Source organism: Rhizobium sp. 42MFCr.1, assembly GCF_000377185.1.
GTDB lineage: Bacteria > Pseudomonadota > Alphaproteobacteria > Rhizobiales > Rhizobiaceae > Rhizobium > Rhizobium altiplani.
In genome coordinates, this window is the sequence record NZ_KB897837.1 from 1 (window position 1) to 112,422 (window position 112,422).

The 112,422-nt window shown below is 59.7% G+C and carries 114 protein-coding genes and 3 pseudogenes; 68 read left to right on the forward strand and 49 right to left on the reverse strand.

The annotated features are described in order from the left end of the window. A pseudogene (locus C934_RS32155) lies at positions 1-431 on the reverse strand (phosphomannomutase); the annotation flags it as partial. A 154-nt stretch (positions 432-585) separates the two neighbouring features. Here C934_RS32155 and ung point away from each other — a divergent pair. The 5 genes from ung to C934_RS34720 all read left to right on the forward strand — a co-directional run bounded on the left by ung (position 586) and on the right by C934_RS34720 (position 4,248). Next, complete coding sequence (gene ung / locus C934_RS0118810; protein ID WP_018858195.1) at positions 586-1,296, forward strand: uracil-DNA glycosylase; 711 nt, start codon at positions 586-588, stop codon at positions 1,294-1,296. A gap of 128 nt (positions 1,297-1,424) precedes the next feature. After that, entirely contained in the window at positions 1,425-2,357 is a 933-nt protein-coding gene (locus C934_RS0118815) for a VOC family protein (RefSeq protein WP_018858196.1), read from the forward strand. A gap of 12 nt (positions 2,358-2,369) precedes the next feature. Continuing rightward, a complete protein-coding gene (locus C934_RS0118820) occupies positions 2,370-2,978 on the forward strand; it encodes an alpha/beta hydrolase (protein WP_018858197.1) in 609 nt (202 codons plus the stop codon). A gap of 170 nt (positions 2,979-3,148) precedes the next feature. Further along, positions 3,149-3,922, forward strand: coding sequence for a Wzz/FepE/Etk N-terminal domain-containing protein (locus C934_RS0118825; RefSeq protein ID WP_018858198.1), 774 nt, complete (start codon positions 3,149-3,151; stop codon positions 3,920-3,922). Positions 3,923-3,963: 41 nt separating this feature from the next. Further along, a complete protein-coding gene (locus C934_RS34720; protein ID WP_198011820.1) occupies positions 3,964-4,248 on the forward strand; it encodes a hypothetical protein in 285 nt (94 codons plus the stop codon). Here C934_RS34720 and C934_RS0118830 read toward each other — a convergent pair. Further along, positions 4,148-4,420, reverse strand: coding sequence for a hypothetical protein (locus C934_RS0118830; RefSeq protein ID WP_018858199.1), 273 nt, complete (start codon positions 4,418-4,420; stop codon positions 4,148-4,150). The two genes, C934_RS34720 and C934_RS0118830, sit on opposite strands and share 101 nt — an antisense overlap. A 268-nt stretch (positions 4,421-4,688) precedes the next feature. On the opposite strand from C934_RS0118830, the gene greA reads away from it, so the two are divergent. From greA to C934_RS0118855, 3 genes are all read left to right on the forward strand, one after another. Then, a complete protein-coding gene (greA, locus tag C934_RS0118835) occupies positions 4,689-5,171 on the forward strand; it encodes a transcription elongation factor GreA (RefSeq protein ID WP_018858200.1) in 483 nt (160 codons plus the stop codon). A 290-nt stretch (positions 5,172-5,461) separates the two neighbouring features. Further along, on the forward strand, positions 5,462-6,307 hold the full coding sequence (locus tag C934_RS0118845) for a GNAT family N-acetyltransferase (protein ID WP_026371923.1): 846 nt from the start codon (positions 5,462-5,464) through the stop codon (positions 6,305-6,307). A 280-nt stretch (positions 6,308-6,587) separates the two neighbouring features. Beyond that, a protein-coding gene (locus C934_RS0118855; RefSeq protein ID WP_272481249.1) for an IS5 family transposase occupies positions 6,588-7,347 on the forward strand; the annotation gives its coding sequence in 2 pieces (ribosomal slippage) (positions 6,588-6,908 and positions 6,910-7,347; 759 coding nt in all). 18 nt (positions 7,348-7,365) lie between these two features. On the opposite strand, the gene C934_RS0118860 is transcribed toward C934_RS0118855, so the two are convergent. After that, positions 7,366-8,283 carry a DMT family transporter gene (locus C934_RS0118860; RefSeq protein ID WP_018858203.1) on the reverse strand — a complete coding sequence of 306 codons (918 nt, stop codon included), beginning with the start codon at positions 8,281-8,283 and terminating at the stop codon, positions 7,366-7,368. 197 nt (positions 8,284-8,480) lie between these two features. On the opposite strand from C934_RS0118860, the gene C934_RS0118865 reads away from it, so the two are divergent. Further along, complete coding sequence (locus C934_RS0118865; RefSeq protein WP_018117286.1) at positions 8,481-9,776, forward strand: adenylosuccinate synthase; 1,296 nt, start codon at positions 8,481-8,483, stop codon at positions 9,774-9,776. Positions 9,777-9,836: 60 nt separating this feature from the next. Beyond that, complete coding sequence (locus C934_RS0118870; protein ID WP_018858204.1) at positions 9,837-12,176, forward strand: hypothetical protein; 2,340 nt, start codon at positions 9,837-9,839, stop codon at positions 12,174-12,176. A 73-nt stretch (positions 12,177-12,249) separates the two neighbouring features. On the opposite strand, the gene rpoH is transcribed toward C934_RS0118870, so the two are convergent. Both rpoH and C934_RS0118880 read right to left on the reverse strand, forming a co-directional pair. Further along, positions 12,250-13,158, reverse strand: coding sequence for an RNA polymerase sigma factor RpoH (gene rpoH / locus C934_RS0118875; protein WP_018117284.1), 909 nt, complete (start codon positions 13,156-13,158; stop codon positions 12,250-12,252). Between the two features lie 159 nt (positions 13,159-13,317). Then, positions 13,318-14,352 (reverse strand): RluA family pseudouridine synthase, encoded by a 1,035-nt coding sequence (locus tag C934_RS0118880; protein WP_018858205.1) that lies wholly within the window; start codon positions 14,350-14,352, stop codon positions 13,318-13,320. Between the two features lie 42 nt (positions 14,353-14,394). Here C934_RS0118880 and C934_RS0118885 point away from each other — a divergent pair, with 42 nt between their 5' ends. Continuing rightward, a complete protein-coding gene (locus C934_RS0118885; RefSeq protein WP_018117282.1) occupies positions 14,395-14,781 on the forward strand; it encodes a hypothetical protein in 387 nt (128 codons plus the stop codon). Between the two features lie 4 nt (positions 14,782-14,785). Then, positions 14,786-15,604: a TrmH family RNA methyltransferase gene (locus tag C934_RS0118890; protein ID WP_018858206.1), complete on the forward strand. Its 819-nt coding sequence runs from the start codon at positions 14,786-14,788 to the stop codon at positions 15,602-15,604. Positions 15,605-15,606: 2 nt separating this feature from the next. Here the strand turns inward: C934_RS0118890 and C934_RS0118895 are convergent, their stop codons facing one another. Together C934_RS0118895 and C934_RS0118900 are read right to left on the reverse strand one after the other, a co-directional pair. Beyond that, positions 15,607-16,767, reverse strand: a complete 1,161-nt coding sequence (locus C934_RS0118895; RefSeq protein ID WP_018858207.1) for a hypothetical protein — start codon at positions 16,765-16,767, stop codon at positions 15,607-15,609. 119 nt (positions 16,768-16,886) lie between these two features. After that, positions 16,887-17,483, reverse strand: coding sequence for a DUF1134 domain-containing protein (locus C934_RS0118900; protein WP_018117279.1), 597 nt, complete (start codon positions 17,481-17,483; stop codon positions 16,887-16,889). A 192-nt stretch (positions 17,484-17,675) separates the two neighbouring features. Here C934_RS0118900 and chpT point away from each other — a divergent pair, with 192 nt between their 5' ends. Next, positions 17,676-18,323 carry a histidine phosphotransferase ChpT gene (gene chpT, locus C934_RS0118905; protein ID WP_018858208.1) on the forward strand — a complete coding sequence of 216 codons (648 nt, stop codon included), beginning with the start codon at positions 17,676-17,678 and terminating at the stop codon, positions 18,321-18,323. A gap of 113 nt (positions 18,324-18,436) precedes the next feature. Further along, positions 18,437-18,799 (forward strand): response regulator, encoded by a 363-nt coding sequence (locus tag C934_RS0118910; protein WP_018858209.1) that lies wholly within the window; start codon positions 18,437-18,439, stop codon positions 18,797-18,799. Positions 18,800-18,913: 114 nt separating this feature from the next. On the opposite strand, the gene ctrA is transcribed toward C934_RS0118910, so the two are convergent. Continuing rightward, on the reverse strand, positions 18,914-19,615 hold the full coding sequence (ctrA, locus tag C934_RS0118915) for a response regulator transcription factor CtrA (protein ID WP_018858210.1): 702 nt from the start codon (positions 19,613-19,615) through the stop codon (positions 18,914-18,916). A 439-nt stretch (positions 19,616-20,054) separates the two neighbouring features. On the opposite strand from ctrA, the gene C934_RS0118920 reads away from it, so the two are divergent. Then, positions 20,055-20,405: a hypothetical protein gene (locus tag C934_RS0118920; RefSeq protein ID WP_018117276.1), complete on the forward strand. Its 351-nt coding sequence runs from the start codon at positions 20,055-20,057 to the stop codon at positions 20,403-20,405. 100 nt (positions 20,406-20,505) lie between these two features. Here the strand turns inward: C934_RS0118920 and C934_RS0118925 are convergent, their stop codons facing one another. Both C934_RS0118925 and sciP read right to left on the reverse strand, forming a co-directional pair. Continuing rightward, a complete protein-coding gene (locus C934_RS0118925; RefSeq protein WP_018858211.1) occupies positions 20,506-20,787 on the reverse strand; it encodes a GNAT family N-acetyltransferase in 282 nt (93 codons plus the stop codon). A gap of 319 nt (positions 20,788-21,106) precedes the next feature. Continuing rightward, positions 21,107-21,382: a CtrA inhibitor SciP gene (sciP, locus tag C934_RS0118930; protein ID WP_007533628.1), complete on the reverse strand. Its 276-nt coding sequence runs from the start codon at positions 21,380-21,382 to the stop codon at positions 21,107-21,109. Positions 21,383-21,780: 398 nt separating this feature from the next. On the opposite strand from sciP, the gene C934_RS0118935 reads away from it, so the two are divergent. Then, on the forward strand, positions 21,781-22,521 hold the full coding sequence (locus C934_RS0118935; protein ID WP_018858212.1) for a helix-turn-helix transcriptional regulator: 741 nt from the start codon (positions 21,781-21,783) through the stop codon (positions 22,519-22,521). 17 nt (positions 22,522-22,538) lie between these two features. Here the strand turns inward: C934_RS0118935 and C934_RS0118940 are convergent, their stop codons facing one another. After that, entirely contained in the window at positions 22,539-22,802 is a 264-nt protein-coding gene (locus C934_RS0118940) for a hypothetical protein (RefSeq protein WP_018858213.1), read from the reverse strand. A 108-nt stretch (positions 22,803-22,910) separates the two neighbouring features. Then, positions 22,911-23,705: a 3'(2'),5'-bisphosphate nucleotidase CysQ gene (gene cysQ / locus C934_RS0118945; RefSeq protein ID WP_018858214.1), complete on the reverse strand. Its 795-nt coding sequence runs from the start codon at positions 23,703-23,705 to the stop codon at positions 22,911-22,913. A 401-nt stretch (positions 23,706-24,106) separates the two neighbouring features. Here cysQ and C934_RS0118950 point away from each other — a divergent pair, with 401 nt between their 5' ends. The 7 genes from C934_RS0118950 to C934_RS0118980 all read left to right on the forward strand — a co-directional run bounded on the left by C934_RS0118950 (position 24,107) and on the right by C934_RS0118980 (position 30,728). Further along, complete coding sequence (locus tag C934_RS0118950; RefSeq protein ID WP_018858215.1) at positions 24,107-25,009, forward strand: branched-chain amino acid ABC transporter permease; 903 nt, start codon at positions 24,107-24,109, stop codon at positions 25,007-25,009. Positions 25,010-25,013: 4 nt separating this feature from the next. Continuing rightward, the gene (gene livM / locus C934_RS0118955; RefSeq protein WP_018858216.1) at positions 25,014-26,408 is read left to right on the forward strand and encodes a high-affinity branched-chain amino acid ABC transporter permease LivM; all 1,395 of its coding nucleotides are present in this window, start codon (positions 25,014-25,016) and stop codon (positions 26,406-26,408) included. A 20-nt stretch (positions 26,409-26,428) separates the two neighbouring features. Next, positions 26,429-27,283 carry an ABC transporter ATP-binding protein gene (locus C934_RS0118960; protein ID WP_018858217.1) on the forward strand — a complete coding sequence of 285 codons (855 nt, stop codon included), beginning with the start codon at positions 26,429-26,431 and terminating at the stop codon, positions 27,281-27,283. Continuing rightward, positions 27,283-28,011 carry an ABC transporter ATP-binding protein gene (locus C934_RS0118965; protein WP_018858218.1) on the forward strand — a complete coding sequence of 243 codons (729 nt, stop codon included), beginning with the start codon at positions 27,283-27,285 and terminating at the stop codon, positions 28,009-28,011. Before C934_RS0118960 ends, C934_RS0118965 begins: the two co-directional genes overlap by 1 nt. A 24-nt stretch (positions 28,012-28,035) precedes the next feature. Further along, on the forward strand, positions 28,036-28,389 hold the full coding sequence (locus C934_RS0118970; RefSeq protein WP_018858219.1) for a DUF6867 family protein: 354 nt from the start codon (positions 28,036-28,038) through the stop codon (positions 28,387-28,389). Positions 28,390-28,507: 118 nt separating this feature from the next. Next, positions 28,508-29,632 (forward strand): branched-chain amino acid ABC transporter substrate-binding protein, encoded by a 1,125-nt coding sequence (locus C934_RS0118975; protein WP_018858220.1) that lies wholly within the window; start codon positions 28,508-28,510, stop codon positions 29,630-29,632. 124 nt (positions 29,633-29,756) lie between these two features. Beyond that, on the forward strand, positions 29,757-30,728 hold the full coding sequence (locus C934_RS0118980; RefSeq protein ID WP_018858221.1) for a 2-hydroxyacid dehydrogenase: 972 nt from the start codon (positions 29,757-29,759) through the stop codon (positions 30,726-30,728). Between the two features lie 27 nt (positions 30,729-30,755). Here the strand turns inward: C934_RS0118980 and C934_RS0118985 are convergent, their stop codons facing one another. Genes C934_RS0118985 through C934_RS0118995 form a run of 3 tightly spaced genes read right to left on the reverse strand, consistent with a single transcriptional unit; the run spans position 30,756 to position 35,483 of the window. After that, positions 30,756-31,166, reverse strand: coding sequence for a GNAT family N-acetyltransferase (locus C934_RS0118985; RefSeq protein ID WP_018858222.1), 411 nt, complete (start codon positions 31,164-31,166; stop codon positions 30,756-30,758). Between the two features lie 26 nt (positions 31,167-31,192). Further along, positions 31,193-32,104: a response regulator gene (locus C934_RS0118990; protein WP_018858223.1), complete on the reverse strand. Its 912-nt coding sequence runs from the start codon at positions 32,102-32,104 to the stop codon at positions 31,193-31,195. Further along, on the reverse strand, positions 32,097-35,483 hold the full coding sequence (locus C934_RS0118995; protein ID WP_018858224.1) for a hybrid sensor histidine kinase/response regulator: 3,387 nt from the start codon (positions 35,481-35,483) through the stop codon (positions 32,097-32,099). Before C934_RS0118995 ends, C934_RS0118990 begins: the two co-directional genes overlap by 8 nt. 217 nt (positions 35,484-35,700) lie before the next feature. On the opposite strand from C934_RS0118995, the gene urtA reads away from it, so the two are divergent. The 17 genes from urtA to ureG all read left to right on the forward strand — a co-directional run bounded on the left by urtA (position 35,701) and on the right by ureG (position 51,141). Further along, the gene (urtA, locus tag C934_RS0119000) at positions 35,701-36,993 is read left to right on the forward strand and encodes an urea ABC transporter substrate-binding protein (RefSeq protein ID WP_018858225.1); all 1,293 of its coding nucleotides are present in this window, start codon (positions 35,701-35,703) and stop codon (positions 36,991-36,993) included. A gap of 193 nt (positions 36,994-37,186) precedes the next feature. Continuing rightward, on the forward strand, positions 37,187-38,806 hold the full coding sequence (gene urtB / locus C934_RS0119005) for an urea ABC transporter permease subunit UrtB (RefSeq protein WP_018858226.1): 1,620 nt from the start codon (positions 37,187-37,189) through the stop codon (positions 38,804-38,806). Next, a complete protein-coding gene (urtC, locus tag C934_RS0119010; RefSeq protein ID WP_018858227.1) occupies positions 38,803-39,966 on the forward strand; it encodes an urea ABC transporter permease subunit UrtC in 1,164 nt (387 codons plus the stop codon). The genes urtB and urtC overlap by 4 nt, the downstream gene beginning before the upstream one ends. A gap of 6 nt (positions 39,967-39,972) precedes the next feature. Next, on the forward strand, positions 39,973-40,728 hold the full coding sequence (gene urtD, locus C934_RS0119015; protein WP_018858228.1) for an urea ABC transporter ATP-binding protein UrtD: 756 nt from the start codon (positions 39,973-39,975) through the stop codon (positions 40,726-40,728). A 1-nt stretch (position 40,729) separates the two neighbouring features. Next, a complete protein-coding gene (urtE, locus tag C934_RS0119020; protein WP_018858229.1) occupies positions 40,730-41,425 on the forward strand; it encodes an urea ABC transporter ATP-binding subunit UrtE in 696 nt (231 codons plus the stop codon). Between the two features lie 180 nt (positions 41,426-41,605). Continuing rightward, on the forward strand, positions 41,606-42,427 hold the full coding sequence (locus C934_RS0119025; protein WP_026371925.1) for an urease accessory protein UreD: 822 nt from the start codon (positions 41,606-41,608) through the stop codon (positions 42,425-42,427). Positions 42,428-42,447: 20 nt separating this feature from the next. Beyond that, a complete protein-coding gene (locus C934_RS0119030) occupies positions 42,448-42,750 on the forward strand; it encodes an urease subunit gamma (RefSeq protein WP_018858231.1) in 303 nt (100 codons plus the stop codon). A 7-nt stretch (positions 42,751-42,757) separates the two neighbouring features. After that, positions 42,758-43,012 carry a DUF1272 domain-containing protein gene (locus C934_RS0119035; protein WP_018858232.1) on the forward strand — a complete coding sequence of 85 codons (255 nt, stop codon included), beginning with the start codon at positions 42,758-42,760 and terminating at the stop codon, positions 43,010-43,012. A gap of 10 nt (positions 43,013-43,022) precedes the next feature. Beyond that, positions 43,023-43,328, forward strand: coding sequence for an urease subunit beta (locus C934_RS0119040; RefSeq protein ID WP_018858233.1), 306 nt, complete (start codon positions 43,023-43,025; stop codon positions 43,326-43,328). A gap of 19 nt (positions 43,329-43,347) precedes the next feature. Beyond that, the gene (locus tag C934_RS0119045) at positions 43,348-43,758 is read left to right on the forward strand and encodes a lysozyme inhibitor LprI family protein (protein WP_018858234.1); all 411 of its coding nucleotides are present in this window, start codon (positions 43,348-43,350) and stop codon (positions 43,756-43,758) included. Positions 43,759-43,774: 16 nt separating this feature from the next. Continuing rightward, entirely contained in the window at positions 43,775-44,398 is a 624-nt protein-coding gene (locus C934_RS0119050) for a hypothetical protein (protein WP_026371926.1), read from the forward strand. Between the two features lie 3 nt (positions 44,399-44,401). After that, positions 44,402-46,111, forward strand: coding sequence for an urease subunit alpha (gene ureC, locus C934_RS0119055; RefSeq protein ID WP_018858236.1), 1,710 nt, complete (start codon positions 44,402-44,404; stop codon positions 46,109-46,111). A 340-nt stretch (positions 46,112-46,451) separates the two neighbouring features. After that, positions 46,452-47,303, forward strand: a complete 852-nt coding sequence (locus tag C934_RS0119060; RefSeq protein ID WP_018858237.1) for a GGDEF domain-containing protein — start codon at positions 46,452-46,454, stop codon at positions 47,301-47,303. Positions 47,304-47,474: 171 nt separating this feature from the next. After that, positions 47,475-49,160 carry an adenylate/guanylate cyclase domain-containing protein gene (locus tag C934_RS0119065; protein ID WP_018858238.1) on the forward strand — a complete coding sequence of 562 codons (1,686 nt, stop codon included), beginning with the start codon at positions 47,475-47,477 and terminating at the stop codon, positions 49,158-49,160. 107 nt (positions 49,161-49,267) lie between these two features. Next, positions 49,268-49,750 carry an urease accessory protein UreE gene (gene ureE / locus C934_RS0119070; RefSeq protein WP_018858239.1) on the forward strand — a complete coding sequence of 161 codons (483 nt, stop codon included), beginning with the start codon at positions 49,268-49,270 and terminating at the stop codon, positions 49,748-49,750. Positions 49,751-49,756: 6 nt separating this feature from the next. Continuing rightward, positions 49,757-50,428 (forward strand): urease accessory protein UreF, encoded by a 672-nt coding sequence (locus tag C934_RS0119075; protein WP_018858240.1) that lies wholly within the window; start codon positions 49,757-49,759, stop codon positions 50,426-50,428. A 101-nt stretch (positions 50,429-50,529) separates the two neighbouring features. Beyond that, positions 50,530-51,141, forward strand: coding sequence for an urease accessory protein UreG (gene ureG / locus C934_RS0119080; protein ID WP_025660122.1), 612 nt, complete (start codon positions 50,530-50,532; stop codon positions 51,139-51,141). Here ureG and C934_RS0119085 read toward each other — a convergent pair whose 3' ends face one another. The 7 genes from C934_RS0119085 to C934_RS0119115 all read right to left on the reverse strand — a co-directional run bounded on the left by C934_RS0119085 (position 51,142) and on the right by C934_RS0119115 (position 60,717). Next, positions 51,142-51,822 carry a Crp/Fnr family transcriptional regulator gene (locus tag C934_RS0119085; RefSeq protein WP_018858241.1) on the reverse strand — a complete coding sequence of 227 codons (681 nt, stop codon included), beginning with the start codon at positions 51,820-51,822 and terminating at the stop codon, positions 51,142-51,144. It lies immediately after the preceding gene. A 144-nt stretch (positions 51,823-51,966) separates the two neighbouring features. Beyond that, positions 51,967-55,257, reverse strand: coding sequence for an efflux RND transporter permease subunit (locus tag C934_RS0119090; RefSeq protein ID WP_018116917.1), 3,291 nt, complete (start codon positions 55,255-55,257; stop codon positions 51,967-51,969). A gap of 10 nt (positions 55,258-55,267) precedes the next feature. Further along, positions 55,268-56,458 (reverse strand): efflux RND transporter periplasmic adaptor subunit, encoded by a 1,191-nt coding sequence (locus C934_RS0119095; protein ID WP_018116918.1) that lies wholly within the window; start codon positions 56,456-56,458, stop codon positions 55,268-55,270. 402 nt (positions 56,459-56,860) lie between these two features. After that, positions 56,861-57,832 carry an ABC transporter substrate-binding protein gene (locus C934_RS0119100; RefSeq protein ID WP_018116919.1) on the reverse strand — a complete coding sequence of 324 codons (972 nt, stop codon included), beginning with the start codon at positions 57,830-57,832 and terminating at the stop codon, positions 56,861-56,863. A 57-nt stretch (positions 57,833-57,889) separates the two neighbouring features. Then, entirely contained in the window at positions 57,890-59,011 is a 1,122-nt protein-coding gene (locus C934_RS0119105; RefSeq protein ID WP_018858242.1) for an ABC transporter permease, read from the reverse strand. Then, positions 59,008-59,892 carry an ABC transporter permease gene (locus tag C934_RS0119110; RefSeq protein WP_018858243.1) on the reverse strand — a complete coding sequence of 295 codons (885 nt, stop codon included), beginning with the start codon at positions 59,890-59,892 and terminating at the stop codon, positions 59,008-59,010. Before C934_RS0119110 ends, C934_RS0119105 begins: the two co-directional genes overlap by 4 nt. Before the next feature lie 36 nt (positions 59,893-59,928). Beyond that, positions 59,929-60,717: an ABC transporter ATP-binding protein gene (locus C934_RS0119115; protein WP_018116922.1), complete on the reverse strand. Its 789-nt coding sequence runs from the start codon at positions 60,715-60,717 to the stop codon at positions 59,929-59,931. A gap of 95 nt (positions 60,718-60,812) precedes the next feature. Between C934_RS0119115 and C934_RS0119120 the strand changes: the two genes are divergently transcribed. Continuing rightward, positions 60,813-61,226, forward strand: a complete 414-nt coding sequence (locus C934_RS0119120; protein ID WP_018858244.1) for a cupin domain-containing protein — start codon at positions 60,813-60,815, stop codon at positions 61,224-61,226. A gap of 9 nt (positions 61,227-61,235) precedes the next feature. Here C934_RS0119120 and hydA read toward each other — a convergent pair whose 3' ends face one another. Both hydA and C934_RS0119130 read right to left on the reverse strand, forming a co-directional pair. Then, positions 61,236-62,690 (reverse strand): dihydropyrimidinase, encoded by a 1,455-nt coding sequence (gene hydA / locus C934_RS0119125; protein WP_018858245.1) that lies wholly within the window; start codon positions 62,688-62,690, stop codon positions 61,236-61,238. Between the two features lie 78 nt (positions 62,691-62,768). Beyond that, positions 62,769-64,022 (reverse strand): Zn-dependent hydrolase, encoded by a 1,254-nt coding sequence (locus C934_RS0119130; protein ID WP_018858246.1) that lies wholly within the window; start codon positions 64,020-64,022, stop codon positions 62,769-62,771. 302 nt (positions 64,023-64,324) lie between these two features. Between C934_RS0119130 and C934_RS0119135 the strand changes: the two genes are divergently transcribed. Next, positions 64,325-64,981, forward strand: a complete 657-nt coding sequence (locus tag C934_RS0119135) for a TetR family transcriptional regulator C-terminal domain-containing protein (protein ID WP_018116926.1) — start codon at positions 64,325-64,327, stop codon at positions 64,979-64,981. Positions 64,982-64,991: 10 nt separating this feature from the next. Here C934_RS0119135 and C934_RS0119140 read toward each other — a convergent pair whose 3' ends face one another. Together C934_RS0119140 and C934_RS0119145 are read right to left on the reverse strand one after the other, a co-directional pair. Next, positions 64,992-66,059: a glycosyltransferase family 4 protein gene (locus C934_RS0119140; protein ID WP_018858247.1), complete on the reverse strand. Its 1,068-nt coding sequence runs from the start codon at positions 66,057-66,059 to the stop codon at positions 64,992-64,994. Positions 66,060-66,147: 88 nt separating this feature from the next. Beyond that, complete coding sequence (locus C934_RS0119145; RefSeq protein WP_018858248.1) at positions 66,148-66,561, reverse strand: rhodanese-like domain-containing protein; 414 nt, start codon at positions 66,559-66,561, stop codon at positions 66,148-66,150. A gap of 68 nt (positions 66,562-66,629) precedes the next feature. On the opposite strand from C934_RS0119145, the gene ftrA reads away from it, so the two are divergent. Next, positions 66,630-67,619: a transcriptional regulator FtrA gene (gene ftrA, locus C934_RS0119150; RefSeq protein WP_026371928.1), complete on the forward strand. Its 990-nt coding sequence runs from the start codon at positions 66,630-66,632 to the stop codon at positions 67,617-67,619. Positions 67,620-67,707: 88 nt separating this feature from the next. On the opposite strand, the pseudogene C934_RS32165 reads toward ftrA, so the two are convergent. From C934_RS32165 to C934_RS0119175, 5 genes and pseudogenes are all read right to left on the reverse strand, one after another. Then, positions 67,708-67,999: pseudogene (locus C934_RS32165) on the reverse strand (GIY-YIG nuclease family protein). A gap of 132 nt (positions 68,000-68,131) precedes the next feature. Beyond that, positions 68,132-69,445: an NAD-dependent dihydropyrimidine dehydrogenase subunit PreA gene (gene preA / locus C934_RS0119160; RefSeq protein ID WP_018116930.1), complete on the reverse strand. Its 1,314-nt coding sequence runs from the start codon at positions 69,443-69,445 to the stop codon at positions 68,132-68,134. A 15-nt stretch (positions 69,446-69,460) separates the two neighbouring features. Next, complete coding sequence (locus tag C934_RS0119165; RefSeq protein WP_018858250.1) at positions 69,461-70,822, reverse strand: NAD(P)-dependent oxidoreductase; 1,362 nt, start codon at positions 70,820-70,822, stop codon at positions 69,461-69,463. A gap of 366 nt (positions 70,823-71,188) precedes the next feature. Further along, positions 71,189-72,205, reverse strand: coding sequence for a sensor histidine kinase (locus tag C934_RS0119170; RefSeq protein ID WP_018858251.1), 1,017 nt, complete (start codon positions 72,203-72,205; stop codon positions 71,189-71,191). A gap of 184 nt (positions 72,206-72,389) precedes the next feature. After that, positions 72,390-73,184, reverse strand: a complete 795-nt coding sequence (locus tag C934_RS0119175) for a response regulator (RefSeq protein ID WP_018858252.1) — start codon at positions 73,182-73,184, stop codon at positions 72,390-72,392. A 302-nt stretch (positions 73,185-73,486) separates the two neighbouring features. Between C934_RS0119175 and C934_RS0119180 the strand changes: the two genes are divergently transcribed. Beyond that, positions 73,487-73,648 (forward strand): NepR family anti-sigma factor, encoded by a 162-nt coding sequence (locus C934_RS0119180; protein WP_245267976.1) that lies wholly within the window; start codon positions 73,487-73,489, stop codon positions 73,646-73,648. Positions 73,649-73,657: 9 nt separating this feature from the next. Further along, positions 73,658-74,212, forward strand: coding sequence for an RNA polymerase sigma factor (locus tag C934_RS0119185; RefSeq protein ID WP_007533712.1), 555 nt, complete (start codon positions 73,658-73,660; stop codon positions 74,210-74,212). Between the two features lie 86 nt (positions 74,213-74,298). Here C934_RS0119185 and C934_RS0119190 read toward each other — a convergent pair whose 3' ends face one another. The 7 genes from C934_RS0119190 to hemP form a co-directional block, all read right to left on the reverse strand. Beyond that, complete coding sequence (locus tag C934_RS0119190; protein ID WP_018116935.1) at positions 74,299-74,700, reverse strand: hypothetical protein; 402 nt, start codon at positions 74,698-74,700, stop codon at positions 74,299-74,301. Positions 74,701-74,709: 9 nt separating this feature from the next. Further along, the gene (locus C934_RS0119195; RefSeq protein ID WP_018858253.1) at positions 74,710-75,069 is read right to left on the reverse strand and encodes a DUF883 family protein; all 360 of its coding nucleotides are present in this window, start codon (positions 75,067-75,069) and stop codon (positions 74,710-74,712) included. Between the two features lie 125 nt (positions 75,070-75,194). Further along, the gene (locus tag C934_RS0119200) at positions 75,195-76,001 is read right to left on the reverse strand and encodes a heme ABC transporter ATP-binding protein (RefSeq protein ID WP_018858254.1); all 807 of its coding nucleotides are present in this window, start codon (positions 75,999-76,001) and stop codon (positions 75,195-75,197) included. Between the two features lie 10 nt (positions 76,002-76,011). Next, on the reverse strand, positions 76,012-77,124 hold the full coding sequence (locus C934_RS0119205) for a FecCD family ABC transporter permease (protein ID WP_018858255.1): 1,113 nt from the start codon (positions 77,122-77,124) through the stop codon (positions 76,012-76,014). Between the two features lie 2 nt (positions 77,125-77,126). Further along, complete coding sequence (locus C934_RS0119210) at positions 77,127-78,035, reverse strand: heme/hemin ABC transporter substrate-binding protein (protein ID WP_018858256.1); 909 nt, start codon at positions 78,033-78,035, stop codon at positions 77,127-77,129. Continuing rightward, on the reverse strand, positions 78,032-79,084 hold the full coding sequence (locus C934_RS0119215) for a hemin-degrading factor (RefSeq protein ID WP_018858257.1): 1,053 nt from the start codon (positions 79,082-79,084) through the stop codon (positions 78,032-78,034). The genes C934_RS0119210 and C934_RS0119215 overlap by 4 nt, the downstream gene beginning before the upstream one ends. 9 nt (positions 79,085-79,093) lie before the next feature. Next, complete coding sequence (gene hemP / locus C934_RS0119220; protein WP_018116941.1) at positions 79,094-79,276, reverse strand: hemin uptake protein HemP; 183 nt, start codon at positions 79,274-79,276, stop codon at positions 79,094-79,096. Between the two features lie 142 nt (positions 79,277-79,418). Between hemP and C934_RS0119225 the strand changes: the two genes are divergently transcribed. From C934_RS0119225 to C934_RS0119250, 6 genes are all read left to right on the forward strand, one after another. After that, complete coding sequence (locus tag C934_RS0119225) at positions 79,419-79,859, forward strand: hypothetical protein (protein ID WP_018858258.1); 441 nt, start codon at positions 79,419-79,421, stop codon at positions 79,857-79,859. Between the two features lie 59 nt (positions 79,860-79,918). Continuing rightward, entirely contained in the window at positions 79,919-81,208 is a 1,290-nt protein-coding gene (locus C934_RS0119230; RefSeq protein WP_018858259.1) for a cell envelope integrity protein TolA, read from the forward strand. Between the two features lie 112 nt (positions 81,209-81,320). Further along, a complete protein-coding gene (locus tag C934_RS0119235) occupies positions 81,321-81,728 on the forward strand; it encodes a DUF2325 domain-containing protein (protein ID WP_018116944.1) in 408 nt (135 codons plus the stop codon). Further along, positions 81,725-81,994, forward strand: coding sequence for a hypothetical protein (locus C934_RS0119240; protein WP_018858260.1), 270 nt, complete (start codon positions 81,725-81,727; stop codon positions 81,992-81,994). Before C934_RS0119235 ends, C934_RS0119240 begins: the two co-directional genes overlap by 4 nt. 9 nt (positions 81,995-82,003) lie before the next feature. After that, the gene (locus C934_RS0119245) at positions 82,004-82,318 is read left to right on the forward strand and encodes an antibiotic biosynthesis monooxygenase family protein (protein ID WP_018858261.1); all 315 of its coding nucleotides are present in this window, start codon (positions 82,004-82,006) and stop codon (positions 82,316-82,318) included. A 1-nt stretch (position 82,319) separates the two neighbouring features. Further along, complete coding sequence (locus C934_RS0119250; protein ID WP_018858262.1) at positions 82,320-82,688, forward strand: bleomycin resistance protein; 369 nt, start codon at positions 82,320-82,322, stop codon at positions 82,686-82,688. A gap of 4 nt (positions 82,689-82,692) precedes the next feature. On the opposite strand, the gene C934_RS0119255 is transcribed toward C934_RS0119250, so the two are convergent. Together C934_RS0119255 and C934_RS0119260 are read right to left on the reverse strand one after the other, a co-directional pair. Continuing rightward, on the reverse strand, positions 82,693-83,061 hold the full coding sequence (locus C934_RS0119255; protein WP_026371930.1) for a DUF423 domain-containing protein: 369 nt from the start codon (positions 83,059-83,061) through the stop codon (positions 82,693-82,695). A 2-nt stretch (positions 83,062-83,063) separates the two neighbouring features. After that, positions 83,064-83,459, reverse strand: coding sequence for a group II truncated hemoglobin (locus tag C934_RS0119260; RefSeq protein WP_018858264.1), 396 nt, complete (start codon positions 83,457-83,459; stop codon positions 83,064-83,066). Positions 83,460-83,607: 148 nt separating this feature from the next. On the opposite strand from C934_RS0119260, the gene C934_RS0119265 reads away from it, so the two are divergent. The 3 genes from C934_RS0119265 (at position 83,608) to C934_RS33810 (ending at position 85,526) form a co-directional block, all read left to right on the forward strand. Continuing rightward, complete coding sequence (locus tag C934_RS0119265; RefSeq protein ID WP_026371931.1) at positions 83,608-84,168, forward strand: TetR/AcrR family transcriptional regulator; 561 nt, start codon at positions 83,608-83,610, stop codon at positions 84,166-84,168. Between the two features lie 12 nt (positions 84,169-84,180). Next, on the forward strand, positions 84,181-84,522 hold the full coding sequence (locus C934_RS0119270; protein ID WP_018858266.1) for an SMR family transporter: 342 nt from the start codon (positions 84,181-84,183) through the stop codon (positions 84,520-84,522). Positions 84,523-84,683: 161 nt separating this feature from the next. Then, positions 84,684-85,526 carry an aspartyl/asparaginyl beta-hydroxylase domain-containing protein gene (locus C934_RS33810; RefSeq protein ID WP_018858267.1) on the forward strand — a complete coding sequence of 281 codons (843 nt, stop codon included), beginning with the start codon at positions 84,684-84,686 and terminating at the stop codon, positions 85,524-85,526. Positions 85,527-85,596: 70 nt separating this feature from the next. Here the strand turns inward: C934_RS33810 and C934_RS32175 are convergent, their stop codons facing one another. Next, a complete protein-coding gene (locus C934_RS32175; RefSeq protein ID WP_018858268.1) occupies positions 85,597-85,746 on the reverse strand; it encodes a hypothetical protein in 150 nt (49 codons plus the stop codon). Between the two features lie 480 nt (positions 85,747-86,226). Here C934_RS32175 and C934_RS0119285 point away from each other — a divergent pair, with 480 nt between their 5' ends. The 7 genes from C934_RS0119285 (at position 86,227) to C934_RS0119315 (ending at position 93,561) form a co-directional block, all read left to right on the forward strand. Continuing rightward, positions 86,227-86,694 carry a MarR family winged helix-turn-helix transcriptional regulator gene (locus tag C934_RS0119285; RefSeq protein WP_018116954.1) on the forward strand — a complete coding sequence of 156 codons (468 nt, stop codon included), beginning with the start codon at positions 86,227-86,229 and terminating at the stop codon, positions 86,692-86,694. Continuing rightward, the gene (locus C934_RS0119290; protein WP_018858269.1) at positions 86,684-88,774 is read left to right on the forward strand and encodes an FUSC family protein; all 2,091 of its coding nucleotides are present in this window, start codon (positions 86,684-86,686) and stop codon (positions 88,772-88,774) included. Before C934_RS0119285 ends, C934_RS0119290 begins: the two co-directional genes overlap by 11 nt. Next, entirely contained in the window at positions 88,771-88,980 is a 210-nt protein-coding gene (locus C934_RS0119295; protein ID WP_018116956.1) for a DUF1656 domain-containing protein, read from the forward strand. The genes C934_RS0119290 and C934_RS0119295 overlap by 4 nt, the downstream gene beginning before the upstream one ends. Continuing rightward, entirely contained in the window at positions 88,977-89,843 is an 867-nt protein-coding gene (locus C934_RS0119300; RefSeq protein ID WP_018858270.1) for an efflux RND transporter periplasmic adaptor subunit, read from the forward strand. The genes C934_RS0119295 and C934_RS0119300 overlap by 4 nt, the downstream gene beginning before the upstream one ends. Before the next feature lie 128 nt (positions 89,844-89,971). Next, a complete protein-coding gene (locus C934_RS0119305) occupies positions 89,972-91,180 on the forward strand; it encodes an adenylate/guanylate cyclase domain-containing protein (protein ID WP_018858271.1) in 1,209 nt (402 codons plus the stop codon). Positions 91,181-91,371: 191 nt separating this feature from the next. Further along, the gene (locus tag C934_RS0119310; protein ID WP_018858272.1) at positions 91,372-91,680 is read left to right on the forward strand and encodes a hypothetical protein; all 309 of its coding nucleotides are present in this window, start codon (positions 91,372-91,374) and stop codon (positions 91,678-91,680) included. A gap of 129 nt (positions 91,681-91,809) precedes the next feature. Further along, a complete protein-coding gene (locus C934_RS0119315) occupies positions 91,810-93,561 on the forward strand; it encodes a tetratricopeptide repeat protein (protein ID WP_018858273.1) in 1,752 nt (583 codons plus the stop codon). A gap of 161 nt (positions 93,562-93,722) precedes the next feature. Here the strand turns inward: C934_RS0119315 and C934_RS0119320 are convergent, their stop codons facing one another. From C934_RS0119320 to C934_RS0119340, 5 genes are all read right to left on the reverse strand, one after another. Then, a complete protein-coding gene (locus C934_RS0119320) occupies positions 93,723-94,298 on the reverse strand; it encodes a DUF1269 domain-containing protein (RefSeq protein WP_018116961.1) in 576 nt (191 codons plus the stop codon). A gap of 69 nt (positions 94,299-94,367) precedes the next feature. Next, positions 94,368-95,345: an HAD family hydrolase gene (locus tag C934_RS0119325; protein WP_018858274.1), complete on the reverse strand. Its 978-nt coding sequence runs from the start codon at positions 95,343-95,345 to the stop codon at positions 94,368-94,370. 13 nt (positions 95,346-95,358) lie between these two features. Beyond that, complete coding sequence (locus tag C934_RS0119330) at positions 95,359-96,333, reverse strand: formylglycine-generating enzyme family protein (protein ID WP_018858275.1); 975 nt, start codon at positions 96,331-96,333, stop codon at positions 95,359-95,361. Positions 96,334-96,699: 366 nt separating this feature from the next. After that, positions 96,700-98,310, reverse strand: a complete 1,611-nt coding sequence (locus tag C934_RS0119335) for an arylsulfatase (protein ID WP_018858276.1) — start codon at positions 98,308-98,310, stop codon at positions 96,700-96,702. Positions 98,311-98,471: 161 nt separating this feature from the next. Beyond that, the gene (locus C934_RS0119340; protein ID WP_018858277.1) at positions 98,472-99,611 is read right to left on the reverse strand and encodes an alpha/beta hydrolase; all 1,140 of its coding nucleotides are present in this window, start codon (positions 99,609-99,611) and stop codon (positions 98,472-98,474) included. A gap of 423 nt (positions 99,612-100,034) precedes the next feature. Between C934_RS0119340 and C934_RS0119345 the strand changes: the two genes are divergently transcribed. From C934_RS0119345 to C934_RS0119370, 5 genes are all read left to right on the forward strand, one after another. Further along, positions 100,035-101,228, forward strand: a complete 1,194-nt coding sequence (locus C934_RS0119345; protein WP_018858278.1) for an MFS transporter — start codon at positions 100,035-100,037, stop codon at positions 101,226-101,228. 314 nt (positions 101,229-101,542) lie between these two features. Next, complete coding sequence (locus C934_RS0119350; RefSeq protein ID WP_018858279.1) at positions 101,543-101,893, forward strand: hypothetical protein; 351 nt, start codon at positions 101,543-101,545, stop codon at positions 101,891-101,893. 177 nt (positions 101,894-102,070) lie between these two features. Further along, positions 102,071-103,780, forward strand: coding sequence for an ABC transporter ATP-binding protein/permease (locus C934_RS0119360; RefSeq protein ID WP_018858280.1), 1,710 nt, complete (start codon positions 102,071-102,073; stop codon positions 103,778-103,780). 30 nt (positions 103,781-103,810) lie between these two features. Continuing rightward, positions 103,811-106,258: a phosphoketolase family protein gene (locus tag C934_RS0119365; protein ID WP_026371934.1), complete on the forward strand. Its 2,448-nt coding sequence runs from the start codon at positions 103,811-103,813 to the stop codon at positions 106,256-106,258. 163 nt (positions 106,259-106,421) lie between these two features. Next, positions 106,422-107,738 (forward strand): glucoamylase family protein, encoded by a 1,317-nt coding sequence (locus tag C934_RS0119370; RefSeq protein WP_018858282.1) that lies wholly within the window; start codon positions 106,422-106,424, stop codon positions 107,736-107,738. A 43-nt stretch (positions 107,739-107,781) separates the two neighbouring features. Here the strand turns inward: C934_RS0119370 and C934_RS0119375 are convergent, their stop codons facing one another. The 3 genes from C934_RS0119375 to C934_RS0119385 all read right to left on the reverse strand — a co-directional run bounded on the left by C934_RS0119375 (position 107,782) and on the right by C934_RS0119385 (position 111,447). Then, a complete protein-coding gene (locus C934_RS0119375) occupies positions 107,782-108,075 on the reverse strand; it encodes a hypothetical protein (RefSeq protein ID WP_018858283.1) in 294 nt (97 codons plus the stop codon). Between the two features lie 387 nt (positions 108,076-108,462). Further along, complete coding sequence (locus C934_RS0119380) at positions 108,463-110,511, reverse strand: methyl-accepting chemotaxis protein (RefSeq protein ID WP_037090030.1); 2,049 nt, start codon at positions 110,509-110,511, stop codon at positions 108,463-108,465. 498 nt (positions 110,512-111,009) lie between these two features. After that, positions 111,010-111,447 (reverse strand): universal stress protein, encoded by a 438-nt coding sequence (locus C934_RS0119385; RefSeq protein WP_018858285.1) that lies wholly within the window; start codon positions 111,445-111,447, stop codon positions 111,010-111,012. A gap of 256 nt (positions 111,448-111,703) precedes the next feature. Here C934_RS0119385 and C934_RS33815 point away from each other — a divergent pair. Beyond that, a pseudogene (locus C934_RS33815) lies at positions 111,704-112,122 on the forward strand (helix-turn-helix domain-containing protein); the annotation flags it as partial. A gap of 83 nt (positions 112,123-112,205) precedes the next feature. Beyond that, positions 112,206-112,422: helix-turn-helix domain-containing protein (locus tag C934_RS0119395; protein WP_018858287.1), on the forward strand; the 217-nt coding region annotated here is incomplete at its 3' end.

A 112,422-nucleotide genomic window follows, 5' to 3' on the forward strand; every position in this document is an offset into this window, starting at 1 on the left:
GCACTGCGGGGGACAAACGTAAAGCCGGCACGGTCGAGTTCTGTCGCGACAGTCGTGATCGCAGCCTCGTCCGTCTTGTCGATTTCTCCGTCCGGCCGGTAGAACTTGATGCCATTGCGATCGGCTGGGATGTGCGAGCCTGTCACCATGAGACCCGCGGCTTTTTTCTGAAGTCCGTAAAGCGCCAGCGCCGGTGTTGGCACCGTGCCGCAGCCGCGGACCTTGAATCCAAGGCGATCAAGTGCATCGGCACAGTTTGCAACGATCTCCGGGCTGGAATCCCTGAAGTCATGACCGATCAGGATGGTGTCACCCGGGCGGGTCATTCCACGGTCGAGCAGATAGCGGCCAAAGGCTGTGGCATAAAGCGCCGAAGCCCGGCCCTTAAGGTCGACAGACAGGCCGCGAAGCCCACTGGTTCCGAATTTCATTCTGAATAAGCCCCGGATGCGCTTGAATTCGCCAGCGATTCGACCTCAATCTACTAGGTGTCCGTAGATAGTGAACTCCGATGAACAATAAAATGTTTGCCAATTCCCGGCTCGAGACAAGCCGGAGGCGCCCACGCGCCGACGAGGATCGTCGATGAATGAACAATCAATCGCACTGGAGGAGGGCTGGAGGGACGCTCTCGCCGGCGAATTTTCCAGCCCCTATATGCAGCAGCTCAAGGCGTTCCTCGTCGCACAGAAGCAGGGAGGCAAACGGATATTTCCCAAGGGATCGGAATATTTCCGTGCGCTCGATCTGACGCCGCTGGCAAACGTCAAGGTCGTGATTCTGGGCCAGGATCCCTATCACGGGCTAGGGCAGGCGCACGGCCTGTGTTTCAGTGTTCGACCAGGCGTTCGCATTCCGCCTTCACTCGTCAACATCTACAAGGAGATGCAGAGCGATCTGGGGATTACACCGGCGCGACACGGATTTCTGGAGCATTGGGCACGGCAGGGCGTCCTGTTGCTGAACAGCGTGCTCACTGTGGAGGAGGCCCAGGCCGCGTCGCACCAGGGCAAGGGCTGGGAGCGATTCACCGACGCCGTCATTGGCAAGGTCAACGATGAATGCGATGCCGTCGTCTTCATGCTCTGGGGCTCCTATGCCCAGCGCAAGGCAGCCTTCGTCGATATAAGACGTCACCTCGTGCTGAAGGCGCCACACCCGTCTCCGCTCTCCGCTCATAACGGCTTTTTCGGTTGCGGCCATTTCTCCAAGGCCAATGCGTTTTTGCAGACGCACGGTCGAGGGCCAATCGACTGGCAATTGCCGACGAACCCCGGCGACGCCCAACTCTTCTGAACGATTGGCTTTTGTCGTTCACTAAAAAGAGACAATGCGTTCCGGTCCTCGGGGCTATTCCAATTGGTCCGGAGCGATCATCTATACCCCATACGAAGCCCGCGAGGCGGGCAAGAAAGGGGTCTTAAATGCTCGATCAAATCAAGGGTCTGCACCACGTCACGTCCATGGCGGAGGATGCCCGCACAAACAACCAATTCTTCACTACCGCCCTCGGTCTGCGTCGCGTCAAGAAGACCGTGAATTTCGACGCGCCCGACGTTTATCACCTCTATTATGGTGACGAAACCGGTGCACCCGGCACGATCATGACGTACTTCCCATTTCCGAAGATGGCGCAAGGTCGTCCGGGAACCGGTGAAGTTGGAACCACCGTTTTCTCGGTCCCGCAGGGCTCGATCGGCTTCTGGAGCGATCGCTTGAACAAGTTGAATGTCACCGGCCTGAAGACTGAGGAGACATTCGGCGAGAAGCGTCTGAATTTTGCCGGTCCCGATGGTGATGGCTTTGCCCTTGTCGAAGTCAAGGATGACAGCCGCCAGCCTTGGACACACGGTGGTATCAGCGAGGAAAACGCGATTCGTGGCTTCCATTCGGTGGCCATGCGTTTGCGTGACGATGGCGCCACGTCAGAACTGCTCAAGTTCATGGGCTACGAAGTCCAGGAAGAGCGTGATGGTGTCAAGCGCCTGACTATTCCGGGTGGGAATGGCGCGCATCTCGTCGATCTGGAAACCATGCCGAACGTTTCACGCGCTTTGCCAGGTGCAGGGTCCGTGCATCACGTGGCCTTTGCCGTAGAAAATCGTGCGAAACAGCTTGAGGTCCGCAAGGCGCTGATGGATACCGGCTACCAGGTCACGCCCGTCATCGACCGTGACTATTTCTGGGCGATCTACTTCCGGACCCCGGGCGGCATCCTGTTCGAGATTGCGACCAACGAGCCCGGCTTCAACCGGGACGAAGACACTGCGCATCTTGGCGAGGCACTGAAGCTGCCACACCAGCACCAGCACTTGCGCGCTCTCATCGAGCAGCACTTGCAGCCGCTTGAGGCTTAAAGGGGACGCACAATGACCGATAACAGCTATGTGCACCGGCTGCAGGCCGGTGCACCCGGAAAGCCCATTCTGTTCGTGCTGCACGGAACGGGCGGGGATGAAAACCAGTTCTTTGATTTCGGGCGGCGCCTGCTGCCGGAGGCGACGATTGTCTCTCCGCGTGGGGACGTCTCGGAGTTTGGTGCCGCACGCTTCTTCAAGCGTACCGGCGAGGGCGTCTACGACATGGCGGACCTCGCCCGTGCAACCGAGAAGCTTGCATCCTTTGTCGCGGCGCTGGCGAAGCAACATGAGGCAAGCGACGTGCTCGGCCTGGGTTTCTCAAATGGGGCAAATATCCTCGCCAATGTGTTGATCGAGAAGGGATTGTTCGATGCATCGGTTCTGATGCATCCGTTGATCCCGTTCCAACCGATGGCAAATCCCGCCTTGAGCGGGCGCAAGATACTGATCACGGCAGGCGAACGCGACCCGATCAGCCCTGCGCCCGTGACGAAGGCCCTGGCGGATTACTTCGAGAGCCAACACGCTTCCGTCACGACGGAATGGCATGCAGGTGGTCACGATATCAGGCAGAATGAAATCGACGCCATCCACAGGCTCTTCGAGCCGTACCGGTAAGCCACTGCTGTCGGATGGTCATCGGCCATCCGACAGGGCTCCTTCGAATGCAGAGGGTGATAATCCAATAGGCTTATTTTTGGTTGTGAAGCCTTTTTGTTGTGATAATTGTTCGCGCGATGAAACCTTAGCGAGTATTTTGCTGTAACGAGTTGAAGGGTTGCATTCGCATGAACGATGTCGCAGACGTTCGAATGCTGATTGGATTGGCCCACCGACAGGCTCGGACAATATTGCTGGTGGGATTGCCGATCTTCCTGCTGAGCCTCGTCATCGTCTTCTCGTTCACACCTCGCTACACCGCCCAATCGTTGGTTCTTGTCGATACAAGTTCGAAGAATCTGCTCGACCCGGACGCTGCCACGAGTAGCGGCCTTACCGATAATTCCCGGGTGGAAGGCGAGGTTCGTATCATTCAATCCGATGCGGTGCTGCTGGAGGCAATCAGGAACGGCAAGCTTCTCTCCGATCCAGAGTTTGCTCTCAACCGTTTCAACGGCCGATTACTCTCCGCCGCTGGGCTCGCTGCCGACACGCCCTCAGGCGATGCGGCGCCGGGTGAAGTGCTGTCGGCTTTCAAGGATGCCGTTCGGGTTCGCCGCGAAGGCTTGACCTATCTTATCAGTGTGGGCGTGACATCGGATGATGCGGACAAAGCCGCGCGTCTCGCGAATCTTGGAACGACCGTCTACCTCAGGAAGCAGGTCGAAGCCAAAGTGGCGAACACCGTTTCAGCCGGGAAGATCCTTGAACATCAGGTGACGGCCGCCAGAGATGTGCTTGCGCAGAATGAACGCAATCTCTACCTTTTCGTCACATCCCATAGTGATCTCCAGGCAGCCGGTTCTCTCTCGCAACTACGGCTTGCGGATGCGCAGTTTGGCGAGACGACATCCGATGCGCACCAGGGGGGTACGGGCGCGGTCTATCGGCGGAGGTCCTGACACAATTCTACGCGCTCCAGCAGTCGGCACAGGTCGCGAGCGTGCAGTACCAGAACCTTTTGACGCGATTGCAGGACTTTGAAGCCCAAGCCAGCCTCCAGGTGGCTGACGGTCGCGTGGTTTCCGCAGCCCTTGCCCCGATCGAGCCGTCCTATCCGCGGAAAGGTCTGGTGCTCGGCATCATGGCCATCGTGGCGTTGGGTGCGGGCGTCGGGGGGTGCCCTGCTACGAGAGTTTTCCATCGGCGGCTTCGCGAGCGAAGATCAGGTGAGTGCGGTCCTGAATGTCCCGCTGGCCTCGGTCACGCCCGATCAGGCGGGGAGTGAAGTTGAGAAGCCGCACGGTCGCGGTCTCTCCGACACGATCATCTCCGCCCCGCTCTCGGTCTGACGCGCCCGCGCCTGCTGTCAGGCTGTCCCCGAAGGCGACGATAGAACGCCGCTTTGGTATGGCGCGACGCGCTGCTTGCGTTGGATTGACACTGAGACCGAGAAACATAAAAGGCTCCACAGTAATGAATGGGAATGTGATCCTATTTCGGCTGGAGAAAGCGGGGATAATTCCACTCGGCGACCGACTAGTCTGCGGAAATCGACCGGGCGGTTTGTGGCAAACACTGGCTCAAATGGCTTGTTTGGAAGGGCGAAGGGCAGTCGTTCTTCAAGTGCGGCTGTGACCAGTGGAAGAGATGGTATAAGATCGACCGCGGTGGCGACCCATCGCCTATGCGCTGCGAGACCAGAGACCACAAAGCGGAGTTTTGACATTGAGTGTAGCCTTCGTCAAAGAAGAAAGTGCCGAAGCTGCTTCGGAAACACTTTTGCCGGACCGTCCAATTTCGCCGCATCCGAACCTCGTTACGGAAGCGGGCTTCAAGGCCCTGGAATTGCAGCTGCAGCAAGCGCGCGAGGCCTACGATGCCGCGAACTCCATTGAAGACGTGAACGAACGGCGGCGACAGGCGGCAAATCCGTTGCGGGATCTGCGCTACTTTGCTGCCCGAGTCCGTACGGCGCAGGTCATCCCTGAGCCGATTTCGCTTGATGTCGTCGCCTTTGGAACCAGCGTGACCTTCAGCCGGGACGACGGACGCGTGCAGACCTACCGTATCGTCGGAGAGGATGAAGCCGATCCGAAAACCGGATCGATTTCCTTCGTATCCCCGGTGGCCAGGGCTCTCACCGGCAAGACGGTTGGAGATGTCGTCAGCGTCGGCGGTCAAGAACTCGAGGTCATCGCCATCGGTTAGGCGCTTTTTTCTTAGCTGATGCGAAAGCGATGGCTGTCCGATTTTCGAACAGCTTATGGCTCTTAACCCGTCTTCATGCTCTATTAAGTAATTATCTTGAGATTGTAATCTCCCTGTTCCATGATGATTGCGATGCAAAGAATTTCGGCTCGTACTTCATGACGATCGCTGCAGATCGCTTCAGCCATGAACATGTTTCTTTGCCGTCGGGTGGCTTTACGGCTGTTAGACTTTGATCTTTATTTATCCCGCAGGCTCTCAACTGCGGTCGATCTGATTAGGGACGTTGCATGAATTCGGAGTTTACCGTTCGTCCGATGCGACCCGGTGAGTTGGAGCTAGTGCTCGAGTGGGCACGTCAGGAGGGATGGAATCCCGGCCTCGACGATTCGGTTGCCTTTCACGATGCGGACCCGTCGGGATTTTTCGTGGGCGTGATCGGGGAGGTGCCCGTCGCCTCGATCTCAGTCGTCAAATATGGCGAGGATTTTGCTTTCCTCGGTCTTTTTATCGTCCATCCGGATTTTCGGGGCAGGGGCTACGGCAAGGCCATTTGGAATGCCGGGATGATGTCGGCTGAGGGCCGTAGCATCGGTCTGGATGGTGTGCCCGCACAACAGGACAATTACCGAAAGGCCGGGTTCGAAGAGGCCTATCGGACGGTTCGCTATGGTGGCGTGATCTCTGCCTTGCCGGAATCAACACTGGTTGCCCACGCTGTCTCGGAGAGACTCGACGGATTGCTGCGCTATGACGCGATGATCTTTCCGGCGCCGCGGCCAACCTTCGTGGCGTCATGGTGTGCTACTCGCAAGGACAGGCACTCGGCAGTGGTGCGCAAGCGTGGCAAGATTCGCGGCTACGGAACCATCCGCCGTTGCTACGAGGGCTACAAGATCGGCCCGCTGTTTGCAGGCGACAGGGATAGCGCGGCGGCTCTGATTTCGGTTCTGGCGCAGCATGCCAAGGGAGCGAAGGTCTTCATCGATGTTCCCACCAACAATGGCGAGGCCATTGAACTTGCCGAGAGCCTGGGCTTGGCGCCCGTCTTCGAAACGGCGCGGATGTATCGGGGCACAGCGCCGGTCGTTCCGCTCAGGAGCATTTTCGGCGTGACGACCCTGGAACTCGGCTAGCGCCTTTCGGGGTTAAATCGAAGCGTTCTGTTGGCTCAAACGGAGTCGGTCGGTCGATCAGGCGGCCCGTGAGGCCGGGCATCGTTCCGCCAGGAACAGCGGCGACCGGCTCGGACGTACCTTGGGGTATGTCCTTCATCAATCGTTCCTGCCCTGTCGAAAACCTGCTCCGGCAGAACGTTTCAATTTTCTGAAAGCTCTAGGCTGTGGTGACAATTTAACGATCCGGGATTCCATTCGAGTCGCAAATCAGATTCAACGCTGACTTTGGAGGTCGGCGATGGATGGTGAGGTTCTTCGAGATGACCAGTGGGAGCGGCTGAAGCCGTTTGTGCCCGGTGGTCGCAAAGGCAGGCGCGGTCCTCGCAGTGATGGGCGTCGGTTCTTCGACGCGATACTGTGGCTTGCCCGGTCCGGAGCGCGCTGGCGTGATCTGCCGGAAGACCGTTTTGGTCCCTATCAGACGGTCAAACGGCGCTATTACCGTTGGATCGAGCAGGGCATATTCGACCGGATTTTCGAAGCAGTTTCTGTCGATCCGGACATGGAGTGGTTGTCCATCGACGCCACGGTTATCCGGGCGCAGGCCCAAGCCGCCGGCGGCGAAAAAGGGGGGAGCGCAAGCCCAGGCTCTCGGCCGCTCCCGAGGTGGATTTGGCAGCAAAATCCATGCGGTAGTTGATGCACTGGGATTGCCGGTTCGCTTTCAACTCGGCCCTGGACAACAGAACGACATGGCACCGGCTTGCGACCTTATCCGCGCACTCCCAGCCAAACAGGTGCTCGCGGATCGCGCCTATGATGCCGACAGCTTGCATGACATCATTCTTGATCAAGGCGGCGAGCCAGTCATTCCGCCACGCCGACATCGCAAGCACCAACATGCCTATGATCGCCTTGCCTACAAACAGCGATGGGGCATTGAGAGCTTCTTCGCCAAGCTCAAACAATGGCGGCGTATCGCAACGCGCTACGACAAGATCGCCGACAACTTCCTCGGCTTCATAAAGCTCGCGAGCATCATGCTATGGATCAAATAGTTAAATTGTCACCACAGCCTAGTCCATAGGCGAGGCGGGGACGGTCGAGACTGCGCGCTGGGGACGGCCTTTTTCGGCGATGGCAATGCCGCCCAAAGCGAGCGCAAGCGCGATCACATGGAACGGTCGAAGATGCTCGCCAAGCAGCGCCACGGACAACAGCGTTCCGAAGACCGGCACGAGGTTGATGAAGAGCCCGGCGCGATTTGCGCCGATCGCCTCGACGCCCTTGATATAGAGGATCTGGGCAAGCAGGGACGCGAAGATGGCAGTGTAGAAGGCAATCAGCCAGCCCTTGTTGTCTGGCAATTGCACAGCACCTTGCGTGCCCTCCCAGATGAGAAGTGGCACTGCTGTCAGCGTCGCGCCGAGGGCGGGGATCGCCATCAGCGTGCGCCAATCAAGGGGCGGTTTCCAGCGTAGAAAAATCGTGTAGACAGAATAGGCGGCTACGGCGATCAGCATGAGGCCGTCGCCACGGTTGAGACCGAGCTGCAGCAGGGTCGTCAGGTCACCATGCGCGGCGGTCAATGCGACGCCGCCGAGCGTCATGGCGAAGCCGACTATCTGTGCTGTAGAAACGCCTGTGCGGAAGAAGACGAAGTTCAGCAGGAAGATCAGCATCGGGATCCCGGCCTGCTCGATCGCAACATTGATCACGGTTGTGTACTGGACGGCCGAGTAAAGCATCGCGTTGAAAAGCGTATAGCCGATGATGCCGTAGAAGAAGAGCAGCGGCAGGTTCTTGCGGACGATCGGCCAGTCGCGCTTCAATTGCGGTACGGAAACGGCGGCAATGAGTGCCGTCGCAAGGAACCAGCGCAGAAACGTCAGCGTCATCGGGCTGACGTGCCCGAGCGCGAGCTTGCCCGCCACCGCGTTTCCGCCCCAGCATAGTGCCGCGACGACGAGAGAAATATAAGCGGCGACCTGCACAGGCGATTCTTCCAGATGACGGCGATGTGGTTCTCAACCTTGGGACATGATCGGCCAATAGCCCGATGATGGCTGATTTGTCACGTAAAAAGCCGATTTCGGCGGCATAACAGGGTCGATTTCCCGGTGACAAAGCTTTATAGATGCGCGGGTTTGAGAAGGGTGCGGTTAAATCCGCCTTTAACAGGAAGACGTGAATGACGAACGTAGTTGTAGTCGGTTCGCAATGGGGTGACGAAGGCAAAGGCAAGATTGTCGATTGGCTTTCGGAACGCGCCGATGTGATCGTGCGCTATCAGGGCGGACACAATGCGGGCCACACGCTGGTCATCGACGGTGTCAGCTACAAGCTTGCCCTTCTGCCATCCGGCCTCGTGCGCGGCAAACTCAGTGTCATCGGCAATGGCGTCGTCGTCGATCCGCATCATTTCGTCGCCGAAGTCGCGAAGCTGCGCGCGCAGGGTGTCAATGTAACGCCCGAGGTGCTGCGCATCGCGGACAACGCACCGCTGATCCTGTCGCTGCACCGCGACCTCGATGGCTTCCGCGAAGACGCGGCTTCCAACAGCGGAACCAAGATCGGTACCACTCGCCGCGGCATCGGCCCGGCTTATGAAGACAAGGTCGGTCGCCGCGCGATCCGCGCCATCGACCTGGCCGACAAGGAAGCGCTGCCGGCCAAGATCGACCGTCTGCTGACGCACCACAATGCGCTGCGCCGCGGCCTCGGACTGCCGGAGATTTCGGTGGAATCGCTCGAGAAGGAACTGAACGAAGTCGCCGACCAGGTTCTGCCTTATGTCGACCAGGTCTGGCGTATCCTCGACGACCAGCGCAAGGCCGGTGCCCGCATCCTGTTCGAAGGTGCGCAGGGTGCGCTGCTCGACAACGACCACGGCACCTATCCCTTCGTCACCTCGTCGAACACGGTTGCCGGTCAGGCCGCCGCCGGCTCGGGTCTCGGCCCGACGGCAATCGGCTATGTTCTCGGCATCACCAAGGCTTACACGACGCGCGTGGGCGAAGGTCCGTTCCCGTGCGAACTGAACGATGAGATCGGCAAGCATCTTTCGACAGTTGGTCGCGAAGTCGGCGTCAATACCGGTCGTCCGCGCCGCTGCGGCTGGTTCGATTCGGTTCTGGTCCGCCAGACGGTGAAGACATCGGGCATCACGGGCATCGCGCTAACCAAGCTCGACGTTCTCGACGGTCTCGACGAACTGAAGATCTGCGTCGCCTACAAGCTTGACGGCAAAGAGATCGATTATCTTCCGGCTAGCCAGGCTGCCCAGGCCCGCGTAGAGCCGATCTACATCACGCTGGAAGGCTGGAAGGAATCGACTGTCGGCGCACGCAGCTGGGCTGATCTGCCGGCCCAGGCAATCAAGTATGTTCGCCAGGTCGAAGAACTGATCGGGGCGCCCGTCGCTCTCTTGTCTACAAGTCCTGAGCGCGACGACACGATACTTGTGACCGATCCGTTTGAGGACTAAGGTCGCGGGTCATTATTTGTGCGGTTCGCAGGGCGGACCGCACTCTTAGAGAAAGTACGAATGGCGGATTTTATCGCAGTTATCCGGCGGGCGGTTGACGGCCTGTCTGAAAATACTCCCGAGATGCGGGTGAAAGTCTACGAGCGTGCTCGCGGTGCTGTTCAGCGGCAGCTCGAGAATATGAAGCCGCGCCCACCGGAAGCGATGCTGCAACGGCAGCTTGAAAAACTCGAAGCTGCAATCCGCGAAGTCGAAGCCGAACACGCAGATGCCGTTCTGGTCGACGATGCAGCGCTAGCCGCCGAGCCTGAGGTTGAGGCAAGCGCCGAAGCGGCCAACGAGCCGGAAGCGGCCGTTCCCGAACCGGTTGCCAGCGAAGCTGTGGTCGAGGAGCCGGCGCATAAAACGCCGGTTCACGAAGAGCAGATGGCAGCCGAAGAACCTGCGCCTGCCTACGAAGAGCCGGTCGAAGAGCCTGCGCCCTATCACGAAGAACCTACGTCTCATTATGAGGAGCCTGTCGCTGCCGAACAGGAACACACCGCGCAGCAGGACGCACATTGGGAGCATGAAGAGCCGCGCGCTCCTGTCGGGGAAGCCGAGCCTGTCGAGCATTGGCGGGCCGCTCATGAAGACGACGTCGCTCGCGAGGAGCAGTACGGTCACGAGGAGTATGTTGGCGCAGTCGAGGAGCCTGTTGTCGAGCCGCCCGAGCCGCCCGACGAAGAGCCGGTTCTGCAGCCAATTGCTCGCGACTACGACCTGACCAATCGCCTTGTCGAGCCCGTCTATGGGCTGGATCGTCCGCCGGAAGAATTCGTGGATCGCAGCCAGGAGGAGCCGCTCCAAGCGGATGCCGCTGCGCATTTCGATCCGGTGTGGGCAGAGCCAGTAGAGGAAACGCCTGCACCTCCGGCCAAGGATGCGCAGACGGATTGGGCGCTCGAAGAACTCAGGCAGTTTTCGGAATCTGCGCCGGTTGCTCCGGCCAACGAAGCGGCGCGCGCGTTTGAAGACGTCATCACGGGATTCGACCATACGCCGGGCGGCGTGAAGATGCCCGCCGCGAATGAGGGCTTCTCCTGGGAGGCCGCAGCCTTCGACGATCTGCCACCGATCGAAAACGGCAAGAAAGTTCCGATCAACGCTCATTTCGATGACGGCGATCTCTTCTCCGAAATTCATGGGACGCCGGCAAAAGCTGTACCGGAAACCAATTGGCAGGAGGCAAAGCCGCTTCGCGGATACGACAACCGCGGCGTGGTTGCCGAAGATGATGATGGCATTCCGGCCGCCGATCTCGACAGTGCTGTTGCTGCTAAGTTCCAGCGTAAGAACCTGCGCATGGAGCCGAAGCGCCGTCGCTTCGGCATTGGCTCCATCGTGACGATCCTCATTGCGCTTGGCGTGGTCGGTGGTGGCGGATACGCTGCCTGGATCAATCGGGACGCGCTGTCGTCAATGGTGAAAAACCTCGTCAGCGCTGCTCCCTCGCAGAGCGCGAAGAACGAGCAGACGCCTGCCAAGCCGGATGCGGCGCCCCAGAGGAGCGATGCGAAGCCAGCTGAGGCAAACAAGGAAGTTGCGTCCTTGAATGACGGGGCTTCCGTCAACAACAAGTTCAACCAGCGGCTTCTTGCCGATGGCACCGAAGTCGACAACGGTCCGGCCTCCGTTCCGGGAACGCCTACGGCGGAAGGAAAGTCGGTAGCCGAGCAGAACGTTGCTGCAGCGGATCCGACGCCGCCCGCGACCTCGACGACACCTGCCGTCCCGGCTGCCACCGCACCCGCGACGACGCCGCCGGCGGCTGGAGCCACGCAAGCTGCGCCGGTCGGCTCCTCCGAGAAGATGTTCCTGTACGAAGAGCGGATCGGTCAGAGTTCACCGACCGCCATCCAGGGCTCGGTCGTCTGGAGTCTTCAGCACGAGACAGGCCCGGATGGCAGGCAGGAAGCGACCGTACAGGGGACCGTGACTGTTCCAGAACGCAATCTGTCGGCGCAGCTTACCTTCAAGCGCAATTCCGATGCGTCGCTGCCGGCCAGCCACATCGTCGAGGTGGTTTTCTCGCTGCCGCCGAACTTTGAGGGTGGCGCTATCGAGAGCGTTCAGCGTATCTCGATGAAGCGAACCGAACAGGATCGGGGCGACGCCCTGATTGCCGTTCCGGCAAAGATCACCGACGATTTCCACATGATCGCGCTGAACGACTATCCGGATGCGCGCAAGGCGAACCTCGATCTCCTTTCAAGCCGCGACTGGATCGATATGCCGATCACCTACCGCAATGGTCGCCGCGCGCTTCTGACGATGCAGAAGGGTACTACGGGCGGCGAGGCGTTCAACGCCGCGATCAAGGAATGGGCTGCTTTTGGCGATGTATCGACCAGCCAATAAGCGCCTGTCGAATGGATAAAAGAAAGGGCGGGACCATCGGTCCCGCCCTTTTTGATTTGAAATTGCAATGGCGTTACGCGGTCGCTTCGACCACGCGAACGGCCTTGGCGCGTTCGAGAGCGTCCTTGCGGACGGCATCCTGGACCTTTTCGAAGGCGCGGACCTCGATCTGACGAACGCGTTCGCGGCTAATGTCGAATTCGGACGAGAGGTCTTCCAGGGTCACCGGATCTTCCGCGAGGCGACGTGCCTCGAAGATACGGCGCTCGCGGTCGTTCAGAACGCTCATCGCCTTCGCCAGCATGCGGCGGCGCGTGTCGAGCTCATCCTGTTCGATAAGAACCTCTTCCTGGCTGTCATGGTCGTCGACGAGCCAATCCTGCCATTGACCGGATTCGCCTTCAGAGGCCTTGATCGGTGCGTTCAACGAGGCATCGCCGGAAAGGCGACGGTTCATCGAAACGACCTCCTCCTCGGAGACGTTCAGCTTGGTGGCGATCTCAGCAACGTGTTCCGGCTTCAGGTCGCCATCGTCAATGGCCTGGATACGGCCCTTGAGGCGACGCAGATTGAAGAACAGCCGCTTCTGGTTGGCGGTCGTACCCATCTTCACCAGAGACCACGAACGCAGGATGTATTCCTGGATTGAGGCCTTGATCCACCACATGGCATAGGTGGCAAGACGGAAGCCGCGCTCCGGATCGAACTTCTTGACGGCCTGCATCAGGCCGACATTGCCTTCAGAGACGACTTCGCCGATTGGTAGGCCATAGCCGCGGTAGCCCATTGCGATCTTCGCAACGAGGCGCAGGTGGCTGGTGACGAGTTTGTGTGCCGCTTCGCGATCGCCGTGTTCCGCATAGCGCTTCGCCAGCATGTATTCCTGCTGCGGCTCCAGCATCGGAAATTTGCGGATTTCGTCGAGATAGCGATTGAGACCGTTTTCGCCGGCGGTAATGGACGGCAAGTTATTTCGGGCCATAAAGCACCCTCCTATCTGAATTCCGGTTCCCAATGGAACGCGCCCCTGCGTCGAAAGGCAAACCGGGACATGCGGCTTTATCCAAGCCCGCACTAAGTCAATATACAGATAAGTATGGCGGAACAGGGGTTCAAGACCATACACCGCTTCACGAAGGCGTTACTCTCGCTCCGCACGCAGGGCGTCTGCCAACTCTTCCATGTCCTCGGGCAGAGGCACCTCGAAGTGCATGACCTCGCCGGTGCGAGGGTGCTCGAATTGCAGCATGTAGGCGTGGAGCGCCTGTCTTCCGAAGGCATTCACGGTCTTCCTGGCGGCATCCGGAAGCAGGTTTGCCTTTGTTTTGAAACCTGCTCCGTAGACGGTGTCGCCGAGTAGCGGATGGCCGATATGTGCCATGTGGACGCGGATCTGATGGGTGCGGCCGGTTTCGAGATGGCACTCGACCAGCGAGGCTAGCGACGTGGCATCAGGATTCTCATGGAAGCGTTCGAGCACTTCGTAGTGGGTGATCGCCTCGTCGGCATCCTGCATCTCGGATCGCTTGACGGCGCGACGCGTGCGGTCGCCGACGGCGCGGCCGAGCGGTGCATCGATCGTTCCAGTCAGCGTGCGAGGGCGGCCCCAGACAATCGCTTGGTAAGCCCGCTCCAGCGGCATGGTCCGCCCATGGTCGGCGAATTGCAGCGACAGATGGCGATGGGAGATGTCGTTCTTGGCGACGACCATGACACCTGTGGTGTCTTTGTCCAGCCTGTGGACGATGCCCGGACGGCGCACACCGCCGATACCGGAAAGACTGTCGCCGCAATGATAGATCAACGCGTTGACGAGCGTGCCCGTCCAATTGCCAGCCGCGGGGTGCACCACGAGACCGGCCGGCTTGGAAATGACGATGAGGTCATCGTCTTCATAAAGAATATCGAGCGGGATATTCTCGCCCTTGGGCGTCGGATCCTCCGGCTCGGGCAGCAGGATCTCGAAGGTGTCGCCTGGACGAACCTTTTTCTGCGGATCGGCGAGGATCTTGCCGCCCACGGAGACCTGGCCCTCCTTGATTAGCGCCTTCACGCGGCTGCGCGAAAACGCCTCGCCGAGCTGTCCGGTCATCCACGCGTCAAGACGGCCTTCGGCGTTCTCGTCGGCGGTGAGGACTTTTCTAATGCCGGCAGCTTGTTTAAAGGGGTCGCTCAAGACGCTTCTTCTCCGAATTACTTAAAGAACGGAACGCCACATATGACGAATATCCAGCCAGAAGACGATCAGGACGAAAAGCCCCTGGATCCGGCGATGGAACGTGTCCGGCGCAAGATGATCCGCCTGCAGATCGTCTCAGGCGTCATCATGTTCGTGAGCCTTATGGCTGTCTTCGGCGCGGTTGTCTACAAAGCGATGCGCGCGCCCGCGAAGGAACCGACAGCCGTAACTTCTGCCGGTGTTCCATCCGATGCGCCGGTATCGGTCACGGCAACTTTGCCGTCGGGCTTCGTCATCCAGTCGTCGTCGCTCTCGGGAGGCCAGATCATGTTCTTTGGCGCGACAGCCGATGGAATCAAGAAGTCGCTCATCTTCGATATCAAGTCGGGGCGCATTGTTGCCGATGTGACGGTCAGCGGCGGCTAGGACAATGGCCTCTCGCCTCGTTGCCATCGAGAGCGCGGACGATCCTCGTATCGCTGACTTTCGCGACATCCGCGAGCGCGATCTGACCGGCCGGCAGAACCGCTTCATCGCGGAGGGCACGGTAGTCCTTCGCGTGCTTGTGGAAGCGAGCCACGGCGGTCGCTTTGCAACCGAAAAAGTGCTGCTTCTCAGGAACCGTGTCGACGGCGTCGCTCCAATCCTCGAGAGACTGCCTGATGACGTGCCGGTCTATGTCGCAGAGGCGGACGTCCTAGATCGGATCGTCGGGTTTCATCTCCATCGAGGCGTGTTGGCCCTTGGCAGGCGAGAGGTGGTCGGAACCGAGCTTGTCGACCGATTGCCCGATCGTTCGCTTGTCCTTGTCGGCTGCGGTATTTCCAACCATGACAATGCCGGGTCGATGTTCCGCAATGCGGCCGCCTTCAAGGCGGATGCCATCTTTCTCGATGAGACTTCGTGTGACCCGCTTTATCGCAAGGCGCTACGTGTTTCTGTCGGCTCCGTACTCAGTGTTCCCTATGAGCGGAAGGGCACGGCGCTCGACGTTCTAACACGGCTTGCTGCGAGTGGCTTTGCAATCTGGACGCTCTCGCCGCGCGGGGAGACCGACATTCGAGCCATACCGCCAACCGATCGCATGGCGCTGGTCGTGGGTACGGAAGGCGAGGGGCTGCCGCCTGCACTCCTGGAACGTTTTCAAAGCGCGCGGATCCCGCAGTCGGAGGGACTGGACAGCCTCAATGTGGCGACGGCGACCGGCATCGCCCTCTTTGCCATGTCATCGGCAGCGAAGCTGATCTGAGTTCAGCCCGGTTCGGACAGGATTGTCGCGGCGCGTTGCGCGAGGTTGATACGCTCTCCGTCCTGATTGTCGGTGCCATCCGGCAGAAGGTCGCGGATCGGTGAGGAGGGTCCTTCGTTGATAGCGGTCAATGCAACCATGCTTGCAGCAATGCCGGCGATCTCTTCACGTATCGCACCGTCGTGGCTGGTGTCGGATTTCGCTTTCAGAAGTTGTTCCGAGACGGCGGCGCTGCGCTTGCGCACTTCGTCGCTCAGGCGCGCTGCAATCGCTGCTGTGTCGAGCTCAGTCGGCATTGTTTCCTCGGTTGCCCGCTCCTCTGAAACCGCATCTGCGACCACGGGCTGAAGTCCAGCGTTGCGCAATGCACGGTTTGCCTTGCGCAGCTCGGCATTCGCCGCCTTGATCTGTTCCTTCAGCTTGGTAATTTCCTGCTGGCGGTGTCCGAGAAGCGTATCCTTGTCGGCCGTTGACGCCGCATCGCGCCCCGCTTTGTCCTCGAGCCGGATGACTGCGTGCTCATGCTGGGCGAGCGCCTGCTCCGCATCCTTGGCGCGCTTCTGCAGCAGGTTCACGTCCTGGCGAAGATTGTCGCGCTCGATGCGGACTGCGTTCGCCTTGAACGTCAGGCTCTCGATTTCGGTATCGCGCGCTGCGAGATCGATCTTGAGATTGTCGGTCTGCTCCGCAAGCTTGTTAAGGCGCGTGCGAAGAGCGTCGAGCTCGCCTTCCTTGGCGGCGCTTGCTTGCTCGGCGATGTGGAGGCTCGTCTTAAGCTGGCTAATGTAGTTCTCGTCCTTGCGCAGGTGCGAGCGCTGTTCCGCGGCCTCGACACTCATGTCGCTGATTTGCGCCTGTAGCCCCTCGATCTCGGCGGCAAACCGTCCTGCGTCGAGCGCCAGCGAGTCATGCTTCAGTTGCAGCGCCAGCGACTTTTCGCGCTCGCGCACGAGGTCCTGTGTCGTCTTGGCGTTCTCGGCAGCATAGAGGGCCCGGACCATATCCTTCTGCGCGCGCACTTCCTGCGGGCTGAGTGGCATGGTCGCGCGCATACGGTTTTCCGTATACCAGACGATGCGGCGGTGGACGGCAGGCGACACGAGAAAGACGAGAAACGCTGCCGCCAGGAAGCCCAATCCGAACAAGAGAGCATATTCGATCACGGCGCGGCCACGGCTTCCAGAAGTTGAGTTGCGTCAGGACCAATGATTAAGCGGACCTGACGCGTAGAGCAAGTGGCGGATAGGTCACGGCGAGCGAGAGTTCGCTGCGCCGATGGGAATCAGAAGGGATTCCAGGTCGGATTAGGGGTGACCTTGAGGTAGCCGACATTCAATCCGAGGCGAGCACCGACGCCTGTGCGGATCGGCACCACCAGTACGTTGTCGTTCTTGAGAAGCGTCATGCCGAAGCCGGCGATAACGAAGGCTTGACCACTGACGCCACCGAAGCGCGCGTAGATGGCGTCGGTCGAGGGCAGGTCGTAGACGAGCATCATGACGCGCGTGCCCTGACCGCCATAGTCGATCCCGAGCGACGGACCCTGCCAGTAGAGCGGATGCTCACCGGCATTCTTTGTATTCAACTGGCCTTCGCCGTAGGTGAGACCGGCGATGAAAGCTCCGGAACCTTCCTGGCCGAGGACATAGCCGTTGGGAAGGCCGTATTTCTGAAAGGCGGCTTCGATCACCTTGGCCAGCCCGCCGCTGGTCGAGCCGAAAAACGAGTGCCCAGCGTCGACGATTTCCTGCATCGAATACTGGCCGCCGTTAGACTGCTGCGCCGATGCCTGCATTGGGACAAGCGCGAGGGGCGAAAATGTCAGCGCAACGAGAAGCCGCCAGATGGCGGAGAGTCTTCCGAAAAAATGGGCGCGCATGGTGTTATCCGTTCATCATGGTCGGTACGATGAGCCGTTTCCGGCGTTTCGTTCATTTTGCGCGTATGGTCTTAACAATCGGTTTACCAAATATGGTGTCATTATGGCGCTGAGTACGGCCGCAAACTTCGCGCAATTTAAATGACGCAAAAGAGGCGGCGGAATGAACCTGCCGCCCTCCTGGAGACTATGATGTCGAAGAATCCAAACCTCACCCTTGCTGGCCCCGACCTGGCCGCGCTTCTGTGCAGCCGCGTCTGCCATGACGTCATCTCGCCGGTTGGCGCAATCAACAATGGTCTGGAGCTTCTGGACGAGGGCGGCGCCGATGCCGACGCGATGGATCTTATCAGGACAAGCGCGCTCAACGCCTCTGTCCGTCTGAAGTTCGCCCGGCTTGCCTTCGGGGCCTCGGGATCGGTCGGGGCTTCGATCGATACCGGCGAAGCCGAACGTGCGGCGAAGGATTTTGCTGCCGCGGAGAAGAAGACCGAGGTTGTCTGGACTGGTCCGCGCGCGATTATCGCCAAGAACCGCGTCAAGTTGCTGCTCAATCTCTTCCTGGTAGCCTATTCGTCAATTCCACGTGGCGGTGTCATCGAAGTCACGCTTGAGAACCCCGAACTGGACGCAAAATTCAAGATCGTTGCGAAGGGCAAGCTGATGCGCCTGCCGCCGAAATTCGTGGAGATCTCTACGGGGGAAATCGAGGAAGCCATCGACGCCCACTCGATCCAGCCCTACTACACCGTGCTGCTTGCCGATGAATGCGGTATGGCGCTCGGGCATAGCGCGACCGCCGAAGAACTTACGTTTACCGCTGACGTCATCGCAGCTTGATGCAGGGACCTCGACGGCGATCCGACCGTCGAGGTAATAAATCCTTAGCCTAATGTTTCTATTCTTGGTCGGTAACACGCCAGCCGCATTAGAAGCTGGGGCAAGGAGCAGCCATGCAGAGGTTTATGATCGCCGACTCATCTGACGTCGTTCGGAAGGTGGGGAAGCGCATCCTTTCCGAACTCGACTTCATGGTCATCGAAGCCTCCAACGTTGTCGAAGCTCTCTCCAGTTGCCAGGTGGAACTTCCAGAATACCTGATCGTCGATTCTGGCATGGACCGCGCGCTCGAGTTGATTTCGGCGATCCGCGGCATGGAAGGCGGCAAGGACGTCAAAATCTACTATTGCGTGGTTGAGGCCGACCTCAAGAAGCTGATGATGGGCAAGCGGGCAGGGGCGACTGATTTCCTCCTCAAACCCTTCGATCGCAAGATTCTGACGGCCGTATTCGGCCACCGCGCTATCGCAGCATAATTGCGACTACCCGCCAACGATCGAAGCCGCCACGGCGGCTTTTTCTATGTCACAACGAAAAAATCCCGCCACAGAGGACGGGATTTTCTCAGTCGTGGCAAAGGGGCTGACGTATCAGGCGGTCTCGGCGTACTCGGCGCTGTCGGGCTCGCGCAGAACATAGCCGCGGCCCCAGACGGTTTCGATGTAGTTTGCGCCACCGGCAGCATTTGCGAGCTTCTTGCGCAGTTTGCAGATGAAGACGTCGATGATCTTCAGTTCCGGCTCGTCCATGCCGCCATAGAGATGGTTCAGGAACATTTCCTTGGTGAGCGTGGTGCCCTTGCGGAGCGAAAGAAGCTCCAGCATCTGGTATTCCTTGCCCGTCAGGTGCACGCGCTGGCCACCAACTTCGACCGTCTTGGCGTCGAGGTTGACGATCAGTTCGCCGGTCATGATGACCGACTGGGCATGACCCTTGGAACGACGAACGATTGCATGTATGCGCGCAACCAGTTCGTCCTTGTGGAACGGCTTGGTCATGTAGTCGTCGGCGCCAAAGCCGAGACCGCGAACCTTGTCCTCGATACCGGCCATGCCCGAGAGAATCAGGATGGGTGTCTTGACCTTGGACAGGCGGAGAGTGCGGAGCACTTCATATCCGGACATGTCGGGAAGGTTCAAATCGAGAAGGATGATGTCGTAATCATACAACTTCCCTAGGTCCACGCCTTCTTCACCCAGATCGGTGGTGTAGACGTTAAAACTTTCTGATTTGAGCATCAATTCGATGCTCTGCGCTGTCGCGCTGTCGTCTTCAATGAGTAGTACCCGCATTATTATCCCCTTTACCGCCGCCGAAAGGTGGTCTGGCCCCTACGCGATACCGAATACATCATTGCGTGATTTGGAAGCTGCCACGAAATGGTTAACAAATTCTGATTCACTCTGGCAAGAGGTAACGAATTTATTAAATATTTTGTCCATTCCGCTGTTTTCCAACGAGAATTCGCAAAGCCAGATCTTAACTTTTACATTAAGAACGGCCGGTAAGCGATTCATTCGACTCACCAATGAAACAGTATCGGAAATCGCGTAGTTGTGTTTACCGACCCTTAAATCATCGGCACTATCATTAACGATGCCCGTAAACGAAAGGTTACCAGCGGTAGGTTTTTGTTAATACCGACGGAAATTTTTTAGCAGGCCGCGTCAAAGCGGCCGGCAAGGGCGATTTAAAGTGGAGCAGGGGTCTCGCATCACTGGAGTAATGCGTATGAAGTCGCGTGAGAGCCTAGTTCGCCTGAAGGAGTTTCAGGTGAACGAAAAACGTCGCCAACTGCAGCAATTGCAGATGATGATGTCCGAATTTGATAGGATGACGAAGGATCTGGAGAGCCAGATCGTCGTCGAGGAAAAGAAGTCCGGCATTTCCGACCCGAATCACTTCGCCTATCCGACCTTCGCAAAGGCAGCTCGCCAGCGCGCGGACAATCTTCAGGTCTCAATCAAGGAACTGAAGATGCAGGAAGAGGCGCTTGAACAGGCGCTCGAAGAGATACAGGCGGAATATGCACGTGCAGCCGCGCTCGAAGAGCGCGACGGCGCAGTCCGGGCAAGAGCCTAAGGCGGGAAACGGGTGCTGTCGGCACCTTGGGATCGCCTCGAAAAAAGCCATGCATGACGGGCCGTCACGTCCGTCATACATGGCTTTTGGCGTTATTGGGCTAACCGTTAATGACGTCGCGCCACTCCTCGTGGCGTTGCGCTTGCGCTTTGAAGAAGGGACATAACGGGAAGATCTTCCATCCCCCTTTGCGTGCCTCCTCGACGGCATGAAGAGCAAGTGCCTGGCCAACGCCCTTGCCGCGCAGCGCATCGGGTACGCCGGTGTGGTCAATAATGACAAGCGCCGGCGATGCGCGGGAATAGGTCATTTCGGCCTGATGGCCCTTGACCTCTGCAACGTAGCGGCCGCCGGAGGGATTCTCTTCATTCCTGATGTTCATTGCCATTCCTCGTCAACATTCGGCTGTCGGTCGGAAATTGGCATGTCATCCCGGCCGCGCCAAGGCGGGCGATGTGGACACAGTGTTCGATGAGAAGAGGCGGGGACAATTGCTGCCGGTACGAGGCCGGCAGCAATTCCGGCTCACCGACCGATTTTCCTGCCGAGTGGTCTATGGAGCAGGGAACTCGTGGTGAGGCTTGTCGCAGCATAAAAGCAGGGCGTCTGCAGGCTGCGTTAATGATTGCGGGCCGTTTGTATATCCCCCTCAGGACATGCAAGCGGCCCGAATCTGAAAATCGTTGCCCAGGATGGGCGTGTCAGTGGCGATACTGCTGAATACGCGTGGTGCGCAAACCGGCAAGGCCATGGCTGTTAATGGAAGACTGCCAGGACAAGAACTCTTCGACAGTCAGCGTGTAACGCTCGCACGCTTCTTCCAAGCTCAACAGGCCACCGCGAACCGCCGCTACAACCTCTGCTTTGCGACGGATAACCCAGCGCCTGGTATTCGGCGGTGGCAAATCCGCAATCGTCAGCGGGCTGCCATCGGGGCCGATGACATATTTTACTCGGGGACGTATCATTTCGGTCATTGGACTCTCTACACAACTCAAGACCACGGCCGTCACTCTAGCTTGTCACATTTAAGAATTGCCTAAGCGCATAGTAACACTTTGATAAGAAGTTTAGGCGTCGACTTCCTGGAAGCAATTTGCGCGCCCTCGTAGCCTTCCCCTGCGTAAATTTGTGATGAGCGCATAGGAGCCATGCGCAATGGCTAGTGGGCAATTGACGAACGTCAATTTATAAGCGCCGCAACATAGTTGTTAGTGCAAGACCGCGTCTCCGTTCTCTTCGTGGTGCCCGGAATAACTAAGGTTTGCTTCGTGTCCTTTTGATACGTGCCTTTGCTTTTCCTCTGCGGCGCGTGGCCATTCTGGTCGACGAAATGAAGAAGCTGAGGCGAAGCTAGCCGCCGAGGGACAGGAAAATGAAGAAGCAAGAACGCGCCGTCCGCGACGGCGTGGGGGATGCTGTTTTTTCGCGGATCGCGTCCGCGCAGAAAATGTCCTCGGAACGATTCAACGATTGCGTGGCTGAGATGGCAGTCGAGGCGGGATTCAACCACTACTTGTTTGCGGAGTTTCCGCGCGGGGACCGCAGTGGCTTCGCCAGCAACTATCTCGCTAGCAACTGGCCGCAAGAGCTCATTGATCTCTATGAGGAGGTTGACCTCTTCTATTGCAGCAAGCTGGTCTCGGCTCTCAAGACGACAGCGATGCCTGTCTTCTGTGACAAGGCGCCATTCGAAAGCGCGGCTGCAAACCAGGGAAACGACCGGCTGACGGCGCACTTCAGGGGCCATGGCCTCAAGGACACATTTGCCTTTGCCTTGCATGACATGCATTTGCGGCACTTCATATTCGCATTCTCGGGTGAGCGCGTGCGTCTCGCTCGCGAAGAGGCAATGCAGCAGGTTTTCCGGGCGATGGAGTTTCTGGAGCTGTTTGCGCAGCAGAACCCTGTTGAGCAACCGATGGAGAACCTCAGCAGCCGGGAAATCGAGTGCCTGCGTTGGTCGGCCGCCGGAAAGAGCAGTGGAGAGATCGCGATTATTCTCGATCTCTCCGCACATACGGTCATCGGCTACCTGAAGAGCGCGATGCGAAAGCTCGACTCTGTTAACCGCATGCAGGCAATCGCTCGCGCACTTCGCTATCGGCTGCTCTAGGCGTTTATCGAACCGATCTAGAGCATTATTGCCGAAAGCCCGGTCTCTGCGGCTCCAAACTCATATTGTGCGCTTCCGTGATGCAGGAGCGCCAGCCAGTCTCCCTCGTTCAATGCGGCCACGGTGCAGGCAATATCGCGTGCTGCGCTGGTCGACGCGGAACCGACGAGAGAGGCGAGTTCCGTCGTACCATTTACCTCGATCGCAGTTTCGTGCCCGGAGGAGGAGAGGGTGCTTGCTGTCAATTGCAGGAGATAAAAGCCGGTCTCCGGGATAAGCAAGCGATTGCCAGCGCCTGTGGGCAGAGCCGAGCCAAGAGAAAAGCCGCCCTATGAGACGTGGACAGCGAAAGCCGCATCCCGCTGATTTTGCGTGTTTTTCCGACGAGGTTATGCCCGCTCCAAAGCGGATCTGGCGCCGCCCCAGGAAATGAAGTTCGGGTTGGCGAAGTCGCTGTCATGCATTTGAGACGTCTTGCCGTAGGTCAGCGGCAACCCGTCCAGCGTTACGGTGGAGCCGCCCGCAGCGCGCAGCACGGCATCCCCCGCGGCTGTATCCCACTCCATTGTCCGCGTGAAGCGCGGATAAACGTCGGCCAGGCCTTCAGCCAGCATGCAGAATTTCAGCGAGGAGCCGATGTTGGTGCAGTGGGAGATCGCGTTTGCGGCGAGAAAAACATCTGTCTGGGGGCTGTTGTGGGATCGGCTTGCCAAAGCCGTCCGGTCGGCCGGTTGCGGACGCACCTGGATGGGCGTCCGCCGTGTCACCTGAAAACGGTCGTCGACAAGGAGTTTCTCGGCCTTGCTGTCCTCGCCAGCGAAGGCGACGCCGAGGGCGGGGGCATAAACGATCCCTGCGAGAGGGCGTCCCCCGCTGATATAGGCAATGTTCACGGTGAACTCGCGTCGTCGCTCGACGAATTCCCGTGTGCCGTCGAGCGGATCCACAAGGAAGAAGGATCTGCCGATCGCAGGCACGTTTCCTGCTGCCACTGATTCTTCCGCGATAATCGGCGTATCGGGGAACGCGGCTTCAAGCTGTGCAATGATAATGCGCTCGGCGCGCTCGTCGGCGATGGTGACCGGGCTGTTGTCTGCCTTCCTGGCGGTCGGGCATCCCTCCCGATAGACCTTCATAATCGCTTTGCCCGCTTCGAGAGCGGCGCGCTCAAATGTTTCGAGCATTGCTCGCCTTCCGGATCTTTTTGTTGCGCTCACCTGAAGCGTTTCACCTTTATATAAGCAATTCCCTCGGCCAAGTGAAACTTGCCAAATTCAAGCGACAGTTTCTGGGACAGAATCCAGCCTGCCCCGTGCCGCGGCATTGTCCGAAAGCGGGATGGTGTTGCAGTTTGCACCATTCTAAAGTCAAAAAGCGCTTTCTGGGGCTTCACATGTTAAAAAAAGCGAATTGTTAGTCGCAAAAAAGTCATTTTCACCAAAACGGCAAAGAACTTTGGAGCTTTGCGATTTTGCGCTTCCCTTTTGGTTTGAAAGCGGTATGAAATCCTTAATCAAGGGCGCATCAAAAGCTCTAATAACAAGAGATGTTGGCTAAACCGGCTTGCATCCAGGGGAAATGGTATATGGAATATTTTGTCCAGCAGCTCGTTAATGGGCTGACTCTTGGATCCATCTATGGCCTTGTGGCTATTGGCTATACGATGGTTTACGGCATTATCGGCATGATCAACTTCGCCCATGGCGATATTTTCATGCTTGGCGGTTTCGCCGGCCTCATCGTTTTTCTCGTCCTCACCTCCATGTTTGCGGGTCTTCCGGTTGCAGTTTTGCTGCTGGTTATGCTCCTTATCGCAATGTTGATGACGAGCTTGTGGAACTGGACGATCGAGCGTGTTGCTTATCGTCCGCTACGCGGATCGTTCCGCCTGGCGCCGCTGATCACTGCGATCGGCATGTCGATCACGCTGTCGAACTTCATCCAGGTGACCCAGGGGCCGCGCAACAAGCCGATCCCGCCGCTGGTCAGCACTGTATACAACGTCGCCGGCATCTCCATCTCGCTGAAGCAGATCGTAATCATCCTTATCACGGTGGTGCTGCTAACGGTGTTCTGGTACCTCGTCAATCATACGTCGCTTGGGCGCGCTCAGCGTGCAACTGAGCAGGACCGCAAGATGGCGGCGCTGCTGGGCGTCAATGTCGATCAGACGATTTCCATCACCTTCATCATGGGCGCGGCGCTGGCTGCTGTCGCAGGTACCATGTATCTGATGTATTATGGTGTCGTGAACTTCAACGACGGCTTCGTACCGGGTGTGAAGGCGTTCACCGCGGCCGTTCTCGGCGGCATCGGTTCGCTTCCAGGCGCTGTCCTGGGTGGGCTGATGATCGGTTTGATCGAGTCGTTGTGGTCGGCTTACTTCACCATCGCGTACAAGGATGTGGCGACATTCGCCATCCTCGCTTTCGTGCTGATCTTCAAGCCGACAGGTATCCTGGGCCGGCCGGAAGTCGAGAAGGTTTAACGTCATGGAAAATGTTGTACGTTCCGCTGACAAGCCCGCCAAAGCCGGACTTGTTCAGACGGGTATTAAAGAAGCTCTGTTTGCTGCCCTGATCGCGTTCGGCATGTTCGTGCTGTACGTTGGCCTGAAGACCGATCAGAATATCAGCAACGAACTCATCATTGTTCAGCGCTGGGGCCTCCTGGCTATATTCGTAGCGATTGCAGCCGTCGGTCGCTTCCTGACCGTCGTCTTCCTGCGGCCGCACCTTGATGCACGCAAGTTGGCGAAGGCGCGTAGTGGCGAGCTGGATATCTCGGCCGAAAAGGGCTTTTTCCACACACATTTCTTGAAGATCGCGCTCGTCGCACTGCTGCTCTATCCGGTGTTCATCTACGCCGTCGCGGGTCCGCAGGGTTCGCTGAAGTGGGTGGATAACTTCGGTATCCAGATTCTGATCTACGTGATGCTGGCCTGGGGGCTGAACATCGTCGTTGGCCTGGCTGGCTTGCTCGATCTTGGCTACGTGGCGTTCTACGCGATCGGCGCCTACTCTTACGCGCTCCTGTCCAGCTATTTCGGCCTGTCGTTCTGGGTGCTCCTGCCTCTGTCCGGTATTCTGGCAGCGCTGTGGGGTGTGATTCTGGGCTTCCCGGTCCTGCGACTGCGCGGCGACTACCTCGCGATTGTCACGCTGGCCTTCGGTGAAATCATTCGCCTGGTCATCATCAACTGGACGGATCTCACCAAAGGCACGTTCGGTATCTCGGGCATTCCGAAGGCGACGCTTTTCGGCATCCCGTTCGATGCGAGCGCCGGTGGCTTTGCGAAGCTGTTCCACCTGCCGATGTCGTCGGCGTACTACAAGATCTTCCTTTTCTACCTGATCCTTGCCCTCTGCATGTTGACCGCCTATGTGACGATCCGCCTGCGCCGGATGCCGATCGGTCGTGCATGGGAGGCCATGCGCGAAGACGAAATTGCCTGCCGCTCGCTCGGGATCAATACGGTGACGACGAAACTCACGGCCTTTGCGACGGGCGCTATGTTCGGTGGTTTCGCAGGCTCCTTCTTTGCCGCTCGTCAGGGCTTCGTTTCCCCGGAATCGTTCGTCTTCCTGGAATCGGCTGTTATCCTCGCCATCGTCGTTCTCGGCGGCATGGGCTCGCTGACCGGTATCGCGATCGCTGCAATCGTCATGGTTGGCGGCACGGAAATGCTGCGTGAGATGGCCTTCCTGAAGATGATTTTCGGACCGGACTTCACGCCTGAGCTTTACCGCATGCTGCTGTTCGGCCTGGCGATGGTCGTCGTGATGCTGATCAAGCCGCGCGGCTTCGTGGGGTCGCGTGAACCGACAGCCTTCCTCAAGGAGCGCAAGGCAGTTTCCGGCAGCTTTACCAAGGAGGGCCACGGTTGATGAGCCCTCAGGAAACAAACATGACCAGCGATACTTTGCTGAAGGTCGAGCATCTGTCGATGAAGTTCGGTGGCCTGATGGCGATCAACGACTTCTCATTTGAAGCCAAGCGTGGCGACATTACCGCACTCATCGGCCCGAACGGCGCCGGCAAGACGACGGTCTTCAACTGCATCACCGGCTTCTATAAGCCGACGATGGGCATGATCACGCTGAAGCAGAAGGACGGCAAGGAGTTCTTGCTGGAGCGCCTTCCAGACTTCCGGATCACCAAGGAAGCCAAGGTTGCCCGCACGTTCCAGAACATCCGGCTGTTTTCCGGCCTGACGGTTCTCGAAAACCTGCTCGTCGCCCAGCACAACAAGCTGATGAAGGCGTCCGGGTTCACCGTGATGGGCCTCGTGGGCATCGGGCCGTATCGGGCAGAGGCGAAGAATGCCGTTGAACTGGCACGCCACTGGCTAGAGAAGGCTGATCTGATTGATCGCGCCGATGACCCGGCTGGTGATCTGCCTTATGGCGCACAGCGCCGGCTTGAGATCGCGCGCGCCATGTGTACGGAGCCGGAACTTCTGTGCCTGGACGAGCCTGCTGCTGGCCTCAATCCCCGCGAGTCGGCCGCGCTGAACGCGCTGCTGCGCAGCATTCGCAGCGAAAGCGGCACGTCGATCCTGCTGATTGAGCACGATATGTCGGTGGTCATGGAAATTTCCGACCATGTCGTCGTGCTGGAATATGGTCAGAAGATTTCCGATGGCACGCCTGATGAAGTGAAGCAGGACCCGCGGGTTATCGCGGCCTATCTCGGTGTCGAGGACGAGGAAGTGGAAGAAGTGATTGCAGCCGTAGAGAACCTCGAAGGAGGCTCGCACTAATGACTGGCCAGCCACTTCTGAACGTTCAGGGCGTTGAAACCTACTATGGCAACATCCGGGCCCTGGCCGGAATCGATATCGAGGTCCATCGCGGCGAGATCGTCAGCCTGATCGGTGCCAACGGCGCCGGCAAGTCGACGCTGATGATGACGATTTGCGGAAGTCCGCAGGCGCGCAAGGGCTCGGTGGTTTTCGATGGCCAAGATATCACGCGTCTGCCGACGCATGAGATCGCCCGCCTTCGCATCGCGCAGTCGCCTGAAGGACGCCGTATCTTCCCGCGCATGACCGTCATGGAAAATCTCCAGATGGGCGCGGGCCTCGACAACCTGAAATATTTCAACGAGGACGTCGAGAAGGTCTTTGCGATGTTCCCGCGCCTCAAGGAGCGCCAGGGTCAACGCGGCGGTACGCTCTCGGGCGGCGAACAGCAGATGCTGTCGATCGGTCGCGCGCTGATGGCGCGTCCGAAGCTGCTGCTACTCGACGAGCCCTCGCTTGGTCTGGCACCGCTGATCGTTAAGGGCATTTTCGAGGCGATCAAGAAACTCAACAAGGAAGAAGGGCTGACCGTCTTCCTCGTAGAGCAGAACGCCTTCGCAGCTCTGCGCTTGTCGGACCGTGCCTATGTCATGGTCAACGGCAAGGTCACCATGAGCGGTTCCGGTATGGAACTTCTCGCGAATCCGGAAGTGCGTGCCGCTTATCTTGAAGGCGGACGTCATTGAGCATGACGAAGGGGAGACTTTGATATGCAGGGACTTTTCTTTGAGAGCGATACGGGCGTGCGCAGCGCCATTCGCTTGGTTGTCGTGCTGATTGGATTCTGGACGGCATGGAGGGCCGGCAGAGCCGCGGCCGAGAGCTGGAGCAACTATCCTCTGGTAATCGCCTATACGGTTCTGCTTGCTGGTGCGATGCAATTCCTGCATCACGCACTGTTCGATGGACCGGTTCTCAGCCTCTTTTACTATGTAATCGACCTGGTCTTGCTTCTGATCTTCTCGACGGCCGGCTATCGCTATCGCCGGACCAATCAGATGGTCAACAACTACTACTGGCTATACGAAAAGACGTCCCCCTTCTCTTGGAAGGCAAAACATTGACAGCCGGTTGAATCTAGGGACAGATGCCCCTCGGAGTGGAACAAGTTTCCTGGCGCAGTAAAGTGGGTAATGCGCTGGGTAGTGGAACGGAACCCGCTAAAAAATTGGGAGTAACAGAATGAAAAAGTCTCTCCTGTCGGCTGTGGCACTGACGGCGATGGTCGCCTTCAGCGGCAACGCATGGGCCGACATCATCGTTGGCGTTGCTGGTCCGCTGACTGGCCCGAACGCTGCGTTCGGCGCTCAGCTCCAGAAGGGCGCAGAGCAGGCGGCCGCTGACATCAACGCCGCTGGTGGCATCAACGGCGAGCAGGTCAAGATCGTGCTCGGCGACGACGTTTCCGACCCGAAGCAGGGCATCTCGGTTGCGAATAAGTTCGCTGCTGACGGCGTCAAGTTCGTAATCGGCCACTTCAACTCGGGCGTTTCGATCCCGGCTTCCGAAGTCTACGCTGAAAACGGCATGCTCGAAATCACCCCGGCCGCTACGAACCCGAAGTTCACCGAGCGCGGCCTCTGGAACACATTCCGTACTTGCGGCCGTGACGACCAGCAGGGTGCAATCGCCGGCAAGTATCTTGCTGACCACTTCAAGGACGCCAAAATCGCTGTCGTTCACGACAAGACGCCTTACGGCCAGGGTCTCGCTGACGAAACCAAGAAGGCTCTGAACGCTGCTGGCACGACGGAAGCCCTCTACGAAGGCATCAACGTTGGCGACAAGGACTTCTCGGCTCTCATCGCCAAGATGAAGGAAGCCGGCGTCACGATCATCTACTGGGGTGGCCTCCACACCGAAGCTGGTCTGATCATCCGTCAGGCTGCCGACCAGGGCCTCAAAGCTACGCTGGTTTCCGGTGACGGTATCGTTTCGAACGAACTGGCATCGATCGCTGGCGACGCAGTTGCCGGTACGCTGAACACCTTCGGCCCCGATCCGACGCTGAACCCGGCCAACAAGGACCTCGTTGCGAAGTTCAAGGCTGCCGGCTTCAACCCGGAAGCTTACACGCTCTACTCCTACGCTGCGCTGCAGTCGATCGCTGGCGGTGCAAAGGCTGCCGGTTCCAACGACGCTGAAGCCGTTGCTGCTGCAATGAAGGCAAAGGGCCCGTTCCCGACCGTTCTCGGCGACATGTCATTCGACGAAAAGGGCGACCCGAAGCTTCCCGGCTACATCATGTACGAGTGGAAGAAGGGTCCAGACGGCAAGTACAGCTACTTCCCGCAGGAAGCCAAGTAAGGGTTCATCCCCCGCTTGTGCGAAATTTGGAAGCCCGGTCGCAAGACCGGGCTTCTTCTGTTTGGCCCATCGGGCTTTTTGGGCTACTGGCTAGAAAGCCAACCAGCATTCGGAACAGGTCACCATGTCCAAACCACGCATTCTCGTTACGCGCCGCTGGCCGTCAGCCGTCGAACGCATCCTTTCGGAACGGTTCGATGTAACATTGAACCTGCGCGATGAAGCGATGAGCGTGGAGGCATTGCGCCAAGCGATGGATGAGTACGATGCCATCTTGCCGACGGTCTCCGACAAGTTGCCCGCAGCCGTTTTCGATGTCGTGACGCCGCGCACGCGCATACTCGGCAATTTCGGGGTCGGCTACAATCATATCGACACCAATGCCGCCAAGGGCCGCGGGATCGTCGTGACGAATACGCCCGACGTGCTGACCGATTGCACGGCTGACATCGCCATGCTGCTGCTACTGACAGTGGCCCGGCGCGGCGGCGAGGGCGAGCGTCAGGTCCGCTCCGGCGAGTGGGCCGGGTGGTGCCCGACGCACATGATCGGGACGAAGGTCACCGGCAAAACCGTCGGCATCATCGGCTTCGGGCGCATCGGCAGGGCGTTCGCACAACGTTGCCATTTCGGTTTTGGCATGGACGTGGTTTTCTACAACAGATCACCGGTCGATCCGTCGGAAGCGGCGCGCTACGGGGCACGGCAATTGCCGACGATTGAGGAGGTATTGGCGCTATCCGACTTCGTGTCCCTGCATTGCCCAGGTGGTGCGGTAAACCGACACCTGATGAATGTGGGTCGACTTGCGGCAATGAAGCCCGGCGCCTTCCTGATCAATACTGCACGCGGCGATGTCGTTGACGAGGTGGCTTTGATCGCCGCCCTGAAGGACGGCGTCATTCGTGGTGCCGGGCTCGACGTATATGCGGCCGAGCCGCACGTACCGGATGCGCTGAAAGTCATGGAGAATGTTGTTCTGCTGCCGCATCTCGGCAGCGCGACCGAGGAAACCCGCACGGCCATGGGGATAAAGGTGGTGGACAACGTCACTGCCTTCTTCGAGGGGCGGTCGCCGCCCGACCGCGTTGTTTGATCTGCCTCTTCCTCCGCGAGAGTTTTGCTAGAGGCTGAGTTCGAAGAGTAGCTCGCCGTCTCGATGGCCGCTCAGGGGCCAGCCGGCGCGTCGGTAAAGCCTTTCGGCTCTCGTCGCGGGATCCGTCGTCAAGCGAATCCGCTCGAAGCCGGCGGATTTCAACGTTTGACACGCGCGTTCAAGCAGGGCACGCCCGATCCCGCGACCGCTGTACTGCTCGTCCACGAACAATGCCCAGATGAAGCCGTCGCGGGTGTCCGCCGCCGAGAAGCCGGCGACTTTGCCATTTTCTTCCCCGACAAAGATGCCGGGATTGGCAATGAACCAATTGATATCGTCCAGGGTAACCTTGGAGGGATCGGACAGGATGTTCTCCGATACCCCGGCGCGGATTTCGACGATCCGGGCAATATTCTGATTTGTCGCCCTACGGATCAATGCTGCGCTCTCCGACTCTAGATCGTTCACGTCTCATGCAAGACATGAGCGGCCTTGACCGCCGCCGAGGCACGGTTTTCGACGCCGAGCTTCACATAGATCTGTTCGAGATGCTTGTTCACGGTGCGCGCCGACAGGCCGAGAATCTCGCCGATATCGCGGTTGGCCTTGCCTTTCGCAATCCATAACAACACTTCGGATTCCCTCTGTGTCAGCGAGAAATGCCGGCGCAGCACCTCGTCGTCGGCCCGCGCGTTGTTTGCCGTCAGGCGAAACAGATATTCATCCGGACCGATCGCGCCCAGGAAGGCCAGCTGAAGCACGTCCTTGCCGGCATGCGAAAGCGAGATCGCGCCCTCGCGCGCCGAGGCCGGGCGGGTCTTCATCCACTCTGCAATCCTGCCGACCACCGTGTCCATGGCATCATCTCGGTTCATCGCAGCGTTGGCGAGGCGTGTTGCCTGTGGCGTCGACCAATGAATATCGCCGTCGCCCTTGACGGCGAGCAAATGTCGGCCGGCAGCGTCCAGCGCAACGCGCGCGCTCTGTGTGGAACGGGCGTTGCGCAGATGGACGCCGATCCGCGCTCGCAGCTCGTCGATATTGATCGGTTTCGTCAGGTAGTCGACGCCTCCAGATTCGAGTGCACGAACGACATGCTCGGTTTCTGTCAGGCCGGTCATGAAGATGACCGGTATCTGGCTGATTGCCGGGTTGGCTTTGAGTCTCCTACAAGTCTCAAAGCCGTCCATGGAGGGCATGACCGCATCCAGCAGAATGAGATCGGGCGTAATGCGCTCCACAATATTCAGGGCAGCCGAGCCTGACGTGGCGATCAGGACCGAGAATCCGGACTGCTCCAGAGCATCGGTCAGGAACCCCAAAGCCTCTGGCGAGTCATCCACCAGCAGAACAATGTCGCGCGGGAGCTCAGCCAAGGGTTTCTACCTTCTCGTCAAAACGGTGCAGGAAATTCATGAGGCCGTTCAGATCGAAGGAGGCCGCATAGGAGCGAAGTTCTTCTGTAAATGGCTGATTTGCTTCTACCTTGGCAAGGTCGCCGAGCTTTGCCTCGATGCCTCTGATGTAGCCGATTTCGGCGAGCCGCAACAATTCCTGAACATGGGAGTGTCCTGGACTGACCAGCGGCCGGTCGTGCTTGGCGGGGGCGGGCGGGATCGCCTCCGCATAGATCCACCTCAAACCCAGATGGAGCGCAAGCTTGTCACGCAGTTGCTTGATGTCGACAGGCTTGCCGATGGCATCATTGTGGCTGTCATCGCTATCGCGGTGTGCGGCGGCGTCGCCGATATTGGCGGACAGCATGACGATCGGGGCAGTCTGGCCGTTCGCGCGCAGGCGCGAAACGAGTTGCCAGCCATTCATGCCCGGCATCGAGATATCGACCAGGAAGAGATCGGGCTGGATGCCTTCGATCAAAGTCAGGCAATCGGCTCCGCTTGCCGCCGTCAGCACGACGAAATCAAGTGGGGCGAGCACCTCGCGCATCATCTCGCGGTGGTCCTCATTGTCGTCCACGACGACGATCGTGCGCCGAGGACCGTCGTAGCTGACGATCTTCTTCTCCTGTGGCGGGACCGTCATTTCGCGAAGCACGGCGGAAAGCATGAGGCGAACGCGGAAGACCGTTCCGCGATCCTTCTCGCTGCTCACCGAGATTTCGCCGCCCAGCGTGTTGGTCAAAAGCTGCGTGATCGTCAGACCGAGGCCAAGGCCCGGCATCGGCCGGACGCTGTCGGCTTCGCCACGCTGGAACGGCTCGTAGATACGGCTCAAGTCCTTCTCGGCAATGCCGCGACCGGTGTCGCTGACCGTGAAGGTGGCGACCTGGCTGCGATAGCTAACGTCGAAGGTGACGCTGCCTTCGTCAGTGAACTTGATGGCGTTGGAGAGCAGATTGACGAGGATCTGGCGCAACCGCTTCTCGTCGGTGCGTACGAAGTGGGGCAGGGCGGGTGAGCGGTCGTGATGGAACGTCAATCCCTTGGCCTGGGCCTGAGGGCGGAACATGTCGACGATTTGATCCAGGAAATCCTGAATGTTGATCTCGTTGGAATAGACCTGCAGGCGCCCGGCTTCGATCTTGGAGATATCGAGGAGACCGTCGATAAGACCGGAGAGATGCTCGGCGCTGCGGCGGATGACCTTGATCGACGACTGTCGTGGAGTGGGAATGGTTTCGTCGCGTTCGAGAATCTGCGCGTAGCCGAGCACGGCGTTCAGCGGCGTGCGCAATTCGTGACTAAGGCCGACGACATAACGGCTCTTCGCACGGTTGGCGGCTTCAGCCGTTTCCTTGGCGGTCTGAAGGGCGGCGTCGGTCTTCTTGTGCGCGGCGATTTCCTTCAGCAGCAGCGTATTCTGGCGAGAGGATTCTTCCTCGGCAACGACCCGGCTGTCATGCGCGAGCACGTAAAACCAGCAGACGACTCCCGCAATCACCGCGAAGACGAAGAAGACTACCAGGATCGTTCCGTTGACGACGTCGGCGGTTTCGGGTGACGCCGAGGAAACCTGATGGGCGATCATCGCGAGGATGGTTCCGACGGCCGTCAGGGCGAGCACGACGGCGATGCCATAGCGACCGAGGCGTGTGGTCAGCTTCTCAACGACGCTCCCCGGCAGTACTGCCTTGGCGACCGTGCCAACCTGTGCGTTGAAGCGCGCCTTCGGCTTGCACATGTCGTGGCAGCGGCTGTCGAGCGAACAGCAGAGCGAGCAGATCGGTGCCGCATAGGCCGGGCACCAGGCCATATCTTCAGGCTCGAATGGATGCTCGCAGACGGAACAGGTGATGTTGGTAAGGTTCTTCCAGCTGTGGCGCGGCTTGCGAGCGAGATAGAACCTGCCCTTCGTACTCCAGGCGATCAGCGGCGAGGCGATCAGCGCGACAACAAGCGTGATGTAAGGCGCGAGGGAGGCTGCGATGGAGCCGAAGACGCCGAAATGCGCGACCAGCGCGATGCCGGCCGATAGCGTCATGGCGCCGAGGCCGACGGGGTTGATGTCGTAGAGGTGAGCGCGCTTGAACTCGATGCCGGGAGGCGCAAGGCCGAGCGGCTTGTTGATGAAGAGGTCCGCCGAGATCGTGCAGAGCCAGGCCATGGCGATGATCGAGAAGATGCCGAGCGTTTCCTCGAGCAGCCTATAGATGCCAAGTTCCATCAGCAGAAGGGCGATCGCCACGTTGAAGACGAGCCAGATGACGCGGCCGGGATGGCTATGAGTGAGGCGGGAGAAGAAGTTCGACCAGGCGAGCGAGCCTGCATAGGCGTTCATCACATTGATCTTCAACTGCGATACGACCACGAAGGCAGCCATCAGCAGCAGGGCGGCGTTGTGCCAGGGGATCATGTATCCAAAGGCGGTCAGATACATCTGGGCGGGATCGGCGGCACGATCAACCGGCACGCCGGACGCGAACGTCAGCACGACGAGGAAGGAGCCGGCTAGCAGCTTCGGCGCCCCGATGATCACCCAGCCTGGGCCGGCGAGGAAGACCGCGAGGCGGTGGCGCCATTTCGTCTGCTTCTCCGGGGGTAGAAAGCGCAGAAAGTCGGCCTGTTCGCCGATCTGCGACATCAGCGCCAATATGACGGCTGAGGCGGCGCCGAATTCGACGAGATCGAAAGGTGCGACCGTGCCCGGCGGCCCCGAAGCATGGCGAATGCCGGCAAAGGCGCGCCACAGATCGAACTTCTCCCAGTCCATCACGGCGATGAAGAGGAAGGGCAGGACATTGAGGACGATCCAGAAAGGCTGGGTCAGCAACTGGAATCGGCTGATCAGCCGGACGCCGTGCGTCACCAGCGGAATGACCATGACGGCGCTGATGATGTAGCCGATCCACAGAGGGATGCCGAGCGTCAGCTCCAGCGCGCCGGACATGATCGAGGCTTCGATCGCAAACAGCATGAAGGTGAAACTGGCATAGATCAGGGACGTGACCGTGGAGCCGATATAGCCGAAGCTCGCACCGCGGGTCAGCAGGTCGATATCGACGCCGTGGCGGATCGCGTAGCGGCTGATCGGCAGGCCGATGGCGAGCATGGCGATCGAGGCGACGATGATGGCGTAGAAGGCGTTGGTCGTGCCGTAGGAGAGCGTGATGGCGCCACCGATCGCTTCCAGCGCCAGGAAGGAGATGGCACCGATTGCCGTCTGCGAGATGCGCTGCGAGGAGAACTGCCGGGCGCTCTTGGCGGTGAACCGCAGCGCATAGTCCTCCAGCGTCTGGTTCGCCACCCAGCGATTGTATTCGCGCCTGACCGGAATGATGCGTTGCCGCGCTGCCATGCGTTAGTGCCAGCCCCTTTGTTCCCCTTGTCATGCGTTCGTAACATGGAACCACGCGAGGCTTAAGAGTGCGGCGCAGCACAGAACTGCACATTTCGCCCCGTCACCTACGTCATATCACGTATACGCTTTCGCAGTGCAGCACCGGATAGTCCTTTAAGCAACAGTTAACTTCCGTTTTCGGCCTGTTGTCTAACAAGAAGAGGGGATCAACCAGATGAATCTCAAGTCCTATATCACGGGCGCCGCACTCGGCGCCGTCATGTCGGCCACGGCCGCATTCCACGGAGCCGTTGCGGCTGACGACACCATCAAGGTCGGCGTTCTGCACTCGCTGTCCGGCACGATGGCGATCTCCGAAACGACGCTGAAAGACGCCATGCTGATGCTCATCGACGAGCAGAACAAGAAGGGCGGCCTTCTCGGCAAGAAGCTCGAAGCTGTCGTCGTCGACCCGGCCTCCGACTGGCCGCTGTTTGCCGAAAAGGCACGCGAGCTGATCGAAAAGGACAAGGTCGCCGCCGTCTTCGGTTGCTGGACGTCCTCGTCGCGCAAGTCGGTCCTGCCGGTCTTCGAAGAGCTCAACTCGATCCTCTTCTACCCGGTTCAGTATGAAGGCGAAGAGTCCTCGCGCAACATCTTCTACACGGGTGCCGCTCCGAACCAGCAGGCGATTCCGGCCGTCGACTACCTGATGGAAAAGGAAGGCGTTAAGCGCTTCGTTCTCGAAGGCACCGACTACGTCTATCCGCGCACCACCAACAAGATCCTGGAAGCCTATCTCGTCTCGAAGGGCATTCCGAAGGAAGACATCATCATCAACTACACGCCGTTCGGCTTCTCCGACTGGCAGACGGAAGTGAAGAAGATCAAGGAATTCGGCGCGGCCGGCAAGAAGACGGCGGTGGTCTCGACCATCAACGGTGACGCCAACGTTCCGTTCTACAAGGAACTCGGCAACCAGGGCGTCAAGGCAACCGACATTCCCGTCGTCGCCTTCTCGGTCGGTGAAGAAGAGCTTGCCGGTCTCGACACCAAGCCGCTCGTCGGTCACCTCGCTGCCTGGAACTACTTCGAGTCGGTCGAAAGCCCGGCGAACAAGAAGTTCATCAAGCAGTGGCACGAGTTCACCAAGAACGACAAGCGCGTGACCAACGACCCGATGGAAGCTGCCTATATCGGCTTCAACGCATGGGTTAAGGCTGTTCAGGCTGCCGGCACGACCGACACGGACAAGGTTCTCGACACGATCATCGGCACCACGGTTCCGAACCTGTCGGGCGGCTATGCGACCGTCATGCCGAACCACCACATCACCAAGCCGGTTCTGATCGGTGAAATCCAGGCGAACGGCCAGTTCGAAATCGTTCAGCAGACCCCGGCGGTCGTTGGCGACGAATGGTCCGACTTCCTGCCGGACTCCAAGGACCTGATCTCCGATTGGCGCAAGCCCATGAACTGCGGCAACTTCAACGTTGCCTCGGGCAAGTGCGGCGGCAAGGGCTCCTGAGTGCGAACCACCCCGTCACTCTGACGCCTGAAGACTTCCGCCCGGTCTCTCCTGTCCGGGCGGAAGGTCCATCTCCGGAGCGCAGCCTTGATGCTTCGGACGGCGGCGGTTCCATGGTGGATCGATGCCGATTTAAGGGCTTATTTTTCCCGATTGCGCCGGAAGGCCAACGATAACCGAGGCAAGAGAGCCGATGTATCGCGCCATCAAGATTTTGCTTTTGACCCTATGCCTGGCCATGCCGGCTTTTGCGACCGCGCTCAAGGCACAGCAAGACATTCACCCCCTTATCGATGCGCTTGGCGTCGGCGATTTCCCTGAGCGCGAAGCCGCGATCAAGGCACTGGTCGCCTCCAAGGACCCGCGTGTCGGCGAGATCCTGCAGTTGCTGAGCGATGGTCAGCTTTACGTGAATTCCGAGACCGGCGGTCCTGTGCTGGTGCAGGGCGGCACCGAGGATGAGCCGACCTATGCCGACCCGATATCAGGCGCGGTCGTTTCCGACGTCGATCCGGACTATATGTCCAAGGTCAAGATCAACAACTCGCTGCGTACGGTGATTGCCACCGCCACCAGCCAGCTGACGCTCCTGAGCGCGGATCGGGGCGCGCGGCTTGCGGCAGCCCAAGGACTGCTCAAGGACGCCGATCCGGCAAATCTTGACCTCCTCACGTCGGCGCTGGCTGAAGAAAACGACGCCGAGGTCAAAAATGCGATGGAAGCGGCGCGCGCTGTCATCGTGCTGAAGAGCGATGTCAGCGCCGAAGAGAAGAAGGCCGCGATCGATACGGTCGCTGCGCGCGGCGGGCGCGATGCGCTGACCATCCTGAATTCCGCGATGGCGACCGCGCCTGAGGAACTGAAGGGTGCTATCCAGACCCATGTCAACGCGATCAACCGCAGCCTGGCGCTTTGGGATGTCGGGCAGAACATCTGGTACGGGCTGTCGCTTGGCTCGGTGCTGCTGCTGGCCGCGATCGGCCTTGCCATTACCTTCGGCGTCATGGGCGTCATCAACATGGCGCATGGCGAAATGGTGATGATCGGCGCTTACACGACGTACGTCGTGCAGGAGTACATCAGCTCCGCATTTCCCGAACTCGGAAACTATTCGCTGGCCTTCTCCGTGCCGGTGGCTTTCGTCTTCACCGGCTTTGTCGGTCTTGTCATCGAGCGGGTCGTCATCCGTTATCTCTATGGCCGGCCGCTCGAAACGCTGCTCGCCACCTGGGGCGCGTCGCTGATCCTGCAGCAGGCGGTTCGCACGATCTTCGGCCCGACGAATCGCGAGGTGCGCAATCCAAGCTGGATGTCCGGCGCATTTGAACTGGGCGGGCTCTCGATCACCTGGAACCGCCTCTGGATCATCGTTTTCTCGATGGCTGTGTTCTTCGCGCTGCTCGTTCTCCTGAAGCGCTCGGCCTTCGGCCTGCAGATGCGCGCGGTTACGCAGAACCGCCGCATGGCCTCGTCGATGGGCATCCGCACCGGCTGGGTCGATGCATTCACCTTCGCGCTCGGCTCCGGCATTGCCGGCATAGCGGGCGTCGCGCTCAGCCAGATCGACAACGTGTCGCCTAACCTCGGGCAGAGCTACATCATCGACAGCTTCATGGTCGTGGTCTTCGGTGGCGTGGGCAATCTCTGGGGCACGCTCGTCGGTGCGCTGTCGCTCGGTGTCCTCAACAAGTTCCTCGAGCCCTTCGCCGGCGCTGTGCTCGGCAAGATCCTGGTGCTCGTCCTCATCATTCTGTTCATCCAGAAGCGTCCGCGTGGGCTCTTCGCACTCAAAGGAAGGGCGGTGGAAGCATGATTACGGCCTTCCTGCTTCGGTCTCTCGACCATAAGATCGTCGCTGCGATCGTCATTCTGCTTGCAGTCGCCGTGCTGGTGCCGGTTCTCAACCTGATGACCGCGCCGACCAATCCGCTGCATATCCCGACCTATATCATGGCGCTGTTCGGCAAGTATCTCACCTACGCCCTGCTGGCGCTGGCGCTCGACCTTGTCTGGGGCTTCTGTGGCATTCTCTCACTTGGCCACGGCGCCTTTTTCGCGCTCGGCGGCTATGCGATGGGCATGTATCTGATGCGACAGATCGGCTCGCGCGGCGTCTATGGAGACCCGATCCTTCCGGATTTCATGGTGTTCCTGAACTGGAAGGAACTGCCGTGGTTCTGGTACGGCTTTGACAAGTTCTGGTTCGCGGCGCTGATGGTTCTGCTGGTGCCGGGACTGCTGGCCTTCGTGTTCGGCTGGTTCGCCTTCCGCTCACGCGTCAACGGCGTCTACCTGTCGATCATCACGCAGGCGATGACCTACGCGCTGCTGCTCGCCTTCTTCAGAAACGACATGGGCTTCGGCGGCAACAACGGCATGACCGACTTCAAGGAAATTCTCGGCTTCAACGTTCAGGCTGATGGCACGCGTGCTGCGCTGTTTGCAGCGACCGCCATCTTCCTTGCACTGTCGCTCATGATTGCCTCGGCCATCGTCCGCTCGAAGTTCGGCAAGGTGCTGGTCGGCGTGCGTGATGCGGAAAGCCGCACGCGCTTCCTCGGCTACCGCGTCGAGCACTTCAAGCTCTTCACCTTTGTCGTCTCCGCGATGATGGCGGGCATTGCCGGTGCGCTTTACGTGCCGCAGGTCGGCATCATCAACCCCGGCGAATTCGCGCCGGCCAACTCGATCGAAGTGGTCATCTGGACGGCAGTCGGCGGACGCTCGACGCTGATCGGGCCGATCATCGGCGCCATTCTGGTCAACGGCGGCAAGACGATCTTCACGGGCATTTTCCCCGAGTTCTGGCTGTTCGCGCTTGGCGGTCTCTTCGTGCTCGTCACGCTGTTCCTGCCAAAGGGGATCGTCGGGACCATCGGCCAGTACTTCACGCGCCGCAAGCCGAAGACGGAGGCGACCCCGCCCGCGCTTCAGGAAGAGGGTGTCGATGCAAAAATCCAGCCGGCGGAGTAAGCGATCATGATCCCTGACGTCAAACCAAACAGCGTTCTCTATCTCAACAACGTCTCGGTTTCCTTCGACGGCTTCAAGGCACTGAACTCGCTCTCGATCGTCATCGAGCCCGGCGAACTTCGGGCCATCATCGGCCCGAATGGTGCCGGCAAGACAACGATGATGGACATCATCACCGGCAAGACGCGACCGGATGAAGGCGAGGTGTTCTTCAACGGGCAGACCGATCTCACCAAACTCGACGAGGCCGACATCGCGCAGCTCGGGATTGGTCGCAAGTTCCAGAAACCGACGGTCTTCGAAAGTCACACGGTGTGGGACAACCTCGAACTCGCCTTGAACCGCAAGCGCGATGTCTTCTCGACGCTGTTCTACCGGCTCTCCGCGGAAGACAGGGCGCGCATCGAGGAGATCCTTGAGACCGTGCGGCTGACGCATCGGCGCGACGAACTCGCCGCCAACCTCTCGCACGGCCAGAAGCAGTGGCTGGAGATCGGCATGCTTCTGGCGCAGGAACCGAAGCTTTTGTTGGTCGATGAGCCGGTCGCCGGCATGACGGACGCCGAAACCGCGGAAACGGCGATCCTCCTCAAGGAGATCGCCAAGACCCGCTCGGTCGTCGTCGTGGAGCATGACATGGGCTTCATCCGCGATCTCGGCGTCAAGGTGACCTGCCTTGCCGAAGGTTCGGTGCTGGCCGAAGGATCGATCGATTTCGTGAGCTCCGATCCGAAGGTGATCGAGAATTATCTGGGGCGCTGAGATGCTGACAGTCGAAAATGCAAACCTTCACTATGGCGCCGCTCAGGCGCTGCGCGGCATTTCCATCAAGGCGGAAATGGGCAAGATCACTTGCGTGCTGGGGCGTAACGGCGTGGGCAAGAGTTCTCTTCTCCGCGCCGTTACCGGCCAGCATCCGCTGTCGGCGGGAACGGTGACGTTCAACGACACCAGGCTCAACGGCCTGCCGCCCTATGCGCGCGCCAAGCAGGGCATCGGCTATGTGCCGCAGGGGCGTGAGATCTTTCCGTTGCTGACGGTAAAAGAAAATCTCGAGACCGGCTTTGCGCCGCTTTCACGGGGCAGCAAGAATATTCCCGACGATATCTTCAGCCTGTTTCCTGTGCTGCAGACCATGCTTGGACGTCGCGGCGGCGACCTTTCCGGCGGACAGCAGCAGCAGCTGGCGATCGGCCGGGCGATGGTAACGCGGCCGAAGATCCTCGTGCTCGACGAGCCGACCGAGGGCATCCAGCCGTCGATCATCAAGGATATCGGCCGGGCAATCCGGTATCTGCGCGACAGTGCCGGGATGGCGATCCTGCTGGTGGAACAGTATCTCGATTTCTGCCGCGAACTTGCCGACTACGTCTACATCATGGATCGCGGCGAGATCGTTCACGAGGGGCTTGCGGAAACGCTCGATACGCCGGAAGCGCGTCGTCATTTGACTGTATGATCCAGTGGTTATCTGTTGGGCAGATGCTGTTTTCCTCGGCAGTTTCTGAGGGATCTCGTTGCCGCCGGTCCGATCGTGGTGAGTGTGTCGGAGCGGCACGGGAATTGCTTGCTTTCTGCAAGTTAGTGACTTCAATGAAAACGGCCGGGGTCAACCGGCGGTCCATTGGGAAGGGACGGAATGACGAACGCGGGGGCAGCTAGAAGACCGCAGAGAGCCGAGGGGCGCGGGCATCTGGCTGCGAGGATGCTCGACGGGCGTACGCGCCTGCAGGAACTCTACCAGGAAGGAGCGGGCAAGATCCGGCTTCCGGATACGTTCGATTCCTCCATGGAAGCCGTCATCATCAATACCGCGGGCGGCCTCACCGGCGGCGACCGAATGAACTGGAGCGTTACGGCTGGTCCCGGCGCCCGCATCGACGTCACCACGCAGGCCTGCGAGAAGATCTACAAGGCATCGGCAGGAACGGCTGAGGTCAACACCAGCATTACCGTGGGCGCAAACGCCCGGGTGGACTGGTTGCCGCAGGAAACCATCCTGTTCGATCGTTCATCGCTGTTTCGAAAGCTCGACGTTGATCTCGATGATGATGCCGAATTCCTGGCCGTCGAGGCCATCCTGCTTGGCCGGAAGGCGATGGGGGAGGCGGTGGAGAGCGGCCTCTTTCGCGACCGCTGGCGTATTCGCAAGGCAGGCCGGCTCTGCCACGCCGAGGACCTGGCGCTGCAGGGAAATGTTGCAATGTTTGCCGGTGCCGATGCCGTGCTGTCAGGCAAGGTCGCGTTTGCAACGCTGCTGTATGTCGGGCCGCGCGCCGAAGCCTACCTCGGTGCAGTGCGCTCGCTGCTTGAGGGCCATATGGGCGGCGCCAGCAGCTGGGCCGGCAAGCTTGTCGTGCGCCTTTCAGCGCCCGATGGTTTTGCCTTGAGAAAAATTCTCATCCCGATCATTTCGGCCTTGCGCGATGGAGCGCCGGTGCCGAAAGTCTGGAATCTCTAGTTGAAGCAGATGGATGCACGATGAACCTCACACCGAGAGAAAAAGACAAGCTGTTGATTTCGATGGCGGCGATGGTCGCGCGGCGGCGGCTGGAACGGGGCGTCAAGCTCAACCATCCCGAAGCGATCGCGTTGATCACCGATTTCGTCGTCGAAGGCGCGCGTGACGGGCGTCCGGTCGCCGAACTGATGGAGGCGGGGGCTCATGTCGTCGGCCGTGACCAAGTGATGGAAGGCATCGCGGAGATGATCCATGACGTCCAGGTCGAGGCAACCTTTCCTGATGGCACCAAGCTCGTCACCGTCCACGAACCGATCCGCTGAGGTTCCCATGCTGGAGCTGCGCCCCAATTGCGAATGCTGCGACAAGGATCTTCCGCCCGACAGTTCTGAGGCAATGATCTGCACATTCGAATGCACGTTCTGCGCCGATTGCGTTGCCGATGTTCTCGGCGGCATCTGCCCGAATTGCGGCGGCGAACTTGTGCGCCGCCCGGCGCGCCCCGCTGCCAAGCTTGCCAAGTACCCGGCGTCGACAAAGCGCGTTCTGAAAGCCGAGGGCTGCGGGCCCATCAAGGCTGCGTGAGGAGAAGATCATGATCCCAGGAGAAATCATTGCCGCAAGCGGCGACATCGAGCTGAACGTCGGCGCGCCGACAGTGACACTTGAGGTCTCGAACACCGGCGATCGCCCCGTGCAGGTCGGCAGCCACTATCATTTCGCGGAAACGAATGCCGGTCTCTCTTTCGATCGGGAGAAGGCACACGGCATGCGGCTCGATATCCCGGCCGGCACGGCCGTACGTTTCGAGCCCGGTCAGACGCGCTCGGTGACGCTCATCCCTCTCTCCGGCAAGCGCGAAGTCTACGGTTTCCGCCAGCTGGTCATGGGCAAGCTCTAGAGTGGGCCGGGAGCAGACGATGCGTGCGAGCCTGCACCTTCTGGCCGCCGGTGCTGCGACGGTCTTTGCCTTCGGCGCCAACGCCGAGGATCTTGATTGCAAAAATCCGGTCACGCAAGCTGACATGACGGCTTGTGAACAGGCGCGCCAGCAGACCGCCGACAAGGCACTGAACGCACAATACAAGATCACGCGCGCGGCTCTCGCAGCACTCGACAAGGATCTCGATGCGGATATGCGGGGTGCCGAAGAGGCACTGGTGAAGGCGCAGCGCGCATGGGTGAATTTCCGTGATGCGGAGTGTGAGGCGGCAGGCTTTCAGGCGCGTGGCGGCACGATGGAGCCGATGCTCGTAGCAGGCTGCATTGCAGAGTTGACGGACGCGCGCACCAAGCAGCTCAAGGAACTCGCAGAGACGATGGGCAACTGACATGGTTGGCAGGATCATGGTCGTCGGCAACGGAGAGATCGGCGCACAGGCGGCGGCCGCAGTGGCGGATGCTGCGTTCGTTATCCGCTTTAACGAATGCCGCTCCTACGAAGCGAGCCCGGGGCGCACCGACGTCGTCGCCGTCTGCAATACCGGGCGGCCGGGCAAGGCAATGCTTGCTTCCGAGGCGTGGCGGGAGCATCCAGCCGTGCGTGAGGCGGCGGCGATCTGGAGCGTGCGCGATCCGCAAAAGTTCGCGGAACTGCGAGCGCCGCTGGCCGTATCGCATCCCGAGCTCGACGATTTCTGCGACGACTACACGAGTCAATTCAATGCGTTCTGTGCTGATGTTGGCAAGATGCATGTGGTCGTTGACAAAGTGATTCATGAAGCGGTGGACGAGGCGCTGGCTGCCTACCACCCGGCGCCCTACGTCGTGCCGAGCAGCGGCATGATCGTGATATCAGAAGTGATGAACAGATTTCCCGAGGCGACCATCGATCTCGCAGGCTTCGGCCACGCGGGATGGGAATGGCATCCTTTTGCTGCCGAGCGGCAGCTTGTCGATAGTTATGTCGCCGCTGGCCGCGTCACGCGGCTGCCGGCAAGCGCATCCCTTTCTTCCTCCCAAGGAGCCTGACATATGCCCTACAAGATTTCCCGCGCCGCCTATGCCGGCATGTTCGGCCCGACCACCGGCGACAAGGTGCGCCTTGCCGATACCGAGCTCTTCATCGAGATCGAGAAGGATTTCACCACATATGGCGAAGAGGTGAAATTTGGCGGCGGCAAGGTCATTCGCGACGGCATGGGCCAGAGCCAGGCGACGCGGGCGCAGGGTGCTGTCGATACCGTCATCACCAATGTCGTCATCATCGACCATACGGGCGTCGTCAAGGCCGATATAGGCCTAAAGAACGGCCGCATCGCGGCGATCGGCAAAGCCGGCAATCCGGACACGCAACCCGGGGTCAACATCATCGTCGGCCCCTCGACCGAGGCGATCGCTGGCGAAGGCAAGATCATCACTGCCGGCGGTATGGATGCGCATATTCACTACATCTGCCCGCAGCAGATCGAGGAAGCGCTGATGTCGGGCGTAACCTGCATGCTGGGCGGCGGCACCGGCCCGGCGCATGGCACGCTCGCCACGACCTGCACCGGTGCCTGGCACATCGAGCGGATGATCGAGAGCTTCGACGGCTTCCCGATGAACCTTGCGCTTGCCGGCAAGGGAAACGCCTCGCTGCCCGCCGCACTCGAAGAGATGGTGCTTGCGGGCGCATCGTCGCTGAAGCTCCACGAGGACTGGGGCACGACGCCGGCTGCGATCGACTGCTGCCTTTCGGTCGCCGACGACTATGACATCCAGGTGATGATCCACACCGACACGCTGAATGAAAGCGGCTTTGTCGAGGATACGATCGGCGCCATTAAGGGCCGCACCATCCACGCCTTCCACACGGAAGGAGCGGGCGGTGGCCACGCTCCTGACATTATCAAGATCTGCGGTCAGTCGAACGTCATCCCGTCGTCGACCAACCCGACGCGGCCCTACACGGTCAATACCGTCGCCGAGCATCTCGACATGCTGATGGTCTGCCACCATCTGTCACCGTCTATCCCCGAGGACATCGCATTTGCCGAAAGCCGCATCCGCAAGGAGACGATCGCGGCGGAAGACATCCTGCATGACATCGGCGCCTTCTCGATCATTTCGTCCGACAGCCAGGCCATGGGTCGTGTCGGGGAGGTAGCAATCCGTACTTGGCAGACTGCCGACAAGATGAAGCGTCAGCGCGGCCGCCTGAAGGAAGAGAAGGGCGAGAACGACAACTTCCGCGTCCGCCGCTATATTGCGAAATACACGATCAACCCGGCGATCGCGCAAGGTCTTTCACACGAAATCGGCTCGATCGAAGTCGGCAAGCGCGCCGATCTGGTTCTGTGGAACCCTGCCTTCTTCGGCGTCAAGCCTGAGATGGTATTGCTCGGCGGTTCGATTGCTGCGGCTCCCATGGGAGATCCGAATGCTTCGATCCCGACGCCGCAGCCGATGCATTACCGGCCGATGTTTGCCGCCCACGGCAAGCTGCGAACCAGTTCGTCTGTCACCTTCGTCTCGCAAGCGTCGCTCGATGCGGGTCTGAAGAGCCGTCTCGGCGTCGCTAAAAATCTTGTCGCTGTGAAGAACACCCGCGGCGGCCTTTCCAAGGCGTCGATGATTCACAACAGCCTGACGCCGCACATCGAGGTCGATCCGGAGACCTATGAGGTGCGGGCTGATGGCGAGTTGCTGACCTGCGAGCCGGCCACCGTCCTGCCGATGGCGCAGCGCTATTTCTTGTTTTGAGTGTTTGGGGCGGCCGAATGCGAGGTGGCGGCTCCTAAAGCCGCGCGTTAAGACTGAATCTCCTGTGGGTTGTTTTTTATTTTTGTATGTTCCACCTTGAGGCGTTCCTTCCGTAATAGGACATTCTCCTTGTTGGTGGTTATAAAACACAAGTAAAAACAAATTGTTACGCTTCAAACCTCGCTGGATGATTGATCGCGGAAAGCGTCACGTTTTTGGGCAGCTTTCAACCGCCGCTCAATTCACCAAACTCGTTCGAACTTTAACAGTTCACTTAAGAACTCAGCAGGAGGTGACCTCTAAGCAATGTGCCTAGCGGCGGGCAAGAAGGTCGATTCGCATGAGAATTTCACTCCAGGCGGAGCTTGGCGATTTTCGTGATCGCCGCGCAATTTATGTGTTTGCTCTCAAGATGAGCTTCCTTGCGGTGACGCTCTCGTCGATCGTCATTGTCCTGCTATTGCCGCCGCTCGACTGGGCGGGACTGATGCCTGTTCCGCTCGCTCATGGTGTTGTCTACGGCGTGTTACTGTCGTGGCTTATTGGCGGGGCGGTCTCAAGCGTGCTGTCGCTGATAGCCGGTCACGCGATGCACCAGCTCAGCGTCTCGCGCGCGGAGTTCGAGCAGTTGAGCCGCACCGATGTGCTTTCAGGTCTTCTCAACCGACGTGCCTTTACAGAGGCATTGGAGCAGGTCGATGGAAATGCCTGTCTCGCGATCTTCGACGTCGACCGGTTCAAGGCCATAAACGATCGCTTCGGCCATGCCTGCGGCGATTCCGTCATCGTGGCGGTCTCCGCCATCCTCGCGGCTGCCTTCGGCGGGGACTCCGTCGCGGCGAGGCTGGGCGGTGAAGAGTTCGGCGCGATCGTTGTCGGTGGCTCACAAGAGCAGCGGATCGAGAGAGTGCAGTCGGTCTGCGCCCGCCTGGCCGGGCATCCGGTCGTTGCCGACGATTGCGTGGTCGCACTGACTGTGTCGGCCGGTATTGCGGAGTTCGAGCCCGCACGGAGCAACGAGGCTGTTTATTCGGCGGCCGACAAGGCGCTCTACCTGGCAAAGGCGCTCGGTCGAAATCGCGTGGTGCATGAGAATGACGGGCTGCATCCTGGTTGGCGTAGACGTTTGCCGGAGGAGGCCGTGGCCGCGCACGCAATGAACATGGATTGCGATGAGGCGCGGCTGGCCTGACGAATTCGCGGAATTACACAGCGAATGCCTGCAACGACAAGTTGGAGCCGGCGGATAAGCGCCACGCGGCCTCGTTGATCCCACGCGACGGCGGAAATCATGCTTCGCCGCGTAGTTCTGTGTTACGCTTGTCATTGTCACTCATGCGATCGCTGGTTACTTGGAGAGCTTATGGCAAGGACGCCCCTCAAGCGACGGCTGGCAGCAATCATGGCCACCGACGTAGTCGGCTATTCTCGTCTCATGGAGGCTGACGAGGAGGCGACGTTAGCTTCAGTCAAAGCGATGCAGGAAGAGCTGATAAGGCCGAATGTCGAGCGCGAAGGCGGCAGGGTTTTCAAACTCATGGGCGACGGCACCTTGGCCGTATTTGATTCCGTGAACGGTGCAGTGGAGTGCGCGATTGCAATCCAGGGCGAACTTATGCGCCAGCCGGAAGGGTCGCGCCTAATTCTTCGCATTGGAATCAATCTGGCCGATGTTTTGGTCGATGGTACCGACTTATTTGGCGACGGAGTGAACGTTGCCTCTCGCATTGAAGCAAGCGCATTCCCCGGCGGCATAAGCATCACCGATGGCGTCTATCACCAGATCGCCAAGAGGACTGGGACGGATTTTGTGGATGGCGGCGAAAGGGTTCTAAAGAATATCGATCGACCCGTGCGCGTTTGGCACTGGCAGCCACGTTACAACGGTTTCGTGGAAGAGGAGCGACCGCGCCCTGCTGACGGAGCAATCGCAAAGACCGCAGTTAGAATCACCGCCGCGCCGTCAACGGCCCCGCAGCAGCTGGACTTGGCGGAACTGGTTGTATCCTCCCTTGAAGACCTTCTTACCGAGCAGCGTTGGCTCGATGTCTCGCGTGTTGGATCCGCTTCCGCCGCACTGGATGGAAGTGCTATTCGCCCGTATGACTACACGGTCAAGATTGGTATTCATGGCGCAGGCCCGTTCCGGGTAAACGCCAAATTCATGCATACGAACGTCACGCCTGTGATGTGGTCGCGAGCTTTCGATCTTCCGGAAAGTTACCATTTCGATGTCGTTGAACTGGTGGCGGCGGAGATAGGCTCGCTGGTTCAGGACAAGGTGCTGCTTGCAGCATCCGAGATGATTGCCAAGAAACCACAGTCGTCCTGGTCGGCCGACGAAAACTTCCTCTATGGCAGGATGCTTGATAGCAAGCATATGCTTCCCGAGGCGGAGGTTTTCTTCTTGAGGGCAACGGAACTGGATCCGGGGATGATTTATGCCCAGGCCAGCTATGCCATTGCCCTGACTTACAGTTTTGCCCAAACAGGCGACTTCGAGCACCTGCGCCGCGCCGACGAGATCGTACGGATCGCCTTGCGTATCGACAACAATGACGCCCTTTCCCACTATGCGGCAGCGCTGGTCCATCTGCTTTCACGCGACTACGACGGGGCCAGATCGCATTATGGCAAGGCGCGCGACCTTGCGCCCAGCGATCTGCAGATTCGCGCCGATCACGCGGAAATGCTCCACTACCTCGGCGACCTGGAACAAGCGGACGCCGAAATCGGTGAATGCTTCAGGTTGGCAAAATATCCCCCGGTGTGGTTCTGGGTGATCAGGGGAATTATCCGACTCCACCAGGGCCGCTTTGGTTCTGCAATTGAGGATTTTGAGAACATTCCATGGAGGTCGTGGCGAACGCTTATCTTGCTTGCTGCGGCCTATGCCCTGCACGGTGACGAAGTTCGACGTGGGCAGTACCAGACTGAGGCCTTGAGCCTTCAGCCCGCACTCGGACCTGAGCTTGTGCGAAACACTTTTCCCTATCGCGACCAGGACGCGCTTTCAAAACTTCTCTGTGCCTTTGTAGGAACTGCATAGGAATTCCGGGCGCAAACATCTGCTGCATATGCCTTTCCGGCAGGTTCCTTCTTGCATCGCATCAGGCTATTTTGCATGGTCGCAGTCTCAAGCGAATTGGACACGTCATGCAACGCGTTACTTCCTACCTGCCTGCGGGCACGCCTTCCTCGAACCCCATCGGAAAAGTGGTTTTGCCGCACGACCTGAGGCATTTGCGGCGAAAGCTGCTTCACCTCGACAACGGCGAGATGGTCATGCTCGACCTCAAGGAGCCGGTGCTTTTTGCCAGTGGTGATATGTTGGTTCTCGAGGATGGCGAGCTCATCGAAATTGTAGCCGCAGACGAGAAGCTCTTCGAGGTGAGGGGCAGGGATCGCGTGCACCTGATCGAGCTCGCGTGGCATCTCGGCAATCGGCATCTCGGCGCCCAGATCGAGGAAGACCGCATCCTTATCCTTCGTGATCATGTGATCCGCTCCATGCTCGAAGGGCTCGGTGCGACGATCCGCGAAGTTGCAGAGCCGTTCCAGCCGGCACGCGGTGCGTATCATTCACATGGCCATGCACACGGTCATGACCAAGCGCATCATCATCACTCGCACGACTGATCCGATATGACTGATGATGCCGACCTGCAGGCGTTGTTGAGGATGATGACCTGGCTGTCGCCAGCTTTCCCCGTCGGGTCCTTCGCCTATTCAGGCGGTCTGGAGCGCGCCGTTCATGATCGGCTGGTCCCCGATGCTCATTCGCTTACTGCGTGGGCGTCGAACCTGATGGAGCGTGGGCCTGTATGGAACGACGTGGTTCTCCTTGCCGAGAGCCACCGCTGTCACCGACAGTCGGAGCGGCTCGGCGAACTGGCGGAGCTCGCCGAAGCGCTTGCCGGCTCGCGCGAGCGTCATCAGGAGACGATGCTGCTCGGCGATGCGTTCCTGTCCGCCGCCGGTGCGTGGCCAGACGAGGTTTTCGATCGATTGCCGCGACATGTGGCCTACCCGGTGGCGATCGGTGCCGTGGCGGGTGCCCATGGGGTGGCGTTGGAGAAGGCGATTGCGGCATTCCTGCATGCCTATCTCTCGCAGGCAGTTTCCGCAGGTATCCGTCTCGGCGTGGCCGGGCAAAAGGATGGCGTTGCCATTCTGTCGCGGCTTGAAGGCGACATAACCTCGGTTGTGAAACGGGCGGCAGCTTCAACACTCGACGATCTCGGATCGGCGACCATCCAGGCCGACATCATGTCGCTGCGCCATGAAACGCAGTCGACCAGGCTCTTTCGATCGTGACTTGTCCGCAGACGCGCGGCCACCCGTCGCCACCTGCGTCATTTGCCGGTGGTCGCCCTTCAGGCGGCACGCTATCATCGGCCGTTATTGGAGTTCAGAATATGAAATCAGGAAACGGACCCTTGCGCGTGGGCATCGGTGGGCCGGTCGGCTCCGGCAAGACGGCGCTGACGGAGAAGCTCTGCAAGGCCATGCGCGACGACTATTCGGTGGCTGTCGTCACGAACGACATCTACACGACCGAGGATGCCGAGGCGCTCATGCGCATGCAAGCTTTGCCATCGGATCGGATCGTTGGCGTGGAGACCGGCGGTTGCCCGCACACGGCGATCCGTGAGGACGCGACGATCAATCTGCAGGCCATCGCGGGCCTGAATGAGCGGATTCCCGATCTCGATGTTGTTTTCATCGAGTCGGGCGGTGACAATCTGGCCGCCACCTTCTCCCCTGATCTGGCTGATATCACGATCTACGTTATCTCGGTTTGCCAGGGCGAGGAAATCCCGCGCAAGGGTGGCCCAGGCATTACCAAATCGGACCTTCTCGTCATCAACAAGAAGGATCTGGCTCCCTATGTCGGCGCGGACCTCGAGGTCATGGACCGCGACGCGACACGGATGCGCCAGGCACGCCCCTTCGTATTCTCCGACATGAAGCGTGGCGATGGCGTTAGCTCCATCGTCAGCTTCCTGAAGGAACATGGCGGCCTGTAGTCAAACCTGCCTCAGCGCGTTGACATCCTCGATCGCGATGGCGCGGCCGCTGACGCGTACGCCTGATGTGCGCAAGGCGGAGAAGGCACGTGACAGCGCTTCCGGCGCAAGGCCGAGCTTTCGTGCCAGCAGGCGCTTTTGGAACGGCAGGCGCAGGGAAGCCCGCGCACCCTCACTCGTACAATGCGTCAGCAGATAGTGGGCGACGCGCTGCTGGCTGGTCTGCATGCGATCGCGCGCCAGACACTCCATGGTCGACAGCAAATGCCGCGAGAGGCTGCGCGCGATCGCGCTGCCAATCCGCGGGTGTTGAGCGAGCAACGCCTTGACCTCAGCGAGATCAAAGCGGGTGAGGATGACGTGCTCCATCGCCTGTGCGCTATAATTGTATGCGTCGCCGGCAAGCACCAGGCATTCACCGAAGCTGTCGCCCGGCTCGCAGATGCTGACATCCGCTTCGCGTTCCTCAGAGCCGCGATAGAGCCTGACGTAGCCACTTAGCACGCAATAGAAGTAGTGCGCCTTCTCGTGTTCACGGAAGAGAACATCCTGTGGACCGTAGCGCACCGCCACCGCGCAGGACAGCAGAGCGTCTCGCTCGTGTCGGTCAAGGTTGGAGGTGATCAACGCACCGCCAAGCATCGCCTGCTGCGCGCTGCTCAGTTTAAAAGCTCCGGACATCTGTTTCTCCCTGTGGCGCGGCGGGTGCCGTTCCCTACCTGATATTTGGAAGGATAACCGGGAGACGCGGTTCAGAACTTGAGCTTGATCAAATGTCAGCTAATAAAAAAGCCGGGGTGTTGCCCCGGCTCTTGGCTCGAGCGGCTACTCTGCCGCGAACGGCGGCAGGCGTACGACATTGCCAGATTTGCCGCGCTTGCTTTCCGGGGTCTCGATTGCCGTTACCCGGCCCTCGAGCGCACCCAGCGCTTGTGTGAGTTCTTCGCGGGACATGGCCAGATCTTCCTTGTCCTTCTTGCCCACGAGACGACCGAACATCCAGGCAAGCAAGCGGGACAGATCGTCCATGATCAGGAAGAACGAAGGCACGACGACCAGCGAAAGCACGGTCGACACGATAATGCCGCCGATCACCGCAATCGCCATCGGCGCACGGAACGAACCGCCTTCGCCGACGCCGAGCGCTGATGGCAGCATACCTGCTGACATGGCAATAGACGTCATGATGATCGGCCGGGCGCGCTTGCGACCTGCTTCGACCATGGCTTCGACACGCTCCATGCCGCGATGACGCATCTCGATGGCGAAGTCGACGAGCAGGATCGCGTTCTTCGTCACGATGCCCATCAGCATCAGGATGCCGATCATCACGGGCATCGAGAGCGGATTCTGGGTGACCAGCAGCCCGACTGCCACGCCGCCGATCGCAAGCGGCAGCGAGAACAGGATGGTGAAGGGCTGGATCACGTCCTTGAAGAGGAGGATCAGCACCGTCAGCACCAGCATCAGGCCCATCAACATGGCGTTGACGAAGCTCTGCTGCATTTCGGTCTGCACCTTCGTGTCGCCACTTTCGGCAAGCTGTACCGTCGGCGGAATGTTGGCTTCCTTGACGATCTGGCGGAACCGTGCCGAGGCAGTGTCGAGTGCCACGCCCTGCGGCAGGTCCGAGCCGATCGATACGACGCGGTAGCGGTTGTTGCGCTTGATCGAGCTGACGCCTTCCGAATAGTCGATATCGGCGACAGTGGAGAGCGGTACGGTGCTGCCGCTTGCCGTCTGGATCTTCATTGCCCGCAAGGCGGCAAGATCGCGACGCATGTCGAGCGAGGCCTGCACGCGGATCGGGATCTGGCGATCGTCCAGGTTGATCTTGGCGAGCGCCGCATCAATATCGCCGATGGTGGCAACGCGGATGGTTTCGGAGATCTGCTGCGGCGTGATGCCGAGGCGAGCCGCCTGATCCTTGCGCGGACGGATCTGGAGTTCCGGACGGGGCAGGGCGCCTTCGGCGCTGACGTTCGCCAGCAGCGGATCGGCTCGCAGTTTCGCTTCCAGGATACCGACAGCATCGTTCAGATCCTTCTCGTTCTTGGAGAGGAAGTTGAACGACAGGTCACGTTCGCCGCGATCGTTGAGCTTCAGGATGCGAACGTCTGGGATATCATGGAGTTTGGCAAAGACCTCCTTTTCGATATCCCACTGCGGACGAACGCGTCCCTTTGGTTCCACCTTGGGCAGATAGGATCCAATGACCGGGACCTTAACGAGCATGTCGTCCAGCTTCTTTAAAAGCCTCTGGTCAAGCTTGTGGAGCGTGAGCGTTACCGTCGCACGGCGCAGTTCGAGGTCGCCCTTCGGAGACGCGCCACCAAGCACGAAGACGCTTTCGACGCCGTCGATATCCTTCACGTCCTTGTAGATCGCGTTCGTGGTCGCTTCCGTGTCGTCGAGCGTCGCATTCGGCGGTAGCTCGACGGACAGGACGATGCGCGATGCGTCCTCCGGCGGCAGGAAGCTGCCGGGCACCTGCGCAAGCAACATCACGGAGCCGACAAGGAAGGCGATCGCCGCAATCAGTGTCGCATAGCGGGTCCACCACCGGCGGGTCGTAGCGCGCACGAGGCGCGTATATCCGCGGAAGAAGAGGCCGTCGTTGTCGTGATGATCTTCGATGCCGTCTTCCGCGCGCATCAGATATGCGGCCATCATCGGCGTGATGAGGCGCGCCACCATGAGCGAGAAGAAGACCGAGAAGGCAACTGTCAGGCCGAACTGAATGAAGTACTGACCGGGGATGCCAGGCATGAACGACACCGGCACGAACACAGCGATGATCGTGAAGGTCGTCGCGATAACCGCGAGGCCGATTTCGTCTGCCGCCTCGATCGCCGCGCGGTAGGGCGTCTTGCCCATCTTGATATGTCGGGCGATGTTCTCGATCTCGACGATCGCGTCATCGACGAGAATACCGGTCGCGAGCGTCAGGGCGAGGAAGCTGACAAGGTTCAGCGAGAAACCCATCAGGTCCATGATCCAGAAAGTCGGGATCGCCGACAACGGCAGCGCGATGGCCGAGATAAGCGTTGCACGCCAGTTCCGGAGGAAGAGGAAGACAACGATGATCGCAAGCAGCGCGCCCTCGATCAGCGTATCGATGGCCGCTTCATAGTTGCCATAGGTGAAATAAACGGAGTCGCTGATCAGCTCGATGCCGACGTTCGGGTTTTCCGCACGCACCTTGTCGAGGCTCTTTGCCACGGTTTCGGCGACGCTGACCTCACTGGCACCCTTCGAGCGGAAGACGCCGAAGGTCACGACAGGGGTATCATCGAAGCGCGAGAAGGATTTCGGCTCCTGATAGGTGTCCTTGATGACGCCGAGATCGGAAACCTTGACGAAGCGGCCGTTCGGCAATGCGATCGTGGTGTTGGCAAGTTCGGCGACGTTGCGGGCGTCGCCGAGCACACGGATCGCCTGTTCGCTGCCTGCCACCTGGCCACGGCCGGAGCCGAGGTCGACGTTGGTGCCGCGCAGTTGTTGGTTCACGCTTGCCGCGGTAATGCCGTGGGCGTTCAGCTTGTCGGGATTGAGCTCGATACGCACTTCGCGGTCTGCACCGCCGTAACGGTCGACACGGCCGATGCCGGCCTGCCCCTGCAAGGCGCGCTTGACCGTATCATCGACGAACCAGGAGAGCTCTTCGAGCGTCATGTCGGGGGAGGAGACGGCAAAGGTCTGGATCGCCTGACCCTCGACGTCGATCTTCGAGACGATCGGTTCTTCGACGTTGGCAGGCAGGTCGCTGCGGATGCGGTCGATCGCGTCCTTGGTGTCCTGAACGGCCTGCTCGGTCGGCACTTCCATGCGGAACATGACGACCGTCTGCGACTGGCCGTCCGTCACCGTCGATTGGATTTCATCGATGCCGTTGATACTGGCGACGGCATCCTCGATCTCCTTCGTCACCTGCATCTCGAGCTCGGCCGGCGAAGCGCCGCTCTGCGTTACGACGATGGAGACGAGCGGAACGTCAATGTTCGGAAACCGCGTGATCGGCAGCCTATTGAAGGACTGGATGCCGACGAAAAGCAGAAGTGCGAACGCCAGAAGCGAGGCGACGGGATTTCGGATAGACCAGGCTGAAAAGTTCATCGGCCGTCTCTCAGTTGGAAACCGGTGGCTGTTCACGAACCGGCGTGATGCGGTCGCCGTCACGGACATAGGCGCCCGCTTTGGCTACGACCTCATCGCCAGCTTTCAATCCATTGACGATCTCGACATAGGCTCCGTCCTGAATGCCGGTTTCGACCTTGGCAAACTTGACGACGTTATTCTCGACCTTACGGGCCGAGGATCCTTCATTGCCCGACAGCACGGCCGAGACGGGGAGCGCTACGTTTTCCGTTGTGCGCACGACGATGTCGGCGCTGCCGTACATGCCCGAACGCGCCTTGCTGGAATCGTCGATCAAAATGTGGACCAAACCGAGGCGCGTGAGCGGATCGACTGTCGGCGAGACCAGACGCACGGAGCCGCTAATCTTTTCGCGACTACCAGAGAGCAAGATGGTGGCCTTCTGGCCGGGTTGAACCTTCACAATCTCGCTCTCACCCACTTCCGCCACAAGCTCGATCTCGTCATCGCGAATGACCGTGAAAAGCGGATCGCCGGTGGCGAGCGCAATTGCTCCGATCCTGGCGTTCTTGGCTGCGACAGTACCGGCGACCGGCGTCTTGACGTCGGTGCGTGCGAGCTTCAGATCAGCGTCCGCGATCTGGCTCTCCGTGACCTTGATCTCCGCGACGGCTACCTGGATTGCCTGCTTTGCCGAGTCGACACGGGCGTTGGCGGAAGCTGCAGCGGCATCCGCCTGTTCGACCGTTGCTGTCGAGACAGTGCCCTTCTTGCCCATTTCCTGGGCGCGGACCTGCTGCTGTCGTGCCTGCTCCGCATTAGCCTCTGCTTCAATCAGTTGTGCGCGAAGCTGGGCAAGGCTCGCCTCGTTCTTGGCCTTCGTGGCCTGCATCTGGCTCTTCTGCAGGATGATTGCGTCGTCGTTCAGGGTCGCCAGCGTGCTATCGGCCTGGACCCTGTCGCCGATATCCGCGTTGAGCGCACGGATCGACAAGCCTTCGACCTGCGGCTGGATATAGACTTCCTCGACTGGCTTAACCGTACCGGTCGCGACAACACGATCGACGAGCGTGCGGGTGGAGGCTTTCGTCACGACGATGGCCGGCAGGTTTTGTTGCGGCTTTGCGACCGGCTGTTCCTGGGCAAATGTCGTTGAAGCTACAACCGCCGCGATCAGCAGAGTTGAGGCGCGAAGTATCTTAACAGGCGTACGTGCCATGCGTCGTCATCCAGTTTTTGCTCGGCCTAGCTTGCGCGTTGTCATCAGCGCGCCCATGACCGGTTCCCGTATTGGTATTCTCAGAAGTATTTTCGTTCATTTGCCGACTCTTACTTAAGAAGTCCCTCATCCGGCAAACTCGGCTTGTACGTGGTAGCTATTTGCCCATCGCGCAAGTCCGGCAGAAAATAATTCCTCGTTCGAACACAATAATTACCAATGTGATGCAGATCAATCACTGTGCGGTTATGCAAGCATTCCGTTAGTTGATCCTGCGTCGTTGTTATGACGTGCGAGCACCGCTCGATGCGACATCGATCGCGAAATTTCTTCGATAAAAACAGCAAAAAAATGAAAAAACGCGCGGAGGGTCCGCGCGTTTCGTGTCTTGTCGTTACCGAATTACTTGGAAGCAGCGTCCGTTACGTCGTGCGTCCAGGCTCCGGTCGGTTCCTTGTTGATGATCTTTTGGTCAAGGAGTGCCTTGGCCGTGCGATCATAGAGGGTCGTGTCGAGCTTGCCGGTGCCATCGCCGATCAACTTGGCAACTTCGCCCATCATACGCTTCTGGTGGTTTTCGTCCTGGCCGCCGGCGTCAACGACGATTCCGGCAGCTTCATCCGGGTTCTCGGTTGCGTACTTCCAGCCCTTCATCGAAGCCTTGACGAACTTGACCATCTTTTCCTTGAAGGCCGGGTCCTTGAGCTTGTCTTCCATGGCATAGAGGCCGTCTTCGAGAAGGTCGTTGCCCATGGCGGTATAGTTGAAGACGATCAGGTCTTCGGGCTTGAAGCCGGCATCGATCGCCTGCCAGTATTCGTTATAGGTCATGACGGAGATGCAGTCGGCCTGCTTCTGCAGCAGCGGCTGCACGTCGAAGCTCTGCTTCAACACGGTCACGCCATCGGCACCGCCTTCGGTCTTCAGGCCAAGCTTGTTCATCCAGGCGAAGAACGGATATTCGTTGCCGAAGAACCAGACGCCGAGCGTATGGCCCTTGAAATCGGCTTCGGTCTTGATCGGGCCGTCCTTGCGGCAGACCATTTCCATGCCTGATTTCTGGTAGGGCTGGGCGATGTTGACGAGCGGAACGCCCTTCTCACGAGCAACAAGCGCGCCGCCCATCCAGTCGACGATGACGTCAGCGCCGCCGCCGGCGATCACCTGTTCCGGCGCAATGTCAGGGCCGCCCGGCTTGATGGTGACGTCGAGGCCTTCTTCCTCGTAGTAGCCCTTTTCCTTGGCGACGTAATAACCGGCGAACTGCGACTGCGTCACCCACTTGAGCTGCAGCGTCACCTTGTCGGCAGCCATCGCTTGGGTTGCCGCGAGCGACATCGCGCTCGCCATCATCGCAATAATCAGTTTTTTCATTTTCTTTTTTCCCTCTGAAGTTATGCCCTAATCCCATTCGCGGGAATAAAGCGACGCCTAGCCACCACGGATAGACGGATGCCAGAAAGTCACCGCCCTTTCGGCGAGGGCGACGACGCCATAGAAGACCGAGCCTACCAGCGCCGCAATGGCGATTTCGGCCCAGACCATGTCGACATTCATGCGCCCGATCTCGGTGGAGATACGGAAGCCCATGCCGACGATCGGCGTACCAAAGAACTCCGCAACGATGGCACCGATCAGCGCCAGCGTCGAGTTGATCTTCAATGCATTGAAAATGAAGGGCATCGCCGCCGGAAGCCGGAGCTTCAGCAGCGTCTGCCAATAGTTGGAGGCATACGTCTGCATCAGGTCGCGCTCCATCGCGCCGGATGCGGTGAGGCCGGCGACGGTGTTCACCAACATCGGGAAGAACGTCATGATGATGACGACGGCTGCCTTCGACTGCCAGTCGAAGCCGAACCACATCACCATGATCGGCGCGACGCCGATAATCGGGAGCGCCGACACCATATTGCCGATCGGCAGAAGGCCCCGGCGCAGGAAACCGACGCGATCGGCGAGGATCGCGACGGCAAAGCCTGCGCTACAGCCGATGATGTAACCGGCGAATACTGCCTTGAAGATCGTCTGACGTACGTCGTCGGCCAGGATCGGCAGCGAGCCGGCGATCCTGGCTCCAATGGCGCTAGGTGGCGGCAGCAGGACGAAGGGAATGCCGGCGCCGCGCGTCAACGCCTCCCAGAGTATCAGGATCCAGGCACCGAAGATTGCCGGGATCAGCAGCCGCAGGCACGAGCGGCCCAAATTCGAGGCCGGCGTCATGGCCGAAAGCTCGGTGACGCATCGCCAGGCAAGCAGCCAGCAGGCGGCCATCAGTAGGAAGAAGGATTTCGTCGCCAGGCCTTCGTTGCCGGTCACACCAGCGAGCAGGACCCATGCCGCCCAGTGCGCGCCGATCAGCAGAATGGCGGCGACATACAGCTTCGGCAATGGCGAGAAGGAAACGAGGGCGACCGCGACGATCAACGCGATCGTAAGGCCCGCGGTTATCGACGACACCGGGTCCGGTGCGCCCTCGGCCATGATCGGCAAGGTGATTATCGCAATCGCGGTCAGCACCAGGGCAAGAATACCGGAAAAGGCCATCTGCTTCATGCCGGCCTCCCGCCCATCGAACGGTCGACGAACTTTGCGACAAGGCCGACGATGGCGACCAGGCTTGCGGCCAACACCGAGCCCGCCACAAGCGCTGCCCAGATGTCGATCGTCTGGCTGTAATAGGAGCCGGCGAGCAGTTTCGAGCCGATGCCGGCGACGGCGCCGGTCGGAAGCTCGCCGACAATGGCGCCGACAAGGCTTGCGGCGATCGCGACCTTCATCGAGGTGAAGAGGAACGGCACGGATGCCGGAACACGCAGCTTCCAGAATGTCTGGGCGGGTGTCGCGTTATAGGTTCGCATCAGGTCGAGGAACATGACCTCGGGCGACCGCAGGCCCTTCACCATGCCAACAGTGACCGGGAAGAAGGAGAGGTAGGTCGAGATCAGCGCCTTCGGGATCAGCCCGGTGATGTTGATGGCGCCGAGGACGACGATCACCATCGGTGCGATTGCCAGGATCGGTACGGTCTGCGAAGCAATGACCCACGGCATGAGGCTGCGGTCGAGCGCCTTGATATGAACGATCCCGACAGCGATCAGGATCCCGAGCAGCGTGCCGAAGCCGAAGCCAAGCAGCGTCGAGGAAAGCGTGACCCAGCTGTGGTAGACGAGGCTGCGGTTGCTCGAGAGCTTCCGCAGAAACGTGTTTTCGAAGACGTTTTGCACTACCTGATGGGGCGCGGGCAGCAACGGCTTCGGTTGCGAGAGCGTTTTCTCGATGAATTCGATGGTGTCAGGCGTCTGGTTGGCGCGCTGATCCATGTCCCGCTGGAAGGAGGCGTTCATCAGAACCGCCGCAACGTACCAGATCGCGATCAGGACCACGAGGATCGTGACGACGGGGACGATCCTGTCTTTGAGAGTGTCGGGCTTCATGAGCGCCCCCGCGCAACGGTTCCAACGCTAAGTGCCTTAGTGCTCATAGCTGTGCCCCGCTCTCAGGCCCTCGCGCACGCGGTGGGCGATTTCGAGGAACTCGGGCGCCTCGCGGATGTCCAGCGGTCGCTCCCTGGGAAGCGGCGAGTCGATGACATCAGTCACGCGGCCGGGGCGAGGCGACATCACGACAATCTTGGTGGAGAGGTAGACCGCCTCGGGGATCGAGTGGGTGACGAAGCAGATCGTCTTGTTGGTGCGCGCCCAGAGCTTCAGAAGCTCCTCGTTCAGGTGGTCGCGGACGATTTCGTCAAGCGCGCCGAAGGGTTCGTCCATCAGGAGCAAGTCGGCATCGAAGGCGAGCGCGCGGGCGATGGAGGCACGCTGCTGCATGCCGCCGGAAAGCTGCCAGGGGAACTTCTTCTCGAAGCCGGTAAGATTGACGAGATCGAGCGCATCGGCGATGCGCTTCTTCTGATCGGCCGACGCATAGCCCATGATCTCGAGCGGCAGGGCGATATTCTTCTCGATGGTCCGCCAGGGATAGAGCGCCGGCGCCTGGAAGACATAGCCGTAGGCGCGGGCCTTGCGGGCCTCCTCAGGCGTCATGCCGTTGACGGTGATTTCGCCCGATGTTTTCTTTTCCAGATCGGCAATAACGCGCAGAAATGTCGTCTTTCCGCAGCCGGAAGGGCCAATGAACGAGACGAAGTCGCCCTTGCGCACGTCGAGATTGACGTTGGTCAGCGCATGCACAGGAGCGTCGCTGGCATCGTAGGTCAGACAGAGGTCCTTGGCGGATACGACTGAGGTAGCTTGCGTCAACGCTTGTGTATCCTGTTTTCCCCGCGCTTCCGCGGTTTGCGTGATAGTATGAGTAGCTGTTTTCATTGTTCCGGCAAGGTCCATGGAGGATGACGATGGACGCGACATCAAAGCCCACCTGTCACATTGTGCACCCCAGTCATGCCTATGATGGCAAGCAGGGGCTCAGTTACTTCGAAGGCATCGCGGCCGAGACGGTCGGCGCCAAGGGTATCTGCATGCATTTGCTGACGATTCCGCCCGGCGTTCGCGCCAAGGCGCATCTGCACGAGTCGCATGAAACGGCGATCTACATGCTCTCCGGCGAGGCTCACACCTGGTACGGCGACGAGCTGGAGCATCATGTCGTCGTCCACGCCGGCGAGTTGTTCTACATCCCCGCCGGAGTGCCGCATCTGCCAGCCAACCTCAGCAGCACCCCTTGCACCGCGATCATCGCCCGCACGGACCCGAATGAGCAGGAAAGCGTCGTTTTGCTTCCGGAGCTTGATCGGCTGGTGAAGGAGTGATGCCAAGGATCAGACCCCCGTCGCCGGGATGCCTGACCGTTCGACCTTGCGCGGCGCCACGAGCTCCTTCCATGTCGAAAGCGCCTTGTTAACCGCCTGGAACGGCTCGCGCTTCACGAACTGGCCGTGTCCTTCCTTCGTCTTGACGGTGCTTTCCTCGATCGCGACTTCGCCGCGCGTCAGCGTGTAGCGCGGCAGGCCGGTGACCTGCTTGCCCTCGAAGACGTTGTAGTCGATCGATGATTGCTGGGTCTTGGCCGAGATCGTCTTCGAGCGCTTGGGATCCCAGACGACGATATCGGCATCGGCGCCGACGAGGATCGCGCCCTTCTTCGGATAGACGTTGAGGATCTTGGCAATGTTGGTCGAGGTGACCGCAACGAACTCGTTCATCGTCAGGCGGCCGGTGTTGACGCCGTGGGTCCACAACATCGGCAGTCGGTCTTCGAGGCCGCCAGTGCCATTCGGGATCTTGGAGAAATCACCAACGCCGAAGCGCTTCTGATCGGTGGTGAAGGCGCAATGGTCCGTCGCCACGACCGAGAGCGATCCGGATTGCAGGCCGGCCCAGAGGCTGTCCTGATGCTGTTTGTTGCGGAAGGGCGGGGACATGACACGGCGGGCAGCATGGTCCCAGTCCTTGTTGAAATATTCGCTTTCATCGAGCGTCAGATGCTGGATCAGTGGTTCACCGTAGACGCGCATGCCCTTCTGGCGGGCGCGACGGATCGCTTCATGCGCCTGTTCGCAGGAGGTATGCACGACGTAGAGCGGCACACCCGCCATGTCGGCCAGCATGATGGCGCGATTGGTTGCCTCGCCTTCGACCTCGGGCGGACGGGAGTAGGCGTGCGCCTCCGGACCGTTGTTGCCTTCGGCAAGAAGCTTTGCGGTCATCGAGGCAACGACGTCGCCGTTTTCGGCATGCACCAGCGGCAGCGCGCCGAGTTCGGCACAGCGCTGGAAGGAGGCGAACATTTCGTCGTCGTTCACCATCAGCGCGCCCTTGTAGGCCATGAAGTGCTTAAAGGTGTTGATGCCCTTGTCCTTGACCACTATCTCCATCTCGTTGAAGACGCGCTCGTTCCAGCCGGTGATCGCCATGTGGAACGAGTAGTCGGCGTTGGCGCGGCTCGTCTTGTTGTCCCACATCTGCAGCGCTGAGAGCAGCGATTGCTCCGGCCCCGGCAGGCAGAAATCGACGACCATGGTCGTGCCGCCGGCGAGACCGGCGCGCGTGCCGCTTTCGAAGTCGTCGGAGGAATAGGTGCCCATGAACGGCATTTCGAGGTGAACGTGCGGGTCGATGCCACCCGGCATCACGTAGCAGCCCGTCGCATCGAGCGTTTCGGTGCCGGAGAGGTTCGGGCCGATCTCGACGATCTTGCTGCCCTTGATCTTCACGTCCGCCTTGTAGGTCAGGTCGGCGGTGACGATGGTTCCGCCCTTGATGACTTTGCTCATGATCAGTTCCCTTGCATTGATTGCTCGCGGCTCTTCGTCCGCTGGTAAAAGAAAAGGCGGGAATGACCCCGCCCTTGATTATGCAACGATTTCAGCGGTCTCGACGACGGCGTGGAAGAGGACGTCAGCGCCGGCCGTCGCCCATTCCTTGGAGATGTCCTCCGCCTCGTTGTGCGAGAGGCCCCCGACGCAGGGGCACATGACCATCGTTGTAGGGGCCACCTTCGCGGCCCAGCAGGCGTCGTGGCCCGCACCCGAGATGAGGTTCATGTGGCTATAGCCGAGCCGTTCGGCAGCACCGCGCACGCGGGAAACAAGCGTGGGATCGAAGGTGACGGGCGCGAAGTGGCCGATCGCCTCGATCGCGCAGCCGACGCCCAGCGCCTCGCAAATCTTGGGTGCATCCGCCTCGATCCTGCTACGCATGCCGTCGAGTTTCGCCTGATCCGGCGAGCGGATGTCGACGGTGAAGACGACCTTGCCCGGCAGGACGTTGCGGGAGTTCGGCGTGAAAAACACCTGGCCGACGCCGCCGACGGCGCCCGGCTGGTTTTCCATCGCCACGGTCTGCACCATTTCCATGATGCGCGACATCGCAAGGCCGGCGTTGACGCGCATGTTCATCGGGGTCGAACCGGTATGGGCCTCCCTGCCGGTCAGCGTGAACTCCAGCCACCACAGGCCCTGACAGTGCGTGACCACGCCGATCTGCTTGTTCTCGACCTCAAGGATCGGACCCTGCTCGATGTGATACTCGAAATAGGCGTGCATCTTGCGCGCGCCGACCTCTTCGTCGCCAACCCAGCCGATGCGCTTCAGTTCCTCGCCGAACGTCTTGCCTTCGGGATCCTTGCGGTCATAGGCATATTCCAGCGTATGGGCGCCGGCGAAAACGCCGGAGGCGAGCATGGCGGGCGCAAAGCGGGCGCCTTCCTCGTTGGTCCAGTTGGTGACGACAACAGGGTGCTTGGTCTTGATGCCGAGGTCGTTCATGGTGCGGACGGCCTCGAGTGCGCCAAGCACGCCGAGTACGCCGTCATACTTACCGCCGGTCGGCTGCGTGTCGAGGTGCGAGCCGACATAAACAGGCAGCGCGTCCGGATCGGTGCCCGGCCGGGTCGCGAACATCGTGCCCATCTTGTCGACGCCCAGCGTCATGCCTGCGTCTTCGCACCATGTCCGGAAGAGGCTGCGCCCTTCGGCATCGGAATCCGTTAAGGTCTGGCGATTGTTACCGCCAGCAATTCCCGGGCCGATCTTTGCCATCTCCATGAGGCTGTCCCAAAGACGGTCCCCGTTGACGCGCATGTTCTCGCCTGGTGCTGCCACCATGTCTAAAGTCCTCACCTGTTTTCTGCGGTCATGCAATGCACATGGCCGCCTGTTCCCGTGGTCAGTATCCGAGCGCCCTTGTTTGTTTTGTTAGCGCCGGAAAATCGCCAGTTGCCTTTGTTTAGCATCTGATCGATAATTTGACCGATTGGTAAACATTACAACTTCCGGCGCTGGGCTCAAGACGAAAATCAGGAAAAATACAGACAAAATTACCGGCATCTGCTCATTTTTGTAGCACGGTGCCGCGCCGGTTCAATCTTGAGTGAAACGGTTGAATTTGAAGGGAAAACAAGATCGACATGGCAATCCCGAGAGCAGCCAAGACCCAGCGCCGCACGCGCATTCAAGAAGAGAAGGAAGAGCAAATTCTTGAAGCCGCGCTCGATGTGTTTTCGGTCAACGGCTTTCGTGGCTCCACTATTGATCAGATTGCCGAAGTTGCCGGCATGTCGAAGCCGAACTTGCTTTATTACTTTCGCACCAAGGAAGCGATCCACCGGGCGCTGATCGACCGCGTGCTCTTTACCTGGCTGGAGCCGTTGAGAGCCTTTGACGCCGATGGCAATCCGGAAAGCGAGATCCGCAGCTACATCAGACGCAAACTCGAAATGGCCCGCGATTTCCCGCGCGAGAGCCGGCTTTTCGCCAACGAGATGCTGCAGGGTGCACCGCATGTCGAAGACGAACTGAAGGGTCCGCTGAAGGAACTCGTCGACGAGAAGGCCGAGGTCATCCGAGCCTGGGCGAAAGCCGGGAAGATCGCCAGGTGTGATCCATACCACCTGATCTTCTCGATCTGGTCGACAACGCAGCACTATGCCGACTTCGATGTTCAGGTGCGGGCGGTGCTCGGGCAGGAGCATGCAGGTGCCGGCCGCTTCGAGGATGCCGCGCGCTTTCTCGAACAGCTGTTCATCGACGGACTGAAGGTTAAGCCGGTGCCAGGCGCCTCCTGACGTCGCGCAATCATTCGTCGAAATCCAAGAGCCTGCCGATAGCGGCGCGTGCCTTGGCATGGCGGGTTCTATAGGCTTGCCGGATCGCCTTCCGTCTTGCTTCCAGGGCGGGCTCTGGCGACATCGCCGCCAACCACGCCAATGCGGTCGGTACAAACTCGCCGCCCGAGTGGATCAGCAGATCGTTTTCGTCGAGCTGTTTCCTGATGCAGCCGCGGTCGCTGGAGATGACCGCGTTTCCGGCGGCCTTTGCTTCGAAGATCACCAGCGGCTGGGCCTCGTTGTCATAGGCTGTGGGAAAAACGAAGACGTCAAGTCCGCTATAGAAGGCAGCCTTCGCGTCGTCATAGAGGGCGCCCCGATAATCCAGGGTATCGCCAAGTTCCGCGACGGCGGCATCGATGGCCACGCGCTCGCTAGCGCCAGCCGGCCCCGCAAGGATCGCCCTAATCGGCACGTTCTCGCTTCGCGCTTGCCTTGCGAGATGAAGAAACGTTTCGAGACCTTTCTCGGTGGTGAGATTGCTAAGCATGCCGATCACGAGATGCGCGCGGTCCTTCGGCTCGTCCCCTTCGTCTTGCGGGGTCACGTAGGCCGCATTGGAGATCAGGCTGCTACGGACGCGTCGGCCGTAAGTCTCGGTGAATCGCTCGAGCATGATGTCGCATAGGAAGATGTGTTGCAGTTGTCGGCCGCCGAGCGTCAGGATGGCCTGCATTAGTAAACTTGGCCTGTCGATGTAGCTGAAACTGTGATGGTGCAGGTAGATGGAGTAGGCGACCAGTCTCGCGACTAGAACAAGCAGCAAGGTGTAGACTAAACCCAGCCCTCCTTCGCAGGCGAGATAGCAGATCCTGTCGTGATGTTTGCGGTCGCGAAACAGCGGGAGGCAGGCACGGAGGACACGGCTGAATTTGATCGGATGCCTCAGCAGCGAGGGACTGCCGGCCGCTGGAGCGATGTTGCACACGGTGACGCTCATTGCTTCCGAAAGAAGCGCGATCATGCTCTTGGTCGCGAACGAGAAGCCGTTGAGCGGCGGAGGCAACTGACCGATCGCAACGATATGACGTGTCATGCGGGAGGCTACCTCTTTGCGCCTCCCGACTATCGCACCGGCGTTAGAAAATTCAATCTCCCGTGCAGGCCATGCAGCGAACGTTTCGTCAGGCCGCGGCTGTCGCCGGGCTGCTCTCGAAGGAAAACCCTTCGTCTGCCCAGCCGGTCATTCCGCCGATCATGACCTTCACTTGTAGCCCTAGCCGGGCAAGGCGCAGGGCTGCCTTGTCGGTCCCGTTGCAATGCGGGCCGGAGCAATAAACGACGAAGAGCGTATCTGCCGGCCATTTCGACATGTGATGGGCCGTCATTTTGCCGTGCGGGAGGTTGATCGCGCCCGGAATGTGGGCGGCGGCGTAATGGGTCGGAGAGCGGACATCCAACAGCACGAAGTCGCCGTGGCCGGCGGTGAGCGATGCGTGGACGTCCCAGCAATCGGTCTCGAAGGCGAGCTTGCGGGCATAGTAGGCGGCAGTGGCTTCGGGAGAGGCGGCAGGGACTTCGGCGACGAAGCTCGGCATGACGTTTCCTTTCGGTTCGAGTTGCCGCCAACCATCGCCGATGTTATGGCTTTGCGAAATTGGCCATAATGACGGTTAGCGTAAAGATCATGCCAAATGCGTTGAGAGGACCCCATGTTGTTGTGCTCGCCTATGACGGGCTCTGCACCTTCGAATTCGGCATCGCTTACGAGGTTTTCGGCCTGCCGCGTCCGGAAATGGGCGAGGGCTGGTATCGCTATTCGGTCTGCGGGGTCGAGCCTGGGCCGCTTCGCGCTGCTGGCGGCTTGACCGTCTCCGTCGATCATGGACTGGACCTGCTGGAGAAGGCGGATCTGATCGTCGTGCCCGGCTGGCGCTCGATCGATGCGGAGGTTCCGGGTGCCCTGATCGATGCGCTGTGCGCGGCCCACCAGCGCGGTGCGCGGATCATGTCTCTCTGCTCGGGTGTCGCGGTGCTTGCCGCAACAGGGCTTCTTCGCCATCGCCGCGCCACCACGCATTGGCGATATGTCGCCTCGATCTCGAAACGCTATCCCGACATCAACTTCGATGCTGATGTGCTTTACATGGATGAGGGCCCCATCCTGACGGCAGCCGGGAGTGCTGCCGGTATTGATCTCTGCCTGCATGTGGTCCGTGGTGACTTCGGCGCCGAGGCCGCCAACAGTGTTGCGCGTCGCCTGGTTTTGCCGCCGCATCGCGAGGGCGGGCAGGCGCAGTTCATCCAGGCGCCGGTGCCGCTGGAGCGTGAAGGCATCCGGCTAAGCCCGCTCATGGACTGGATGCGGCAGCGGCTGGACGAGGAGCAGCCGATCAGCCTGCTTGCCGCGAAAGCTGGGATGAGCCACCGGACCTTTCAGCGCCGGTTCGAAAGCACGACCGGGCTCAGCGTCGGCGAATGGCTGCTCAAGGAGAGGCTTCGCCATGCACGCGAATTGCTGGAAAAGGAGATCAGCGGGTCTCTCGACGATATCGCGGTCGCCAGCGGCTTTGGAACGCTGGCGACGATGCGGCACCATTTTCGCAAACGGTTGGGCACGAGCCCCAGGGCATACCGGAAGACTTTTGCGGGGTAAAAGAGGTAGGTCGGGTGCCTCACCCGCCACCCTCATTCCTGTGCTTGTCACAGGAATCCAGCAGCCTTGCGTCGGCACGGCAGAAGACTCATAGGCTGTGCAGAAAAGATGAAATATCCTCCCGTTCGGGGTTCGTCGCTTCGATCAGGTTGAGTTTCCACTGCCCCGCGGCCATTTTTAATGGTCTTCTCCCGCGTGATCGCCGTCGTCAGCAGATCTTGCTCCTCGAACCACACCAGCATCTTCACGCCGTATCGAGACGTGAAACCTCCTGGTAGCTCGCTCTGATGCCCGAAAAGCTGGGCTGAGAGATCGCGGGTCACGCCGGTATAAAGCGTGCCGTTTCGCGGGGATGCGAGAATATCGACGCAACCCTTCATGGTTGAAGAATGGCGAAAATGCCCGCATTGAGCAAGAGTCATTCACGGCGCCGGCGCGCCGTGGCTGGATTCCTGTGACGAGCACAGGAATGAGGGAGGGGTGCCGCACGGAGTTTTGCGGCACCCTTGATCTTACTCCGCTGCCTGGCGAGCCATCGGGTTGTTCGGGTGCGTCGTCCAGTTTGCATAATTCGGATCGACGATCTTTCCGGTGCGCTTGTCGAGGTCGCCGACGGGGAGCTGCTCCATGGTGATGCAGTTCTCGACAGGGCAGACGTTGACGCAAAGATTGCAGCCGACGCATTCCTCTTCCATCACCTCGAAATGCCTGACGCCGTTGACGAACTGGGTGATCGCCTGGTGCGAGGTGTCCTCACAGGCGATGTGACAGCGACCGCACTTGATGCAGGCATCCTGATCGATCTTCGCCTTGGCGATGTAGTTCAGGTTGAGATACTGCCAGTCGGAAACATTCGGCACTGCGCGGCCGGTGATGTCGTCGAGGTTGCGGTGACCCTTGGCGTCCATCCAGTCGGAAAGCCCCGTGATCATCTCCTGGACGATCTTGAAGCCGTAGGTCATCGCCGCCGTGCAGACTTGCACGTTGCCGGCGCCGAGCGCCAGGAACTCAGCCGCATCGCGCCAGGTGGTGATGCCGCCGATACCTGATATCGGCAGGCCGTAGGTCTCCGGATCGCGGGCGATCTCGGCGACCATGTTGAGGGCGATCGGCTTCACCGCCGGGCCGCAATAGCCGCCGTGGCTGCCGCGCCCGTCGATCGACGGTTCCGGCGAGAAGGTGTCGAGATTGACCGAGGTGATCGAATTGATCGTGTTGATCAGCGACACGGCATCGGTGCCGCCGGCCTTGGCAGCACGGGCTGGCTTGCGGATATCGGTGATATTTGGTGTCAGCTTCGTGATGACGGGCATGCGCGTGTACTGCTTGCACCAGCGCACGACCATTTCGATATACTCAGGCACCTGTCCGACCGCGGAGCCCATACCGCGTTCCGACATGCCGTGCGGACAGCCGAAGTTGAGTTCGATGCCGTCGGCACCGGTCTCCTCGACCAGCGGCAGGATTGCCTTCCAGGCATTCTCCTCGCAGGGAACCATGATCGAAGCGATCAAGGCCCGGTCGGGCCAGTTCATCTTCACCTGCTTCATTTCGCGCAGGTTGGTGTAGAGGTCGCGGTCTGTGATGAGCTCGATGTTGTTCAAGCCGAGCAGGCGGCGGTCGGCGCCCCAGATCGCGCCGTAGCGCGGGCCGTTGACGTTCACGACCGGGGGGCCTTCCTCACCAAGCGTCTTCCAGACGACGCCGCCCCATCCGGCCTTGAAGGCACGTTCGACGTTGTAGGCCTTGTCGGTCGGCGGTGCCGAGGCCAGCCAGAACGGGTTGGGCGACTTGATGCCGACGAAATTATTGCGGAGATCAGCCATTGTTCATTCTCCCCTTCACGCGACGGCAACGGCCGGCTGCGCACCGGCAGCAAGCATGCGGTTGATGGATTCAGCGGCATCGCGGCCCTGCGCGACCGCCGCGACGGTTAGGTCGTCACCGCCGAAGACGCAGTCGCCGCCGGCCCAGACGCCGTCGAGCGAGGTCTTGCCATCAGTATCGACGGCGATGCGGCCGGATTCCAAGCGCAGCGCGCCGAGGCTGGAGGTGTCGAGAGTCTGACCGATCGCCTTGAAGATCTGATCAGCGGCGATGACGCCAGTCTCGCCCGTCGTCGACAAGCGACCGTCGACCAGCTTGGTGTATTCCACCTCGATCGCGGCGACTTTGCCGTCCTGCGCGAGAATGGATTTCGGCGCCAGCCAGTGACGAATGATGACGCCCCTGGAGGTCGCGAGATCCTGCTCGAATTCCGAGGCGTTCATATGCTCCTTGCCGCGGCGATAGCAGATCGTCACTTCCTCGGCGCCGAGCAGCTTGGCTTGCACGGCCGCGTCGATCGCCGTCATACCGCCGCCGAGAACGACGACGCGGCGACCGACCGCAATGTCGCCCTTGTCAGCAGCCTGCCGAAGGCCGGCGATGAAGTCCACGGCATCATCGACGCCCGGCAGGTTTTCGCCTTCGACCCGCAGCGCGTTGACGCCTGAAAGGCCGATGCCGAGGAAGACCGCATCATATTGCGACTGCAGATCGGCGAGGGAGAAATTACGGCCGAGCTGCTGGTTGTGGCGAACTTCAATGCCGCCGATGGCCAGGACGTAGTCCACTTCCTTTTGCGCGAAGTCGTCAACGGCCTTGTAGGTGGCGATGCCGTATTCGTTGAGGCCGCCAGACTTCGGCTTTGCGTCATAGATGACGACATCATGGCCCTTGACCGCGAGGCGATGGGCCGCGGCGAGGCCAGCCGGGCCGGCGCCCACGACGGCGATCTTCCTTCCGGTCGAGGCGGCGCGGCTGTAGAACTGCTTGTCCGCCTCCATGGCCGTATCGGTCGCATATCGCTGCAGGCGACCGATTTCGACAGGGCGTTCCTCTGCCGTGTTGCGCACGCAGGCTTGCTCGCACAGATCTTCGGTGGGACAGACGCGGGCGCACATGCCGCCCAGAATATTCTGGTCAAAGATCGTCTTCGCCGATCCGATCGGATTTCCGGTGGCGATCTGCCGGATGAAGAGCGGGATGTCGATGGAGGTGGGACAGGCCGTCATGCACGGCGCGTCGTAGCAGAAATAACAGCGGTCGGCTGCGACCAGCGCCTCGTGTTTGTCGAGGCGCGGATGAAGATCGGAGAAGTTCGAATCGTATTCGGCGGGCGAAAGCCGGCCAGCACGAATCCCAGTTCCCAGTCGTTCCATTGAAGTTCCCTCATTATTGGTAAACGGCCAGTAAGAGGAAGCGTAACTCAGCTTCAAAAATTTATCAAACGGTAAAATTTTTGCCTGATATCGCCGTTATCACATTGTTTTAATGGAATTAATTTCTGCGCGGCGGATGGCCGTGCACCGGTGACTTCGGCCTGAAAATAAAAAAGTAAAAAAATCGACTTTTTCTCACTGGTTCCCGGAACCATTCGGATACTTGCCCGTTACTGCGATATCCGAACGATGACCGCATCGACCCAACATGCGCGCCCCCAACCCATCGTTCGGATGTACTCACGGTCCCCTCCCGGTGAGTGAAAGAACAGCCGGTGCGCCGCCCTCGCACTGGCTGTTCCTCGTTTAGCGTGTAGCTGCCTTTTGAGAGGGGTGCCGGAGGATCTCGAACTCGGCGTCGGGGATAACCAGATGATATTCGATCCGTCCCGGCACCAGCGTCAGTTCGGCCTTGCCGTTGACCGACGAGGGAACGACGCGCTCAAGCACAGTCTTGCCAAAGCTGTTTTCACTGAATTCGTGAACCTCTGTCGGATCGCATAGCGTCTCCGCCCATGAAACCTCGATTGCCTTTCGCCCGTCAGCGGCCACTTCATGACAGCTCAGAGTGACCGCAGGCGTGCTGCCGGCAATCGCTCCGTAGGAGGCCGAGTTGACGATCAATTCATGCAGCGCGAGCCCGACGTGCACGGCGGCATTGGGTGTCAAGTGGACGTTTATCCCGGAGATCGGCAGCGGTCCCGCCGTCTCGGGCCAGTAGGGCGCGAATTGCTTTTCAGCGAGTTCGAAAAGGAACGCACCGCGCCAGCTGGAATCGGTAATCAGGTCTTGTGAATTCGACAGGGATTGCAGTCGCCCGCGGAATTTCACCAGGAAGCTATTCAGCGATATGGTGTTGCGGGCTGTTTGTGTGGCGATTCCTTGAATAATGGCCAGAAGGTTCTTCGAGCGATGCGAGAGCTCGCGAAGAAGGGACTTCAGCACCTTTTCGCGATGCCGGGCCTCCGTCACCTCGGCGACCACGGAAAGGATGCCCATGGCGTGATCGGTACCGACGCGCTGGATCTTCAATTCGTAGGTGCGCATTTCTCCGTCGATCGAAATGTCGATCTCGGTTGTCGTCGGCTTTCCGGTTTCGAATACCTGCTGCTTCAGCTTCTCCAACTCGCGTCCATGCGCTTCGCCGAAGAGATCGACGTCAGTACCGCCCGGTATTGCAAGCGGCTGAAAATGCGGAGGAAGGTTGTCGGCATAGATGATCGATAGCCTAGGGTCCTGGTAGATCACGGAGATTCCGGCGCTCGCCAGTGCGCTCTCCAGCAACACCGCTCTGCCTTCCAGCGCGAAGGGCACTCCGGGCACTGGTCCGTTCCTGTTCACTAGTCGCCTTTCCCATTTTTGATCTTTCCTCACGGGGAGGAAGGTGCCCATTCGGGAAGCTCATCCTAGAAGAAAGCACGAAAAAAAACCTTAAGGTCGGAATAGCGCTCCAGATTGACCGAAACGCATTTCCGCTCCCTTTGTTCCTAGGCGACCGCCATTTCCCTTAGGCAGCGGCCTTGGTGGATTCGTTGAAGAAAAGTGCCTGACTGATCAGTGCCTTGACCATGTCCGGATTGAACGGCTTCGTGACCAGGAATGTCGGCTCGGGCCGTTCGCCGGTCAGCAGCCTTTCGGGGAAGGCGGTGATGAAGATTACCGGCACGCTTGCGGTCTTGAGAATGTCGTTGACGGCATCGATGCCGGAGCTTCCATCCGCAAGCTGGATATCCGCAAGAACCATGCCTGGCCGGGTCCTGTTATAAAGTGCAACCGCTTCGGCGTGGGTACGGGCAATGCCGGTGACGCGATGGCCGAGGCTCTCCACCATCTGTTCGATGTCCATCGCGATCAGCGGTTCGTCTTCGATGATCATGACATCAGTGGCGACCTGGCGAGAGATCTCGCGTGATGCGTTGTCGAGCAGGCTGACGACTTCGTCCTCTTCCACGCCCAGGATCTCGGAAATTTCTCCCACCCGAAAGTTCTCGACGGAGGCGAGTATGAAAGCCTGGCGGGCACGCGGCGAAACCTTGGCAAGGTTCAGCGTTGCGCGCTGTTCCCATATGTAGGGCGAGGCAGGTTCCGGAATCTGGACGGTGACGGAACCAAAAAGCGTAGTGAAAAGTTTGTACAATGCGACGCGGTCATCCGCGGTATCCGGGAAAATGGATATGTCGGTAATGATCGCCTCGAGTACGGCGGCTACATAGGCGTCGCCTGAAGTCTGCGTTCCAGTAAGCGCGCGGGAATAGCGACGCAGGTAAGGAAGATGCGGCGCAATTCGAGTCGAAAGTGTCATGTAAAGCTCCCACTATAGGCCGGTGAACGGCCCCAATGGCGATTAAAACGCGACGGATTGTAAAAATGTTCCTCGCATGTAGGAACTTTTTTTTCTCAACGGCATTATCGTGGCTACCAACAGAGGGCTTATCGCATTTGTTTCATGGCACGCGACGGGATGTTCGCCAATCGGCCGGGACAAGCGGCTGTTTTATTGAGGCGAACTTAATCAAGGCGACGTGGCAGAGCACGTGGATAACAAAAGCAAAGTGACGATTGATGACGACACGGAAGAATGAAAAGGATCGGCAGCGGCTGGAAATGCGCGCAAGCGATATCCTTGACCCCAACAGCCAGATCGGCGTGAAGTTACGATCGCTTTATGCTGCCGTGCAGGAAGAGGCGATTCCCGACCGCTTTCTCGATCTGCTCGAGAAGCTTGACCAGGCTGAGCTCGTCGCGTCGGCAAAAGCTGTGAAGTAAGGTGGCTCCATGGAAAAGCAGCAACCAAGCTTCAAGCGCGAGCTCCTCGCGTCGCTCCCTAGCCTCCGCGCCTTCGCCATCTCGCTGATTGGCCGGCACGACCGGGCGGATGATCTTGTCCAGGACACCATCATGAAAGCCTGGGCAAAGCAGGATCATTTCGAGATGGGCACGAACATGAAAGCCTGGCTCTTCACGATTCTGCGCAACGAACTCTACAGCCAGATGCGCAAGAGCGGGCGCGAGATTCAGGACAGCGATGGCCTGTTCACCGAGTCCATGGCTATGCACCCGGCCCAATACGGGGCGCTCGATCTTCAGGACTTCAAGAAGGCGCTCGATCAGCTGCCGCCGGACCAGCGTGAAGCGATCATCCTGGTCGGCGCTTCCGGTTTTTCCTACGAGGAAGCGGCGGAAATCTGCGGATGTGCAGTCGGAACGATCAAGAGCCGCGTCAATCGCGCTCGCCAGCGTCTCCAGGAACTGCTTCAGATATCCGGTGAAGCCGATTTTGGTCCGGATGCGACATCCTCGCCGCTGACGTCCAAGGCCTTCGCCTTCTGATATAATAGTCTCGTTCGATCCATAGGAGAGGCCGGCTGCCCAACAGGGCGCCGGCCTTTTCCTTGAGCTACGCGAAAATTGAGAGGTCAGTCGTCGCGCTTGGAACCGACGAGGTTGGCCGCCACGATTGCTGCAAGAACGCCAGCCGTCAACAAGGGCTGAGCTCGGACAAGACCAATGCCGACCGCTGCAAGCGATTCCAATGCCTGCTTGCGTTCTTTGGCACGGCGCGCCTCCTGGGCGTTGATCACCATCATGATGACGAGAACGACGATCGCCACCAGCAGGGCTGCGGCTGCCAGGAACAGCGCTGCGCCGATCGGACCGTAGATGCCTGAGAGCCAGATGGCACCGGCGACGACCGCGAGCGTATAAGCGGTCAACAAGAGCACGACGGCAATGGCAACGAAAATACCGTTGCGCTTCGTCCGCGCAACGGTTCGGTGAACACTCGTGCCTACCAACAGGCTGAGGAGCGGGAAGAGCATTTAGCCTCCTTAACGGCGGGCAAGAAGGGCGAGGACGAGCCCAAAGGCTGCTGCCGCCCCGACGGTGGCGATTGGGTGACGGCGCACGGTATTGCGCACTTCGTTGGCGCCGCGAAGGTAGCTTTCCTGCAATTCATGCATCAGGTCTTCGCTGCGAGAGAGCAGATCGTCGTAGCTGGCGGCTGCCTGATAGCGCATGCGATCGCTCGACTTTCGTGACTGCTTTCCGGCAATCTTCGTCAGTGCTGCGATCTCTTCACGAAGAGACTCGATCTGTTCTTCGATGGTGGATTCGATGTTGTGAAGCGTGCCGCCATTGCGCCGGCTGCGAATGGGGTGGAGGAGCGAAGAGGCCACGATTTTCTCCATCGGTGAGGCGCGCTCTTAGCGGCCTGATTCAACACAGGGCCGCTGCCGAAGTTTGCATGAAGATTATCGCCCGGCAATGACCCACATCATCAATTGCTTAACGCGGTCACCCTGCAAAAGTTCCGCTACGCTGGATTGTATCCGGTTTGGATCGCACTGTGCGCAAGCACGAAGGGCGTACCGTCGGCCGGAACCTGATTGATCCGCAGGGCACAGCCGAAGACAGATTCCATTGTCTCGTCGGTCAGCACATCGCGGACGCTACCGCTTGCAGCCAGTTGGCCGGATTTCATGAGAATGATCCGGTCGGCGAAAAGCGCGGTCAGGTTGAGGTCGTGCATGACGGCGATGACGCCGCCACCGGCCTCGCAGAAATTGTGCGCCAGAGTCATGATCGTCAGCTGGTGGCTGATGTCGAGGCTGGATACCGGCTCGTCGAGCAGAAGCCAGCAGGGCTTGCCGTCGACGACCGGCTCGGCGATCTGGCAGAGCACGCGGGCGAGTTGAACGCGCTGCTGCTCGCCACCCGAAAGTTCCTGATAGAAGCGGCCTTCGAAGCCCCCCAGGTCGACGGAGGCCAGTGCATTCGCCGCGGTCTGCTCGGCTTTCTCAGGATTGCGATTGACGCCGGTGGTCAGGCCCATCCGCACCACTTCGCGCACCGTGAAGGGAAAGGAGATCGAGCTTGCCTGCGGCAGCACCGCCCGCATCGTCGCCAGCCGCCACGGCTGCAGCGCGTTCACTTCCTGACCATTGAGACGAATGGAGCCGGAGTAGGGGAGTTCGCCGGAGACCGCTTTCATCGTCGTTGTCTTGCCCGAGCCGTTCGGACCGGCAATCGCGGTCAACTGGCCTGCCTCGGCGGAGAAGCCGACCTGACTAACAATGGTCTTGCCGGAAAGGCGCACGGAAACGCCGGATACCTCAATCATTGCTCAATACTCAAAGGGCAAGGCGTGCGCGATGCCGCAACAGAATCCAAAGGAAGAACGGGCCGCCGACGGCGGCCGTAATGATGCCGATCGGCAGTTCGGCCGGCGCGACGATGGTCCTGGCAAGAACATCGGCAAAAATCAGCAGCGAGCCGCCGAGAAGCGCCGAAGCTGGCAGCAGGAAGCGGTGATCGGGGCCGATCGACATGCGCAGAACATGCGGAACGACGATGCCGACGAAGCCGATGCCGCCGCTGACTGCGACCGAAGCACCCGTCGCCCCGGCGACGGTGACGATGGCGATGTTCTTCAGCCGCTGAACAGGGACGCCCATGTGAAAGGCTGTAGCCTCACCGAGAGTGATGGCATTCAGGCCAGGGGCCATGAAGGGTATCGCCGCAAAGGAGAGAAGAATGATCGGGCCGGCGGCGGCGATCTTTGCCCATGTCGCCCCGGCAAGCGATCCCATCCCCCAGAAGGTGAGGTCGCGGAGTTGCTGATCGTTGGCCATGTAGATCAGGAGGCCCGTGAGCGCGCCGGCAAGCGAGCCGAGCGCGATGCCGGCAAGCAGCATCGTGGCAACTGAGGTCTGGCCGTTCCCGGTTGCGATCCGGTAGAGCAGCCACGTGCTGGCAAGTCCGCCGCAGAAGGCTGCGATCGGCAGCGCGTAGATGCCGAGCAGCGTGTAAAGCGGCGCGGCAAAGGTGCTGGCGAGCACGATGATCACCACGGCACCGAGGCTCGCGCCGGAGGACACGCCGACGAGCCCGGGATCCGCAAGCGGATTGCGGAACAAGCCCTGCATGATGGCGCCTGAGACGGCAAGCGAGCCGCCCACCAGGAAACCCAGGATCGCGCGGGGCATTCGGATATCGAAGATGATGATCCGGTCTCTGGCGTTCAGCGCATCGTCCGAGCCGGCCATGTTGGCGATGACGTCGAGGAACGAGGCGTTGGAAGCACCCGTTGTCACTGAGAATAACAGGGACAGGACGGACCCGACGGCAAGCAGAACGATTGCCAGCAGCGCGAGGCGACTGCGATCACCCGCCCTTTGAAGCTCCCGCAGACCTGTCAGCGAAAACATGGAGCGCTTCTGTCCGATGGCGTCCTGCAGAGCCATTATCAGCTTCCGTAGATCGCTGCGTTCAACTCACGGACGGCGCTCGCGGTGCGCGGGCCGAACCCGAGCAGGTGGAGGCCGTCCATGCGAATGATTGCCTTGTTTTGCGCCGCGGGTGTCAGGGCCAGCGCGGGCTGCTTCAGAAGATCTTCATCCTTGGTGGCTGACCCGTCGCCGCGGTTCATCATCAAGATGACGTCAGGCTTGGCTTCCACGATCGCCTCGTCGGTTAGCGGCTTGTAGCCCGGGAAATTGCCGACGGCATTGACGGAACCGGACAGCTTGATGATGCCATCGGCTGCCGTGCCGGTTCCGGAGGCCATGATCTTTCCTCCTTGCATACTCAGAATGAAGAGGATGCGCTTCCGCTCGCCTTCGGGGCGCTTGGCGGCGTCGGCGATTGCCACGTCAAGATCCACACCCACCCTTTCCTCTAGCGCCTTTGCCTTGTCGGGCTGGCCGAGGAGATCGCCGACCCGGTCGATCTTGGCGAGGATGCCTTCGCGGGTATAGGCGTTGGGCACGGTCTCGAAGGGGACGCTCGCGCTCTTGAGCACGTTCAGCGCTTCCGGTGGCCCGGATCCCTCGATGGCGATGATCGCCGTCGGGTTCATGGCGAGGATGCCCTCCGGCGATAGCGCGCGCATGTAGCCTACGTCGGGCAGCTTTGTTGCCGCTTCGGGATACAGGCTGGTCGTGTCGCGCGCGATCAACCGGTCCTGCTCACCGAGCGCGTAGATGATCTCGGTGACATCGCCGCCAACGGACACAAGGCGCGTCGTATTCAGTTTTTCAGCGGCCGGGGCATTCGAGACCGGAGCCAGCGACAGCCCAATAACCGTGGCTGAAAACGCCATCGCCCGAAGCCGCTTGCTGCGCGGTGCCTTACGCATCGTTATCCCCTTGCTCATGCCGCGACGCTGGTTCCTGCGCGCGGCAGGTTTTCCATGATCGAGCGCCAATCGTCGCGCTCATCGGTGCCTTCCTTGCGCTTGCCGAAGAACTGGATGATCATTTCGCCCTCGGCATTGTAGGCCTCGAGCGAGGTTACATGGCCGTCCTTTGTCGGCTTGCGTACCGCCCAGGTCTCGGCGATGTGATCCTGCCGAAGATGCAGGTGGAAGGTCGGGTCGAAGATATTGATCCACGGACCCATCGGCTGCAGGTTGAAGATCGGGCCGGAATGGATCTGCACGATGCCGTTGTTTGCCACGAAGCACATGACCGGCAGACCGGCCTTGACCGAAGCGTGCATCATCTCCGCCGTTGCCGTGTTGTCGAGTTGCCACGCGTAGTCGTCGCCGACGGTGCGAACGGCGGCTCGGCGGCCGATCTTCAGCTTGCGCAGCATGCCGAAGAACTCGTGCGTGTCGGTGAGCTTGCTCCAGTGCTCCCGCAGTTCATCGCGGGTGACCTCGCCGCTCTCATCCATCGATGAGGGCGTCGGATCAGCGTTGAATTCTTGCGACTGATCGTCGAGCGTCAGATCCCGGACGATGGCGCGATAGGCTTCGACATTCGAGTCCGGGCGAAGATGGATCTTGTGAACCGCGTTGCCTGCCTTGTCGAAATACTGCAGGCTGAGTCGCTCCTGGTCGCCGTCCTTCTTAGAGACGGCAAAAGCATGCGCCCAGCGGTTTGGAAAAATGCGCAGGTCGATGTTTTCCCCGAGCACGATCGAGGCGTGCGGCCCGGCGGTGATGTTCTCGTAAACGCCGATCTTTTCGTGAACGGCGCTTTCGTTACGGGAAAGGGCCATGACTTCGCCGAGTTCAGCGACCCGCTCCAGGAGCTTCACGGCGCTGCCGTCGATGCGGGTTGCGGTGATGCCGACTTCGGCCGCAACGAGAGCAGCTTCCGAAATCTGAAGCTGTGCGGCGATATCGCGCTCGCGCATCTTCGGATTCTCCGCGCGAAATGCGCGTATGTCGGCGGGAGCCGGTTTCGTGGTTTCAGTCATGTCCTAGCCCTACTTGTTGAGAATGAGTTTGCCCTGACGGGTGATTTTCATGCGGTAGACCACGCCGTCGTGACGGATCATGATCTCGGTCGCTCCGCGAAAAATGTCCGCACTTTCCAGAACGCGCATTTCTGCCGTTGGTTCGCGCTGCGGCGACGCGTGACTAAAGCTATCTGGCTTCTCAACCATCATTTTCGATCGGCTATTTCCGCTCGATCCGCGGCGTCCAAACGCCCGGAAAATCCATAATTATCTTGACTTTCATAGTCATCATTTTTTAATGACGCAATAGCGGAGTTTATAAGTCAAGTTTTAGAGTTTATTGATGGAAGGAATGGCAGTGAGCAAGGTTGCAGCGCTTTTGACGAGCGGTCTGATCGTGGTTGCGAGCGCATCGCAGGTTTTTGCTCAGGACGCTGCTGCAGCGTCGCCGGCCAAGGGCCTTGAGGTCGAGTTGAACGGTCTGGCGCCATCACAGAAGGGCTGCATGATGACCTTCGTTGCGCTCAACAATCTTGCCGCGCCAATCAGCAACTCCTTCGAGCTTGCTTTCTTCAACGACAAGAACGCGGTCGACCGGGTTACCGTGCTGGACTTCCGCGATCTGCCGCAAGGCAAGAAGCGTGTGCGCCAGTTCGACATGCCGAACGTCAACTGCGAGAGCGTGACGCGCTTGCTGATCAACGACGCGCCAGTCTGCGACGGGCCGGCCTCGGGAGAGTGCATGAAGGGCCTTGTCACTCGTTCACAGGTTTCCGTTCCCTTCGAGGGTTGAGTGGTTCGCCGGCATGACAGCCGACGGTTTTCTGTTTCAACTGGCCGAGGCAGGCACAAATGGCAGTTTCAGCAAAATCCAAATCGAGAGTCATTCTCGTCGAGGAACCGGTCGCTGACGGCGGAATGAACGACAACAATCCCGGCATGCATCCCGGGCATGAATTGTCCGATCTTCGCAATGTGCCACGCCAGCCAGCCGCCGAAGCTTCCATACACTACGCGCGCCTGGCGTTGATCGAATCCTTCCCGCAGGCTCCGCAGAGTGCGAGCAGCACCGTCGCAACCGCGCCGTCGCTGGAGGCGAGCGCCGAAAGGGAAGAGAACGCGAAACCACCTCAGCGCAATGTGGTGATGGCTTGCCTCAGTTCCTTTGCCTGCCATGCGGCCGTCATCGCGATGCTGGTGGTCGGATTTGTGGTCACACCGCACGATCCGGTCGAAGAGGCCGGCGAAGTCGTGAGCGTCATTATCCTTGGCGATTCGGAAGCGGACCAAGCGGCGGCGGGCGAGAAGGCTGAGGAGCAGCAGCCCGAGCAGATCGTAGCCGAGACCGCGCAGACTCAGACGGTCCAGCCGACGGCGGCGACGCCGACGGAAACGGTGACCACCGAGCCGGTAACCGTTGCGCCTACACAAGAGGTTACGCGCGTTTCACCGGAGAACATCGTTGCCGCGGAACCGGAGGTTTTGACTTCGCTCTCATCGGCCGAGACGTCCTTCGTGCAGCCGATGGCGACCGAAGTGCCGCTCGAGGTGCCTGCGGAAACGCCTCCGGTTGCTCAAGCGGCGCCGGAAGAGATCAAGCCGGTTCAGCCGGTGGAAACGGCGGCGGTCGCTCCCGAGCCGGATAAACCAACACCGGAGCCCAAGCTGAAAGCGGAAAAGCCCGTCAAGAAGCCGATCGAGAAGAAGGAGCCGCCGAAGAAGGTTCAACCATCCGCAGGATCCGGCGGTGAAAACGAGCAGGATTCCAAGAGAGGGTCCGCCGACGGGACCGAGACGGCGACATCGAACCAGAATTCGCGTGGGGCTGGCAGCAGTGGCGGTGCGGGGAGCGCGGCCGTCGCCAATTATCCCGGCAAGGTACAATCCCGGATTCGTCGCTCGGTCAGGGTGCCGTCGGAGTACAAGCGCATGAGCACATCCATGAGCGTTCGCGTTCGCCTGACAATCGGCGCCAGCGGCGATCTGAGCGGTCTTTCGATCGCGCGCAGCTCCGGTATTCCGGAGCTGGATCAGGCTGTTGTCGAGGGCATCCGCCGCGCTGCTCCGTTCCCTCCGCTCCCTGTCGAGTGGGGCAAGCCGGTCTGGTCGTTCAGCCAGGACGTCCAGGTGACGGGTCATTGATAAAATATGACTTCTATAATCAACTTTATACTTTACTCTAAAAATCAAGTTTAATAAGGTCCCCCGGCACACGCAGGAATCGTGTGACGATCAACGAGCGAACGGGTGGGCAATGGCTCGAAAGACGAAGAAGGGTTCCAACCGCGAGATCCGCGTTAACGCTGATGCTCAGACGGTTCAGGAAACGTCGGGGCGGTCCAAACTTGATGGACGCAGTTTCCTGTATGTCGGCGGACGGGACTGCCAGGTGGCGCATCTTCGCCAGATCGCAAGCGATTTCGGGGCAGAGCTGATCCATCACGACGGCGGTTTGCGCGAGGCGGTCTCCCGCATCGACACCGTACTTCCCTCGGTCGACTGCGTCTTTTGCCCGATCGACTGTATCAGCCACGATGCCTGCCTGCGCGTGAAGACCGGCTGCAAGAAGTTCGGCAAGGCCTTCATCCCGCTTCGAAACGGCAGCAAGTCCAGTCTGGAACGTGCGTTGCAGACAATGAACGAACGAGACAATTCCCGATGAATGAAGAACGCCCCGGTGGGGTCATGATGATCGGCCTGCACAAGATCGCCGCTCAAAGAGGCGACGGCCTTGTGCCGGAGCTTTACGAACTGCTGCTCCGGAATGCCGAGCGGCGCAAGGACTATCCCAACGTATCGGAGTTTCCCCTCTGGGAGGCACGGTTGCCTGGCCAACAGCCTGAAAAGCCGCTTGGTCTGGAGGCCGCAAACGGCAATAATGTTGTAGCCTTCGCGCCTTCGCGCGTCGCTGCGAAAAGCAAAGCGTAGGGATCACCCATGTATATTGCAATGAACCGCTTCAAGGTTGCGATTGGATCCGAGGCAGACTTCGAGAATGTATGGCGCTACCGCGATTCCAGCCTCTCGCAGGTTCCTGGCTTTGTTGAATTCCGGCTGCTGCGGGGCAAGACTAATGCGGAAGAGGACTACACGCTGTTTTCCTCGCACACGCTCTGGCAAAGCGAGGACGACTTCCTGAACTGGACGAAGTCCGAAAACTTCCGCGCCGCGCACCGCAACGCTGGTGAACGCAAGGCAATGTATAAGGGGCCTCCGGTTTTTGAAGGCTTCACCGTGGTTGCTGGCATCTGAAATGACCGAACAGGATCCGGATCGTGTCGAAGTCCTTCCGGTCTTGCCATCGCTTGATCTCGATGAAACGCTGGCCTTTTATCGCGACCAGCTCGGCTTCGACCGGATCATCCACCAATCTCCGGACTATCTGATCCTCCGCCGGAACGAGATGGAGTTGCATTTCTGGCTGGCGCGCGACCGGGCGTTATGCGAAGCGACGTCCGTCTATCTGCGTGGCCGTCGGATCGCTGCGCTCCATGCGGAGTATCAGGAGAAGCGGGTGGCGCGTCTGACCGCACTTGAGCGACGGCCGTGGGGCATGGAAGAGTTCTATATCCATGACCCGCATGGCAACCTGCTGCGGTTTGGGCGCATCCCCGTCAGCTGATCGATCAGCATCGGCGAATGAAAGCGCCCACGGCGATCGCCAGCCAGCCGAACATCATGGCAAATCCGCCGGAGGGGGCCGCCAGCGGAAACAGGCCGGAGCCAGCATAACGCAAAACAACGAGATCCCCGGCAAACAGAAGCGTGCCGACCCCTATCAGTATGCCGGCAAGCCACGCCGTCTTAAGTTTTTCGGCGCCGATCGCGAGGGCGAACAGGGTGGGGGCGTGCGCCAGGCACATTGCCGAAGCCGAAGCGAGAAGATGCGCGTCGCCGCCGCCATGCGCTGCGGCCGCGGCCAGCGCCACGCCGGCAAAACCGAACAAGCCGGCAAGCAGATAAAACAGCGGCGCAATACGCGCGTTCAGCGTCATGGTCATCCGTGTTCCTTGTTCTGCATGTGATATGCGAGGCGTTCGATGGGGGGCAGGATGATCTCGCGCAGCTTCGGATTGGCGATGGTTTCCTCGAGCGCGCGACGGAAGCAATGTAGCCACTCGTCGCGTTCCACCGGACCGATCTCGGCAACGAAATGCCGGCTCTTGAGGCGTGGGTGACCGCGCTTGTCGGTGTAGAGCGGCGGGCCGCCGAAATATCCAGTCAGGTATTCGTAGAATTTCTCCTCGCTGCCTTCCAGCGTCGGCGGATGGACGGCGCGAACGTGCTGTGCCTCCGGCAGCGTATCCATCAGCTCATAGAAGCGGCGACACAGGGCGCGGACGGCCTCGTCGCCGCCAATCGCCTCATAAAGCGTAATGACATTTTCCGTCACGGTTCCATTCCTCGAAATCGGACTCTTAATGCACTGCGGGGAGCGGGACTGCAACCGCTTGGATCAGCACGCGGCAATTCGCCATCCGCACAGACAGTCGAATATGAGTTGGCTTGACAAAACCGTCTGGACGGTATCTTCTGTTGGCATGTCACTCGCTCATCATCGCCGCAAACAGCCCCTTGTCGTGCGCCAGCAGCTGCTGGACGTGGCCGCTCGCCTCACGATGGAGCAGGGCATGGCCGCACTGACACTGGATGCCGTATCCGGCGCATCAGGCGTCAGCAAGGGTGGGCTACTGCACCATTTCCCGACGAAGAACGCGTTGCTGGACGCCCTTTTCGAAAGTCTCCTGGATCGCTTCGACGCCGATATTGACGAGCGCATGCGCGAAGACCCTACCCCGCATGGCCGCTTCAGCCGGGCCTATCTGCATGCTGTCGCCGATCTTAGGGATAAGCCCGACGAGGCCGCCCATTGGGCTCAGGTCACCATGGCGCTGCTCGCCGAGCCAAGGCTTCGGCAGCGCTGGCGCGAGTGGGTGCAGGAGCGGACGGAGGAATATGTCGGCACGGATTCGTCCGTCGATGCGCAGATCGTTCGATTTGCGGCCGATGGGCTCTGGCTTGCCGACATGCTCGGCAGTCATGACAGCGGCGGCGACCGCCAGGCGCTCATCTCCCGTCTCGTCGAATTGGCCAACAAGTAGGGTAGGTCCACCATGGCTCCAGCTGCCGTCTATGCGCTGCTCTTTGCTGCGATCGCGCTCGAGGTCATCGGCACGACGGCGCTGCAGTTGTCGCAGCAGTTCACCCGCGTAGGACCGACGGTCGTGGTGGTCGTCTGCTACGCGACAGCATTCTATTGCCTGTCTATGACCTTGAAGATCATCCCCGTCGGGATCGCCTATGCGATCTGGAGCGCGCTCGGCATCGTGCTGATATCCGGGGTCGGCCTCGTCTATTTCAAGCAGCGGCTCGATGCGCCGGCGATCGTAGGGCTCGGGCTGATTATCACCGGCGTGCTCGTGGTCAACCTCTTCTCGAAGTCCATCTCGCATTGATCTTGCCCGAAGGCGGGCAGATGCGGGTAAATGTCCTGCGCCGCGGGTCCCCTATATGTCGTCGCGACATTTGACCTCATCCTGCGCGATCTTGCGAAACATGCGGTCCTGTCCATATTTCTTTGAGCTTTGGGCCGCTTGTTCCACGCATTGGACCACTCATGACCGACCGCACCACCGATTCAGGTCTTTCCGGCAAACCTACCCAGTCCAGGGACCAATCCCTTAACACTGCCGGCATCACGCCGATGGGTCGACCAAGCGCAATTACGCGCTTCTTCATGGGTATCGTCGCGTGGGCGGAAAAGCTGAACTTCAAATATGCCAGGCTCGGCAACCCGCCGGTCTATGATACCGCGACATTCCCTTGGGTCGCCGAGGTTGAGAAGGCGTGGCCGGAGATACGGTCCGAGCTGGACCGCGTGCTCGTGCGGCAGAGTGAACTGCCGTCATTCCAGGACATCTCGACTGATGTGAAGACGATCTCAAGCGATAGTGGCTGGAAGACCTTCTTCCTCGTCGGGTTTGGCGTGATGTCGGAACAGAATATCAGGGCATGCCCGCAAACCTGGGAGGCGGTGCAGAAGATCCCGGGATTGAAAACCGCCATGTTCTCGATCTTCGAGCCCGGAAAGCATCTGCCGGCTCATCGCGGACCTTACAATGGCGTGCTTCGCCTGCATCTCGGGATGATCGTACCGGAGCCTGCCGACAAGCTTGCCATCCGGGTCAAGGATCAGATCTGCCGTTGGCAGGAAGGAAAGGCGCTGATCTTCGACGACGCCTACGAGCATGAGGCGTGGAACCATACCGACGAGACGCGCGTGGTGCTCTTTATCGATTTCGTGAAGCCGTTGAAGTTCCCGGCGCGCTTTGTGAACTGGACGCTGATGAACCTTGCCGTTTTCACGCCCTTCATTCGTGAGGGGTTGGACAATCACAAGGCATGGGAAAAGAAGTTCTACGCGGAAGCGGAAGCCTTCAGAAACACGCCGCAGAACTAACCTTTCGCCTGCATCGCCGATCAATTGAGCCGTAGAATTGCGCAGGCTTTGCTGCGGTGCCAAGCTTCGTTCAATTGTTGTTGGCTGCCATCAATCGGCGCTGCGCGCTTATGGCCAGATACATCACGTAGTCTTCTGCGGCGTCTGCGAGATGAAGAGCAATTTCCTCTTCCCGCCATCCCGCCGCGACCGCGCGACGGACAACTTCGGTGATTGCCATATTGCAGGCAGCTTCGCATTCCCGCTAGCGTCCCATATCGTCGGCGCTATATTTCGGAGTTCGGATGTTTGTCATGGCTGCAACGTGCCACAATCCCCTGCGTTTTCAATGGGATGCTAATGGAGTGGTTAGCCGGTAAGGTTAAGTGCAGTGCGGTTGCGTCAAAAAGAAAAACGGCGGCTTCGCATGCGCTAATATGGCACTTCCGGCGCTGCTAATATGTGCCGATTTCGCCAAGAATGCCGAATGAAGTTTGCTCCTCAGCGAGCGAGCCTAGCTCGCAAATGACATTTCCGTGTGAGCTACCTTGCCTAGCCTTCGGGCATGCAATGTCGGCGTCGCGGCAAATTATGATTGGTCGCCGGCAGTGACGAACAGAAAGTCCCGCAATTGCTGGGCAAAAAAACGATCCGCTAACCACAATCGTCATGCGCCCAACAATATCATTGAATTCTAATCGATAGGATGTTATCTAATTCCATGACAACGAATCAGACACAAACCTGGGCCGAGTTCGCACCATTGCTTATGATCTGCGGGCGCGGGTGGCGTCGCGCTTTGAACGCCATTCTGACCGAGCACAATCTATCCGATGCCAGCGCGGCGCCGTTGATTGCGCTGCTTCGGCATGGCGACCGGATCCCACAGGGTGTTCTGGCCGAACGGGTCGGTGTGGAAGGGCCGACGCTCGTGCGGGTTCTTGATAGTTTGGAAAATGACGGCTTGATCCGCCGGGTCCCCGATGAGGCGGACCGTCGCATCAAGCTGGTGCAACTCACCGGAGGAGGCACAGCGGTCGCCGAGCGCGCCGAAAGCTGTGCGGCGGAGCTGCGAGCACAGATCCTTGGCGACCTCGATCCTGAACAGGTCGGGGCCGCCCTGGAAGTCCTGCGCGCCATCGCGGCGAAAACCGCGGCCCTATCCGGAATACAGGAAAATGACGAGTAGCAAGAACGCGACCGATCCCAGTCTGGGAGACGTCGTTTTTTCCATCAAGACCTTCGCCGCCGCAATGCTGGCGCTTGGCCTTGCGCTTTGCTTCGACCTGCCAAACCCATACTGGGCGGTCGGCACGGTTTACATCGTGGCCCATCCGCTGTCCGGGGCGAGTACGTCGAAGGCGCTCTACCGACTGATTGGCACCGCACTCGGCGGTACGGTCACGGTGATCCTGATCCCCAACCTCGTCAATTCGCCTGAATTGCTGACGCTTGCGATTGCGCTGTGGATGGCCTTTTGCCTCGGCGTCAGTCTGCTCGACCGGACGCCACGGAGCTACAGCTTCATGCTGGCGGGCTACACGACCGCTCTCACCGGATTCCCGATCGTCGCAAATCCGGACACGGCCTTTACCTATGCAACTGCCCGCGTCGAGGAAATCGCGCTCGGCATCATCTGTGCGGCGATTGTCAATCGTATCTTCTTTCCCCGGCATGCAGGGCCGGTTCTGGCCGCGCGCATCAATGCCTGGCTGCGAGACGGCGCCGAGCTCGCCATTGGCACGCTGGAGGGCAGGGGACGCGATCCTTCGCTTCTGGCGGCAGCCCGACGGCTGGCTGCCGACGCAGTCGACCTCCACAGCTTTACCACTCACGTGGCCTACGACACTTCGGCACTGCGCGATATGGTCGGTCGCACCCGAATGCTGCAGCAGCGCATGGTTGCGATGCTGCCTGTCGTTTCAGGGTTGGCTGACGTGCTGCACGCGCTCGACAAGGCGACGCCGGGCAAATTCACACCCGCGATCACTGCACTCGTAACCGAAGTCAGCGCGTTGCTCGAAAACGGTGCGCCTCTTGCCGAGGATAAGCGCCAGCAGCTCCTTGCCCTGATAGCGAAGTCTGAGGAGGAGGGACGCGAGCAACAGGAGTGGAATGGGCTTCTTGCTCACAACTTCACCGCTCGCATCCGCGATCTGGTGCAGATCTGGGGCGACTGTCTCAGTCTGCGCGAGGATATCCAATCCGGATCGCATCACGATCTTCGTTGGCGCCGCTTCGGCACGTCGTTCGATCGCGCGCCGATCCACAAGGACTACGGCATGGCCGTTCACTCCGGCCTATCCGTGATGCTGGCGACGTTCATTGCCACAGCCCTCTGGATCTATACCGGCTGGCCGCAAGGCAGCGCCGCCGCGATGATGGCAGGTGTGCTCTGCTGCATCTTTTCATCGATGGACGATCCCGCGCCGATGATGATCAAGTTCGTCAATGTGGCGATCGTCACCGTGATCGCAGCGTTTGTTTTCGAGTTCGGCCTGATGCCGTTGGTCCATACCTATGTCGAGCTTGCCGCAGCACTTGGATTGGTCCTGGTGCCGGCGGGGTTGTTGATGACCAAGCCATCGCTCGCTCTCTACGGCATGGGCTTCTGCGTGAACCTGCCGAACATGCTGACGCTGCAGGATCGCTTGAGCCTGGATCTCGCCTCCTTCCTCAATTCGAACGCGGCCATGATCATCGGCATGGTGATCGCCTGCGGAACGACCGTTCTTGTTCGTTCTGTCGGTGCAGAATGGACCGCCTACCGGCTGCTGCGCTCGGGCTGGACCGATATCGTCGCTGCGGCGCGTCGCCCTGAGGACGTCGACTTCACGAAGTTGCTTTACCGGATGGTCGACCGGTTTGGCCTGGTTGCCCCGCGCCTGGCGATGATCCCGGCCGAGTCCGCCGTCGCTCAGACCGATATCCTGCGGGATCTGCGGAACGGCCTCAATACGCTGGAGCTCCAACGCCACAAGCAGCTTGTCTCGCGCGACAAGCGCGAGCCGATCGAGAACGTGCTGTCGGGCGTTGCGGCTTATTATCAGCAGAAGCAGAAGAGCCGGGATGCTCAACCCGACGGAAACCTGCTGACGACACTGGACCAGTCGCTCGCAGCACTGATTGAGGCCGGCCGGTCGTCGGCGATCGAGGGCGCGCGCCGCTCGATGACAGCGCTCAGATACACTCTCTACCCGGATGCAGCCTCCCTCGCTCAGGCTGTCACGGGCGCGACAGCCGGAACTGCAAAGGAACATGCGGCATGAGGCCGGATATCGATATTTACGGGGTCTTTCTCCCAACGCTCGGCGCGATCGCATTCGCCGCTTACCTCCTCAACGCCATCCTGCGGAGTGCACTGGCGTATGTCGGCTTCTATCGTTTGGTCTGGCATCGACCGCTCTTCGACACGGCCATGTATTTCTGCCTGCTCGGCGCCATCGCGCTATCTTTGAATAAGGTGTCACTATGAAATCGCTTTTCGCTCATTCCGGTCGCTTCCTGGTTACCGGCGTCATGGTCGCTTTGGCGGGAGTGCTCGGCTGGCATTTGTGGGACTACTACATGGACGAACCATGGACCCGCGATGGCAAAGTTCGCGCGGACGTCGTACGCCTAGCCGCCGATGTCTCCGGGATCGTCAGTGAAGTCGATGCAAAGGACAATCAGACTGTTCGCAAGGGCGACGTGATCTTCCGTATCGATCAGGCGCGTTTTACGCTCGCCTTGCGCCAGGCCGAAGCGCAGATGGAAAGCAGCAAGGCGGCTCTCGACCTGGCGAGAAGCGACCTCGAGCTCTATCGCAAACTTGGCGAGAGCTCGGTGACACGGCAGAAGATCCAGCAGGCTGAGACGACAGTCCAGCAGGACGAGGCCGCCTACAACCAGGCCGTGATCAGCCGTGACACTGCTCAGCTCAATCTCGACCGTTCCGTGGTGCGGGCGCCGGTCAACGGCGTGCTCACCAACTTCTCCATGCAGCCGGGCAATTATGTTACTGCGGGCACCGCCGTTACCGCCCTGATCGACAGCGATTCCTACTACGTCGCCGGCTATTTCGAAGAAAACAAGCTGGACCGCATCAAGGTCGGCGATCCTGCGCTCGTCTATCTGATGGGCAGCAAAACGCCTCTTAAGGGGCATGTCGATGGCGTCGCGGGCGGCATAGAGGATCGCGAACGCAGCGATACCAGCGCGCAGCTCGCTAACGTAACTCCGACTTTCACTTGGGTGCGACTGGCTCAGCGCGTCCCCGTACGCGTGGCGCTCGATGCGCTGCCCGACGACACGGCGCTTGTCGCCGGTCGCACTGCAAGCGTCACCATCGTTAATTGACCCGAGGCGGCTTCAAGAGCCGCCTTCGCAAAACTGTAAGTTCACCGGTCTGGGCGTCCCGCGATGACCGGATACGCAGCCATTCGGCTTGAGAAAAGCAAAATGACGCCCGGTTCTAGGAGACAGCCGTGGACGACCGTCACGTCATAGAAATCACTACCTGGCTGATGCAGAGCGGGCTCAAGGGCGTGGCCGAAGCGGACCTGCTCGCCGGCTTCTGTGAACGGTGTGGTGCGAACGGACTGCCGGTCGAGCGTTCCGTTGCCGTCATGGACACTCTGCATCCGGTCTATGAACGCCGAGCTTTCCGCTGGGACAGCCGAGAGCCGATCGAGCGGGTGTCGGAATACGGCTTTTCCGGTGCCGGAGCGATCGCCGACAACTGGCTCCGCTCCGCATTCCATCATTTGGAGACGACGGGGTCCGTAGAGGTCCGCAGAAGCCTGAGCAATGGTGACGCGACCGATTTCTACCTGCTGGACGATCTGAAGGCTGCTGGTTTCACAGACTTCATCGCCATTGCGCATCGCTTCGGCGATGGTGGTACGATCGGAGACATCGACTGCTTCTTCTCCCACTTTGCCACGCGAGCGAAGGATGGATTCTCCGATCGTGACGTCGCGGTATTGCGCGATCTGCTTCCCTGCCTGGCGCTGGCCGTCAAATGCGTGACGATTAGCGGCGTTGCCGGCACGATTGCCAAGGTCTATCTGGGGCAGGATGCGGCCAACCAGGTACTGCACGGCAAGATCACCCGCGGTCAAAGCGACCGCATATCGGCCGCGCTGTGGTTTTCCGACCTTGCCAACTTCACGCACATCTCGGACACAGTCGATCCGGAAGAGATTATTCCGATGCTCAACGACTATGCGGATGCAGTGATCTCGTCGGTGCAGGAAGCGGGCGGCGAAGTGCTCAAGCTGATGGGCGACGGCACGTTGGCGATTTTCAAGGGCAGGCGGCCGAGCGAGGCCTGCTCGGCGGCGTTGAATGCCCGGTCGCTGCTCGATAAACGCCTGCTCGACCTCAATGCGCAGCGCCGTATCGAGGGGAGGCCGGTGACCGACGTCTATCTCGGGCTCCATCTCGGCGAGGTCTTTTACGGCAACATCGGGAGTGCAGATCGCCTCGATTTTACGGTCATCGGGCCTGCCGTCAACGAAGTCAGCCGAATTGTCTCGCTCTGTCGGTCGCTGCAGAGCCGCTTGCTGATGTCGGCGAGTTTCGCGGCAATCGTTGCACCCACACAAATGGACAGCCTGCATTCGATCGGCCAGCATGTCTTGCGCGGCGTCAATCGTGCTCAGGAACTGTTCACGCTGATGCCGCTCATTTGAACTGATCCCGGCCGCGTGACCATACAGGCCCAATTTGCAGCACTCTTGTTGCGTTCCAGGCGGGTACGGAACGTAAATGCCAAGGTAACAAGGCTTGGTGGCCGCTATTAACGCGGGTCTGTTACCGTTGCGTACTTCCGCCAAGCCACTGGCTCGCTAAGATTGTTCAAACGAAGCCGACTGAGGCCGGGGTGGTCTTCATGGGCAAGGAAAACGACGGGCTAAGAACGCCTTCCGATGCCGAGCGGCGAGGGTTACACCGCTTGATGCTGAAGCTGCCCTCGGTCCGCGGGCGGCTTCAACTGATCGGGGAGAAGTCGGAATCTCTTGGCAGCCTCTGCGAGGCCTATGAGGATGCTAGCTCCACCCTCGACCGGCTGAGGAGCAGTGCCGGCGACATGAACCATGCGATGGTCCATGAGTATGAAATGGTCTGCGCAGAGATCGAGGCAGACGTGATCAAGTACTGTCGTGAGCGCGGAGGCGGCGGCCTGGAATAGGACCGACCAGCTCGCACCAATGTCGGTCACGTTTTGGTTTTGTTAGCGTTTTGTGTTGCAACCCCTTGTTTTCTGCGAGGCAAGCCCATCTGTTCTACTTGGCATTGAGCATTGCGTAGCGGGGCGGCAATGAAGGCTAAGGAATACGAAGGCTGGGCTCATGACGTTTCATGCTCGGAAGCCAGCGCAGAACTGGAGCGTCTGCTCGCCGACGAGCGGTTCAGGGCCACCGAAAGAAGCCGCAGCATCCTTAAATATATCGCGGAACAGCAATTCGCTGGGCACGCCGAGGGCGTGAAGGCCTATTCTATCGCCATTGACGTGCTTGGCCGACAAAGCAATTTCGATCCGTCACTCGATCCCATTGTTCGCATCGAGCTCAGCCGATTGCGATCCTCGCTCAGCCAGTATTACGAGGCTTTCGGTGAAGATGGTGGGGTCACGGTTCAATTGCCGAGAGGGCGCTATATTGCGATTTTCACGCGGTCCACCGGTGCATCCCCAGGCATCGATGATCGAGAGCATCCCGCAACGACCTGGGGCGAACCCGTAAAGCTGGTTCCTCAGTTGCCCGTTTCTACGGTTGCGCCGAAAGTCCAAGGCGCCTTCTGGGCGACCTTGCGGCTCGCTGCAACCCTGGCGCTGCTGATGGTCGTGGTCGTAGGCACCGGTATCACCGTTTATGCGGCGCGTACCGTCACAACAACGGCCAAGCCTACAGTCGCACTCACGCTGACTGCGGTGGATGAGGGGCTGCGTGACGAGGCCGCTGTTACTCGGGACATGTTGCTGACCGCCCTCACGCAATTTCAGACTCTGACGGTTTCGCAAGCCGACCGGCGCGAGAGGCCGCTTGCCTCGGTGCTTCGCCCGGCCAGATCGAACGCCTACGCAATCGATATGAAATATTACGGTGATGGTGACGATCGCAGTATCTGGTGGCAGGTCGTCGACACGGCGACGGGCGATCTTCTCAAATCCGGTTTGGAGAGGGTCGATACCAGCGGCAGGACGGTTGCGTCGGTCCGGGAGGAATTGGTCGCGCAACTCTCGCGCCGCTTTGCTGCTACACGTGGGATCATCAACAACATCGAAGCACACGATATGGCTGAGGGCTCGCTTGGCAACGCATGCGTCCTTCAGGCCGAACACGAGTTGGACGACGGCCCGGCATCGGCCCTCGCGCGTACAATCAATTGCCTGGAAAGAACGATTGCGGCAAACCGCTACGATGCCGACGCAACCGCAGCGCTGGCAATGCTGCTAGCGGCGGGGCAGGCGGAGATCACCGACAACAGCAAGCTCGCGCGTGCGCTCGAGCTTGCCAACCGGGCAGTCTCATTGTCGCCGCTTTCGGACCGGGCGCACCTGGCGCTGATGTTGTCGCAATTCTACAGTGGAAGGATCGACGCGGCAATCGCCGCGGGCAACCGCGCGCTCGCGCTCAATCCCAACAACCCCGATGTGGCTGCAAAGCTTGGTCTTGCACTGTTCGCGCTGGGCTATTTTGATGCGGGCGTTTCTCTTGCGCGCGATGCCGGTAGATTAGTCGATGTCGTTCCGCGTGATGCGGTCCTGGTTCTCGCACTCGACGCTTACCGCCGAAGAGATTGGTCGGAGGCTTCGCTGCTTGCCGAGCAGGCAAGTGACAGGAATTTCCTGATCAGCGTCTTGCGCGTTGCCGCACTCGGGCAACTCGGGTCGGATGAAGCGGCGCAGCGGCTTACAGAGCTCCGGCAGCTCACGCCGGATTTCGAGACGACCTTCCGCGAGAGAATGGCGCAGCGACGCTATCAACCGCTGCTTTCCGCCTCCATCGAAGAAGGACTGACGAAAGCGGGCGCCCGCTTCACAGCGGAGGGGCTAGCGACTGCCTTTTAGCCGGCGCTGCAGCGTGTAGTGAGTCCGCGTCGGTAGCGCAGCGAGTTCCGTAAGAGTGTTTCGCTGCGTGCGACCGGCGGCAAGGGCCGCGCATTTGCGCGCGGCTCGCCCGGGCCGATATTGCATGTAGGTTTACAGTCGTGGCTGGTATCGATCGCCGTCTAACTTTGGTTGGCTGCCCCTTTGGCAGTCGTTCGGCGTTTGGCTGGCTTGGCGGGCGCTTCGTCTGAGCCTCCTGAGAGTGCCTTGCGCAGGTTCTCCTCCTGATCCGGCGCTAACGAGGTTTTCAGTACGCGGCCACGCAGCCCCTGGAACTCTGCCAGGACTTTTTCCGGCTGCACCTTGCGTATGAGCACGAAGAGAGCGGAGGAGGAGTTCGGTATGGTTCCGCCAAGAGACTTGATGAATTCGTCGTTGATGCCGTAGTCGGAAAGCGAACCGGAGATCGCGCCAGTGCCTGCACCGACGAGCCCGCCGATCGCAAAGCCTGCGAGCGGATTGAGGAATAGCAGACCAACCAGGGCGCCCCAGAGTGAGCCGGACAAAAGCCCCGATGTGGCCCCGATTGCTGCCAGGTTGAGGCTCTGCTTGAGATGGACCTTGCCGGCTTCATCTCTCACGACGACCACCGCGTCCTCGAGGTCGACCAGATATTCCTTCTTCAGGTTGTGAAGTTTCAACAACACCTTATCTGCTTCATCCATGGCATCGAAGCCGATCACAACGAGTTCCGACATTGTTCGTTCCTTTCGTTTGATAGCAGGGGTACAGAGCGGTTGAACGGCTGGAAAACGCCAGCCGGGAGGCTATTGATCAAACGCGTAAATCTTCTTCCAATCGGCTTTCATATCGACGAGCAGCCAGTTGCGGCTCTCCGCCTCGTCGAGCGCCTTGTCCAGCTTCCCGAAGTCCGATTTGCGATCATAGGCGTATTCGCGATCTGCGTCGGTATGATGAATGATCATTGCAAAGTGCGGTCCCTGGCCAGCCATTACCCAGCGCAGCATCTCGTAGTCGCCGTCCGAATTGCCTGCGGCAAGGATCGGTCGCCTGCCTATGAATTTGTTGATGCCCACCGGCTTGCCCGGGCCATCGTCAACGAAATCGACTTTCGGAAGGCGGTTTAGAACCGGGATGTCGCCGACGAGCGCGTATTGCGTCGTGATCGTGCTTCCGACGACTTGTTCAGGCGGAATGCCGTATGCTTTCTCGGTCATCGGGCGCATGAACTCGACGCCGCCACCCGAAACAATGAAGGTCTTGAAGCCATTGGCGCGCAGGTAATCCAGCAGTTCGCGCATGGGCAGAAATGTCATCTCGTTGTAAGGCTTGCCGGTCTTCGGGTGTCTCGCCGTGGCGAACCAGTCGATGACGATGTTGCGGAAATCGTTGGTCGTCAGACCGGCGTGGGTCTCCATCACAAGCTCGACGAGGCCTCGTTCGCCGCTCTTTGCGATACCCTTGAGATCGCCGGCCAGAATCGACTTGAAGGGTTCCTTTTCCTTCCACTCGGGGTGCTGTGGAGCGAGCGCCTTGACCCGATCCAGTATGAAGCCAAGTTGGAAGTAGAACGGCTGCTCGGTCCAGAGCGTACCGTCGTTGTCGAATACGGCGATGCGGTCCTCGGGCGCCACGTAGTCGGCGCCGCCTTGCGTTGTCACTTTCTTGATGAAGTCGACAATTGCCTGCTTCGATTTGCCATCGTTCCAGGAGGGAAGCTCCTGCGCGAATGCGCTCACCGGCAGCAGCAAGAAAAGCAGGAGGAAGCGCACAGACCGGGACATCGGATACTCCTGATCAGGTTGCAACGCGTTTAATGCAGCGAAAGCCGACGTGACTAGTGGACGTGTCTTCTGGCTCGGCGTGGCGCGCTGCCGGGCGATAGCGCCGGCAGTAGTTCGGGGCGCAAAGATGCGAGCCGCCCTTCAATACTCGCCTCGGGATAAGAATGTTCGGTTGATTGGGATCGTAACTTGCCTCTTTTCCGCCGCCGCGCGGGTTCTCGGGGATGCAGCACGCCTTTGCCGCAGGCTGCGGATGTCGCGTCGACCAATAGTCCTGCGTCCACTCCCAGACATTGCCGATCATGTCATAGGCGCCGTAACCGTTTGGCGCAAACGACCGCACGGGTGTCGTCCGGTCCTTGCCGTCAGGTTTCGTGCTGTGGGTCGGGAAGGTGCCCTGCCAGGTGTTGGCCATGGCAACACCACCGGGCATAAGCTCGTCGCCCCAGGCAAATTCAGTGTCGTCAAGCCCACCACGTGCCGCCAGTTCCCACTCGGCCTCTGTCGGCAGATCCATTCCGGCCCATTCGGCATAGGCCTTCGCGTCGGAGTAGGCGACATGGACAACCGGGTGATCGAGCTTGCCGCGGAGGTCGCTGAGGCCGCCGTAGGGTCGCCGCCAGTTGGCCCCGAACTTGAATTTCCACCACTGAGCGATATCCGCGCCACTCACCGATTTCGGCGGTGTGAAGACAAGAGATCCGGCCCGAAGCATGTTCGGTAGGGCGCCCGGATAGTCCTTCGGGTCGGGCGCCTTCTCGGCCAATGTTACGTGGCCGGTCGCCTTGACGAATTCCTGGAATTTGCGGTTCGTGACAGGCGTCGCCTCGATCCAGAAGCCATCGACGGCAACAGGATGAGCCGGGGCCTCTTCCGGATAATGGTCGTTGGACCCCATCACGAAGGTCCGGCCGGCTATCCAGACTAGGTCGCCATTGTCGTCGCCCTGACGTTGCGGCCGGTGTTCTGCGTCAAATGCCAGTGCCATCGTCGCCTCCGAAAGCCTGCCCTTAATATTCCGCGTCTTGCCTTACCCGTAAGTACGTTACGGTAACACGGCTTCCACAAAACGTTACATCAGGCGTAAATCTGCTGCTGTGGGCCATGAATTCAACTCGGCCAATGGATTTCCGCGCGTCGAAGGGGGCGGGTGTTGCAGTGTTGGGCCGATGCGGCTGCCCGCGCGGCCAATCGAGTGCATCTTCAGGTGCTGCAGGGCCGTTCGGCAGCTTTTGTTGCCACCTGACCTGACTGGAGAGTTCGCCACCGGAAGGCTGTCGCCAGGGGCTTGGCCGTCCGGTGAATCGCTGGCGCGGCGGCTGCTTGAAAAGCAAAGCCGCCCGCCGCCGCTTTGCTATTTTCCTGACGCTGGGCTCTCCAGCGAGCGCATCAAGGCGTCGACCATCTGATCGATGCTGAAGCTCGCGGAACGCTGGCTTGGAGGATAGTCCTTGAACGTCTGCAAGAAGGGGGCGACTCGGTAGACGCCGTACTGGATGAGATAGGCATTCTTCGCCAGCCAGTCATAATACTGGTCAGAGACGACGTCGGCGCGCTCGAAGGGGTCCATGCGCAGATTGAAGACCTTCGGCGCACGCAAACAAGTAAAGGGGTTTGCCCATACCACGAAGCCGCCCGGCTCCCTCTGTTCACAGAACACGATCTTCCAATTGCCATAGCGATAAGCGACGACCTCTCCATCATCGTTGAAATAGTAGAAATCTTCGCGTCCGGACTTCGGCTGCTGTCCTGTCAGGTAAGGAAGCTGGTTGTAACCGTCGAGATGGACCTTGAACTGATTGCCGTTGATGCTTGCGCCATTGAGGAGCTGTTCCTTGATGCCGGGATCGCCGGCTGCGGCAAGCAAGGTCGGAAACCAGTCAAGTCCGGACATCATCTCATTGGACACCTCGCCCGCCGTGATGTGGCCGGGCCAACGAACCATCGCCGGAACGCGGAAGGCGCCTTCCCAGTTGGTATCCTTCTCGCTTCGGAAAGAGGTCGTCGCCGCATCTGGCCAAGACCACTGGTTCGGGCCATTGTCCGTCGTGTAGACGACGATCGTATTGTCGGCGATCTTGAGATCGTCCAACGCCTTGAGGAGCTTCCCGACATCGCCGTCATGCTCGATCATGCCATCGGCATATTCGTTGCCGGGCATGCCGCTTTGCCCCTGCATCGAATCCCGAACATGGGTAAAAGCGTGCATGCGCGTGGTATTCATCCAGGTGAAGAAGGGCTTTCCTTCCTTGGCCTGACGCTGGATGAAATCGATCGCCGCAGCGGTCGTTTCATCGTCGATCGTTTCCATACGCTTGCGATTAAGAGCGCCAGTATCTTGGACCCGTCCGTCAGCGAACGAATGCAAGACGCCGCGCGGCGAATTCGCTTTCACGAACGCCTGGTCGTTCTTTGGATAATAGGGACGCTCAGGCTCTTCTTCGGCATTCAAGTGATAGAGGTTGCCGAAGAACTCGTCGAAGCCATGCTGCGTTGGCAGGAACTCGTCGCGATCGCCGAGGTGGTTCTTGCCGAACTGGCCGGTTGCATAGCCGAGTGGCTTCAGCGCCTGCGCGATGGTAATGTCACGCGCCTGCAAGCCGACCGTTGCTCCGGGAATGCCGACCTTGCAGAGACCCGTACGGAGGCAGACCTGGCCGGTAATGAATGTCGAGCGGCCGGCAGTGCAGCTGTTTTCGGCGTAATAGTCGGTGAACAGCATGCCTTCCTTGGCAATACGATCAATATTGGGCGTCTTGTAGCCCACGACGCCCATCGAATAGGCGCTGATGTTTGTCTGGCCGATGTCGTCACCGAAGATGACGAGTATATTCGGTTTGGTCGTATCTTGAGCCGGCGTCGCCTGCTGCGCATGGGCGATCCCATAGCTGAGGGATGTCGAGGCCAGCGCCAATGCCAAAGCTGCGCCGGCGTGCCGAAGCCGTTTTGAGAGAGATGCACTCATTGCGATCTCCCTTGTCCATGCAGGTGATTCAACATCTACGCTCTCCTGATTGTAGGTAGGCCAAACTCGGCCGCAGATTCCCACTGAAAAGCGTTGGTCGGTAAGTACGTTACGGTAACAAACGAGGGTCACGACGTAACAGCGCACAGAATGCCTGATTGCTACTGGGTCAACTGCTGTGGTTTGAGATCGCCTTGCAGGGTTTCGTCGACAGGGCGCTTCTTGGCCCGCATCGGCTGTTCAAGCACCGTCACCGGCGCGGCGACAGCCGTGGCTGCGACGTTACCGATGGTCGTCACTGTTCCGCCGACGACAGCGGTAAGTCCTTGGCCGAGCGTGACGTTGGAATCCGTCAGCGTCTGACCGGTGACGATCCGCTGGCCAATCAGCTGAACGATTTCAGGACTTTCGGCGAACTTGCCGTGGTTCAGGCCTTCGCCTTTGACCTTGGTGAGATCGATGGCGGTAATGCCGGCGGCTTCGAGTTTCGAGCGATAGGGCTCAACGGTCGGATCGATCGCGCCCAAACGCGAGACCTTTCCCGTGATGAAACTTGAAACCGCAAGCGCCTTGTCATCCTGAGACACGAAGATCGTGAATTTCGGCGTCGGCGTGCCCATCTCCGCGAACTGCTTGGCAAAGACCTGAATATCGATATCCGGGGACGCGAGAATGACGTTGTGGATCTTGCTGTTCACGTGTCCGTCGCGGATACCCATCTGCCGCAGGGATTCCATGGTCAGCCAGGTGCCCATTGAATGAGCGAGGATCGTGATGTCCTTGACGTCGGGGTCGGCGGCTAGCGTCCGCAGCGCCTGCTCGAGCGCCGTGCGTGAATAGTTGGTGCTTTCCTTGTCGTATTCATAGGCGGTAAGCTGCGCGCGTGACGGCCATGTGAAGAGGATAGGGGTCGCCTGCATCCCTGAATCGTGGACGATCTGGGCCAGACGGAAGACGGAATCCTCATACTTGTTGTTGAAGCCGTGGACAAAGACCAGCGCATGCCCGCCCTGGATGTTCTGGTGGAACCAGGCGCGCCCCTCTGGAACGGTGTCGATCTCCTTGACGCTGGTCACCGCAAAATCGGTTGCGGGATTGGGCGGTAGACGCTTCGGCCATTGGACTGTGCCTGAGGCCCGTTTCGGCGGGATGGAGACGTCAATCGCCGTCAGATAGGGCTTTGGGCTGCGTTCGCCGGTGAACAGCGTCGCCTGGTCGCCGGAAGGTTCGCGCGTGGTTGCGACCAGCATGCTGACCTTTGAGGTATTCTGCGTTGCCGCCGATAGCGCAACAGGGGCCATGACTCCGCTTGGATGACCGCAGCTGGCAAGAACTGCCGCGACGAGCAAAGGTGCAAGTGTCCGAACAGTACGGGCAGCAATCACGTTCCGGTTCCCTCATTGAAACGCAAGCACCTTACGGTGGCCGGGCTTTGGTGAAGTACTCTCACAGAAACGACGCGAATGTTACGTGCAATTCGCGCTCCATGCCCTAGGGCCACGACGAGTTTTAAGTAAGTGTTACCGAACCGCAACGAGCTTTGCCTGCCGCTTGGTTGCCAGGCAATCCGTCTGCTGCGCTTGGTCGTGCCAGGTTTGGTCGTTTTGTGAATTCGGTTCACAGATGCTTGGACCAAGTGACCGCTTATCACCTAAATCCAGTGCCTCCATATGTTCGCCAGTCAACCAAGCCGGCAGACCGGCAACATCATTTTGAGGCACATCATGCCAACTGCTCTCTTTGCTTTGACGATCGCGGCCTACGCGATCGGAACCACGGAATTCGTCATCGTCGGCTTGTTGCCGACCGTTGCTTCAGATCTCCAGATCAGTCTGCCGTTGGCGGGATTGATTGTCACCGTCTATGCGCTCGGCGTCACATTCGGCGCGCCGGTGCTAACGGCTTTGACCGGGCGCATCGCAAGAAAACCATTGCTTCTCGGCCTTATGGCGCTCTTCATCGTCGGCAACGGCATGGCGGCAATCAGCCCAAGCTATGCTCCGTTGCTGGTTGCGCGCGTCCTTTCAGCCTTCGCACATGGCGTCTTCTTCTCCGTCGGCTCGACGATCGCAGCTGATCTCGTTCCCGAGAACCGTCGCGCCTCGGCGATCGCGATGATGTTCATGGGCTTGACGGTCGCCATCGTAACAGGCGTCCCGCTTGGCACTCTGATCGGTCAGATCTTCGGCTGGCGCGCAACATTTGCGGCGGTAGCAGGCCTCGGTGCGATTGCCTTCGTTGCGATTGCAGTGTTGCTGCCTTCGAACCTCAAGAAGGCACCGGCCGCCAGCGTCGGCGACCAGATCCGCGTGCTCGGCAGCGGCCGCCTGTTGATCGTCTTCGCCATGACCGCACTTGGCTATGGCGGCACCTTCGTCGCCTTTACGTTCCTGGCGTCGATCCTGCAGGAGATCACCGGCTTTGCTGCCAGCACGGTCAGCATCATCCTCGTGGTCTATGGCATCGCGATCGCCATTGGCAACGTCGCCGGCGGCAAACTTGCCAATCGCAGCCCGGTACGCGCCCTGACCGGCTTGTTCATCGCCCAGGCGATCGTGCTGGTACTCTTCAGTTTCACCGCGCCATCGCCCTGGCTGGTCGTCCCGACGCTGGCGGCACTCGGCTTCCTCTCGTTCGCCAACGTGCCCGGCCTGCAGATTTATGTCGTGCAGTTGGCGAAGCAGGTTCGTCCCGCCGCCGTCGATGTGGCATCGGCCCTGAATATCGCCGCCTTCAACCTCGGTATCGCCGCGGGCGCATGGATCGGCGGCCTTGTGGTGGAATCTTCGCTGGGGCTTGAGGCGACACCCTGGGTTGGCGCAATTCTCGTGGGCGGAGCCCTGGTCCTGACGCTCTGGAGTGGCGCTCTGGACGGTCGTTCGACAGCGGATAGCGATACTGTGACCCAGCCCGCCTAACCCGCGAGGCGAATTCCGACGTCCCGGGAACGGTGGTTGACGTGAGCCCATCGCGTTGGCCACCATTGCTTCTGTGGACGGTGGAAGTACCTGTGCGCCTAACTAGGTGGGGAAAGGCGGCGCCCCGGGAGGCGCGCTCCTCGGTGTTCCTCCAAGATGCCTCTTTTCCCGGTAAAATTGTGTCCTTGCTGACCACAATTTTCTTGCCTAACAGCGGCATGCTGCGACATACTTACAGCCGCTGATAGCCACTTGAATGCATGCCTAGAGACACCTTGCGAATTCGCGTTCTTCACGCAGTTGGGGTTCGATCAATGGAACATGTGTCGCTTCGCAGTATCACTGCATTTCTCAATATATCGATTGCAATGCTCGTCGCTTGTGGGGCATCGGTTCTGACCAGCGCGTTCGCATACGCACAAGATCCCTTTGACGATTTTCCGATGGTTATCAGCTGTGAATACAAGGGCACCTACCACGCATTCTATTTGTCCAGGGTGACGAAAGACGGCACCGCCACTTTTTCAGCCTCCGACCGGATTGCGGGGACGATTACGCTGGACGGTAAAGCAAAGGCCGTGGGCGGATCCGACGGGGGAAGCTGCTTGGGCAAAACCCTCAAGGAATTGCGCGAGTCAGGGCAGGCGCACGACCTTAAATCCTAGCCCCGCAACGCACTGGCTCTGGAGAATTGGCCGGACCAGGGCCAGCATGCGCGCGGGCGGTGGAGAAGTGCCGGAATGTCGTTCGACGTTGGGCCTGAACCTACGTCGCATGAAATAGCCTTCGAGGAGGCCGTCGGGGAGGCGGGCTTCATTTTCTAGGTGAAGGTTGGGAGGAGCATGGAAGAGCTGCGAACTCCTTTCAGGGTAACGGCTGGTCGCTTTCTGCGCTCGGTGCGCGTTTTCATGTCCTCGGAGGTCGGCGGCACGGCAAAGCTTCTGACCGCATGCCTTGTCGTGCTCTTCCTCGCGATCAACGGGCTCAATGTGCTGAATAACTTCGTGGGCCGGAACTTCATGACGGCGATCGCCGACAGGCAGATCGCTGAGTTTGTCCGGCAGGCCATATTCTATCTTCTCGTGTTTGCCGGCTCCACGATCGCATCGGTTTATGCGCGCTTTACGGAGGAGCGGCTGGCCCTCACATGGAGAGACTTTCTGACGCGTCGCGCCGTCAATCTCTATCTTACTGACGGAGCCTTTTACCGCCTCGGTGTTTCGGGAGGACTCTCGTATCCGGATCAGCGCATTTCCGAAGATATCCGCGCATTTACCGTGACCACACTGTCCTTCCTGCTCATGATCTTCAGCAGCGGGCTAACGATCCTTTCATTTTCAGGGGTACTTTTATCCATCAACCCCGTCTTGTTCGCCGTGGCGGTCCTTTATGCTGCCTGCGGCTCGTTTCTCACGGTCTGGCTGGGCCGCCCGCTCATCAAGCTGAACTATGACCAGCTCGACAAGGAGGCGAGTTTCCGCACGGGGCTCATCCAAGCAAGGGAGAATGCAGAGCGAATTTTGCTGACCGGCAGCGAGCCGCGCATGAAGTCTTTTCTCGCGGTCCGAATTGATGACCTGGTGACCAACTTTCGCAACATAACATCGGTGAACCGCAATGTCGGCTTCTTCACGACGGGCTACAACTGGCTGATCCAGATCATCCCTGCATTGATTGTCGCGCCGGCCTTCTTCCGCGGTGATATCGAATTTGGGGTGATTACGCAGTCCGCGGCAGCATTCGCCATGCTGGTGGGCGCTTTTTCGCTGATCATCAACCAATTCAACTCGATCTCCAGTTTTGCTGCAGTGGTGGCGCGCCTGAGTACTCTTTCGGAGGCGATAGAGAGACCAAAGGGGGGTGCCAAGATTCAGGTCGATGAGACCCGGGACGACCTGTCGTATGAGAAACTCACGATATTGTCGGAGCGGGACGGATCGTCGTTGCTGCAGGAGTTGACCGTCGCCATCCCGCCTCGTGCCCGCGTCATGGTGACATGCGCTCGAGAGGACCAAGGGAGCGCACTTTTCAGGGCTACCGCAGGTGTTGCTTATCCCGGCACCGGCCAGATTTTTCGCCCCACGGCTGAAGGCATACGCTTCCTGCCGCAGCACCCCTATTTTCCGCCAGGGACACTTCGACAACTGTTCATTCCCCCGGCCGCGAGCCCGGAAATTTCGGACGAACGCATTGCGCTGCTACTTGCCGAATTTGAACTTCAGCGCATTTCTAAGATCGAGGAATTTCAACAAGAAGTGGAATGGCATACCGTTCTGACGCAAAGAGAGCAGTGCTTGCTCATGCTGGCGAGCGCATGCGTTGCGAAGCCGCATGTCATCTTGCTTGAGAGAACCGAGGCTATGGTTGGCTGGGAGACACTTTTCCGGATCATGACACGCTTTGCAAATGACGGCATCGCCTGCGTTCATATCGGAAGCGCCGCCGACATATCATCCTATGACGCCATCCTGGACTTTGACGATAGTGGCGCATGGCAGTGGAATACGCCGCATGACCGCGGGAACGGCAGCGGTGCAAAGCACGCAAATTGAGACGACAAAAAAGTCGATAGGAGGCTGATGATGACGAACGCCGCTCGTGCAACCAACGACCATCAGAAGACGAGTGCTCCGCTTGGGGCCGAAGAACTCCGCTTAATGGACGCCTATTGGCGTGCATCGAACTATCTCTCTGTCGGGCAGATCTATCTGCTCGACAATCCGCTACTGAGAGAGCCGCTCAAGCGGGAGCATATCAAGCCGCGGCTTCTCGGTCACTGGGGAACGTCGCCCGGCCTGAACATGCTCTATGTGCATCTGAACCGCGTGATCAAGCGCGACGACCTCAACATGATCTACGTGATCGGGCCGGGCCATGGCGGACCTTCGCTGGTCGCACATGCCTACCTGGAAGGGACATACAGCGAAGTCTACCACAATATCGGCCAGGACGCCGAAGGGATGAAGACCCTATTCAAGCAGTTCAGCTTTCCCGGCGGCATTCCGAGCCACGTCGCCCCTGAAACGCCTGGAAGCATCCACGAGGGTGGCGAACTGGGTTATGCCTTGAGCCATGCCTATGGCGCGGCCTTCGACAATCCGGACCTGATCGTCGCCTGCGTCGTTGGCGACGGCGAGGCGGAGACCGGCCCGCTTGCCACGAGCTGGCACAGCAACAAGTTTCTCAATCCAGCCCGTGACGGATGCGTACTGCCGATCCTGCATCTCAATGGCTACAAGATCGCCAATCCATGCTTCTTAGCCCGCATTCCCGAGGAGGAGCTGCGGAAGCTTTTCGAGGGGATGGGCTATGCGCCCCTCTTCGTCGAAGGGCACGAGCCCGACAAGGTGCAGCAGCAACTGGCGGCAGCGATGGATACAGCCGTTGCCGAGATCAAGCGGATCTGGGGGGAGGCGCGCGAGAAGGGCAATCTGAAACGCCCGGCCTGGCCGATGATTGTTTTCCGCACGCCAAAGGGCTGGACTTGCCCGAGTGAAATCGACGGCAAGAAATGCGAGGATTACTGGCGGTCGCACCAGGTCCCGATGGGCGAAATGGACAAGCCGGAACACATCAAGATCCTTCAGCAGTGGATGAAGGAATATAAGCCCGAAGAGCTCTTCGATGACGACGGTAAGCTGCGCGCCGAACTCGCTGCGCTAGCCCCGACTGGCATTCGCCGGATGAGCGACAATCCGCATGCGAATGGTGGCCTGCTCCTGCGTGACCTGAGGCTGCCCGACTTCCGTGACTACGAGGTTTCCGTACCTAGCCCCGGAGCGACGACGACCGAATCTGCCCGGGTGATGGGCAAGTTTCTTCGCGATGTCATGAAACTGAACCTGAACACCAAGAATTTCCGATTGTTCAGTCCCGACGAGAACAACTCGAACCGCTGGCAGGACGTGCTTGAGGTCACCAATCGTTGCTACATGGCCGAAATCTATCCCGAGGACGACCACCTGTCGCCCGATGGCCGGGTGATGGAGGTGTTGAGCGAGCATCAATGCCAAGGCTGGCTTGAAGGGTACCTTCTGACAGGGCGGCATGGCTTCTTCTCATGCTATGAAGCCTTCATTCACATCATCGACTCGATGTTCAATCAGCACGCCAAATGGCTGAAGGTGTGCAACGATATTCCATGGCGCCGTCCGATCGCGTCCCTCAACTATTTCCTGAGCTCGCATGTCTGGCGCCAGGACCACAACGGCTTCAGCCACCAGGATCCGGGGTTCATCGACCATGTGGTCAACAAGAAGGCCGAGGTGATCCGCGTCTATCTGCCGGCGGATGCCAACACGCTGCTTTCCGTTACCGACCATTGCCTCCGGAGCCGCAACTACGTGAACGTCGTCGTTGCCGGCAAGCAGCCGGCGCCGCAATGGCTGACTATGGATCAAGCCGTCAAGCACTGCGCCCAGGGCCTCGGTATCTGGGAATGGGCCAGTAACGACAAGGGCGGCGAGCCTGATGTCGTCATGGCGTGCTGCGGCGACGTGCCAACGCTGGAGACGCTGGCGGCGGTGCAGATGATCCGCGAACATCTACCGGAATTGAAGGTGCGCGTCATCAACGTCGTCAACCTCATGAAGTTGCAGCCGTCGAGCGAGCACCCCCATGGGCTTTCCGACGCCGATTTCGATGCGCTCTTCACCAAGGACAAGCCGATCATCTTTGCGTTCCATGGATATCCCTGGCTGATTCACCGGTTGACCTACCGGCGCACGAACCACGACAATCTGCACGTCCGCGGATACAAGGAGGAGGGGACGACGACGACACCTTTCGATATGGTCGTTTTGAACCAGCTCGATCGCTTCCACCTTGTCGAAGACGTCATCGATCGACTGCCGCAACTCGGTGCCCGCGCCGCCTACTTCAAGCAAGCGATCCGCGAGAAGCTGATCGAGCACCGGCATTACATTGAAAAGCACGGTGATGACATGCCTGAAATCACCGGCTGGAAGTGGGGCGTCCTCGGAGGGGCGGCAAGCAAGCAAAGGACATCGACGGAAGGCGACAACACGTAGCGTTCGGCGCAGCCGGGTGCCTCCCGGAGCCGTTGCTCCGGGGGGCACTATCAAAGACGATGCAGAGGACGCAGGCTGCTGGCGCCCGTTCGAGTGGCGAAGTGCGTATTGGTACGATGCCGTTGGCGGCAAGCGATTGCAAAGCTGTATGGGAGGGGAAGCCATGGTTGCGGTGTCACCCAGGCCAAACTTGGAGTCGGGGCTGACCGACGAGGACTTTGCGCGACTGCAGTTCACCTCGGTGCTCTACTATCTGCATTCTACGAACCCGGACAACGGCCTCGTTCGCGACAAGACGCAACCCGGCGCACCGGCAAGCATCGCTGCCATCGGCATGGCGCTCGCCACCATTCCCGTCGTCGTGGAGCGTGGCGTCCTCATTCGCGAGTTTGCCGTCAAGATGGTCCGGCGCAGGCTCGAATTCCTGATGCAATGCCACCAGGGCCCCGAGCCGGACGCCTCGGGCCACAAGGGCTTCTTCTATCATTTTCTCGACATTGAGACGGGACAGCGGGTGTGGGAATGCGAGCTGTCGACGATCGACTCGGCCTTTCTGTTCGCTGGTGCGCTGACAGTCGCCACCTATTTTGACGGGGAGAGCGCCGAAGAAGCGAAGATCAGGACGCTTGCGACGGAGCTATACGAGCGTGCAGACTGGAACTGGGCGCGGGATCAGGGCGCTACCCTGACGCATGGCTGGCGACCCGAGAGTGGCTTCATTCCTTACCGTTGGCGTGGTTATGACGAAGGCCTGCTTCTCTACATATTGGGGCTGGGATCACCGTCGCATCCGCTGCCGCCCGAGAGCTATGAGGCCTACACGGAAAGCTACGAATGGCGGAACATTTACGGCCGCGAGCTGCTCTATTCCGGTCCGCTGTTCACCCACCAGCTATCGCATATGTGGATCGATTTCCGAGGCATCCGCGATCAGTTCATGCACGAGCATGACAGTGACTACTTCCAGAACAGCCGGCAAGCGACCTTTGTCCATCAGGAGTATGCGATCCGAAATCCGATGCAGTTCGAGGGTTATGGTGAGCATTGCTGGGGATTTACCGCGTGTGACGGCCCGGGCTGGGTGAAGGCGGATGTCGGCGGGGTTCGTCGCGAGTTCTTCGATTATGTTGCCCGTGGCGCGCCCTTCGGGCCTGATGACGGGACCGTAGCGCCCTGGGTTGTCGTGGCATCCCTGCCTTTTGCGCCCGAGATTGTCCTTCCGACCGTCCGGAAGTTCGCGGGCATGAAGCTGGGGATGACTAGGCTTTACGGCTTCAAGCCATCATTCAATCAGACCTTCAAGGATCCGAACAGTCCGACTGGCTGGTGGATCAGCCCGTACCACTTCGGGATTGACCAGGGGCCGGTGGCGCTGATGATTGAGAATTACCGCACCGGCCTTTTGTGGACGCTGATGCGTGATTGCGAGCCTATTGTCAGGGGGTTGCGGCGAGCGGGGTTCACCGGCGGCTGGCTGTAGGCGCGCCCGCGGCGATCCACCCAACGATGCCCTGCCAAGTTGATCAGTGGGAGCCGCGAAGCTGGTCGTCCTTCAGCCAATTTCGATTGAAGACACTCTTCGTCCCGTCCGTCGCCTGCGACGTATGAACGATATCGTCCCGCAACCACCAGTCAATCGAGGTGGCGGGCGCCGATAGCGCGCCTTGTTCGAGGTCGGCTCTGACGAGGATTGATATCGATGGATCCCGCACCGTTTTGACGACTGCTGTTTCGGCCGCCGACAACGCGAACAGCGGTGCAACAACGCCCGTCACCAGAACGGACGCATAGACTGGGAGCGTTTGCGAGTACGACATGACATGCACCCCGCGTGAACTGCAGCAATACTACAATGTCGCAAGTCAAACCTACAGTCGACCCTCTATTTCCGGTGTTTTCTCGAATAGGATGCTCGGGGAAGCATAGAACAGCAATTGTTCCGCGGTCTGTCGCCTGCCGGCTCGTTCTACCGAGAATTCGCTGGGCATCGGGCGGCTTCAGTTTCAACGGTGCGCTCAAACGCGGCGAGCCGAGAGCGAGGCGATGTAATCGACGATCGAGGACTTGCCTGCCCGGTATGGAACATGCCGCATCATGCAGCTTGCGCTGATTTATGATTCGGCATGTCGGATCAATCCCGTTAGGGTGAATGCGGTCTCATCACCAATCCCGATCAGAAATATCGGCAGCGCGGTACGCCGATGTCAGCACTCCTCCCAATTGTCATGGGCGGGAGCGGCGTTTCCGTGGAAGGCGGCCGCGACTTTCCCCACCAGTTTGCGGGCCGGCGAGGCGGCAGGCCCGCTATCCCGGGTGGCGCGTGGAGCGGAATACGCGCTCGCAGCCGGGCCGCCTGTTCCGAGGTTGAAGCGGGCGATCAGTCGCGAGAGGTTCGAAGCCTCGTCCGCCAGCCGGTTGGTCGCCGCTGTCGACTCCTCTACCATGGCAGCATTCCGCTGGGTGACCTGATCCATCTCATTCACCGCCATGCTGACTTCCGACAGTCCCGTTGACTGTTCCTTCGCGGCCGTCGCGATCGAATGAACATGTTCGTTGATTTTGATCACATGCCCCTGGATCAGCCCGAGCGCCTCACCGGTTGCCGTCACCAGCGTGACGCCTGCGTCGACTTCCGCGCTGGAGCGGCCGATGAGCGTCTTGATGTCCTTTGCGGCATTGGCGGAACGCTGCGCCAGTTCGCGCACTTCCTGGGCGACGACGGCGAAGCCTTTGCCGGCCTCGCCGGCGCGGGCCGCTTCCACTCCGGCATTGAGCGCCAGCAGGTTCGTCTGGAAGGCGATCTCGTCGATGACGTTGATGATCTGACCGATTTCGCCCGAGGCCTGCTCAATGCGTCTCATGGCTGATACGGCGTCCTTGACAACCGCGCTCGACCGCTCGGCGCTGCGGCGCGCCTCGTCGACCATATGGCTCGCCTCTGTTGCCCGTTCGGTGGAATTTTTCACCGCGACGGTGATCTCTTCCAAAGCGGAGGAGGTTTCCTCCAGCGAAGTCGCCTGCTGTTCGGTGCGCTTGGAGAGGTCGCCCGAGGCGCTGCGTATTTCGCTCGAGCCGCTGTTGATCGTGTCGACGGCGGCGCGCACCTCGCCGAGCACCGAGCGCAGGTTGGCCATGGTCGCGTTGACATTGTCCCTGAGTTCGCCGAAGGCGCCCTGGAACTCGCCGCGCATCGTTTCGGTCAAATCACCCTCGGCAAGGGCAGCCACGACACGCCGGGTCTCTGCGACGCCGCGATCGACGGAGGCCACCAGTTCGTTGACTTGCGTGGCAAAGCGGTTGAGGTCGGCATCGCCGTAGTCCTTGGCGATACGCCGCGTGAAATCACCGCCAACGGCGGCCAAGACCACCACGCCGATGCTCGACTGCAGATCAACACTCTTGGCATGAAGGGCAGCTTCATGTGCATTCAGCTCGCGAACCCGGAGGCCGTTCTGCTTGAACACTGCGACGGCGCGCGCCATGTCGCCGATCTCGTCGCTGCGCCCAGTGAAAGGGATCTCGGCGCCGAGATTGCCGCTCGCCAGGACACTCATGTTTTCGGTGATACGACCGATCGGCTTTGCCAGCGCTTTCGCGCCGAAGAGAGCGGCGCCGAGAAGAGTAATCATCACGAGAAATCCACCGGCGAGCGATGTGGTTTCCATCGAATTGAGGGCCACGTTCGAAGCTGCGGCGGCTGTTGTCGCACGGCCCTTTGCGATCGTGCCGGCCTCATCGAGGAGGGACATCGTCTTCTGGATGAGATCGATCTGGTGTGTAACGAATTCCCGTTCCTTGGCGGCGAGGCTTGCGTCGACGCCCGCCGCGCTCAGTTTCGTGCGGAGGAACTCCGCGAGCTGGCCGCTCGTGTTGTAATATTCGTCAACCAGCGCCTTGATGTTTTTCACCCGCTCCTGGTTGACCTGGATTGTCAGGATCGAAAGGGCCGAATCCAGGGCTCTGATGGCTGCGTCGTGATTGTCCCGCGCGGCGGACTTGGCCTGCAGCACCTCGTCCATGGCGTTCGCCAGGCGCATGTTCAGGCTCTCGATCTGCATGCCGCGAATGGCGGCCTTGGCCTCGACATAGTCGCGTGATGCGCCGACCTGTTGCCGTTCGAGTATGGCGCTCTGGCCGACCGAGCGATCCTCTAACCAAAGGCCAGCCAGCATGACGAGCATCATCGCAATGCCGGCAGCGGACATGAGGGCGAGTTTCGTGCTGATACGTGAAAAGAAGGCGGGTAAATTCATGTCGGTTATTCGCCTAGGGAAACCGGCGCGATCGTCATGAATTCCGGCTTCGGTATAAGAATGGCCGGACGCTCGTCATTTCGCCGACAACGTTGCAAGACCACGAGGCCGAAACGTCGCAAAACACTACTTTCCAAAATGCGCGCGACGCAGTGGTTCCGATCGGGAGATCTGACCTTGATCTTTCAAGATTTGAATAATCTCCATAGTTCGCATAGCATTTCTGGGTTAATAAAATGTAAATTTCGAGAAAAAGTTATAATTGACTTTCGTCAATTTGCAGAATATCGAAATAACTCATAGTAGAACAAAATTCAAATCTTGTTTGTTGCTAGGTACTATCAACAGATTTAATAGTGTTTGCCCTTAGTCACTCTTTTTTTATTTGAAGTACCGCTCTTGCTCAGTTTGGCCATTAGGGATCGCTCCACTGGGCAACGTCGAGTATCCCTTGTTGCCTTTGCCAGACGCCTTAAGAGTCCACGAATGCCGATGCCGTTATCTGACGACAAGAACAGGAACGGTCGAATTGGCGAGGACCTGCTGGGTTTGGCTGCCAAGTATCATTCTTCCGATGCCCGTGCGCCCATGTGAGGAAATAACGATCAGGTCGCAGTTTTTTGCCTGAGCAGTCTCGAGAATGGCCGTAGCAGGAGAGCTATTTATCTCGTGGACAAAATCGACCGTCACCTGCGCTTTCGCCGACTTGTTGCGGACAATTCTTTCGATCTCGATCAGGTCTTCTTTCACCGCGTGAGTATAGCTGTCCATGGCCTGTGCCTGAACTACTCCCTGAAGCGCAAAGCCAGCCAGCGGCACCGTGACGTTGATGACCGTCGCTGGAATGCCGAGCGCCTTTGCAAGTGCAAGACCGTGATCGACGCCCTTGGAAGCAAGCTCCGAGCCGTCGGTTGGAATGAGTATACGCTTGTACATGGGACATCCGTTCCAGATCGTGGTGCAATAAATTCATCCAAACCTAGCGGACTGTCCATGTCGAACATTGATCCGCGTCAAGATGGCGAACATGTTTCCCGATATTGACGAATGCGACGGAGGGCGCGCGACTTTAGACTCTGGCGTGCGAACACGAGAGGGCATGGCGGAACGTGGCAAAGCGCAGCTTCTAATGCCAAGGTAGGCGATGCCCGACCTGAGAGATAGGTGACAGAACGTACCGGAGACTTCGGTCATGGATGAGCGTCTTCGATTTGTCGCCCGTTTGCTGGAGGGCGAAGGTATGGGCGAGGTGTGTCGGTCGTTCGGGATCTCGCGCAAGACCGGCTACAAGATCTTCAATCGCTGCAAGGAGGACGGGCTGGAGGCCCTGACGGACCGGTCCCGGCGATGATCGTTCGTTGCAACCAGGAGAAGCCGCACTGGGGGGCGCGCAAGATCCGCGAGCTTCTGGTGCGCCGTCTGGCCGGCGACGTGCGCATCCCGGCGAGAAGCACGGTGCATGCGGTGCTCGACCGGTACGGCCTTGTGAGCCAGGCCCGTAAGAGGAACCGGGCGAACAAGGCCATGGGCACGGCGCTGTCGGCGGCCATCGGCCCCAACGATCTGTGGTGCGCCGACTTCAAGGGCGAGTTCTGTCCTTCACGAGAGAGGGGTGACAGTTCATACCGGAGACATGGGTTACACTTTTGGCCTTTGCGAGGAGAGCGAAGGTGCCTTTGCAGGAGTGCAACCGCATGGACGAGCGTCTCAAATTCGTTGCGCGGGTTCTGGATGGCGAGAAGATAGCGGCGCTGTGCCGCGAATTCGGCATCTCCCGCAAGACCGGTCACAAGATCATCAGCCGCTATAACGACAGCGGTCTGGAAGGACTGACAGATCGATCGCGACGGCCTTACCGGCACGCCAATCAGCTTCCTTTCCAAATCGAGAAGCTGATTGTGCGGACCAAGC

Bases quoted from the DNA above. Each gene is read 5' to 3' on its own strand.
- C934_RS0118975 (WP_018858220.1), top strand. From the start codon at position 28,508: ATGAAAAAGTCTCTCCTGTCGGCTGTGGCACTGACGGCGATGGTCGCC.
- urtB (WP_018858226.1), top strand. From the start codon at position 37,187: ATGTATCGCGCCATCAAGATTTTGCTTTTGACCCTATGCCTGGCCATG.
- rpoH (WP_018117284.1), bottom strand. From the start codon at position 13,158: ATGGCCCGAAATAACTTGCCGTCCATTACCGCCGGCGAAAACGGTCTC.
- C934_RS0119130 (WP_018858246.1), bottom strand. From the start codon at position 64,022: ATGGTGGCAGCACCAGGCGAGAACATGCGCGTCAACGGGGACCGTCTT.
- C934_RS0119140 (WP_018858247.1), bottom strand. From the start codon at position 66,059: ATGACACGTCATATCGTTGCGATCGGTCAGTTGCCTCCGCCGCTCAAC.
- C934_RS0119145 (WP_018858248.1), bottom strand. From the start codon at position 66,561: ATGCCGAGCTTCGTCGCCGAAGTCCCTGCCGCCTCTCCCGAAGCCACT.
- C934_RS0118950 (WP_018858215.1), top strand. From the start codon at position 24,107: ATGGAATATTTTGTCCAGCAGCTCGTTAATGGGCTGACTCTTGGATCC.
- ung (WP_018858195.1), top strand. From the start codon at position 586: ATGAATGAACAATCAATCGCACTGGAGGAGGGCTGGAGGGACGCTCTC.
- C934_RS0119180 (WP_245267976.1), top strand. From the start codon at position 73,487: ATGCGCGCAAGCGATATCCTTGACCCCAACAGCCAGATCGGCGTGAAG.
- C934_RS0118910 (WP_018858209.1), top strand. From the start codon at position 18,437: ATGCAGAGGTTTATGATCGCCGACTCATCTGACGTCGTTCGGAAGGTG.
- C934_RS0118900 (WP_018117279.1), bottom strand. From the start codon at position 17,483: ATGCGCGCCCATTTTTTCGGAAGACTCTCCGCCATCTGGCGGCTTCTC.
- urtC (WP_018858227.1), top strand. From the start codon at position 38,803: ATGATTACGGCCTTCCTGCTTCGGTCTCTCGACCATAAGATCGTCGCT.
- C934_RS0119315 (WP_018858273.1), top strand. From the start codon at position 91,810: ATGAAGGCTAAGGAATACGAAGGCTGGGCTCATGACGTTTCATGCTCG.
- C934_RS0119195 (WP_018858253.1), bottom strand. From the start codon at position 75,069: ATGGAGAAAATCGTGGCCTCTTCGCTCCTCCACCCCATTCGCAGCCGG.
- C934_RS0118925 (WP_018858211.1), bottom strand. From the start codon at position 20,787: ATGAACATCAGGAATGAAGAGAATCCCTCCGGCGGCCGCTACGTTGCA.
- C934_RS0119250 (WP_018858262.1), top strand. From the start codon at position 82,320: ATGACCGAACAGGATCCGGATCGTGTCGAAGTCCTTCCGGTCTTGCCA.
- C934_RS0119025 (WP_026371925.1), top strand. From the start codon at position 41,606: ATGACGAACGCGGGGGCAGCTAGAAGACCGCAGAGAGCCGAGGGGCGC.
- ureC (WP_018858236.1), top strand. From the start codon at position 44,402: ATGCCCTACAAGATTTCCCGCGCCGCCTATGCCGGCATGTTCGGCCCG.
- sciP (WP_007533628.1), bottom strand. From the start codon at position 21,382: ATGACCGAAATGATACGTCCCCGAGTAAAATATGTCATCGGCCCCGAT.
- C934_RS0119265 (WP_026371931.1), top strand. From the start codon at position 83,608: ATGTCACTCGCTCATCATCGCCGCAAACAGCCCCTTGTCGTGCGCCAG.
- C934_RS0119330 (WP_018858275.1), bottom strand. From the start codon at position 96,333: ATGGCACTGGCATTTGACGCAGAACACCGGCCGCAACGTCAGGGCGAC.
- C934_RS0119375 (WP_018858283.1), bottom strand. From the start codon at position 108,075: ATGTCGTACTCGCAAACGCTCCCAGTCTATGCGTCCGTTCTGGTGACG.
- C934_RS33810 (WP_018858267.1), top strand. From the start codon at position 84,684: ATGACCGACCGCACCACCGATTCAGGTCTTTCCGGCAAACCTACCCAG.
- C934_RS0119385 (WP_018858285.1), bottom strand. From the start codon at position 111,447: ATGTACAAGCGTATACTCATTCCAACCGACGGCTCGGAGCTTGCTTCC.
- C934_RS0119320 (WP_018116961.1), bottom strand. From the start codon at position 94,298: ATGTCGGAACTCGTTGTGATCGGCTTCGATGCCATGGATGAAGCAGAT.
- C934_RS0119120 (WP_018858244.1), top strand. From the start codon at position 60,813: ATGGACGCGACATCAAAGCCCACCTGTCACATTGTGCACCCCAGTCAT.
- C934_RS0119045 (WP_018858234.1), top strand. From the start codon at position 43,348: ATGCGTGCGAGCCTGCACCTTCTGGCCGCCGGTGCTGCGACGGTCTTT.
- C934_RS0119295 (WP_018116956.1), top strand. From the start codon at position 88,771: ATGAGGCCGGATATCGATATTTACGGGGTCTTTCTCCCAACGCTCGGC.
- C934_RS0119365 (WP_026371934.1), top strand. From the start codon at position 103,811: ATGACGAACGCCGCTCGTGCAACCAACGACCATCAGAAGACGAGTGCT.
- C934_RS0118870 (WP_018858204.1), top strand. From the start codon at position 9,837: ATGGCGGATTTTATCGCAGTTATCCGGCGGGCGGTTGACGGCCTGTCT.
- chpT (WP_018858208.1), top strand. From the start codon at position 17,676: ATGTCGAAGAATCCAAACCTCACCCTTGCTGGCCCCGACCTGGCCGCG.
- C934_RS0119230 (WP_018858259.1), top strand. From the start codon at position 79,919: ATGGCAGTTTCAGCAAAATCCAAATCGAGAGTCATTCTCGTCGAGGAA.
- C934_RS0119075 (WP_018858240.1), top strand. From the start codon at position 49,757: ATGACTGATGATGCCGACCTGCAGGCGTTGTTGAGGATGATGACCTGG.
- C934_RS0118960 (WP_018858217.1), top strand. From the start codon at position 26,429: ATGACCAGCGATACTTTGCTGAAGGTCGAGCATCTGTCGATGAAGTTC.
- C934_RS0119085 (WP_018858241.1), bottom strand. From the start codon at position 51,822: ATGTCCGGAGCTTTTAAACTGAGCAGCGCGCAGCAGGCGATGCTTGGC.
- C934_RS0119185 (WP_007533712.1), top strand. From the start codon at position 73,658: ATGGAAAAGCAGCAACCAAGCTTCAAGCGCGAGCTCCTCGCGTCGCTC.
- livM (WP_018858216.1), top strand. From the start codon at position 25,014: ATGGAAAATGTTGTACGTTCCGCTGACAAGCCCGCCAAAGCCGGACTT.
- C934_RS0119240 (WP_018858260.1), top strand. From the start codon at position 81,725: ATGAATGAAGAACGCCCCGGTGGGGTCATGATGATCGGCCTGCACAAG.
- C934_RS0119325 (WP_018858274.1), bottom strand. From the start codon at position 95,345: ATGTCCCGGTCTGTGCGCTTCCTCCTGCTTTTCTTGCTGCTGCCGGTG.
- C934_RS0119225 (WP_018858258.1), top strand. From the start codon at position 79,419: ATGGCAGTGAGCAAGGTTGCAGCGCTTTTGACGAGCGGTCTGATCGTG.
- C934_RS0118970 (WP_018858219.1), top strand. From the start codon at position 28,036: ATGCAGGGACTTTTCTTTGAGAGCGATACGGGCGTGCGCAGCGCCATT.
- C934_RS0119205 (WP_018858255.1), bottom strand. From the start codon at position 77,124: ATGGCTCTGCAGGACGCCATCGGACAGAAGCGCTCCATGTTTTCGCTG.
- C934_RS0119235 (WP_018116944.1), top strand. From the start codon at position 81,321: ATGGCTCGAAAGACGAAGAAGGGTTCCAACCGCGAGATCCGCGTTAAC.
- C934_RS0119105 (WP_018858242.1), bottom strand. From the start codon at position 59,011: ATGAAGCAGATGGCCTTTTCCGGTATTCTTGCCCTGGTGCTGACCGCG.
- C934_RS0119290 (WP_018858269.1), top strand. From the start codon at position 86,684: ATGACGAGTAGCAAGAACGCGACCGATCCCAGTCTGGGAGACGTCGTT.
- C934_RS0119370 (WP_018858282.1), top strand. From the start codon at position 106,422: ATGGTTGCGGTGTCACCCAGGCCAAACTTGGAGTCGGGGCTGACCGAC.
- C934_RS0119215 (WP_018858257.1), bottom strand. From the start codon at position 79,084: ATGACTGAAACCACGAAACCGGCTCCCGCCGACATACGCGCATTTCGC.
- cysQ (WP_018858214.1), bottom strand. From the start codon at position 23,705: ATGCTCGAAACATTTGAGCGCGCCGCTCTCGAAGCGGGCAAAGCGATT.
- C934_RS0119350 (WP_018858279.1), top strand. From the start codon at position 101,543: ATGGAACATGTGTCGCTTCGCAGTATCACTGCATTTCTCAATATATCG.
- C934_RS0118935 (WP_018858212.1), top strand. From the start codon at position 21,781: ATGAAGAAGCAAGAACGCGCCGTCCGCGACGGCGTGGGGGATGCTGTT.
- C934_RS0119050 (WP_026371926.1), top strand. From the start codon at position 43,775: ATGGTCGTCGGCAACGGAGAGATCGGCGCACAGGCGGCGGCCGCAGTG.
- ureE (WP_018858239.1), top strand. From the start codon at position 49,268: ATGCAACGCGTTACTTCCTACCTGCCTGCGGGCACGCCTTCCTCGAAC.
- C934_RS0119040 (WP_018858233.1), top strand. From the start codon at position 43,023: ATGATCCCAGGAGAAATCATTGCCGCAAGCGGCGACATCGAGCTGAAC.
- hemP (WP_018116941.1), bottom strand. From the start codon at position 79,276: ATGATGGTTGAGAAGCCAGATAGCTTTAGTCACGCGTCGCCGCAGCGC.
- ftrA (WP_026371928.1), top strand. From the start codon at position 66,630: ATGACGGTTAGCGTAAAGATCATGCCAAATGCGTTGAGAGGACCCCAT.
- C934_RS0118965 (WP_018858218.1), top strand. From the start codon at position 27,283: ATGACTGGCCAGCCACTTCTGAACGTTCAGGGCGTTGAAACCTACTAT.
- C934_RS0119110 (WP_018858243.1), bottom strand. From the start codon at position 59,892: ATGAAGCCCGACACTCTCAAAGACAGGATCGTCCCCGTCGTCACGATC.
- urtA (WP_018858225.1), top strand. From the start codon at position 35,701: ATGAATCTCAAGTCCTATATCACGGGCGCCGCACTCGGCGCCGTCATG.
- C934_RS0119360 (WP_018858280.1), top strand. From the start codon at position 102,071: ATGGAAGAGCTGCGAACTCCTTTCAGGGTAACGGCTGGTCGCTTTCTG.
- urtD (WP_018858228.1), top strand. From the start codon at position 39,973: ATGATCCCTGACGTCAAACCAAACAGCGTTCTCTATCTCAACAACGTC.
- C934_RS0119090 (WP_018116917.1), bottom strand. From the start codon at position 55,257: ATGAACTTTTCAGCCTGGTCTATCCGAAATCCCGTCGCCTCGCTTCTG.
- C934_RS32175 (WP_018858268.1), bottom strand. From the start codon at position 85,746: ATGGCAATCACCGAAGTTGTCCGTCGCGCGGTCGCGGCGGGATGGCGG.
- C934_RS0119095 (WP_018116918.1), bottom strand. From the start codon at position 56,458: ATGGCACGTACGCCTGTTAAGATACTTCGCGCCTCAACTCTGCTGATC.
- C934_RS0119345 (WP_018858278.1), top strand. From the start codon at position 100,035: ATGCCAACTGCTCTCTTTGCTTTGACGATCGCGGCCTACGCGATCGGA.
- C934_RS0119175 (WP_018858252.1), bottom strand. From the start codon at position 73,184: ATGACACTTTCGACTCGAATTGCGCCGCATCTTCCTTACCTGCGTCGC.
- ctrA (WP_018858210.1), bottom strand. From the start codon at position 19,615: ATGCGGGTACTACTCATTGAAGACGACAGCGCGACAGCGCAGAGCATC.
- C934_RS0119030 (WP_018858231.1), top strand. From the start codon at position 42,448: ATGAACCTCACACCGAGAGAAAAAGACAAGCTGTTGATTTCGATGGCG.
- ureG (WP_025660122.1), top strand. From the start codon at position 50,530: ATGAAATCAGGAAACGGACCCTTGCGCGTGGGCATCGGTGGGCCGGTC.
- C934_RS0119245 (WP_018858261.1), top strand. From the start codon at position 82,004: ATGTATATTGCAATGAACCGCTTCAAGGTTGCGATTGGATCCGAGGCA.
- C934_RS0119300 (WP_018858270.1), top strand. From the start codon at position 88,977: ATGAAATCGCTTTTCGCTCATTCCGGTCGCTTCCTGGTTACCGGCGTC.
- C934_RS0118815 (WP_018858196.1), top strand. From the start codon at position 1,425: ATGCTCGATCAAATCAAGGGTCTGCACCACGTCACGTCCATGGCGGAG.
- C934_RS0119335 (WP_018858276.1), bottom strand. From the start codon at position 98,310: ATGAGTGCATCTCTCTCAAAACGGCTTCGGCACGCCGGCGCAGCTTTG.
- C934_RS0118820 (WP_018858197.1), top strand. From the start codon at position 2,370: ATGACCGATAACAGCTATGTGCACCGGCTGCAGGCCGGTGCACCCGGA.
- C934_RS0119065 (WP_018858238.1), top strand. From the start codon at position 47,475: ATGGCAAGGACGCCCCTCAAGCGACGGCTGGCAGCAATCATGGCCACC.
- C934_RS0119200 (WP_018858254.1), bottom strand. From the start codon at position 76,001: ATGATTGAGGTATCCGGCGTTTCCGTGCGCCTTTCCGGCAAGACCATT.
- C934_RS0119285 (WP_018116954.1), top strand. From the start codon at position 86,227: ATGACAACGAATCAGACACAAACCTGGGCCGAGTTCGCACCATTGCTT.
- C934_RS0119190 (WP_018116935.1), bottom strand. From the start codon at position 74,700: ATGCTCTTCCCGCTCCTCAGCCTGTTGGTAGGCACGAGTGTTCACCGA.
- C934_RS0118825 (WP_018858198.1), top strand. From the start codon at position 3,149: ATGAACGATGTCGCAGACGTTCGAATGCTGATTGGATTGGCCCACCGA.
- C934_RS0118920 (WP_018117276.1), top strand. From the start codon at position 20,055: ATGAAGTCGCGTGAGAGCCTAGTTCGCCTGAAGGAGTTTCAGGTGAAC.
- C934_RS0118980 (WP_018858221.1), top strand. From the start codon at position 29,757: ATGTCCAAACCACGCATTCTCGTTACGCGCCGCTGGCCGTCAGCCGTC.
- hydA (WP_018858245.1), bottom strand. From the start codon at position 62,690: ATGAGCAAAGTCATCAAGGGCGGAACCATCGTCACCGCCGACCTGACC.
- preA (WP_018116930.1), bottom strand. From the start codon at position 69,445: ATGGCTGATCTCCGCAATAATTTCGTCGGCATCAAGTCGCCCAACCCG.
- C934_RS0119340 (WP_018858277.1), bottom strand. From the start codon at position 99,611: ATGGCCCCTGTTGCGCTATCGGCGGCAACGCAGAATACCTCAAAGGTC.
- C934_RS0119165 (WP_018858250.1), bottom strand. From the start codon at position 70,822: ATGGAACGACTGGGAACTGGGATTCGTGCTGGCCGGCTTTCGCCCGCC.
- C934_RS0118865 (WP_018117286.1), top strand. From the start codon at position 8,481: ATGACGAACGTAGTTGTAGTCGGTTCGCAATGGGGTGACGAAGGCAAA.
- urtE (WP_018858229.1), top strand. From the start codon at position 40,730: ATGCTGACAGTCGAAAATGCAAACCTTCACTATGGCGCCGCTCAGGCG.
- C934_RS0119210 (WP_018858256.1), bottom strand. From the start codon at position 78,035: ATGAGCAAGGGGATAACGATGCGTAAGGCACCGCGCAGCAAGCGGCTT.
- C934_RS0118995 (WP_018858224.1), bottom strand. From the start codon at position 35,483: ATGGCAGCGCGGCAACGCATCATTCCGGTCAGGCGCGAATACAATCGC.
- C934_RS0119270 (WP_018858266.1), top strand. From the start codon at position 84,181: ATGGCTCCAGCTGCCGTCTATGCGCTGCTCTTTGCTGCGATCGCGCTC.
- C934_RS0119135 (WP_018116926.1), top strand. From the start codon at position 64,325: ATGGCAATCCCGAGAGCAGCCAAGACCCAGCGCCGCACGCGCATTCAA.
- C934_RS0119255 (WP_026371930.1), bottom strand. From the start codon at position 83,061: ATGACGCTGAACGCGCGTATTGCGCCGCTGTTTTATCTGCTTGCCGGC.
- C934_RS0118890 (WP_018858206.1), top strand. From the start codon at position 14,786: ATGGCCTCTCGCCTCGTTGCCATCGAGAGCGCGGACGATCCTCGTATC.
- C934_RS0118845 (WP_026371923.1), top strand. From the start codon at position 5,462: ATGAATTCGGAGTTTACCGTTCGTCCGATGCGACCCGGTGAGTTGGAG.
- C934_RS0119060 (WP_018858237.1), top strand. From the start codon at position 46,452: ATGAGAATTTCACTCCAGGCGGAGCTTGGCGATTTTCGTGATCGCCGC.
- C934_RS0118885 (WP_018117282.1), top strand. From the start codon at position 14,395: ATGACGAATATCCAGCCAGAAGACGATCAGGACGAAAAGCCCCTGGAT.
- C934_RS0119035 (WP_018858232.1), top strand. From the start codon at position 42,758: ATGCTGGAGCTGCGCCCCAATTGCGAATGCTGCGACAAGGATCTTCCG.
- C934_RS0119380 (WP_037090030.1), bottom strand. From the start codon at position 110,511: ATGAATTTACCCGCCTTCTTTTCACGTATCAGCACGAAACTCGCCCTC.
- C934_RS0118830 (WP_018858199.1), bottom strand. From the start codon at position 4,420: ATGTTTCTCGGTCTCAGTGTCAATCCAACGCAAGCAGCGCGTCGCGCC.
- C934_RS0119100 (WP_018116919.1), bottom strand. From the start codon at position 57,832: ATGAAAAAACTGATTATTGCGATGATGGCGAGCGCGATGTCGCTCGCG.